A 114,302-nucleotide genomic window follows, 5' to 3' on the forward strand; every position below is an offset into this window, starting at 1 on the left:
TGGACTTCTCCCGCCCCGGAAAACCGACAGATAACCCGTTTATTGAATCGTTTAACGGAAGCCTGCGGGATGAATGCCTGAATATTCACTGGTTCCTGTCGCTGGAAGATGCGCAGGATAAACTCGAGAAGTGGCGCAGAGAATATAATCATGAGAGGACACATTCATCATTAAATGACATGACTCCGGCTGAATTTATCCGGAGCCTGCAAAAAGACGAAGAGCTCTGATTTAGCACTCCATTGATTTTGGGCCAGGGTCATGAAAATAAAAAATAACTTTCACGTATGGAACTGATGGGGGGATTCAACTGAATCAGAAATTAAAAATCATAATTTATAGGTGGCTGGTTTTTTATATTCCTGCATCATATCTCTGATACAGGAACAGTCACAGTGAATGGCTATAAATTATTAGTAAACAGAATGTCTATCTCTCACCTGCATGGCGGTACTTATGAATAGGCTCACCTGTTTGGGCGTGCACAGCTAGAACAGGATAGACAAAGGGGCCGTGGCTGCTGGCGTCAGTAGCTTGTGCATATTCATCATCTGTTTTAGGTAGATTGTTTTCAGGGCATAAATAAAAAATCATTGGTGCACGAATGCTGAATTCAGATGGTTCAAGTATGTAGTCCCGCTTAATTACCTCTTGTTGCGCTTTGTTTAGTGTTGGATTGGCTATAAAACGCACGGGGATTACGACCTCCCATGCGGTATCTTTGCGCGGAGGGGGGGCTGCAGGAATAATCAGTTCCGGCGAGTCCAGAAATCGCGCCAAAACAAAGTCCTTAAACGCCGAACTACCCCAGTCATAGGCTCGCACATGCTGGCGCCCGTTAACGGTGATAATTACCGTAGGGCTTAGTGTACGGGATATGCCTTCCGGGTTTTCCATTGACGCATAAGTCACTTTTACTTGCCCCTTCTGTTCGATTGCTGACAAAAAAATTGCCAGCGTGCGGCTATGCACTGCGCGATGGATGAGCGGGATTTCCTGCGCGTGGGCCGCTTGCGGCGGTTGAAATTCTACCGTCGCACGCCAGACCAGATCGTTGTCTCCCAGCAAAACAGGCGAAAACGTCGTACTGGGGAAATACCCTTTTCGGCCGGCCCCCTTCTCAATAGCATTGCCTGGAGCGACCTCCATATAGGTTCTTACATCAGTACGAGCTTGTTGCGCCGAGACGCCAAACTCTTCAGCAATCATGCGCGAAGTGACTTTTCGTTCCCACAGTAGCTGGCGCTCAATATAGCGCAAGCGCAACCATTGTGCGTGACTGAGGGGGGATTTGTGTTTATCAAGAAACATTGAGTAGTACATATCAGTTTTATTCTTATTTGCAGGTTAATCAATTGCGGTTTGATATACGGACTAAGTATAGAAGGCGAATGACATCAAAACAAATAACATTGTTATCAAATAAAATTAAGCAAAGTTTCTTTGCTTAATTGGGCGGGGAGTACTATAGTGACTTCCGTCTCAGAGGGAGAATGTTATGTCACTAGGGTTTTTGGAGCAGGCTCGTAATGAATCTATGGCACGCCGCGAGCTGACGATTCAATCTCACGCGTTGCTGGTAGTGCGGACGCTGGATTCAATATACAGCGCCCTACAGCGCAATCCGTTTGATGGCTTCGAGCTTGATGCACTGGCGGCAATTATGTATCTCTTTGACGCCATGCTTTATTATGCTGACCGCGAGCGCCAGCCAGGTATGACGCGTAAAGAAGCAGAGCTATGTCTGGTTGGGCACCTCAATGAAGCCTATCCGGGACAAGAAGCGTCCGACTACGCGCAAGTTGCCAGCAAGATTTTTGCGGCGATCAAAGACCCTTTCCGTCTCAGTTATTACGACTTCTCGCAACGAACGCATTCCGAAGAGCAGATAGTCCGTCTGGTACGCTATGACCAGCTATCCGGCTCAGATGATATTCTCTGGTCGCTGACTGATGAAGGAATGCTGTTCTATACCCTCCGTTTGGATGAAACGCCGATAGAACGCGCTGCGATTCTGGCTTGGCGCACGCTTAAAACCATCCGTCGCGGTGAGATTGACAAGGCAGTACACCAGATCCAATCAACGCAGCGGCAACTGGAGCAATATCTAATTGGGATGCGGATGAAAGTGCGTGCTGCCCAGTCTGGTGATTTGAGTGCATCTTATGCACACGATATCCGTCCCGTACTCAATGATTCCTTTGATAAAACCCGAGAGGTTTTGGAACATATCCAGAACTCAATGTCGGCCATTACCGAAATGCTGGTTGAAGGAAATTCGAAATTAAATCCCGACAAATTAAATAAGCTACGTAGGGCACAGGAGATTTTTGCTGAGGTCTGCGCTTTTACGCAGCGCTATCAAGACTGCTTACTTGATGTTAACAAAGATTTTGAGCGAGCTCGTCTGAAACTCATTATTCCCAGAGATAATACCCTTTTCCGGGAAACGCTTGAAAAAGGTGCACTCAAGCCCTTGCTGTCTCATTCCCCCGACACTGTCGAAAAGGAAATCGATGGTCTCACCGCACGCCTGTTGGCTCCCCGAAGACAGGATGATGATCGGCACATTCTGTTTGACCTTGAGGCGCTGCTGAACCTTTATCTCGATAGATTTGAACAGGCGCTTCCACATGAGATACAGGACCCCACCGATCAGCCTGTAGCTATTGAAACCAACCTGCGAGGTATCCCTGAGTCTGTCATTAAAAAATGCAGCGATTGGGTTAGTGACCGATTGAAGAATTGGGGGCATGTGAGCTTTAGAGATGTTTTTGACGCCTATGAGTGCGAAGAATTATCCGAACAAGAACAACAGGTTTGTTTACTTCATATTGGCAGCCTGGCAGCTAACAGCGATCCCGCAATAGAAGTGGAGATAGACGACGCTATCGAAACAACGCTCTGGCGGGCTAACAATATCAAACTGTTAACGGTTGCTCCCTTACACCCCTTTGAGGAGTAGTTATGTACGACAATGAGCATCAACAAGTTAAACGCTACGCCGAGATTGCCACGCAGGCAATTATGAATTCACTGGGATATAAAATGGGGGATGAGCTGATTCAACGTGCGATTGATCTGCAAGGTGATGCCCTGTTCGCAGAGATTATCCGTGGCGTCGCGACAGGTATGAAATTGCGGTATCTCGGGATTCATGAGACCTACGGGGTATTACTGGCTGCAGATGGCCGAGGTCCGTTTTCCCCATCTTTGGGTTGGCTGAACAAACGCTTGCTACCTGAAACAATGGCTGAGCAACAGGGTAAGGAACGGAAAGAACAGCGCCTGTTTGCAGGCTTAACTCTGATTGCGTTGCTGGCTGATTTGTTTCCAACTCCAGACACCGTTCGTGTCGAGTTCGGTCAGAGTAACGCCATTAATGCCGCCTCGGTGGTAGCCAGGCTCAATAATGTTGCCGACCAGGTGATTGCCCAGCGCAAGGCCGAGGGTGACGATACCGTAGATGGCCTACTTATGGCGGCCAGGTTTGTGCAGGAAGAACGTATTCCCCGTATTCACGACGAAAAGGTAGGGCGTGTCTCGAGTATTCGCTCGCAAACAGAAATGGCAACGCGCTGGATACAATTGCTGCAGGAGGAAGGCTTTCTGGCCGAAGACAGCAGTCTGTCGGGAGAGTCCGACTGGTATCCGACCCAAAAACTCAAACATTATCTGCGCCATACTGGCATCGAAGAGACGGTGCGTTTTGTCATGAGCATCAGTCCAGCCGTAGAAGAACGGTCGTCCGATTTAGCTGAAAGCGATCTTGCAGCATTAGCAGATACCCTGGAGTTTCCTTCGCTCAATGAACGTCCAGTTACAACTGGAACCACAGAAACGCAACGCTTGAAGGAGATTTAAGCATGTGGCTGATTAAACGGGTTTATATGGATGGCGCAGGCCATGAAGAAGCTTTCTACAAGGACCTCACACTGGACTATATTGGCCTGTCTCAAGCGGTCGGTAGCCCTGTTGTTGAAGGCCTGCGCTCGCCCGTCAGGAATGTGAAGGTGGTGACCAGTACTTATCAGCAGCTTGTAAATGGGGGCGGTAAGTCAACCTACATCGCGCTGCTGTTATCGATTTTTGAGCCGTCCGTTAGTGACTTCACCCAATATCTGGCAAATCATCGCCAGAGTGAATACCACTACCGCAATTACTTCTATAAAGAACTCTCTGTTGTTTTGGTTGAGATGGTCAATGAATCAGGACAAACGTTATTACTGGGACATGCTCATCAGCGTAATGGAGATGATGTTGACCGCACACTGTTTATTTGTGATGCGCCCGACTCCCTGATGGGCGCGCCGTTTGATGAAGTCCCTTCTTATTCCCGTGCGGAACGGAATTCTGAGCTACGCCCCTATGCCAATAGCCTGCGCAGTTTTGATAGCTGGCTTAATCTCAAGGCAGGTAGTGAAGGCGGCATGCATTGGCGTAAAACCACCAGACAGAACGAGTGGCGCGCATTTTTACTGGAACAACAAATTAACGTTGATCTTATCAAAACAATGGTGACCTTCAACTCCGAAGAAGGTGGCCTGACCCGTTTTATCGAATACAAAACTGAACATGATTTCCTTGGCGCGTTCTTCGCCTGCACCATGTCTAAAGATGCGGCTGAGCGGCTGCGGGAACTGGTAGCGCATGAAGTTGAACGTCAGGGAGAGTTAGAGGGGATCCGTCGTAACGAGTCCTTCCTGAAGGATGTGCTGGCTAACTGGCTGGCGTTTCTTGATCCGGCTAAACAGCTGGAAAGCATCCAGGCGCAGCAGCAACTGCTGGATGATGGCTTCCGGGAAGCAATGCGCGATCTCGCAGCCTTTGTCGGGGATGCTCAGGTTGAACAGACGCAGCTTGAAGATAACATGGATAGTTTGCAAACGCATATTGGCCAGGCGATGTCTCTGCGTGAGCAGTTAGGTAAGCGCAGAGCACTGCTTGAATATGATCTCGTGCAGCATCAGTTCGACAAACAAAAAGTGATAGTCGATGCGCTTCAAGACGAAGCCGATACCAATCAGCGCCAGATTGAGATTACTCACGCTGCTATAGACTACAAAGCCTACGCTAAGGCCCTGAATGAGTACCGCCAGGCAGATGAAGATCTTAAGGTATTCCAAAGTGAAACAGAAAGGCCGCTACAGGTGATTTTCGAGCGTACTGCTAGCGAGGCCTTGGGTACATTAGAGTGGGCAATCGACAGACATCGCCAGCAGGAGGTTACGCTTGAGGAAGAATTAGGGCAGATTGATAGGGAAAGTAATACCCTTAAACAATCATACGACGAACTACAAAAGATGCAGGGTGGCCTGGAGGCGGATCGTGAGAGATATAAAAGAGACAAACAGCAGGGCGAATCGCAACGGAATCAATTATGTGAAGCTGGGTTGATCCAGAAGGATGAAACACCAGTAGCAGCCCAATACCGACTGGAATTAACCTTACGCGATGCAAAGCAGAGTGAAGAACTGGTTAATACAATTCTTCATCAGAAAGAGCAGGCGCTGGAAGCACAGCTGAATGTTGTGCGGGAGGCATCAATTGAGAAAAGTGAGGCCCAGCAAAAACTCATTCTGGCTGAACAAAAACACCAGTCAGCTGTGGATAGTGCTTTAGTTTTAGCAAAAACCTATCAAAAACTGCCAACGTCAATGCAACATGATCTGGATATTGAAGACACGAGTTGGCACAGCGAGCTGTGTGGATTGCAGCTCGACAAGGTATTGAATGCGAACTCTCAAACGCTGAATGGAATGAAAGAGCGTTTACTGCAAGCCCGGCACGAACTGGACGAGTTAAGGATGACGGGACATGAACTGGTCGCTAAGCAGGTCAATGAGGCACTTGAAGCGTTTTATACGGCGGGCATTGCTCGGGATAAGCTCTGGACATTTCCACACTATTTGGCCTCTGTTTACAACGATGATGCACAAAAGATTGCAGCGGTGATCGATCAAAACCCTGGTCGCTACCTGAGCTTGGTCGCACTCGACAATGTAACGTTTGAACAGGTCTGTAAAATTAGTGAGATCCTACCCTGGAAGAAGGCACCTATTGCGATTTACCTGCTGGATGAAGCACAAGATCTCCGCCGAGAAACGTCTGAATTAGTACAAGTCGTCCTCTCAAACCCCGATAAGCACGGATATAGCCAGGCCGCTTACGAAGCCCGGCTGCAAGACCTGGAGAATATCGTAGCGTCGCAGGAAGTCAGTGTGAAGGCTGCGAAGAGCGCCCTTAATGTACTGGAATCTTTCAGGAATGACTGGCGTCTGCATTACGAACAGTATGGTAAGCATTGGGCGGGACTGCTTGACCAACGGGAGCTGGCTCTCTTAATACTGGAAAATGCTGATGCAGCACTTAAGCAAGCTGAGCATGATGAGCAAACACTGCGTGACGAGAAGAGAAATGTCCAGGTGCGGTTAAACAACGCCCGACAGCAGAAAATTCAGGCAGAAAAAACACATGATAAACTGAGTCTTTTTGTAGAAACAGAATGGGCGAAGCGTGAAACGGCGATAATGAAACTGGAGCAGTTAGCTGCACAGATTCAGCGAAACAAGGGCACTCTTTGCACCCAGAAAGAGAGACTGGAACGACTGAGCGAGATCGAGAAGAACAAGCTCTCCGAGAAAACCCTTTTAAATATCCAGATGGGCAACTGGAGTAATCTGTGTAACGAGCCGTTCTATTCAGAGATTACGGCGACTGACGGTATGGCAGGACGAAGCCCCGAAGATGCCCATGAGATGGCAGCTCAGGCGCACAAAAAATTGCTCGAAGCAGCCAACGGTGATCAAGTGACCGCTCTCAAGCAACAACTGAAAAATGCTGAACAGGCACAACGTTACGCCTCTGAGCGTTTGACCGCTCAACCCACCTACAATACATATCCGGACGAGGTAAAAGCGGCGGCTATCAATGAGCTAACGGTAATTAATAATCGCATCGTACGCCTCAACGAACAGCAGAAGCAATTCACGCAAAATCTAATTAATTCTCAGGTAACTCTGCAAAATTTTTCCCAAAGCTGTGAGGAGGCTAGTAAAGCAATTGACGAGGATTTTGTTTGGGAAGAGAAGCCCATTGAGATAGAGACAATCCAAACGTCTCTGGCCGAAATCGTCAACAGCCTCCATGAAATTGAATACCAGCTAAAACTTCACCAGGAGCAAAAGAAGCTGCAATTGCAAAAGATTGAAAATGTGAAAGAACGGTTACAGAACGCCAAAACAGCTCAAGCGATGATCCAGCCCATTACGCCGAGCCCTGCCGCGGGTCTACCTGGTAGGATCCTGAGCATCACAGAATATGCTGACGATCTGGCTACACAATGCCAAATGTATGCCGGTCTAAATGAAACGCTAAAACAGCAAAATATACGCGTCTCTACGGTTTGGGGATACTTCCGCAAACGGATCGAAGAAGAGTTGGTCAAGGATCCAGACGCCCGAGCCAGTCAGGAATACTTACGGCAGTTGGACTCAATCGCAACTTATCATGAAGTGCTGGGCGATTTGGACAGGGTCGGTACAGGGATCACGCAGGTATTCGAAGCTGTGCAGGATAGCCTGGAACAATTCCAGCGTTCGATTGATCTGACTGTCACCCATCTGACTGCTCATCTGGAAGGGGCGATTAAACTTCTCAAGCGCGCGATGTCGGTCAAAATTCCTGAGGATTGCCCCGTACTGCCTGGTCGGCCTATTATCAAAATGACCGATAGGCTGAATGATGTTGCCGCTGATCTCAGGGGTTTTGCCAGCAGCCGCTTGCAGCAGTGGATAGCCAAGGGACAGATACCTAGAGCGCCCAATCGGGACGCCTTGACGGCTGATTTGGTTCAGTCGGTATTTGGCGAAGGGGAGCTGGAGGTGCGTTTGCTGAAGACGAATGCCAGCCGTCCACAATGGACTCCTGTCACCCGACTTGAAGGTTCGGGTGGACAGCGCCTTACATCTGCCTTTTTACTGTTTGTGACGGTTGGTAAAGTACGGGAGTACGATACGGGTATTTCAAGTGCAGGATTCTTGTTAGCCGATAACCCGCTGGGTAAATCGAATGCCGATGATCTGATGCGCATTCAAACCCAAATGGCCAAAGCCTATAAAATCCAGCTCATCTACCTGACTGGTATTTCGGATGAAAACGCCCAATCAATGTTTGATAACCATCTCTTCCTGAATAAAGTTCAAAAACTGAGGCGGCGCGATTTGGTAACCGTTGATAAAGAGCGCCATGCCCTGTGGGCGGCTTCTCTGGCTGCTAAGCCACAGTTCGATCCCGTCATTTAAGGTTGATATGAGATGAGTAGCGTAATGATCTGGCTATCCCGATTGGAGTCGACAGCCAATAAACATCGTCTTGCCGCTGGTAAGGCTGTCCGTACAGTGAAAGCTAATGCGGTGCTGGATGAGGTATTACGCGCACACAACCAAGAGGCCTTGAGCCAGGAGGTGCCTGATTTGCTGAGTCAGGCTATTACGGAACTGCTTGAGAGGGACTGGCGGGCTCAGCCTAAGCACAAAGCGAGTTGGCAGCGCTACTGGCGGGGTATGAGCCTGCCAAGTACTTTTGTTTACGAGGGTGCCATCGTTCCTACGGAGACAACATCAGAAATAGCCTGGCATCCTTGGTTGGCCCGACGTATTACAGGACAACTGACCCAGCCAATTAAGGCACGCTTACAACAGCTGAATACGTATCTTTTTCGCCAAACCGAGGGCGACAAGTCACTATTCCCGGGCTTGCTTGGGCATCGTGAGCGGTCTCTCCTTATATTTGGTGACGAAAAAGCTCTGGACTCCTTGCCACCTGATGGCTGGAAGCATGTCGCTCTGACTTTGGCTGATATGGGCGCGTTTCGACGTGCACCACCTTTACCGTATGAGTCATCATGTTGCCATGATCTTCCGGCTATCATTGTTGAAAACTCCGATGTGTATTATCGACTATGCCAACTTAATCGAGTTCAGACTCGTTGGTCACTGGTCATTTATGGCGCAGGTAACAAAGTGTCCGGCCAGGCGGAGTGCGTGTCACAACTCCTTGAGGTCGAACAGGTAAAACAGTTACTTTATTTTGGCGATCTGGATGTTGCGGGCTTAAAAATCGCCCATCAGTTGCAGTGTAAGCTGCTTAGTGATTACGGTATCAACTTACATTTGGATGAATGGCTTTATAATGAACTGATCTTAAATGGTCTAATGACGCCAGAAGGGAACGCCAACAACGAACGGTTTGATTTTGAATTGCAGTGTAGGTGGATGCCACAGTTTGTTTTACAAGAAATGAAGACTCTTCTGGCGATCCATCAGCGTCTACCTCAAGAAGGTGTGGCTTCTTTAGGTTTAGTCATATAGTTCGAATCCCAATGTGTTTTTTAGGGGATAGCCTACTTATAATACAGGTGGGCACTCCTATCGGAGAGTAACCTTTACTGCTGATTTATTATTCATCGTGACCGATGATATATATTTGCTAATCATATTGGCTCCATTTATTGAGAATAAAGATCCAACTTTGTGATCTTCCACGCAGTATTCAATTTCATGTCCCATTTTGGGGGCAAATTCCCAAAATAAAATCTCACAATCTATTAATTTTCAATAAATTAAGAGAGAAGGCGAGTCCGGCCTTCGTTAAAAACAGGCGTAAACCTAAAACCGTGCATGCCTTATTCATTAAAATGTGAAATCAACGGCAGTCACAAGAGACCATGTTTCTGGCTTTTGTTTATAAAGCCTCAGTTCGGGGACATTCTACTCACCTTCTACTGCGTCAACCTATCTCCACACCACTTCTGGGCACCTCGGTATTAAGTTAGATATAGCCGGGGGTGACTTTAATATCCTTGTGCTTCAGCATGACGTATAAATTTTGCTCCGGTTTCCTCATTAGTCCGGTTAATACTGTGTGGCAGTGTGAGGAAAAACGACAGTGATAATCGTTGCTCAGCTTAGCAAAGAAGCCGCTTGGCGTAGTGTCCACTTGTTGATGCTGTTGATATTAAATTTCGCTCGCCGGAAGCGCTACCTCGTTTTCGCGCTTCATACAGTAACTTTTCCTTACTGGGCTGTCGTCGGGAGGAGATAGACAAGACAGACTCATCGTGAATTTTACTGCCCTCGGCCTGAATAAATAGGGTGTTATGCAACAGTCGGATGGCGGTGTAGTAGACCCCTGAACCTTTCGCATCTGCCTTTTCGCCTGGTCAGGTTCAGGGGGATCGTTTATGACTACTCGTAACTTGAGATTTACTGCATCATTACTTCGCGAACGAACTCTTTCCTGAGCTGTGTACTATAGGTTTTGCCGTAAAACTGCACCGATGCCTCCGGGCGTTTCGCGTCCGGGCTGACCTGTTTGTTCATCGGCGCGGAGCCGAAGGCTTTGCTGAGCGCTTTCTGCGTTTCAGGTAGGATCAGCCAGTTAAGAAACAGCCGTGATGCCGCCGGGTGCGGGCTGTTGGCGGCAATTGCTGCGATGTTACCGCCACCGGGCATACCGAACTCCGGCACGTAAAATTTCAGCCGTGAGGTGATGGCCCCGGTATTTTGCAGCCCGGCCAGATGGTCTTCCCAGGCGGGCGTCAGCATCAGTTCGCCGTCGTTCAGGCGCGTCAGGCTATCAGCGCCGGATGCGGTACGGGTGATTTTGTCGCTGTTGGCGGCGAACCACTGCCAGCCTTTCTGCCAGTTTTTTACCACCGCTGGGTCAACGCTCTCAGCTTCGCTGTTAAAATTCCCGCCCTGAGTCGTAACGACGCGCTGGATAAACGCTTCCCCCGCGCCGCCGTTGTTCGGGTCGTTATAGCCGAACTTTTTCGGGTTGGCGTCGATAAAGCTCTGTAATTGCTCCAGCGTTTGCGGCAGCGCCCGGTCGCCCATCTGCTGAGGGTCGTAAGCGAACCCGGTTTGGTTGCCCCAGAACGCTACGGCATAACCACGGGTATCAACGTTCTGAATCTGGTGAATGGCATCGCCATAGCCGGGCAGGTCGTCAACCTTTGCCAGTGCTTTCGCCCCCGTCGTTACCGGCAGTTGTGCCACGGACAGGGCAATAACGTCTATTTTGCCCTTTGCTTTGCCCGCTTCCGCCAGCAGCTTGTTCATATTGCCGTCGATACTGCCTTCCGGGATGCGCACCTTAACGCCGTACTGCTGCTCAAAGTCCTTCACAAAGCTGCGCCACTGCGGCTGAAGGTACCAGACGTTAAAGGTCACGCTGCCCTCTTTTTTTGCCTGGGCAACCAGCTCGGCGTTATCCGCAGCCTGTGCCAGCGAGCTGCACAGCAACCCTCCAGCCAACATTATTAGTGCTTTTTTCATTATATTTCTCCTGTAAAAGGTCAGGCTTTCCCTGTGGATTGCGACAGATAGTTCCCCTTCAGCAGCTTCTCGATGATGACCATCAGGATGACGTTGGGGATCACCAGAATCATCGACACCACCGCTGCATCCGGGCGGACGAAGGAGTAGCCGAGGAAAGAGTAAAGAATGGTCGGGACGGTGATAAAATCCGGTGCGCCCAGCACGTATGAAATGCTGAACTCCTCCAGACTTCGCACCAGACAAAAAATGAGCGCCGCCAGGAAGCTTGGTTTCAGCAGCGGTAGATAGGCATTGCAGAAGGTGCCCCACGCGCCGGAGCCTAAGTCGCGGCTGGCATCGATCAGATCCTGCGGCACGGACTTAAACCCTGCCGACATAATGCGAATAGAGTAGGGCAGGGTCAGTACGGTATGGCCGATAACAATGCTGATAAAGGCGTTGTCGATATTGAGATTGATGAGCATGGCGCTGAAGAAAATACCGATCAACATTCCCGGCATCACCAGCGGGATCAGCGTCAGCATCTCCGCCACCGCCTTGCCGCGAAAGGTCATGCGCCCGAAGGCATACGCCGTGGGTAGCGACAGCAGCAGGCTGACTGCCGCCACCGCAGGCGCGATGGTGTAGCTGTTGAACAACGCCTCGGAAAGTGAGGTTTTTTCCCAAACCAGCAGCCAGCGGCTGAACGATAATACGGGCGGGAAAATATCCGGATAACTCCATGGGTGAGCCGGATCAACCAGCGACCAGAGGATCGCCATGCCAAACGGCATACCCAGCCAGAGCAGGTTGGCAACAACGAAGAAAATCAGCGAGATCGTCACCACCCGGCGACCGTTGGTAGTGTGGCTCATTTGACCTCTCCTTTACGGGTGGCGAACGGGGTGATCAATGTGGCAATCAGCAGGGTGCAGATGGCCGCTGTGATCATGATGATCACCGCAATAACCGCAGCGTTGTTCCATTCACCGTACTCCATGGCGGTGGCCTGCATCAGTCGCGCCAGCGAGTAAGTGTTGCGCGGCCCGGCCACCGAGAAGAAGGCGAAATCGCCCAGTGCGCCGATAAACACCAGAATCAGCGTTACCTGTACGGCGGGCAACGTCAGCGGCACCACCACGCCGGTAAAGCTGCGCCAGCGGTTGGCGCCGAGGTTACTGGCAGCGTCCAGCACGTCATTACGAATGGCGTTCACCGCGCCGCCGACCAGGATCAGGGCGAAGGGCAGGTTCTTCCAGATTTGCAGGGTAACCACGCCCCAGCCAAAATCGTCGTTCTGCATCCGCAGCGGCTCGCTGATAATGCCCAGCGCCAGCAGCAGTTCGTTGATGATGCCGTGGTAAGCGACGATATTGACGAACAGGAACGCCGCCACCAGGCCGGGGATAAACATCGGCGCACGCAGCACCGCGATAATGCCCTCTTTACCGGTCATCGGTTTACGCAGCCACAGCGCCAGCGGATACGCAAAAATCACCGAGCCGAACGCCCCCAGCAGCGACACTTTTACCGAGTAGAACAGGGCGCTTTGCAGCACCTCGTCGTGCAGCATGTTGCGCCAGTACTCCAGCGAGAAATGGCTGTCGCCTTCGAGGTTGAACCAGCCCAGGCTCTGGACGATCACCACATAAAAAGTCGATCCCATCAGCAGCAGGATCGTGCCCAGCCCGCTGAGCATCAGCAGCCAGGCGACCGCATCGTTGCGCCAGTTTTTCATGATGCCGGCTCCAGAAAATGGATGGCGTTTTCCGCCAGACGGAAGCAGGCGCGCTCTCCCGGTGCGACCGGCGGCTTCTTGATCAGTTGCAGGCGTACCGACAGCCCGGCGTCGTTATGGCCCCAGGCCTCGGTGAGGTTGCCCATAAAGGCCATTTTGTCGAGCGTCAGAGAGAAGTGGTTGTTACCTGCCTGAGGCTGGCTGACATACTGCGCATCTTCTGGTCTCCAGCAGATGTAGCAGTGCTCCGCACGCGGCGGCTGTGCGGAATGCACATAAAACTCGCCGAGAGCACAGCGTACCCGGTAATAGCCCGGCTGCTCTGCGGGCGTGACCTGCGCGGTGTCGATATTGGCCGCGCCGATAAAGTCCGCCACAAAGCGGTTGGCCGGGCGGTAGTAGATCTCCTCCGGCTTGCCGATCTGCTCGACGTTGCCAGCGTTCAGCACCACGATTTTGTCTGACATTGCCAGCGCTTCCGCCTGGTCGTGGGTGACATAGATTGATGTGAGTTGATACTGCCGTTGCAGCTCTTTGATTTCAAAGCGCACGCTTTCACGCAGCTTGGCGTCAAGGTTGGAGAGCGGTTCGTCAAACAGGATCACATCCGGGCGGGTGATCATCGCCCTGGCCAGCGCCACGCGCTGCTGCTGGCCGCCAGAAAGCTGGGCGGGCATTTTCAGCCGCTGGCTCTCCAGCCCCACCTGCTTCAGCGCCTCTGCCAGTCGGGCCTGCTGTTCGCCGATGGCGACCTTTTTCTGCTTCAGGCCAAAGCAGATGTTGTGCGCCACGTTGAGGTGCGGGAACAGCGCGTAGGACTGGAAGCACATGGCGGTATTGCGTTTCTCCGGCGGCAGCGCGTTGACCGGTTTATCGCCAATCAGAATGCGTCCGCTGTCCGGCTGGTGAAAGCCGCCGATCATTTTCAGTAGGGTGGTTTTACCGCAGCCGCTCGGCCCGAGCAGGGTCACGAACTCCCCCTCTTCTGCGCTGAACGAAATTTCTCTGGCGGCGTAAAAATCACCAAACATTTTGGTCACCTGCTCCAGAACCAGTTTTGACATAAGCCCGTTTTCCGTCGGATGAAAGATGTGAATTAAATTTACACACTAAACATTAAAATTGTGTGACGGCGATCGTCAAAGTTAAAATATGATCAAATAAAATAAAAAAATACATTAAAAACAATAAATTAATTCAGTGTGTATAAAATTATCTTTCGCATTTAAATTTAAGTAGTAAAGTTAATGGCCATCTTACATTCGAGAGGAAAAGAAAATGGCGTTTAACTTTCACCGGGCGGCAGAGGGGATTGTGCTGGCCAACAGCCACCGGGGCTATTCCAGTTGTGCGCCGGAAAACACCGTTCCGGCCTTTGAAGCCGCCCGCCAGGCGGGAACCCACTGTATCGAAATCGATATCCACCTGACGGCGGACAACCAGTTGGTCGTCACACACGATCACCGTATCGACCGGGTGTCCACCGGGCATGGATTCGTTGAGCAGATGACGTACCCGCAACTGCTGGCGTGCGACTTTGGCATGAAATACCATCCGTCGTTTGCCGGAACGCAAATTCCCTTGCTGGCGGATGTGCTGCGCTGGGCGGTGGAAAACGGCATGGGGCTGATTGTTGAAGTCAAACAGCGCAATCGTCATGATACGTTTGTGGCTGAGCTGGTGCGGCTTCTGCGTGAGTTGCCGGAGGCTATTGAACATATCCAGTTGCTGGGCTTCAACCATGTGCTGATCAACCGGGTAAAGGCGCAAATTCCACAACTGGCGTTACAGGTGGTGACGCTTGAGCGGTACAATAACCAGCTTGCGGCGGTGCAGCAGTCAAATGCCGGGTGCGTCTGCTTTGAGTTCGAGTTTGCCCATATCGACGACCTGCGGGCCTATAAAAACGCCGGGCTCGGCGTGCGGATGTATCTGCACGAAATGAAAAACGGCATGACGCCGCTGGAGCAGTACGATTATAAATTCGGCTGTGACAGCCGTCCGGTGATTATCGGCTGGATGCAGGCGGGACTGATTGATATGCTCAGTCACGATAATATTCCGTACCTGCAGGGGCTGATTGAAGAAGCAGGCCTGCGCTGGTACTAGAAAAATAAGGACAGCATGAACGACCACTCTGAACGCCTTGAACTACGCGGTTCGCAGCGCCTGCTGCTGGAACTGATCCGCCGCCATGCGCCAGTAACGCGGGCCGAACTGGCGCGACTGTCGGGGCTGACGGCGGGGGCTATCACCCAGCAGTGCCGGGAACTGATGTTCTCCGGCCTGGTGGTGGAAGGGGAGCGCAATACCGGGCAGCGCGGCCAGCCGTCGCTGCCGCTGCGTCTTAACCCCGGCGGCGGTTGCGCCATCGGGTTGTCGTTCAGTCCTGGCTTTATCGATATGACGGTGGTCGATCTCAGCGGTCGCCAGCTTTTGTCGCTTTCTGAAGCACACCAGGAAAATCAGCCACTGGAGGCCACTCTCGCGCAGATCAAAAACCTGGTGGAGCAGACGCTGAAAAAACGCCAGCTACAGCATGCGCGGATTCTGGGTATTGGCTACGCGGTGCCGGGCTTTCTCAAAGCAGACGGGCGCAAGCGCCACAGCGTGCCGTGGCTGGAAAGCTGGCGCGAGGTGGATTTGCAGCAGGCGTTTGCCGACAACCTGCCGTGGCCGACGTGGGTGGAAAACAACGCCAATGCGTCGGCGGTAGGCGAGTTGTACAGCGGCGAATGGAATGCGTACAGCGATCTGACTTTTATCGATCTCGGTTATGGTATCGGCGCGGGGATTATCTCCGGGCATAAAATGCTGCGCGGCGGGTTCTGCAATGCCGGTGAAGTCGGGATGGCGTTTCCGTCCGGTTCGCCGCGCCCGTCGTATAAGGATCTGGTAGCCACGCTGGAGCGTGGCGGATTTAGTGAAAATCAGCTACCGGAGCTGATTGCCGGGCAGCATCCGCTGCTGGAAAGCTGGTTTGAATGCTGTTGTGGCCAGGTGGAGCAGACGGTGTTCGGCTGCCTGCAGTGGGTGGATCCGCAAATCATCGTGCTGGGCGGCGCAATGCCGAAACCGATTATCAGCCGTCTGGTGCAGGAACTGAACCAGCGACTGGAAACCCGGCTCAACCCAAATCGCCCGAAAGTGAGGCTTGCCGCGTCTTCGATGGGGGCGCAGAGCGCGTCACGCGGCGCGGCGATGATCCCGCTGTATCAGGTGATTAATGAGGGTTGAGTTACAATTGAAAAAAAAGGCCTGCATGCAGGCCAAAGAGGATCCAAAGAAAAGCAGTGGCTATTCTGGTAATCACCACATAGGAGAAATCTATTCCGCGTAGCTCTGCGAAATCATCGCCGTCTTATCGAGACGGCTGTTAATCTGCGCGGCAAACTCATCTATCGGGCATAACCAGCCGTCCGGGCTGTTTTTGCAGTTCAGATTCAGCTTTTGTTGCAGCGGTGGATTTTTGTCGCTTAATGGCTCCAGACGACGCATTTGATCTAACGTTTGCGTCATAAAGCTGACGCCGACATAGACTTTATGAGTCTTTGTGTCCCGATAACGTTCAAACAGCAGCGTGCTGCCTGGCGGGGTATCATCTTTTGGATAACCTTGCAGGTTCCAGGAGACATTAAGCAGAGGTTGCAGATAGCCAAGGTTAGTATCATGGGCGACGTACATAACCATCCTGGCGTCTGGTGCAGAATCGCGGATTTGCGGGCTGGCATCGGGATCTTTATATCCGGAGCCTTTTTCCAGCGCGTACAATATCTGGCTCATCAATTGTGAGCCACCCCGGGCGGTGATATAAGGGTTGTGTTCAATCAGATCAAACTTGATTTCTTTTAGCTGCATCAGTGGAGCAATATCGGCTGCGCGATTTACATGTCCAAAAGCGACATCTTTAATCGGCATACCTTCTGCATATTGCAGGCGAAAGGTTTCACCAAGTTCATTTCCCTTTGCGATTGGCCCTTTCAGGGAAATATTGATATTTTGCTTGTCGGCTGTGACCTCCCATTTGTGATTAATGAAAGTACATTCCGTTAGCTGGCATGTCGGATCGACGACTTTTTGCATCGCCATGATCTGTGAGGCGTATCGTTGGCGGGCAGTATCGAAGTCACCGCCCAGTGACGTCATAACGCTTTGCGTGGCTTTCTCCACATTCAGGGGCGCCATTCCACTGACAATGGCTTCAAACAGGGTATCTTCGGTTTTCTTTTCTGGTGAGTGCACTGTAATGGCACACCCCGGAAATAAGGTGTCCGCCAGCGCTCTTGCCGTCATTCTGGTTCGCTGAAATGCACTGGAGCGGATAAAAATATTTTTTGCATCAGGGCAGGTCTTTTTATCAATAAAATTTTGGCTAACTAACTGGCGGTGAAGATAATCGCCCATCAGGGTGACTGCCGCATAGCCGTGCGGTGTTAGCTCGCCATCTTTTGCATTAAATAGCGGAATAGGTGTCGGCGAGTTTTGCTGTACGCTGGCAGTATTACTTTGTGAGCGAACACCGTGACGCGTCATGGTTACAACTTTATCCAGCACCAGATTATGGCTGGCGGCAATTACTGTTACCGGCACGCCAGTCGAGCAGGCGAAGCAAAGGCCGGACATTATAAGTGTTAATTTTTTCATAATTGTCTCTGTTATGTGGCAATGATCAGAAGTAATAACGAATCCCTAAAGCAGACTTGTCATCCGATTTTTTATCGGACTCATAATCTGAACGGTTATTCTGACTGCTATATTCCAGCCAGACGATAAAGGATTTATTGAATTTGTAATCCGTACCTAATACCGTACGTGTTTCCTGATAATTGTCTGCTGCAGCATCGCCATCTCTGATGGCCCAGGTGGCATAAACGGACTGTTTATCATTAAACGTCCATTTTGTTCCCACACCAAAGAGTTTGGCGTGAGTGGTGTCGCCATAAGGCGTATAGCCTTTAGTATCTCCGAAGTTCCCATCCTCGATAGTTTCACCGCCATAATCAACGGCAAATGATAACCCCCACATCGGAATATCATATTTGGCACTTACGCCCCAGATACTTTCTTTTGCTGGTGTTATGTCGTTATACCCGGAGCTAGTGTTAGAATTGGTAGAACCATTTGCTTTTTGTTGCGCATAGCCCGCTCTCAGGTGAAGATTAAAGGTAGTATCATAATAGACAGCAGTAGACCAGGCGTAGTTAATATCATTGATATTAGTATCATCCTGCAGCGTATATGATGCGCCGAAACGGAAACCATCATATTTATCGCTCATGTATTTAAGCGTATTGGATATTCTCTTGATGTAGTTGTTGTCTCCGCCAGTGACGCGTTTGGTTTTTTTGCCCCCGTAATAGAGTGCGCCATTATTGCCAAATTCGTAGGTGTAGTCTGACTGATGTACTGATTCAAAAGGAACAGTGACACGGCCAAAGTCAAATTCGCCAATACCTTTGTAGTGGATGCCGCCATAAGCCTGACGGTTCGTAAAGTTAAAGTCGTCTTTTTTCTCTGTAGCCTGGGTGTCGTTTCCCCATTCGTAGTAGACCAGCGCTTTGAGTTTTTCGTCTATTTGCCTTTCGAAACGAAAACCAATACGTGAAGATTCATCTTCCAGCTTGTATTTATTGGTACCGTCTGTACGCGCCCTGGCACTGCTACCATCCATCATTAGTCGCAGTGAACCTTTGATCTCGACTTTATTGTCATCTTTGTCATAAATCACAGTGGCGCTGGCGCACCCGGCATAAAATAACGATGACAGGATAACCGGAGTAATAATTTTTTTCATTTTACTGTCCCATAGTGTTATTAATTAGTAAATCCTGGATATTCTTGCTGATAAATACGTAAAACATCCCGATAGGTGGATTTGTAATCACCGCTACCCAGTTTGGGGGCTTTCTTTGCATCTTCTTCGGTTTTGTATTTAGTATCTTTCCAGGCTACTGAGTTAATCGTGACTTTCCATGGAACATAAAGTTGCGTCGCATTCTGCATAAGTGCGGTGCCGCGACGAATATGACCTGCACGGGTAACAATCGTGGCCTCACGAATATTAAAGCTGCGCATAATCATGGCGACGTAGTTAGCATTCTGTACGGTGTCATAAGAAAGAACTTCGGGAATAATCCGCGATTTATCAATACCGTGAGAGGTAAAAAAATCATACATGACTTCCGCCTCGACGCGATTATTGCGCGGAACGCCGCCGGTAACGATAATTTTCGAGGTGGGGTAAGCATTGGCGACGGCAAGTGCTTTATCCATGATGCCTACAAGAGGCTCCTGAGGATTACCATTTTTATCAAGCTGGAAACCGAGAACCACGATGGCGTGATAACGTCCGGGGTTTTTCACCGCTGGGATATCAAAGTTAATCAGCGACTCGTCTTGCAGTAGCTTATCCGCTGAATTGAGTATGGATGTATATTTCTGGGTTTTATCTGGGTAGCGTTTCTTTAATTGCTGATAAAGTTCCGGCGCGGCATGGTTATGTTCATCTGCCGTTTTAGCCGCTGCACGGATCAGTGACCACGCGGTAAAGCCGGACTGGAAATCGCCAAATTTGGTGAAGTTGGCTTTGTACTGTTCGATTCCCTGAGGAGCATGACCATTTCTGACCAACGATGCGGCATAAGAATTGGCAATGTCGGCGTTATCCGGTGATACCTGGTAAGCAGCAGCAAAGCCCTCTTCGATAGGGCCGTTGGCGTTTACGCCATAGACGGTATTACCCCAATAAAAAATATGATGGCTGACGGCATAATCCGTGAAGCAATCGGCTTTTTGTGCTGATGAAGAATATTGCTGGCAATCGGATAACGGGAAATCTTTATCCTCGTAGTTGGCATGGGCAGCCTGCGCGGATTGCTGAAAACCGAGCAAAAGGACAGGCAGCAGAAAAAAGAGTTTTTTTCTGTTCATAACAAAACCTTTATCATTATTAAGTATGGGAAGACGCAATTTCCCGCCGGTACAGAGAAGCAGGCTTATAAATACGCGCAGGAAGGATAGGAAGAAGGCGTGATGAATAAAATCCATTTCCCAGTATCTCCGCTTGATTAATAAGCTGGTTAACTCGTGGGATACCTTATTAAGATAAGCAAGGTTTTACATTACGAAATTGTTTTCTCACTCTGAATAATTAATGAGTATGACGCCCGGCACGGGCTTCACTGTTAAGGGTCAGGTGGCATCTTCCAGCCGGAAGTGAATCAGCAGTTTCCGCGCTTCGTTAACGGTGACTTTGCAGCCAAAGCGGACATATTCCACCGCATCGCTTGCCCCGCATAACGCCGCAAGGTCACAGCATAAAAAAGGCTCGCCGCGTTTGGGGGTCACGGTGCAGACACGGTTAATGTAGCCCAGGCCGCTGGTGTACAGGTTAAAGTAGGTTTTCTCGTTTATAGGATCCTCCCGCGCCATCTTTTTTTACAACCTGTAGGCTGTTTTTAGTCTATAACAACATATAGGCTGTATTTTGCATTTACAGCTTATAAGGTGTATTGTCAAAAAACAGCCTATAGTCTGTATCAGCTCCTTTAAAAATGGTAAATACCTTATGAATACTGTTTATCCGTTGAAAACTTTGAATCAGTTACGTCCATTGTTGGTTGGCTTTCGCAAAGCTAATGGACTGACTCAAAAAGAGGTTTCTGAAAGGTTGGGGGTTACACAGCAAACCTATGCTCGACTGGAAGCGAATCCGGGCAGCGCCAGTATTGAACGGCTGTTCAAGGTATTTACCGTGCTGGGCGTTGAAATGGTGCTCTCTTCCGGGCCAGCTTCAATAATCATAAAGCCGACAGAAGCGCCTGATAATCAGGTCAATTCACCTGCCAGACGAGAAAAATGGTGACGATATGTCTCGAACACAGCAGCGTTTAGCGATATGGATGAATGGAATCCGGGTGGGGTTCTGGGAGAAGGCCAGAGGCGAGGATTCATTGCAATACCTTCCAGAATGGATAGTTGATGAACAGGGAAGACCTTTATCGCTTTCTTTGCCTTTTACTCCTGGCAATCAGCTTTGGCGCGGGAATGTTGTTCGTGACTTTTTTGATAATTTATTGCCTGACAGCGAAGGTATACGCAGGCGTTTAGCCGTGCGTTACCAGGCTGAAAGCCTTGAACCTTTTGATCTCCTGGCTGAGTTGGGAAGAGATTGCGTTGGTGCAATACAATTATTGAATGTTGATGAAGAACCCACGGATTTATTTTCCGTAAATTATCGCCCACTTTCTGAATCTGATATCGCTACTACATTGCGAAATACTACAGCGGTATCGTTGCCTGGTCGGCAAGACGAAACTGACGATTTGCGATTATCAATTGCCGGTGCGCAGGAAAAAACGGCTTTATTGTGGCATGAAGAACAATGGTGTTTACCAGAAGGTAATACCCCGACGACGCATATCTTCAAGTTGCCGCTTGGGTTGGTTGGGAACATGCAAGCGGATATGCGTACATCGGTTGAAAATGAATGGCTATGTTCTTTGCTTCTTGAGCACTACGGCGTCCCTGTAGCAAAAACGCAGATTGCGCAGTTTGAAGATCAGAAGGCGTTAGTGGTTGAGCGTTTCGACAGAAGATGGTCAGGCGATCGGCAATGGATCATTCGCTTGCCGCAGGAGGATATGTGTCAGGCTTTAGGTGTTTCTCCGTTACGAAAATACCAGGCTGATAGTGGGCCGGGTATTTCCGATATTATGGAAATACTGAGTCATTCGGATCAGGCAGACCAGGACAAAGAACAGTTCTTCAGGGCGCAAATTATTTTCTGGTTGATGGCTGCCACTGACGGCCATGCTAAAAATTTCAGTATCGCTATTGAGCCACAAAGTCATTACCACCTTACTCCTCTTTATGATGTTTTATCGGCATGGCCGCTAATCGGTCACGGTAATGATCAGATTTCATGGCAGCGATGCAAACTGGCAATGGCCGTTCGCGGTAGCAGTAATTATTACCATCTTTATAGAGTTCAACGGCGGCATTGGATCCATCATGGTGAATTAACCGGATTGGGGAAACGACAGGTCGAATCCATGATGGATGATATTATCTCCAGCACACCTGAAGTCATTGAACGAGTATCTGCGTTGCTTCCTGAGTCATTTCCATCAGAGCTTGCTGAATGTATTTTTGATGGTATGCGGCAGCAGTGTGGGCGTTTGGCTGGAAGAGGGTAATTCCCGCCATCGACATGTTCTGGCTATATGTCGATAAAAATGGATCTTATAAACATATGAACTGGAGCTCAGAACCGCTTTACAACGCTTTGCCAATCCTGCCATTAGATCCGGAACAAAGGTGCTGATCTCCTATTAATCAGCGGTTGATTGATAGGCTTTAGTGTGATGCCAATGGCATCACTTTTCCCCAGACACTGCGCCCGGATCTCCGCAACCTTAGCGCCTGAATGTACGGTATCATGATATTCCCATCGGTTATTCAGCTCGTTTCCCACTGCCGGATCAGGTTCCAGACCACGGTCAGCGAGATAGAACGTTCCTGAGCCAGCAGCATCATGGCTTCCAGCGCCTGTATGGAGTCCAGGTTATCCACTTTGATCTCCTGCCAGCGGTTCCAGAGCATGTTTTCTTCCTCTTCGCCGGGAACCTGGTTGCGCCCCTGACGAACATGGATCCCCAGTAATCGACGGCGGGCGCTGATTTCAGCAGTCGAGATGCCGAAGTAGTGACTAATCAGGGCGATGGAGCCGCCCAGTTGCACCGCCTGGCCGACAATCTGCTGAAATTTTTGCTCCTGTCGTACCTGAACCAGCATTTTGCGCAGTACGTCATGGTTGATGGTGATTTTCAGAAACTGCGCTGAGGTCTTTCCCAGATGCATCAGTTCTTTAAAGGTCAGGGAGTTCAGTTCGTTCAGCTCTTCGCGGTCAAAGCCCAGCGCTTCGCAATAGCGCACGTTACCGTCTTTTAGTTCCTGTATCACCTGTGACAAAACGGCCTGGTTAATTGTCGGCATCATGGTGTGCCTCCTGCTGTAATTCTCTGATCCGGCGGACAATACGGATCAGCCGGAATGCTTTAATAAGAAACAGATCGCCGAAGAAGAAACCGCCCGCATCGCGTTGAATATACAGGGCGGGCGTCAGTGCGGCGGACAGATCTTCTGTCAGTGGGATATCAGTGAGTGCCGCCAGCAGCGCCCAGCAGGCGTGGGACTGTGGCCGGGAAAACATGGGGTGGTCAGGGTTGAACTCACTGAGTCGGTAGCCCACGCCGTCATCACTGTTATCCGCGATCACGCAATCTTCGATACCGCAGCACTCCGCCAGATCCCACGCCAGCCGATCGCTTACCGACTGTAACGTTTCGGTTGAGTCAAAGAGCGGTGAAATAGGCCAGATATCCGTAATGGGCTCATTGCCTTCGCGCGGTGGCGAGGAGTCCAGCAGCGACTCCGGCGGTGGAATAACCGTTCCACCGCGTACTTCGCCTTCATCCGGTTTACGTCTGCGCACAACAGGGCGCGGTTCTGGTTCATCGGGAGGGATATAAGGCGGCGGCTCCGGCGTGGGGCCGAGTACGGCCTGGCGCTTCTGCTCTGAAGGATCGACGTCCAGCAACAGCAGGTTATAATCAATATCCAGTGCCTGGCTCATCAGCCCCAGCAGTTCATCCTGTACTCGTTCAATGAAGAAGTCTTCAGGCTGATCGTTGAACGGCGACAGCGCGGAAGAAAAGAGACTCTCAAAAGAACCTGTATCCCCGGTGGCATGGCGTTGCCAGATTTGCAGCGCCGCAGCCCGCAGGGACAGCAGTTTTTCCACCTGTGGACGGCCCATCCCGGCGTACAGTACTTCAGGAATGCAGGGCAGCAGATACTCCAGCGCCTGCTCCATTCGGCTGATATGCGATTGGTGGATCGGGTAGCCATCGTTTCTCAGGTGCTCTGCCAGTTCCCGCTGCGATAGCTGGCACGCCTTCATCTGCTGGTACAGCTCTCGCGCTTTGTTGATTCCCAGTGCTCGCTCGATAAAGCTCAGTTTGCCGTGCAGATCGTTCTCCGCCAGATGGCCTATCAGACAGCGCAGTTCGCCCGGTGCGGGCTGCTCGGACGTTCCGCCCCACGGTTTGAACAGGCAATGGATACGCCAGAACCGCTCATCGTGCGTTTCGCGCCACAGTTCATTGAGGATCGACAGGCGCGTGTTGCCGCCGTTGGCGATGATGTACCACTCCTGATCGGGGCGGCGGGTGATCGGCGGCGGCGTGTCCAGCCCGCGACGGCGGATTGAGGCCTTGATATCGTCATAGCTGGGGTTACGTATCAGCCGGGGGTTGAGATCGTAAGGGCGAAGCTGTTCCAGCGTGACGATCATGGCGGTCTCCGTCAATGGATCGGTAAATTGCGCATCAGGCGATCGTTTTCGATCAAAATTGCCCTGTAGCAGGCGCGGCTGGAGTTCCGGCGACATCAGTTTATTGTTCATGACGCCGCTCCCTGATGCGACTGCGCAATAGCAAACAGCGTCTGCCCGGCGAAGGTCTGCAGCTCTGTCATATCGCTCAGTTCGTTGCCCGGCAACAGCGCGCTGACCGCTTTATCGCCACTCTGAATGTGCCTGGGGTTCGGCTGGTGAAAGCCGCCGATCATTTTCAGCAGGGTGGTGTTACCGTAGCCGCTCGGCCCGGGCAGGGTCACGCACTCTCCCTCTTTTGCACAGAACGAAATTTCCCTGGCGGCGTAGAATTTGCCGAACGTTTTGGTCACCTGTTCCAGAACCAGTTTTGACATAAGCCTGTTTTCCGTCTGATGAAAGATGATATTAAATTTACATACTAAACATTTAATTTATGTGATGCAGATCTTTTAAAGCTAAAAAATGATCTATTAAAAAAATTAAATACAAATAAAACAATCAGTTAGTTATCTTGGGTTTAATCATATTTAAATTTATATTGTAAATTTAATGCTCATCTTGCATTGGCGGAAAAGAAGATGGCGTACGATTTTGGCGTGAAATACCATCCGTCGTTCGCCGGAACGCCAGTTTCCTTGCTGGAGGATGTGCTGCGCTGGGCGGTGATTATCGGCTGGATGCAGGCGTGGCTGACGGCCGGGGCTATCACCCAGCAGTGCCGGGAACTGATGGCCTCCGGCCTGGTGGAGGATTGATGTACAATCTGCGCCCACATCACCCGCATCCCATCTCTTTCCCCAACCCCCCTTTTTGCCCTTTAACTCTCCGCGCGATCGCCTCTGACAGCGCGGGCCAAATCTTTAGCCTGGTTCTGCGTTCAATTTCCTGCACTGTCACCTGATAGGCGCAGAAACTCGCGTCTGCCGGTACGTCCTGCATCATCAAAAATGCGACATACTTTCCCTCCTGCGGGCTGGCGCCGATAAAAATTACCTTCCAGTAGCCATCCGGTATTGCAATATCCGCTCGTGCTGGCAGCGTCTCTCTTTGCTGTTCAAACAGCGGGCCGGTGACAGAGTGCACCGCTGCGACATCTGCGCGATTCGCCAGCGCACGCTCTTGATCTTCCAGCCGGGCCCACGGCCCGCGGTTGAGCGCCGTGCGTTGTGGGGTGATGTTGGAGAGATAGTTCAGCGTGGGCCAGTCTGTTGTGCCGCCCAGCGCAGCAAGTGGGGCGAGGTGTCCACGATCGACGGAAAGCCGCTTATTAGCCTCTTTGTAGTCGGCCGGGCTGAGTGTATCGCCAGCGGGAAGGCCGGGGTCTCGTTGCCAGTGGCGTGGGCGGTTGCTGGCCTGGCTGGCGGGGGTGACGGTGTAAGCTACCCAGTTGGCAAAGTGAGTGCGCGGGTTATTGTTGAGGGTATAACTCTCACGTACCAGCGTCTGTGCGCTACCGCCTGTCGGGCAGCCGAGGGCGCAATTCTCCTGCGGTGGTGCGCAGGCAAGCAGAAAGAAGCTCGCCTGTAATAAGGCCGCTTTCAGGTATCCATTCATGAGTATCCGGCTTTTCCATTCGGTCAAAACACCGGAGGGTAAGGAAGAGCCAAATGTGGATCAGAGCGGGGCGCCACGCAGTGATATTGAATGAGCTGGCATGAGTATTGATGAGGGGAAAATGATGGCGGATGATATCAGGCGGCTCATGTGTGATGTATGGCCGCCAATGAAGCACAAAAGTGAGTGGGTTATCTGCCGGGGCTTAAACTATTGATCTGAATATTCTTCTTATCCACAACAATCTCCCCGTGCTCTTTTAGCTCAGAAAGAGCGCGATTAAGACTTGATATAGAGACCCCCAGCAGCATTGCCATCTCTTTAAAGGTTACCGGTAGTGAAATATTGTCGGCTGGAAAACCATACCACTCATAGCGCTGGGCGATCAGTTTGAGGTATTCCCGCACTTTAGCCTGTGCATCCGGGCTGACTAATACCGCAATCATCTTCTGCTGTTCGGCTATTTCGAATGAGAGAATATCAGTGACGTAATTGATGAAGTTCTCTGTTATCTGGCTAAGGTCGTAAATCCGGCTGCGCTCAAGTAAGCAGAGTTGAATATCGGTCGCGGCGATAGCTTGATAGTGGTAGGTCTGGGTATGGAGATCTTCTGTGCCAATAACCTGGCCCGGTGTTTTGACATTAACGATATTACCATCGGGATCGTATATTTTTACCGTTCCTGTACGTAGTGCCATTAAATGCGTGATGGTATCTCCGGAATGGTAGAGATACTCGCCCTTTTTTAGCTCTTTTTTCCGCTGTAGGCTCTGGGTGAATAAAGTAATGCAATTATCAAAGAGATAGTCTTTACACATCCGTCCAAAACAACATTTTTCGCAAGTTACACACTGAGATGCATTGGCCATTTTTATAAGGTCCTTATGCCATTTTTTCTGTTCTTGATGCAGGTGATCCAATGAGAAATTGGACGATTGAGTATATCCCCAGAATGAGGTTGATTTGTCTTAAAAGTGCGGGAGATTTGTACATCCGATTTTTTCAGCGCCGTGGTGTAATTGTCCATCTTCAACTTTCTCTCTAAGAGAAGGATTGGTCAAATTAAATCCTCCTTATGTTGCATTTGTGTTTAAATATATTTACATGGGTGTTGTTGATATATCTCGCAATTAACCTTTCAATGCGTGTAAACATTCCATATGAACAGTTGATGCTCTAAAAAAGCGATTTTCGGCAATAGTCGTGAGTTCGAGTATTTGCGCTGTTTCTGGTGTTTTGTGCTTTATGATTAATTTATATAAGAATATAAAACTATAAATAGATAATTTTAAGGTTTGTTTGATTGGTGATTTATTTTAAATTCTTTTAATTTTTAAAAGGTTTTTTTTGTGTTCACATACTGCCTGTCCACTGCGAGGGATTCACTCATCACTCGCACATTGGAAAAACTGTAATTGCATCTGATAAGGCACGTGTTGGGATGTGTTGTATTAGGTGAATCTCAAACAAATGAAATGAATAGCGGGAATAAAAATGTTCAAGAAAAGTCTGGTGGCTGCCTCTCTTATGGTTTTGTCTGGTAGCGTATTCGCTGCAACTGATGAAGGCGTTGCGGGTGGTACTATTACTTTCAACGGTACCGTTACCGATACTACCTGTAACGTAACGACTAATAACGGTGCTGACTTCACTGTTAACCTGTCTCCTATTACTACCACTGATCTGGGTACTTCTGTCGGCGTTGTTGAAGCAGGCGCGAAAGAATTTACCATGGCAGTTTCTGGTTGTACTGGTTATTCCGCTGATACTGATGCGCTGAAAGTAAGCTTCACCAGCAGCAACGTATCTGATGACGAAAAATATCTGACTAACTATAGCGGTACTGCTGAAGGCGTGGGTATTGCGCTGACCAAAGAAGGAACCACCGCAGTTAATTTTAACGAAGCACTGGATACGGGTTTAACCGCTGCTGATGTATCTGGTAGCACCGGTACTTCCGATATTACTTATTTCGCTAACTATTATAACTACGGTGGCGCTGCGACCTCTACTGGTAGCGTCGTAACTGCAGCTACTTATACCTTCAGTTACGAGTAATAACATGCAATCGGGGCTATTGCAGCCCCGATTTTTTTTGCAAGAAAGGCATTATGAAAAAGTTAATATTTTTGCTCGTTACGATGGGTATTTCCTTCGCCGGCCAGGCCAGTGTGGTGATCAACGCGACACGCGTGATTTATCCGGCACAGTCGAAATATGTCAACGTACAGCTTGTGAACCGTAGTAAAACCACCCACCTGGTACAGTCGTGGATTGATACGGGGAACCCGGCTGCAGCGCCGGAAACGATCAAAACGCCGTTTAGCCTGACGCCTCCGGTTGTCAAAATGGCCGCGAATGATGGGCAGGCGTTAAAGCTTACGGTTATTAATGATTCTCTTATGCCAAAAGACAGAGAGAGCGTGTACTGGCTGAATGTGCTTGATGTTCCTCCGGTACCGGAAGGTGCTAAAGAGGGTGACAACTATCTGCAGGTCGCATTGCGTAGCCGGATCAAGTTGCTCTACCGTCCGGATGGCTTGTCTGAACCGGGTAACGATGTGTTGAAAAAAGTTAGCGTGAGCCAACAGTCAGGTGCTAGCTGTTTAAAAAATGATTCCCCTTACTACATCACTATCACTGAAGTGATTGGCTGGCACGGTGGCGATATCAAGAAAAAGACGACAGAAAAAAACTTATTAACAAATGCTGCATTTATCGCACCGTTTAGCTGTTTACAGGTTGCCGGCAATATTAAGCCTGCGGGAAATTATCGCGCGGCCTGGATTGATGATTACGGTTCGAAGCGTTATGCATTAATTAATTGAATCTTTTTACCAGATTTCCTGGGTCATAGAGCATGAAATATAAAAAGTTTTTCCATCGAGGATTATTAGTTAATTCTATTTGGGCTGCGCTGTATGTAGGCTGCTCTTTTGCTGAAGACTTCAATAATAGCTTATTGGTCGGAAATTCAGCAAATATGGACTGGAATAATAAAGCTATTGTTATGACCCCTGGGGAATATGATTTTGATGTTTATATTAATGATGACTGGAAAGGTAAGTATTCATTCATCGTCGAAAATGACAATGAAGGTACGCTGAAGATCAAAACCTCTGATGCCAGGTTGCTGGATATCCGCGAGCTGGAGCCGGTTTTTGACCGTGAGCAGGGGGAGTACATCAATGTTGATAAAATACTGCATGGCGGTTCACGTTCACTGAAACCGGGCGAGATGCGCGTCAATCTTGAAGTGCCTCAGGCATACGTGACGCGTACCGAGAGAAACTGGGTATCGCCGGAAAAATGGGATACCGGGATCAATGGCGCTTATACTAACTATAACCTGAGTTATTATAATTTCCGCGGTAAAACAGCGGGTTATACTGACTCGGATAACGTATATCTGTCTCTGAATAGCGGCCTGAACCTTCTGGGATGGCATCTTATCGACAACTCCAGCTATAGCCGTTCAAGCTCCGGAGAATCGGGAAAATGGCGCAATTCTACTCGCTATTTAGAGCGACCGTTTGCGGCGATAAATGCCATCGTGCGACTCGGCGACGCCTATACGTCATCGGAGTATTTTGACAGCATCCGTTTCCGTGGTCTGACGGTGAATAAAAGTCAGCAGATGTTGCCTGATAGTCAGCGCGTTTATATGCCTGTCGTGAGTGGTGTCGCCACTAGCGCCGCAGTCGTGCGCGTATTGCAGGACGGCAACGTTATTTATCAAATTACTGTGCCGCCGGGCCCCTTCGCTATTCGTGATTTAATGCCAACGGGCTCGCGAAATGAACTGCATGTTGAAGTGAAAAATAGCGGCGGCCAGGTTGAAACGTTTATCGTGCCGTTCTCATCTATGCCGGGAATGCTGCGTCCTGGCTCCAGTGACTATCGCTTTAATATGGGTGAAGTGAACATGCGCAATTCGAAGGATAATTCGAAATTTGTGCAATACAGCTATACCTATGGCGTGAATAACTACACCTCGCTTTTTGCCGGATTAACGCTGAATAATGACTATCGGTCGTGGTTGCTCGGTAGTACGGTCTCGTTGCCCTACGTAGGGTCATTCTCGGGATCGGTGGAGCAGGCGCGCTATCAACTCCCCGATGCGGATAAGCAAAGCGGGGAGAAATACTCCATCTCGTGGAGTAAGTATTTTGAGACAAAGACCAACGTTACGTTGGCCTCTTACTATTATCGCACCGAGGATTATGCATCCTTCAGCGATTACATTGCGACCAGGGAAAACCTGGAACAATATGGCTATCTCAGTACCACGCGTAACAGTAAGCAGGCTTTTAGCGCTTCGGTTTCACAGACTCTGCCACGTGATTTTGGCAAGTTAACGCTCACTGGCTACTGGCGTGACTACTGGAATAACCAGCGTAGCAACCGTCAGTACAATCTGACGTACAGCAACAACTATAAAGATGTGACCTACAGCCTGTCATTACGGCGTACAGAATATACTCAGAGCTATTACGATACCGATTACGACGGTGATCAAGTCAGCAATCTGAGAAAGAACAAAAGCGCGGATGAGAGTGTTTATTTCTCAGTGACCATCCCGATGAGTATTTTTGATACACATGCGAGCGTTTCATCGCGTACTACGATTGAGAAAGGAAAATATGCCTCTTCAGACGTCAGTCTGAGCGGTGAAATGAAAGACGTAAGTTATAGCATGGTGTTAACGAACGATAACGATGCGAAGTCACGGTCAGCAGATCTCTATGCATCCTGGGATAACAGCTACAGTAGTTTGAGCGCGGGTATGACTGAAGCGACGGATTATCGTCAGCTTAGCCTCGGGGCTAGCGGGAATATTCTGGTATGGCCATCAGGCGTACTGACGTCAGGTTCGACGGGGCGAAACTTCGTGATTATCGATGCGCCGGGGCTGAATAATGCAGTGGTCAACGGCAATACGGCGGTGAGAACAAACTCGAAAGGGCAGGCATTATCGACCAGCGCGGTTGCCTATCGTCAAAACCATTACCGTCTGGACCCGGATGGAACACAGGATAGCAGTGTTGATCTGTTAGGAAATATTGAATATATCGCCCCTTACGAGGGGAGTATTACGTATCTGAAGTATAAAACGGATACCCGTAAAACCTTCACGCTGAACATTATGCGCCCTGGAAATGACCCTCTGCCGTTCGGTGCCGCAGTTATGGATGAGCATGAGAATCCACTGGGATATGTCTCTCAGGGGAGCCAGGTTTATTTGAAAGCGGATACGTTACCTAAGGTGCTGAAAGTTAATATCAGCAGTAAAAAGCATAAACAGTACTGTGCTGTACAGGCACCGGCTGAGAATAGCTTAAATATTTGCCGGTAATCACCTACGGGTGGTGATCATACTCCAATGAGTAAAGTTAGCGGAATTATGTTACGTAGATATTATATTGATTCTGACAATGCTTTTCTGTCTTTGGCGATCCAGAGCATTTTTGATGAACTGGATCAACCTTTGATTACGGGCCAGGAAAGTGAAGAACGTATTTTAGTTCTCTCTGAGAAAAAACGCATACAGGATATCCTTGCAGGTAAAGAACGTCGTCTTGAGGAATATGATTTAATCATTTGCTCAGAGCCTTACTATTCACTGTGTCGGCAATATTTGGGTAAAGCTACCCGCAAAATTATTAGTATGGATAGAGGCGCTCAGGCGTTAAAACATGATATTCAGGCCTTCATTAATCATCGCGAAGAGAAACTGGAATTGAATGATGTTAGCCAGTTGATGGCTTTGACGCCGGATGAGCGTATTACTATTACAAATTATGTTTCGCAGTATGGCTATCGGAAAATTGCCTGCGACCATGCTAGCAATGTGAAAACTATTTCACGTTATAAGCGTGCAGCAATGTCGAAACTGGGCTACCGCAGCAATATGGAGCTCTGGCTGGCAATTAATTTTCTGTTCTATTTGGGTTATATTTCACTGTTTCACCCTGAAAGAAAGAGCAGAGGCCTCTCTTGCCCACAGCCTGCAATGCTGCAAGGTAATCTTTGTTGTTTTTAACTACAATGATGAATAGATATATTCAATGAAAATTTCTGTCCAGGATTGTTTAAATCTAATAAATGTTGTTATTGAACCGCTTTTTAGCGATCTGGCGTTGCATTTGCGGCAGAGCTCATTTATTGCATTCTATATTGCGCGTAACCTGCAACTTTCGGATAACCAGATCAAGAATGTTTTTATTTCGGCAAGTATGCACGACCTCGGTTTATTGTTGAAAAACACCCGCAGCGATCGTCTGGTTACTGCTGATATTCTAAACGGCCATTATGTTAATGGCCTGGAAGTACAGCATGAAATTATGATGTTAAATCGCATCAGTAATTCACTTTCTGTACCAGAAAATGACTGTACGCTAATAAATGATATTGTATATTTCTCAGATACTTTTGAGCTTTATTTAAAAAGCCAGGATAAAGATTACATCTCTTATCCTGAAATATTGGTTAATGATTTTTTCATACAGCATCCAGCATTTCGTCAGGAAATTGTAGAGGCGATGAAACGCCTTGCGCTGGATGATGTGTTCTGGCTGCGACTTGAATCAACGAATTTGCATAAGGTTTTGCAGCGCATCAGCCCATTGCGAGAATCTTATGTCACGCTGGACGATCTTAAAGATATCTGTTTGATATTGGCGCGTATTGTCGATATCCACAGCAGCTTTACGGTGACGCACAGTACCAGCGTCAGTCGGGTTGCCGCCAAAATTGCCAGTCTGATGTCCTGTTCGCCAGAGCAGCAGAAGAAAATTGGTATTGCAGGCTATTTACATGATATCGGCAAGGTGTATATCCCTTCAGAAGTTTTGAATAAAGAGGGGCAGTTGACGCGTAAAGAACGGGCGCTGATGAAAAAACACAGCTATAAGACGCTGGAAATGTTGAGCCATATTAAATCCTTACAGGAGATAATACCATGGGCAGCCAACCATCATGAAAGGCTGGACGGCAGTGGATACCCTTTCGGGCTTCGCGCTGAAGAACTGGATGAAACGTCCCGAATTATTGCCGTTGCGGATGTCTTCACCGCATTGACCGAAGATCGCCCCTACCGTAAGGGCATGGATTTGCCGCGAGCAATGGATATTCTTGAGACGGAAGCTGAACAAGGAAAATTAGACAAGTTGATTGTTAATGTGGTCAAGCGTAATATTAACATTATTTTTGATTGCGTAGGGCGGATCATTCCCGAATGATTTACTATGTTATCTATGACAATACTATTGATCTCTATGTGTAATCAAAAACTATGAAATACCGTATCGCTGAAAAAATCGTTTTTGACTCGGAATCTGACTGGATTGTATACAGAGACGGCGATAGCGTGCTGATGGAGAAAAAACTTACCAGGACGGCTGCACAAATCCTCTCTATTCTGTTAGCCAGTTATGGTGAGCTGGTGGAACGTGATTATCTGTTGAGTGAGGTTTGGGAGACCCGCGGCCATCATGGTTCTAACTCTTCGCTTAATCAGTACATCAGTATCTTAAGAAAAACGCTATATGAAATGGGAATACCCAAAGATTGCATCGTTTCTGAGCCTAAAAAAGGTTTTATCTTCTCCAGGGCCGTTATGGTCAGGGAAGTTCTGGCCCAGGAGCTATTACAGAATAGCGATGATACCTTAGAAGAGGCATTGCCCCCGGTTGTTATCCAACCCGATGCAGCTAAATCCCCATCACCAAATAATTTTCGTGCTGAGCATAATTTTGCGGTAAATATAGCGCTTTGGCTTTTAGTCGTTATCACGATGCTGGCTGTTTTCTTCGAAATAAATAGAACACGTAGCGAGACAGGTAATCTCCAGCCGGTGAAGTTGTTTAACCTGAAAAAATGTCATGTGTTTTCTGATACTGGGAAATATACTTCCTATCAACCCATAATGAAAGAAGTTATTTATTCTATTCATCCCGATATCGATAAGCAGTGCTCTTCTGAAAATATGATCCTCTTTATTCGGGTTCAGCCAAGTATTTACTTTGGTCATGCGGGGCGCGTTTTTCTGGCGCTTTGTGCAGGTAAATCAGATGGCGATGAATTGACGTACTGCGAGAATAATTATCGCTATAATTATTTGCACCATCAGGAGCAATGATCAACATGCGTTTGATATCGATAGTATTACTGGCAATCAACATTATTGTACTAACCGCCTTGTTTGTCGTGCGCTTACCTGGCCCCGAATATTTTAATGCTACCTGTCGGGCATACATGGATTATCGTGGTGTTACTGCGGGTGACGGATTTAACTTTAAAGGTGATATCTCCTTCTTTTTTAATGATAATAAAACAGGCAGGTATTACATCTCAGGTACTATGAGTGATGATATTGGTAACTATTCCATCTCTCGACTTATTAACTTCACCTATCAGCATAAAGGGAAAGAGGAATACTCTTTTACACCCGTTTCCGTTGAAAAATCAGTTCATGATGATGTTTCTGATAAAATTCATGACAAACTGAAAAGAATGCTGCCGTTAACGCAAAAAGTAACGGTGAATATGAGCGTGAGTGATAATTATATCCTTTTCAGTAATGCAGTAAGCCCGTTATTCATTTGTGTCAGTCTGTAGAATACGTAAACTTTCATACGCCGCGCTTCAACCTTATTCACTCTTCCCTTCCTGTTCACAGTTTGACGTAACATGGATGTGCTGTTCTAAGCGACAGTACTCTTCCGTGTCGCGTCTGCGATCTTATCTGACGAACATATTATAATGTTATTTTTATGTAATTCCGAATTAAAAGGATGTAGCCAATGGGCCATGCCAGGAATATAAAATTGTTCATATGAATACTTGTTAGAAAAAATTCTAAAAATGTCAAGTAATATATTGAATAAAAATTAATAATACATATGATGAACCCATGTAGCCGACAATCAGGGGACATCATAATGATTAATATCGTGCGCTTTTCCAGCTTTCTGTTTTTTTTCGGTGTGAGTGTTTTTGCATCGGCTCATACTATCCAGTTCTCAGGCCGTGTCGTTGATGGTGCAACCATTGCCAGAAATAACTGCCTGTCTCATGCTATTCAATACGATAAAGAGAGAACTTGTCGCAGTGAAACCGGAACGGTTGTTTTTACCACAATTAAACATGCCCTGGTAAAATATAAAGGGGAACTGACTAATGCCCGTATCGTTACGATTAACTATAAATAATAAAGAGACCTAATCATAACCAAACATTATTTGGGCAGTGGCAATAACATCACCAGCCGTTAATGCAGCGGCATTGTAAACCTTATAATAAGCATTCAGTGAAATGTAATTCACTTTTTCAATGTTATCACCCGCTTTTAGTTCGAGTAAGGTGGTTGCATTGGTAGCAGAAGAACCGGAACTTAGAACAATATCCTGCCCGGTCGATAAGCTTTTCAGCGAGATACCCACACCACCGGCGGTCGAATCATCGTTGATAATTACCGTACCTGAATCCGCGTCGTTCAGAATGTCGTGGCTGGAGAGCCAGGCATTAATATTGCGGGTCGATGTGGTGCCAGCCAGCGCATCGGAGCACTCAATAGGCAAGCGGAACGTTGTCCCCGTGTCTTCGCCGTTACGGGTGAGTCGATCCAGTGAGGCAGCGGGTAATTTAATTGTCATATCATGCGTCAGGTTGCAGGTCGTCTGGTTTGGCGCGAACTGCACACTGAGTTTTTCGTAGGCGATATAGCGGCTGGTAGACCAGCTTGCGGTATCGTTAATCATATAATCCCAGACATTTTCACCGTAGGTTGAGCACTTATTTCCCAGGATGTTGCAATTATAGGTATTGCTGCCATCGCCGTGGCCGCTCATCACTGCGGGAATAACCGACAGGACACCGCTGGTTGTACTTTTAGTCATGTTGCTCACGCCAGCCGGGGCGCTGGAGAGTAATTCGAACATGACAGTGTATTGTGTCTGATAGCTCGAAATCGAATGTTTACCGGCAATGCCGTTCACTTTCTCTTTAGTATCACCTGAAATCTGGGCAGTTGTTTTAATCCAGTATTCTTCCTGGCCATCGCTGGAGGAAAAATGCAGGTAGACCGGGTTGTTATTAAATCCGGTAAAATAGAATACGTTATCCAGACCAACACCATAGGTACATGACATTTTCCCCGACCAGCTCGTGCTGTAGGTTACTGAATAGGTAGAGGATTGGGCGAATACTTTCGATAAGTTTAACGATTTATCAGATTCTGCGACCCGGGTTTTGGAAAATAAACCGCTTGAAACATCACAGGTATTGCTCAGTAAGCCACGACTGCTTTTGTCGGCAGAGGCGTGTACCTTGCCACCAGAGATAATTGACGTAAAGAGAAATAGCGCCCACAAAACGCCTGTGTGATTGAGTTCCATAAAAAAGAATTTCCTGAAGAGTAGCTAAGATAAAATGATTAGCAATGTAACTAATTTAGTTATGTAACTTATGTTCTCATTTTTTAATTATTGCGCAAAGTATAAACACCGAATGTTAATTTACTTTCGGATTTTACCAGGCGTTGTTAGCTTTTATTTATCTTTGTGAAAAGGTTGGTGCTTTATCTCTGTCAGTGTCGCTCGAAATGGGCTTCTGGTTCGTTATTATATTCACTCCTCAGCGTCTTTTCGTACTGGCTACCCCATTCCACCGGGCGCTGGTCTCTATCCTTACCAAACAATACAGAAGCGTCAATGAACTTGAGAAAAAGGCGGTTATTATATCCAGGAATTTTGAATGGTTATTTTTTGCGTATCAGGAATGACTGATGAGAAAAGCACTGCCTAAAACTCTCCGGGTTCCGATGATGTTATCCCTCGCCGTGGGCACCCTTTTTATTCTGCTGCCTACCCGGCAAAGCGAATCGGCGTCCGAGTGCCGAAGTAGCCTTTCCCGCCAGGCGAAATATCTGGTGCAGGAGGATTACCTCAAGAGCCGCTTTCCCTACTGGCAGATCGAAAAGAAAATGCTGGGCACGCTGACGCCTGATTTAAGCTTTGGCAGAGTCACAATTGAGAACGAGGCTTATCATGTCCCGTTCACGGCGGTTGGCCCCGACGCCACGCTTACGCGAGTAGGCATTATCGACTGCCGCTTACAGGATATTGATTACGCCTTCGCTTCCTGATCCATCGCCCGATGTACCGCCTCGCCAAGCTTTTCCATCACCTGACGGTGCAATTCGTTGGTTGGCAGCGCGCAGTTAATGCGCAGGCAGTTGCGATATTTTCCCGATGCGGAGAACAGCGAGCCCGGCGCGACCTGAATTTTCAGGCGACAGAGTTGTTTGGCGACACAGACCATATCCACCACTTCCGGTAGCTCCACCCACAGCAAATACCCGCCGAGCGGGCGGGTGACACAGATGCCGCAGGGAAAATACTGACGCAGCCAGCAGGTGTAGGTCTCCATATTACTCTGGTAGATCTGCCGCATTCGCCTGATGTGGCGGTGGTAATGGCCTTCGCGAATGAATGCCGCCACGGCAAGCTGCGTCGCCGGCGGCGTGGTGCCGCTGGAGGCGTATTTCATGTGCATCACCCGGTCACGATAGCGGCCCGGCGCGATCCAGCCGACCCGCAGGCCTGGGGCGACGGTTTTGGTAAACGAACTGCACAGCAGCACGCGTCCATCAATATCAAACGAATGAATGGTGCGCGGTCGCGGATATTCAGCCGCCAGTTCGCCGTAAATATCATCTTCAAAAATTACAATATCGTGGCGTTGAGCCAGCGTCAGCACTGCGCGCTTTCGCGCTTCCGGCATGATAAACCCGAGCGGATTATTGCAGTTTGGCACCAGAATTATGCCCTTAATAGGCCACTGCTCCAGCGCCAGTTCCAGCGCTTCAATGCTGATGCCGCTCTCCGGGTCGGTGGGAATTTCAATGGCTCTAATGCCGAAGCCGCGCAGCAGTTGCATGGTGCCGTAAAACGAGGGCGATTCAACGGCGACGATATCGCCGGGTTTACACACGGCCAGCAGGGCAATTGAGAGCGCACTATGGCAACCGTTAGTGACCACCACATCGTCGGCGCTCACCGCCGAGCCGCCATCCAGCATCAGACGGGCGATCTGTTCGCGCAGCTCCCGCCGTCCGGCCAGTTCATCATAGCTCAGGATCTCCGTTGGATTATGCTGTATTACGCGGCTCATCTCGCGCCATAGCGGTTTCAGGCTGGGCTGGGTGACGTCCGGCGACCCGCCGCCGAAAAGGATAGTCTCTTTATCAAGGCGAGCGTCAAGCATCTCCAGCACCTGATCCCACTGGGTCACTTCCACCGGGCGCTGTACGGGGCGGCTCATTGCAGGCACAGGTGGCAGGGCTTTACGCGGTGCAACGAAATAGCCGGATCGCGGCTGAGGTGTGATGAGCTGGAGCGTTTCCAGCGTCTGATAAGCCTGCTGTACGGTGCTGATGCTCACGCCATGTTCCTGGCTTAAATTGCGTACCGAGGGGAGTTTCTCGCCTGCGCGATAAAGCCCTTGCTCAATACGTTGCGCCAGCAGATTGGCCAGATGTTGGTAGCGTGTCATGCTGTATTCCTCAGTGTCACCATACAGATATACAAACCAGTACAGATTACGATAAAAAACACCGTGCAGATGAAGTTTTAGACGATCTGTATGTTAAAGAAAAGTAATTTCTGAGTCTGTATTGTACCCGCCTGTTTTAGCGAAGATAAAGCCTCTGACAAGGTGTGGAGGTGTGATATGGGCTTTTATGAAAACCGTGCCAAAAGACCGTTTATTGGGTGGGTATTGCTGTATCGGGCGGTGCAACAATGGTACCTGCGCAAGCGCACGCAACGGATCCTCGACAAAATGAGCGACGAACAGTTGAAGGATATTGGTTTAACCAGGAATGATTATCGCTGATCTCCCGCGCACAACCCTCTCTCTTCCACAGGGAGAGGGAGTCGTACTTTTCACATTCAATGCTATTCACTCCATCGTTTCTTGATACTTACCATGGTAAGTATTATCTTCCTCAATGTAATCACTGAGGAGTTTGCCATGACTGAAGATGAATTGTTTTCCCGCAGGCCAATGGGGATGCGGATGGCAATGATTGTTCGCCAGTGGCGGTCTGTCATCGATCGGGCGATCACCGACACCGGATTGACGCAATCGAGCTGGACGGTGCTGATGCAGCTTCAGCAACTGGGCGATAATGTGTCGGTCAGCGAACTGGCGGAGGTGCAGGGCATCGAACTGCCGCCGCTGATGCGCACGCTGACCTTGCTGGAACAGCAGGGTTATCTGCACAGAACGGTGTCGCCTTACGACAAACGCATTCGTCTGCTGACGCTTACGCCGGAAGGCCAGGCGGTGCTGCAAAGACTGACGAAGGTTATCGAAGATTTCCAGACCCGCGTGTCAGAAAATATCCCGCCAGAACAGATCGCTCTGTTCAGCGAAACCCTGAATCACATTGCCTGCAATTTGCGGATGCTCCGCGAAGAAAATAATAAAACCGAATAACACCATGATGACGCCAGAACAAAAATTTGCCCGCTGGGTAAGGGTCAGTATTGCCTCTTTCCTGCTTATGTTTGTCTATTTTATTATCGCCGATATCTGGATCCCGCTGACGCCGGACTCCACGGTAATGCGTGTGGTGACGCCTGTATCATCACGCGTCTCCGGCTATGTCGCCCAGGTTTATGTGCATAACAATAGCCAGGTGAAGAAGGGCGATTTGCTTTATGAACTCGACCCGACACCGTTCGTCAATAAGGTGGAAGCCGCACAAATCGCGCTGGAACAGGCCAAGCTGAGCAATCAGCAACTGGATGCGCAGATTTCCGCTGCGCAGGCTAATCTGAAAACAGCGCAGCTTACTGCCCGTAACGATCGCGTGACCTATGACCGCTACCAGCGTTTAAGCACCATGCAGAACGTTTCGCAATCGGATCTCGACAAGGTACGAACCACCTGGCAGACCAGCGAACAGTCGGTGACTGCGCTAAATGCGTCTATCCATAACCTGCAAATTCAACGTGGCGAGCGTGATAACCACCGCAACGTCACCATCCAGAAATACCAGAATGCGCTGGAAGAGGCGCAACTTAACCTCGGCTGGACGAAAATTCGTGCTGAAGAGGACGGTACGGTCAGTAATCTGCAATTAAGCCCAGGTCTGTACGCCAGCGCCGGGACGGCGGTTATGGCTGTCGTAAACAAGAGTACGGATATCGTCGCTGATTTTCGCGAGAAAAGCCTGCGTCATACCCGAACCGGCACCGATGCCGCGGTGGTGTTTGATGCTCTGCCCGGGAAAGTGTTCAGGGCAAAAGTGACCAGCAGCGACGCCGGGATTTTAGCCGGGCAGGAAGCTGTAAACGGCCAGCTCTCCCAGCCCGATACCTCCACACGATGGGTACGTGATGCCCAGCGTATGCGTATCCATGTGGCGCTGGATGAACCGCTCGAACAGACGCTGCCGACTGGTGCGCGCGCCACCGTTCAGCTCTATAACAGCGATGGCGCGTTCGCCCGCTTCTTCTCTGGAGCGCAAATTCATCTTGTGAGCCTGTTGCACTATGTCTATTAAAACTCTGGCTCAGGTCTTCACGCCGCACGGCAACATCGTCTACACGGCGAACGATTTTCGCCAGACGCTGCGTACCGTATTCACGGGGATGACGGCGCTGAGTATCTCCACATTTTTCGACACCCAGTATGGGGTCTTTTATGTGGTATTCCCGATCCTGCTGGTGTCGCTGGTGCCGGTGTTTAATGGTCACATCGCCCGGCAATTTTTGCTCAGTGCGGTGCTGAACTGCATCGAAATGGTGATTATCGTCGGGTATTTGATCGAATGGCCGCTGATTATGACTATCGTCGTTTTCGGCATGTACGTGATGCGTTTTCGCTTTATGAGCAAAGGGCCGCTGTTCCTGTTCGGTTCGATGGGCGTGGTGTGCCAGAGTGTGATGCTCAACTTTATGAGTTATCCGACAACGAACTGGCATACGCTGCTGTTCTCCAATATGGAGGCCAGCGTGATGGCCGTTGCCTTAAGCGCGTTGTTCCACTATCTCATTCCCGATGTCGAACCCCGTAACCCGCCGCCGCTGATTGAAAAAGATGCCGCGCGAGTGCGCCATGAATCACTGCTTTCCGGCACCGTGGCAACCCTGTTATTTATCGTCTTTCAGGTCAGTGACCTGCAGGATTCGCTGTCGGCGTTGATGGCAGGGGTTTTAATTCTCTTCCCGATGCACTATCGCGGCTCGGTAGTCAGCTCTTTATGGCGTGTGGTGGGCGTGGTGCTGTCGTGCCTCTACATTCTGGTGGTGCAGTTGATTTTGTACGATCACAGCAGCCATATGATATTGATGATGCCCCTGATTGGCCTTGGTCTGGCATTCAGCGCGCGAATGCATGTGATGGAAAAAGTGGGGGCGGGCGTCGGTTTTGCCAGTATTACGACCATCGGTATTATGTTTGGTCAGAACCTTCAGCCGGATCAGGATCTGGTCTTCAGCGACATGTATCGTGTTACGTCTGTTACCGTTTCGTTACTTGGAACGCTGACAATGGTGTTTCTTGTACACCGAATTCTGAACTGCTTCCAGGCAACGCGTTTTATTGTGAAGTAGCGCACTTCGGGTGTCAGACGCTCCGTCGCGTTTGTGCTTAGAATATCTCCCCCCGTAATGGATGGAGAAGGTACGATGTGGCAAACGCGCGCGCTGGAACTCAATAATCAGGAGTTCTGGAACTGGGATAAAGCCTGTGAATTAGTGAAGTGGGCCATCAATCACGACTTCAACACGGTGATTGTCGGCCAGACCAATTTGTTCGACAAACTGGTCTCGCCAAAAGGTTTTACCCCGCATCAATATAACGATGGCCTCTCAAGCCATCAGCGCGCCCGCTGCGTCTACCTTAATCGCCTGGCCGGATACTGCCAGCAGCATGGTTTGAAGTTTTATCTGCAGGCGAAAGAGTTGAGCTTTCCTGTCGAGCTGCTGGCTGCCCATCCCGGGCTGCTGAGAAAAGAGGGCGGGGTGCATTTTGATGTTGAGTTCTGGTGTCGCTACCTGGCGGATAAAATCACCCTGCTGTGCCAGCGAATCCCCCTGATAAGCGGTCTGATGGTGGCGCTTTCCAATACGGACGGCCTGCTGCCCATCTCTCGCCCCAACTGGGAACTGACCGGTCAGGACGACCCCTCGCCCCATATCGACCCGCGTAGTTTATCCCTTTACAGCCAGTGCTTTAGCGCGATGGCGCGGGCGGTCATGCATGAGAATAAGCATCTGGTGCTGCGTGCCTTCCCGGCGGGCAACCACGATATCAGCAACGTTCTGGAGGCTATCAGCCACCTGCCGAAAGCGGTATCGGTCTCGATTAAGGTCACGCCTGAGCGATTCTGGCCAAACTTCCCCAACAACCCGGCGCTGCAATCGGTGCAGGATAGAGAAGTATGGGTCGAGTTCGACCTGGTGGGGGAAGAGGTGGGCTGGGGGATTTTTCCTTTTCCGCGTATCGACGAGTTGCAGGGCCGTCTGTTGTGGTGCCGGAGCAATCCGGCTATCCGTGGCGCGGTATGTAAGGCCAGTTGGGAGGGGGTCGACAATCACTGGATTATGGGCACGCTTAGCGAATGTAATTTAGTCGCCTGTAGCCAGTTGCTGGCACATCCTGAACGCGCCCATACCCGCGCCTCACTGATGATGCACTGGCTGGATGAGTGTTATGGCTGGTCTCCTGATGACGAAACCTTTGGCACCTTCCAGACACTGCTTGAGCAAGCCGGGCTGGTGCTGTATCGCGCAATTTACGTGCGCGATCACGTCTTTCACCGCCACAGTCAGGTGCCGGAAAGCTACGGCCAGGGCGTATGGAGCCTCTACGGCCAGCTCAACCGCAATCACTGGCTGCCGGGGTCGGAGCGGGATATCGCATTTTGTGCCGACGACATTGCTACGGCCGGGCGAAACCTGTCGCTCATCGCCAAAGAAAAAGATGAGGCCTGGCAGGATGCCCTGACCCTCCAGCGTGAAGCGCTGGCTTTTGCTGAGCGGGCCGCTTACCCCCACGCACTGGCTCAGCGCTGGCAGGAGGAGTGGCAGGGATTCACGCTTTACTGCCAGTTATTTATGCATGCACAGAAAGCCTTCTTCACCCTCCATTACGCCACCGTGGTAGAGAATAACTGGAGCATGCGGGAGATCTGCCAGGTCAATATTCAGGAGCTTTATCGCTGTGCGGCGGAAATGGACACCTTCTGCCAGATGCACCCGGAGGCCTCTCCTGGCATGCATGTCATATTTGACCCCTCGCGTGTACGTGCGCTGGCCGACAGTCTTCATCATCAACTCTCGCTGCTGAAAGCGTGATCTCAATCACGCCATGTAACGGCGGATCGTCAGAAAAATGCGATCCGCATCGTTTCCAGGCCTATCCGTGAACAGGGGAAAGTGACGGAGATCGCATCTCCTGCCTTACTCCCGGCGGGATTGTGAATCGCCAGGCAGATCCATCAAACCCCGACCCAGGCGACATAGCCCGAACCGCTGCGAATCCTGATGATACGGCGCTAACAAAAGCGTAATGGATGTGAGGAAATCAAATGAGGCTGTCAGCGGGTGACGCAGTAATGCGTTTTACAGTTTCAGCGCCGCACGATGAACGGTTTGCTGAGTTTTATACGGGTGAAGCCCTTGATGCATCAACAGAATATCTGTTTGCGGATGATGCGAGGCCGGAACAGACGTCATTCTGTCGACGTGTATTTTGCCATGATTTTTCCCGCCGCACGGTTTCGCCGGGTCGTGCATTACCCTCCAGCCAGACGGTGCAGGCAGATGAGAGCGGCATGGTGCATTTTTCCGTGTTTAAGCCTGTTGCCATCCACAGTCAGCGCTGGTTACGTGTCGACCTTCATGTGGCGCAATCCGGGGAATACCCTTTTCAACTTGCTACCTGCGGTGGGGTGCGTATCTGGATTGATGGCAAGGAGGCCGCCTGCTTCACTCCCTTTACCCGCAACACCCTGCAAATCTGCCAGGTTCGGCTACCGCTTCAGCAGGGCGAAAATTCACTTTTGATCCACCTGGAAGAGCTTTGCGAACGGCAAACGCAGTTTGTATTGCGCATGATCTACCAGGGACAGGCGCCGCTTGAAACCAGCCTGAACGCGCAAGATGAGGCGCTGCCGCCGTTTATGCAGCCCTGCGCAGAAGTGCGCGAAGATGAAGGCGACCTGTTGCTGAACCTGCTCAAACAGGGCCAGGGCGGTGAGCAGGCAGAGTCATTGCTGGTGCGCCTGCTGCAACGCGTCAGCGCGCGTGAGGAAGCGTCGAGCTATGCCCTGGTCTCGCTGCTGTGGGTCTGGCATGGCTATCGCGGGGAGATTTTCCCGCCGGCACTGTGGCGGCGGGTGCGTTCCGCTGTGCTGGGCTACCGCTACTGGTTTGATGAATTGGGTAACGATGTGATGTGGTTTGTCGGCGTAAATAACGCTTTAAGCTTCCATACCGCCCAGTATCTGGCCGGACAGATGTTTAGTGAGGAACGCTTTACCGCATCCGGCCGCCTGGGTCGTGAACAGCAGGAAATAGCTGCGCAGCGCCTGGCTTACTGGTCTGCTAACGTTTCGCTGCAGAAGGGGGCGGCTCCCGGCCTGCTCGCGCTCTCGCACCTGGCTGACGACGCAGGGTTACGCGCCCGCGCGCAGCGTCTACTGATAGCGCTAACCGCCAGCGACACGCCTTTTTCCATTTCTCACTCAGGAGCAGCTTAATGCGTCAGGACGAATTACATCAAACACTGGAGCAGGTGGTGAAAGGGTTCTGCCGCCTGAAAAACATCGGCGAAGTGAGCCGTGGCGAAGGTTTCGCGATTCACTTTGAAGAGTGGGAATGGGAAGTCGGAGTCGGTCTGTATGGTTTCTGGCAGTACGCGCTGTCGCAGAATGATGTCAGGTTACAGCAGTCGATCCTCGCCTGGTATGAGGGGCAACTGGCCAAAGGACTGCCCGCCGTGCAAATCAACACCACGGCCCCGATGATCGCGCTGTCGCTGGTGGCGGGGCACACGGAGCGAGCGGATCTGCTGAACGTGGTGAATAACTGGGCGGATTCACTTCTCCAAAATCTGCCGAAAACGGAAGAAGGCGGCTTTCAGCACGTCGTCAAAGAGCAGCCCAATACGGGACATCTCTGGGATGATACGCTGTTCATGACCTGTCTGTTCCTCGGCTCGGCAGGCGTCGTGCTTAAGCGCAGAGACCTGATTGACGAAGCCGCGTATCAGTTCCTGCTGCATACCCGCTACCTCAGTGAACCGGCCAGCGGCCTGTGGTATCACGGCTGGACATTTATCGACAAACACCACTTTTCAGGGGCGTTCTGGGCGCGCGGCAATGCGTGGATCACCGTCGCGATCCCGGAGTTTATCGACCTGCTGGGGGATAGCCTGGATGCCAGCGTGAAACGCTACCTCTCGCAGGTGCTCGCGCGACAGGTAAAGACCCTTTGCGACATGCAGGCTGAAAATGGGATGTGGCACACGCTGGTGGATGATCCGTTCTCCCCGCAAGAGTCATCTGCCACGGCGGGGATCGCCTACGGTATGCTGCGCGGGGTGCGAATGGGGATCCTCAAACCCGACATTGCAGGAGAGGCCTTACGCGCCTGGGAAGCGCTGCGCGAAAGGATCGACGACCGTGGGATTGTGCTGGAAGCGTCGAAAGGCACTATGGTGGGCCCGGATCTTCAGTATTACTGTGATATTGCAATGGCGCCGGTGCCTTATGCACAGGCGCTGATGATGCTGCTGCTGATAGAACTTCAGCAGGGGAAGTGGCTGGAAAAATAGATCCAGGGGGGCCGGATAGCGGCGGCGAAGCGCTATCCGGCGTCTATATCAGCGTCGGGATCTGCGACAACAACCACAGCACCAGCCCAATCGTTCCGCCGACCAGCGTCCCGTTTATGCGGATAAACTGGAGATCCTTACCGATATTTAACTCAATCTGACGCGACATATCGCGTGCGTCCCAGCTTTTCACCGTGTCGCTGATATGGCGGGTGAGAAATGCGGAGAACTCAGGCGCTACGCGCATTGCCGCCTGCTCCAGATGATTATTAAGCGACTCCCGTAGCGCAGCATCGCTAATCAGCGTCTCGCCAAACCACAACCCGGCTTCGGCGATGCGGGTTTTGACCCGGGAATTGTCAGAAGTCATATCCTCTTTGATCCACTGGCGATAATCGGCCCAGATCTGCCCGAGGTAACGGTTAAACGCTTCATCGTTTTTCAGATAGCTTTTGATGTTTTCCGCTTTAGCTTCCATTTCTGATGAGGTTTTCAGGTTATCAATAAAGCGGAAGATCACGCGATCGAATGCCTGACGGATCTGATGGTGACGGTTCTCGGTAATATCGTCGAGCACCGAGTCCACCGCATCGGCAACCAGATCCGCCCCCTGATCGCCCAGCCACTCTGTCGGCAGCAGCCGCGCCTTGATCGGGTGCTCCTGCTCCATCCAGTGCACGATCATCTGCGCGATCACATCGCGTGTGCTCTCCTTGCGCAGCAGCGCAATCAACTGCGCCACCAGCGAATCGAGCAGCTTCTGGTGACGATTGTCTTTGGTCATGCTTTCGAGGATCACCGCGCTGGTCTGGGTGAGATCGACTTTATCGATCGCCTTATGAACCGCGCGTTTCAGCAACCCCTGTACCCTGGAGTCGTCGGTCAGTTCGATAAAACCGCTCATCACCTTCACCAGATTCTGCCCAACGCGCGCAGCGTTCTCCGGCTGGCTGAACCAGTTACCGATCAACAGCGCCGGTTCATGGCGACGTATCAGCGCCACCAGCGATGGCGTATCGAGAAATTTCTCCTGCACGAACTGGCCGAGATTATCGCCAATGCGATCCTTATTGCGCGGAATAATGGCGGTGTGCCGGGCGATAAACGGCAGCGGCACGCGACGAAACAGCGCCACCACCGCGAACCAGTCTGCCAGCGCACCGACCATTGCCGCCTCGGAGATAGCCTTCAGCGCACTGACCCACGGCGACGGCGGCAGCATCAGCGTGGTTACGAAAACCGCTGCGGCAATCAGCAGTAATGAGAGCGCCAGCAGCTTGGCGCGTTTGAGCGAGGTTTGTTTTTCCATAGGGATAAGGATATAACCTGGCGGCGAGAACGTCATGTTAGCGATTGAAGTTGCTTGTTAATTTGCGTAGGGCATTCCGGGAAAATGTCGCATTTGCAGCGGATGAGATACACTAGCGACAGTCAGTTGAAAACGTTGTTTAATTATATTTTTCAGTACGGCGGAGCTTCTCGCGCCAGCGCATTTATTCGCGAAATGGCACAACGCTCGCCGAAGCATAAGGAGGCGCTGATGACACTTGCTGAGAAGTTGCATGAAGAGGGAAGAATTGAAGGCTTGCAGAAAGGTTTACAGAAAGGTTTACAGAAAGGCCTGAAACAGGGTCTGGAAGAAGGCCGCCGTACTGAAGCCTTGAGAATAGCCTCCTCCATGCTGGATAACGGCATTGAGAGGGAAACCGTGTTGAAAATCACCGGCTTGTCCGCACAGGATTTACCGATCCTCGCACATTAATGCTGTCTTATGCCGGATGCGTACTCTTCGCGTTCGGCATCGCTCCCTTTTCTGAAAAGCATCCCCCGCCGCGTCAGAACACTCCGTTTCTCCTCCATAAGCCAGATATCTCAACTACGCTTAATACTTTGCATGACATTTTCGACTGCTTTCATCACTAAACCAGGAGCGAGATATGGCCTATCAGACAGTAAATCCTGCGAACAACCAACTGATCAAAGAGTACACACCACACAGCGACAAGGATATTGAGGCCGCGCTGCAAAAGGCCGATGCGCTATATCACTCTGAGTGGGCGAAAGGCGACATCAGCCAGCGTTTGCCTGTTTTGCATAAGCTGGCCGATCTTATCGACAGCCGCGTTGACGAACTGGCCAAAATTGCCAGCCAGGAGATGGGCAAGCTTATCGAACAGAGCCGTGGCGAGGTAAAACTGTGCGCGCAAATTGCCCGCTACTATGCGGAGAACGCAGAGCAGTTTCTTGCCCCGGTACCCTATAAAACCTCGTTTGGCGACGCGTGGGTGGAACATCACCCGATTGGCGTGATCATGGCGGTGGAGCCGTGGAACTTCCCGTACTACCAGTTGATGCGCGTACTGGCCCCGAACCTGGCGGCCGGGAACCCGGTACTGGCTAAACATGCGAGCATTGTGCCGCATTGTGCTGAAACTTTTGCCCATCTGGTGCGCGAAGCGGGGGCGCCGGACGGTGCATGGACTAACCTGTTTATTTCCTCGGATCAGGTGGCGAATATTATCGCCGACCCGCGTGTACAAGGTGCCGCGCTGACCGGTTCCGAAAAAGCGGGCAGCGTGGTCGCCGCGCAGGCCGCGAAGCATGTCAAAAAATCGACCCTTGAACTGGGGGGCAATGATGTGTTCGTGGTGCTGGATGACGCCGACCTCAACGAAGCGGTGAAAACTGGCGTACAGGCGCGGCTGAACAACGCCGGGCAGGTCTGTACCGCCGCCAAACGCTTTATCCTACATGAGAAAATTGCCGATCAATTCCTCAGCCAGTTCACTGACGCATTCAGCAAGGTGAAAGTCGGCGACCAGATGGATGCCTCCACGCAACTCGGCCCGTTGTCATCAAAAGACGCACTGGAGACCTTGACCAAACAGGTTGATAACGCGCTGAAAAACGGCGCGACGCTACACTTTGGCGGCAAACCGCTGGAGAGTAAAGGCAACTTCTTCGAACCGACGATTCTGACCAACATCACCCGCGACAACCCGGCGTACTTCGAAGAGTTCTTTGGCCCGGTGGCACAGATTTATGTGGTGAAGGATGACGACGCGGCGGTGAAACTCGCCAACGACTCCCACTACGGCCTGGGCGGTGCGGTGTTCAGTCAGGATATTGAACGCGCCAAACGGATGGCTTCGCGAATTGAAACCGGGATGGTCTATATCAACTGGTTGACCGACACCGCCGCTGAACTGCCGTTCGGCGGGGTGAAGCGCTCCGGGTTCGGGCGCGAGCTGTCGGATCTGGGGATTAAGGAGTTTGTGAACCAGAAGCTGGTGGTGGTGAAGAAATAGGTTGTTGAGGTGCGCAGTGCCGGATGGCGCTGCGCGCTTTTCCGGCCTACAACCCCTTACTTCCTCAACCCCTTAAACGCCGCCCTTATCTCCTCTTCCGGCAACTGTATCCCAATAAACACCAGTTGGCTGCGCGGCGTTTCCTCGCCCCACGGCCTGTCCCAGTCGGCGCTGTACAGCCGCTGTACGCCCTGGAACAGCAGGCGATTCGGTTCGCCGTCAATCCACAGCATCCCTTTGTAGCGCAGCAGTTTATCGGCGAACTCCAGCAGCAGATTTTCCATCACGCGGGAGACTTCGCTGATATCCACCGGGTAATCCAGTTCCACCACAATCGACGACACATCATTCTGCTTGTCCGCCATAAAGTGAAAACGTGGTTTGCCCGCCAGCACGTTCTCTTCCAGCATAAAACCGCTGGTATTGAACAACTGCGCCAGGTCGATATCGCCGTGCACCACGGTGTAAATTGGCGCTCGGGCGTTAATGCGCGCCAGACGTTCGCGCAGTTTTTCCGTGTCGCCAGCCACATCCGTTTTGGTCAGCAGGATGCGGTCGGCGTAGCCCACCTGCGACTGAGCGATGGTGAACTGGTTCATTTGATCGTTGGCGTGAACGGCGTCGACCAGCGCAATCACGCCGTCCAGCAGATAGCGTTCGCACAGGACGTCATGAGAGAAAAAGGTCTGAATAATCGGGCCGGGGTCGGCCATGCCGGTGCACTCAATCACCAGACGGTCGAACTCAATCTCACCGCGATCGCGGCTGTCGAGCAGGTCGAGCAGGGCGTCTTCCAGTTCGTTAGCGCGGGAGCAGCAGATACAGCCGTTGGTGAGGGTTTTAATCTGGGTGGCGCGGTCGCCAATAAGCTGGGTATCAACAGAAACTTCGCCGAACTCGTTTTCGATAACGGCGATTTTAAAACCGTGCTGTTCGTTGAGGATATGACGCAGCAGGGTGGTTTTGCCTGCGCCAAGAAAACCGGTAAGTAGGGTAACTGCAATCGGGGTCATGTTCTCTCCTTCTAACAGCAGCGCATGCCGCCTTTTCCGTCTCCGCCGTAGCGCGCCTGTTGCCGCTCGCGGAAGAACTCTTCGTAGGTCATGTACGGCTTGTCCGGATGCGTGGCTTTCATGTGCTCAACGTAGTTGTCGTAGTCCGGGATGCCAATCAGCATCTTCGCCGCCTGACCGAGGTATTTTTTCGCCTGACCTAAGTTACCAAACATTGTGCCATCCAGATATGAATAAAGCCCGGCGAGTCATCTCTGACGGGCCGGGGAGTGCGTTTTCCCTCACCCCGGCCCTCTCCCAAAGGGAGAGGGAGGGTTTGGTTATTTAGTGGTGTGAAGAGGTCTTCACGCCGCCTTCCGGCACAGGAACGTAAGGCGTTTCTTTGTCGGAGCGTTGGTCGTTATTGCGCACCTGCATCCAGGTTTTGAAGCCATAGAAGATGATGCTGTACACCACCACCAGGAACAGAATACTCAGGCCTGCGTTGGTGTAGTTGTTGATAACGATGTGGTTCATGTTGGCGATTTGCTGCGCCGTCAGTTCACCACCTTCCGCAATTTTGGCTTTGTACTGGCTCGCCATGTAGAAGAAGCCTTCCATCTGCGGGTTGGTGCTGAACAGTTTCAGACCCAGCGCCCAGGTGGTGCAGACCAGCAGCCAGAATGCCGGGATGATAGTAACCCAGACATATTTGCTGCGTTTCATCTTCACGAGGATCACGGTGCCGAGAACCAGCGCAACGGCCGCCAGCATCTGGTTAGAGATACCGAACAGCGGCCACAGGCTCTTCACGCCGCCCAGCGGGTCGACCACGCCCTGATACAGCAGGTAGCCCCACAGGCCGACGCAACCTGCGGTCGCCACAACGCCTGCCACCAGAGAATCGGTTTTCTTCAGGAATGGAATGAAGTTGCCCAGCAAGTCCTGCAACATGAAGCGTCCTGCACGGGTACCGGCGTCCAGCGCGGTGAGGATGAACAGCGCTTCAAACAGAATACCGAAGTGGTACCAGAAGCCCATGTCCGCCCACGGCAGCACTTTGTGGAACACGTGTGCAATACCAACCGCCAGAGTTGGCGCGCCACCGGCACGGTTCAGAACAGACGGTTCACCGATGTCTTTCGCGGTTTGCAGGATCTCTTCCGGTGAAATCACGAAGCCCCAGGAACTGACCGTTGCCGCCGCATGAATCGTCACTTCTTTAAGCTGTGCGGCAATCATGGCCGCGTTTTCACCGCCCATTTCGTGCAGGTTCGGCATGGTGATGCCAAGGCCCGCAGGCGGGGTGTTCATCGCAAAGTAGAGGCCCGGTTCGATGATAGACGCCGCAACCAGCGCCATAATCGCCACGAAGGACTCCATCAGCATTGCGCCATAACCGATGAAACGCGCGTCGGTTTCACAGGCCAGCAGCTTCGGCGTGGTGCCGGAGGAAATCAGCGCATGGAAGCCAGACACCGCGCCACAGGCGATGGTGATAAACAGGAACGGGAACAGTGCGCCTTTCCACAGCGGGCCAGTACCGTCGATGTACTGGGTGACGGCTGGCATTTTCAGATCCGGGTTGAGGATCACGATGCCGATCGCCAGGCCAACGATAACGCCGATTTTCAGGAAGGTGGCGAGGTAGTCGCGCGGTGCCAGAATCAGCCAAACCGGCAGCAGGGCGGAGATAAAGGCATAACCGATCAGCGTGAAGGTGATGGTGGTGTCTTTAAAGGTCAGCGCCGGGCCCCAGTACGGATCGTGGGCGATGACGCCGCCGAACCAGATGGAGGCCACCAGCAGCACGATACCGATAACGGAGACTTCACCGACGCGGCCTGGGCGAATAAAGCGCATGTAGATACCCATAAACAGCGCAATCGGCACGGTCGAGCAGACGGTGAACACACCCCACGGGCTTTCCGCCAGGGCTTTCACCACGATCAGCGCCAGCACCGCCAGGATGATGATCATAATCAGGAAGCAGCCGAACAGGGCGATAGAGCCCGGCACGCGGCCCATCTCTTCTTTGACCATCTCGCCCAGCGAAGAACCGTTGCGGCGCGTGGAGATAAACAGCACCATAAAGTCCTGCACCGCCCCGGCAAGCACCACGCCCGCCAGCAGCCACAGGGTACCTGGCAGGTAACCCATCTGGGCGGCCAGCACCGGCCCAACCAGCGGGCCTGCGCCTGCGATAGCCGCGAAGTGGTGGCCGAACAACACGTAGCGGTTGGTCGGCACGTAGTTCAGGCCATCGTTGTTAATGACCGCCGGCGTCGCACGCGTCGGGTCGAGTTTCATCACCTTCTGGGCGATGTAGAGGCTGTAGTAGCGATAGGCCACCAGATAAACAGAAACGGCAGCGACAACGATCCACAGGGCGCTAACGTGTTCTCCCCGACGTAATGCCACAACTGACAGGCAAAACGCGCCGATGATTCCAAGAATCACCCAGGGTATGTGCTTGAATAACTTTTTGGTATCCATAGTAAAACCTGGTTTTTTAAGATTAATAATCAGCCGAAGCTGTGTGGGTTTTGAGTTAAGTGAGTGAGATGATTTGACTGCTATGTTGAGGGCTATCTTGCCAGAGATTCACGCGCGTAAAGTTGGGTAAAGCAGTGAGTGGTTGTATGGGGAGTTAAGCGGTTGTGTGGGTCGATGAGCGGTTGAGTAAGAAGTGAGCGGGTGGGGAATATGTGATTGAGATCACGGAGTATATTTACACCGACACCCTCACCCCGCCCTCTCCCTGAGGGAGAGGGAGAAAACCCGCGCAGAATTTAAATCTGTGTGCGGTCGGTTCCCTCTCCCTCAGGGAGAGGGGTAGGGTGAGGGTGTCGGTTTTACACCGCCGCCTCCATCTCCATCATCACCGGATGGAAACGGCGCTTAAAGTAAATCAGCCCATGCCCCTCATCGCTGAGGATAATGTTCTTAATCTCCACCAGATACACCAGATGCGTACCGATAGTCTGCACCTGGCTAATCTCGCCCTCCAGGCTTGCCAGCGCGCCTTTCAGCACCGGCTGCGCCAGCGGGCCTTTTTGCCAGCAGGAGAGGCTAAAGCGCTCCTCCATCGCCATGCCGGTCATGCCAGCGAAGTGGCGCGCCATCAGCTCCTGCTCGTGGTTAAGCACGTTAACGCACAGTCTGCCATTGCCCTGGAATACCGGGTTCATGGCGCTGTTGGCGTTGATACACACCATCACTGACGGTGGAGTATCCGTCACCGAGCACACCGCCGTGGCGGTAATGCCGCAGCGGCCCGCTTCTCCTTCCGTCGTGACGATATTGACCGCCGCCGACAGGCTGGACATGGCATCACGAAAACGCAGGCGTTGTTCATCTAATTGCATCTTAACCTCCCGCTGCGTTATTTCAGCAGCTTATCCAGCATGTTGATATCAGCGTTGTTGTGCAGGTGCGGCACCGTCCAGCCGTTCTGGTCGTACTCGGACAGGCAGCGGTCAACCATCGCCATCATTTTGTCCATGTTGCCGGAGGTCTGCGCCTGACGCAGGCACTGCAGGCGGATCTCGTCCTGGCTGCCGGAGTAGTTGATCTCGTACAGTTCGTGACGCCCGCCAAATTCGCTGCCGATAGCGTCCCACATCAGTTTGAGGATCTTGATACGCTGGACGTGATCCATACCGTTCGATCCGCGCACGTACTTCGCCAGATACTGGTCGATCTGCGGGTTATTCAGATCGCGCGCGCTCGACGGCAGGTAGATCAGCCCGCTGGTGACGTTACGCTCAATAATGTTTTTGATCTTCGCGTAGGCCATCGGCGCCAGTACGCGGTAAGTTTGCAGCGCGGCGTGATCCGGCAGATACGCGCCGTTCACCCACGGCGTGGCTTCGGAGCACATGGAATCACTCAGTGCCCAGAAGGTGTTGCGCCAGGCCACCACTTCGCCGAGATCTGCCTGCACGCCGCGGAACTCCAGGGTGCCGGTGCATTCGAGGGATTTTTTCAGCAGCGCAGTGATGAAATCGAGTTTCACCGCCAGGCGCACGCAAGCCTGTAACGGATACATGCGGGCGAAGCCGCCTTCCATCGTCCAGCGACGGCAGCGATCAAAATCGCGGTAGATCAGTACGTTTTCCCATGGGATCAGCACGTTATCCATCACCAGGATCGCATCGTTCTCATCGAAGCGGCTGGAGAGCGGATAGTCATACGGCGAACCGGTGGCACCTGCGACCATTTCATAGGATGCGCGGGAGATCAGCTTCACGCCGTCGGCGTCCATTGGCGCAACGAACATCAGCGCGAAGTCCGGGTTTTCACCCATCACCTGCGCGGAGCCGAAGCCGATCATGTTGTAGTGGGTCAGCGCCGAGTTAGTGGCGACGACTTTCGCACCGCTGACCACGATCCCGGCATCGGTCTCTTTTTCCAGCTTGATGTAAACGTCTTTCACTTGATCGGTCGGTAAATGACGATCGATCGGCGGGTTAACGATAGCGTGGTTGAAGTACAGGCCGGTTTCCTGAATACGGGTGTACCAGTTGCGGGCGTTCTGCTCGAACTGGCCGTAGAAGCCGGGGTTCGCGCCCAGCGCGCAGCCGAACGCGGCTTTGTAATCCGGTGTGCGGCCCATCCAGCCGTAGCTCAGGCGCGACCACTCAGCGATGGCGTCGCGCTGCTGGCGCAGGTCTTCCGGGCTTTTCGCCACGCGGAAGAATTTGTGGGTGTATCCGCCGCTGCCGGTGTCGGTGTTCCAGCACAGGGAGTCCTGCATCTCTGGTTTGTGCAGCGCGTCGTACAGTTGCGCGACGGACGCCGCCGCGTTACGAAACGCCGGGTGGGTGGTGACATCTTTCACGCGCTCGCCGTAGATGTATATTTCACGGCCATCCTGCAAACTCTTCAGGTACTCTTCACCGGTGAACGGACGCTGGGTACTGGCGCGGAAATCTTCTGGTTTCATAGGGGCCTCTTCAGTATTCATCGGAATGTAATGTTAAATTTGTGTTTTGTTTTTGTTGTTTAATTGAAGCGGTTAGACCGATATTCGTGAAGAGACTTTTGGGTCAATGGCGGGTACTTTTCGGGGAGGGATGGGTTTTGTGATCGGTGTCGTTTTTACCCCTCACCCCGCCCTCTCCCCATAGGGGAGAGGGAGAAAATTTATGAAGGGCACAGCCAATCCCCTCTCCCCTATGGGGAGAGGGTTAGGGTGAGGGGGAAAACACTCACGACACCGGTACTTTTCTTGCCCGGTAAACGCTTGGAGAGCCCCCCACCAACCGGTTGAAAAAGCGGGCAAAATAGGCCGGGTCTTTAAACCCCAGTTGCCAGGCGATGTTGTTTACCGGGCTGTCGGAAAACAGCAACAGCCGCCTGGCTTCACGCAGTTGCCTGTCGAAAATCAATCGTTTCGGCGGGCGGTTGGCGAAGCGGCGGCAGATGTCGGTGAGGCGCGATTCGGTGATATGTAATTCTCGGGCGTAATCGGGCACCGTCCAGTGCTGGTGGAAGTGGCTGTCGATCATCAGGGTAAAGCGCTGGAACAGCTTTAACTCACCGCGCATACCGTTGGTGGCATGGTCGTCGAGGCGGGCATTGCGCAGCAGCAGAGTAAACACCGCCTGCGCCAGCAGCGTTAGCGTGTGTTCACGGCCCGGCAGTTGCGCGACGGATTCCCTTTCGATCAGCCGCCAGTAATGTTCCAGCGCCGCCAGTTCGTCCGGTTTATCGGCCAGCGACAGGCAGATCCCCGGCAGGCCGAAGGTTTCCCGCGTGCCGGGGTAGAGCACCTCCAGCAGCGGCCAGATCAAATCCTCATGCACCGTCAGCACATGCCCGTCGGCGTCCGATTCGGTGATAAAGGCATGCGGCACCGACGGCGGCGTCAGCACAAACAGAGGCGCTTCCACCGAATAGCGATGATCGTCAAGCTGGAGCTCAATCTGCCCGGTGAGCAGAAAGTGCATCTGAAAATAGCGTTCGTGGCGATGGGCCTGCATATCGCGGCCAAAAAAGGCCGCCATCCGCGCAAAGGATTGATAATGCACATCATCCGTACCGAGGCTCTCGTCGTACTCGGTGCTGATATCGATGTTGTAAATCGGGTTCTCACACATGTGCGCTCCTTACGGCGTGGCGCGTGGGCGTGAGGATTTCATCGGGATCGCCCAGATAATCACCGATCCGATCACCAGCAGCGTCGCCACAAACCACAACCCGCTGTTAAAGCTGCCGGTCAGATCCTTCAGCCAGCCGATCATAAACGGACTCAGCGCCGAACCAATATTTCCCGTCGCGTTGATCACCGCGATGCCCACCGCGCGTGCGCGCAGGCTGATCGACTGATCCGGGGTCGTCCAGAAAATGGCCATCGCGCTGAACGATCCGGTGGAGGCCATCACGATCCCCAAAAGCTGGATCAAGTTATGATCGGTCGCGGAAGCCAGTAACCAGCCCGCAGCGGCAAACAGGAACGGCAGGGCGGTGTGGTGTTTGCGCTCCTGATGTTTGTCTGAATGGCGACTCCAGTAAATCATGCCAAGAATGGTACAAATTTGCGGTACCGCCGCCAGCAGGCCGATGGTGATGTTGCTGCTGCCCTGGTTAAAGCTTTGCAGGATCTGCGGCGTCCAGATGCTGATGGCGCTCAAGGTGTTGGTCAGGCAGAAGTAGGCCAGCGTGTACATCAGCACGATGGGGGTGAAGATCTCACGCCACAGGCTGCGCTGCTGCATGGCGTGGTGGCTGGCTGCGCCTTCCGGCTGCACCAGCGTCAGATGGTCGTTGTCCATCATCTCCTGGAGATGTTTTTTGTCGTCGTCAGTCAGCCATTTGGCCTGTTTGGGGGAGTCATCAAGATAAAACCACACCATGATGCCCAGCAGCAGCGACGGGAAACCTTCCAGCAGGAACAGCCACTGCCAGCCTTTTAGCGCCATCACGCCGTCCAGCGCAAGAATATAGCCCGAGACAATCGAACCGAGGGCGGTGGTTACGGGCATCGCCACCATAAACAGCGCATTAGCGCGGGCGCGGAAGTAGGCCGGGAACCAGAAGGTTAAATAGAGCAGAATACCGGGCAGGAAACCGGCTTCGGTGATGCCGACCAGAATACGCAGCACATAGAGGCTGGTGGGGCCGGTGGCGAACATGGTGGCGGTAGAGGCTATCCCCCACAGCACCATGATGGTGGCGATCCAGCGGCGTGCGCCGACAATGCTCAGCATAATGTTGCTGGGGATGCCGAAAATGACATAAGCGGCGTAGAACAGCGTGGTGGCAAGGCCGAACATGGTGGCGCTCAGGCCGAGATCGCGCCCCATCGTCAGCCCGGCGAAGCCGATGTTGATACGGTCGAGGAAGGAGAAGATAAACAGCACAAACAGAAAGACGATCAGGCGGCGGAAGAGTTTGTTGATCACCGCCTGTTGGCCTGCGGTCAGCGATTTGTACGCATTTGCCGGGTCGACGCGTTCCGGCAGTGCAGATGATGTGTCGCTCATGGCTATTCCTCTGATGGGATTTTTGTAGGGTACGGCATGAGAAGAAAGGCCAGGCGCTAATACACGCCCGGTTCGCCTGAGGCTGTGCTGGCCCCAAACCGTGCCGCCAGCGCTTCCGCTGCGCGGGCGAGCAGGGTGGTATCGACGCCGACGGCGACAAACAGCGCGCCCAGTTCCAGATAGCGTTTCGCTAACGGCTCACTGGCAATCAAAATTCCCGGCGCTTTCCCGGCTTCGCGGATCTGCACGATCGCCTGTTCAATCGCTGCCTGCACCTCCGGGTGCTGCGGGTTGCCTGCATAGCCCATATCGGCGCTGAGATCCGCCGGGCCGATAAACACGCCGTCCACGCCTTCGACGTCGAGGATCTGCGGCAGGTTTTTCAGCGCCTCACGGGTTTCTATCTGCACCAGCACGCACATTTCATCATTGGCTTTTTGCAGATAATCCGGGATGCGATTCCAGCGCGAAGCCCGCGCCAGCGCGCTGCCGACGCCGCGGATCCCCGCAGGCGGGTAACGCGTGGCGCGTACCGCCTCGCGTGCTTCGTCAGCGTTCTGTACCATCGGCACCAGCAGGGTTTGCGCGCCAACGTCCAGCAGTTGCTTGATTTGCACCGCATCATTCCACGACGGGCGCACCACCGGCTGGCTGGGGTAGGGCGCAATCGCCTGAAGCTGGGTCAGTACCGTTTGCACATTGTTCGGCGCATGCTCGCCGTCGATCAGCAGCCAGTCGAATCCGGCTCCGGCCAGGAGTTCTGCGCTGTAGCTGCTGCACAGCCCCAGCCATAAACCGATTTGCGGGCGGCCCGCTTTTAGCGCCGCTTTAAAGGTGTTTTCCATGGTGCTCTCCTTAAACAAAGCGGCAGCTAATCGAACCCATGTTGCCGTAATCAACATGGAAGGTGTCGCCCTTGCGCGCCGGAACCGGGCGGGTAAAGGAGCCACCGAGAATGATCTGCCCGGCCTCCAGTTGCACGTCATAGGGCGCGAGTTTGTTCGCCAGCCAGGCCACGCCGTTGGCCGGGTGATTGAGCACGCCCGCCGCGACGCCGGTCTCTTCGATTACCCCGTTGCGGTAGAGCAGGGCGGAGATCCAGCGCAGATCCAGCTCATCGGGCCTGATCGGGCGGCCGCCGAGGATCACCCCGGCGTTGGCGGCGTTATCGGAGATGGTGTCGAACACTTTGCGCGGGCGTTGGGTTTCCGGGTCGATGTTGTGGCAGCGGGCGTCGATCAACTCCAGTGCCGGGATCACATAGTCCGTCGCGTTATAGACATCGAACAGCGTGCAGTTCGGCCCGCGCAGCGGTTTCGCCAGCACAAACGCCAGCTCCACTTCGATGCGCGGCACGATAAAGCGGTCGGTCGGGATATCGCTGCCATCGTGGAAGAACATGTCATCCAGCAGCGCGCCGTAGTCCGGTTCGCTGATTTGCGAGCTGGCCTGCATCGCTTTTGAGGTGAGGCCGATCTTGTGGCCTTTCAGCGTGCGGCCTTCGGCAATTTTCAGCCGTACCCATTCACGCTGCACGGCATAGGCGTCCTCAAGGGTGATCTCCGGGTAGTCCAGCGAGACGGCGCGGATCTGTTCGCGCTGTTTTTCGGCCTGATCCAGCCGTTGGGCGATCAGGGTGTGGGTCTGTTTATCAAACATGGCTGGCCTCAGCGAAATAACGCGTGGACGTTGTTTTGTTTAAAATTGAGCGTCGGGTGCAGCTCTTCAATTTCAAAGGAGAGCGCCAGCAGGCGGCTTTCCATCAGGGCGGCGAAATGGGTTTTGATCAGATCAAACAGCATTTCACCCACCGCCTGACGGCTCTCCAGGCTGCGCCCAGCGCCGATTTTTAGCGTCATATGCACAAACGCGTAGTCGTGCTGCCCGTCGGCCATCTGCCAGGTATCGACCCAGTGCGCGCGGCTGCGAATACCCGCCAGCGGGAAAATCCCCGTCCCGGCCAGCGCCGGATTCACTTTGGCGAACAGCCCCGGCAGATCGGCTTGTTCGCGAATATTTTCACTGCATTCAACGATAAAGTGCGGCATAACAATTCCTTACGCGGGCAGCGGGAAAACGGAATTGACCTGACCGGTGCCGGAGCTTGGGAACAGCTCGGTGATAAACTCCACCTTGCCGTCGTATTTATCCCAGCCAAGCATCCCCAGCAGCATTACCGTGTCGTGCATGTTGCCTTCGCCGTAGCAGTAGTCGGCGTACTCCGGCAGCATGTTGCAAAACTCTTTGAACTGGCCTTCGCGCCACAGCTTCACCACGCGTTCGTCCATCTGGCGGTCGAACTCGCGGGTGTAGCTGTTCATCCCCTCTTCGGCGCGCTGGTCGTCAATAAAGCGGTGCGACAACGAACCGCTGGCGAGCACCGCCACGGTGCCGTCGTACTGTTCGATGGCTTTCAGAATTGCTTCGCCCAGCTTGCGGCTGTCGGCAAAATCATGAACCGTGCAGAAAGCCGAAATGGAGACCACTTTGAAGTGCTTGTCTTCGTTCATGTAGCGCATCGGCACCAGGGTGCCGTACTCCAGTTTCAGGCTGGGGATGTTGTGCGCTTTGGCGCGCACGCCGAGTTTTATCGCTTCATCGGCAATAAGCTGACCCAGCGCCGGGTTGCCCTCGTAGCTGTAGGTCATGTCGCGGATAAAGTGCGGCAACTCGTTGCTGGTGTAGATGCCCTCGAAATGATCCGCGCAGTTGATGTGGTAGGCGCTGTTCACCAGCCAGTGGGTGTCGAAAACGATAATGGTATCGACGCCCATTTCCCGGCAGCGCTTGCTGATCTCTTTATGGCCGTCGATCGCCCCCTGACGGCAGCCGTGGTTTTTCCCCGGCAGTTCAGAGAGATACATCGACGGTACGTGCGTGATTTTTGCTGCTAACGCTAACTTACCCATATCAGACTCCCCATTTCGGAATGGGATGGTCGCCCATCGAGATGCAGACGTTTTTCATTTCCGCGAACACTTCAAAGCTATACTCACCGCCTTCGCGCCCGGTGCCGGAAGCTTTCACGCCGCCGAACGGCTGGCGCAGGTCGCGCACGTTCTGGGTGTTGACAAACACCATCCCCGCTTCGATGCCACGCGCCAGGCGCAGCACTTTGCTGACATCCTGCGTCCAGATGTAGGACGCGAGGCCGTACTCCACGTCGTTTGCCAGGCGCAAACCTTCGGCTTCGTCTTTGAACGGCAGCAGGCAGGCGACCGGCCCGAAAATTTCTTCCTGAGCGACGCGCATACGGTTATCAACGTCTGCCAGTACGGTCGGGCGCAGGAAGTTGCCGTTCTTCAGGTGCGCAGGCAGGTCGGCGGGTTTATCCGCGCCGCCCGCCAGCAGGGTCGCGCCCTCTTCAATACCGAGGCGGATATAGCCGGAGACTTTCTCCCAGTGCTGCTGGCTGATAAGCGCCCCAACCTGGGTGTTCGGATCGGTCGGGTCGCCCACGCGCAGGCGGTTGGCGCGTTCAGCAAAGCGCTTAATAAATTCCGGGTAGATGCTCTGCTGAATAAAGATGCGCGAACCGGCGGTGCAGCGTTCGCCGTTGATCGAGAAGATGGTGAACAGGGCGGCGTCCAGGGCGCGCTCGATATCGGCATCTTCAAAAATCAGCACCGGCGATTTACCGCCCAGCTCCATTGAGTATTTCTTCAGCCCGGCGTTTTTCATGATGTTGCGCCCGGTGGCGGTGCCGCCGGTAAACGACACGGCGCGCACGTCATGATGACGCACCAGCGCATCGCCCGCCGTTGCGCCGTAGCCCTGCACCACGTTCAACACGCCGGCCGGAATACCCGCTTCCAGCGCCAGTTCACCGAGGCGGTCAGCGGTCAGCGGCGAGAGTTCCGACATCTTCAGCACCGCGGTGTTGCCCAGCGCCAGACACGGCGCGACCTTCCAGGTGGCGGTCATAAACGGCACGTTCCACGGCGACACCAGCGCGCAGACGCCTACCGGCTGCACCAGCGTGTAGTTGAGCATCTTGTCGTCGACCGGATAGGTCTTGCCGTTCATCTGCTGGCACACTTCGGCGAAAAACTCGAAGTTGTGCGAAGCGCGGGGGATCAGCACGTTTTTGGTCTGATGGATCGGCAAGCCGGTGTCGGCGGTTTCCATCGCGGCGATCTCCGGCACATTCTGGTCGATCAGGTCGCCCAGACGGCGCATCAGGCGCGCGCGCTCTTTCATTGGCAGGTTGGCCCATTTCGGGAACGCCTCTTTCGCGGCGGCTACCGCCTGGTTCACTTCCGCTTCACCGCCGGAGGCCACCTCCGCCAGCACCTCGCCCGTGGCGGGATTAGTGGTCTGGAAGTAGTCGTTGCCTGCCACGTTTTTGCCGTTGATCCAATGGTTTATCTTTTTCATTTTGCAGTCTCCTCACTGACAATTCGGTTCACCAGGCGGCCCACGCCTTCTACTTCCACCACCACTTCATCACCGGGTACCACGTCAGATAACCCTTTCGGTGTGCCGGTGGCGATCATGTCGCCCGGATTGAGCGTCATAAATTCGCTCAGGTAAGCGATCAGGACGGGCACACTGAAGATCAGATCGGCGGTCGTGCCCTGCTGGCGCAGCTCACCGTTAACGAAAGTGCGCAGGGTCAGGTTCTGTGGATCGGGAATGGCGTCTTTCGGCACGATGGTCGAAAGCATTGGCGTCAGGCCGTCGCGGCTTTTTACCCGCAGGTTGGGGCGGTAGTAGTTTTCCAGATAGTCGCGGATGGCGTAGTCATTACACACGGTGTAGCCCGCCACATAATCCATGGCATCGGCTTCGCTGACGTTGCGCGCCTGCTTGCCGATCACCACCACCAGTTCCGCTTCGTAGTGCATGTACTCGATGTTGTTCGGGCGCACGGAGGTCTGGTTATCGCCGGTGAGCGTATTCGGTGCTTTCAGGAACACCAGCGGCTCTTCCGGCGGCTTAAATTCCAGTTCGCTGGCGTGATCGGCGTAGTTCAGGCCAAGGGCAAGCAGCGTGCCGTGCGGGTGCGGCTGCGGTGGGAAGGTTTTGCGCGTGGTGATATCGCGCTCGTCCACCACCGGGTTTTCCAGCGCCGGGAAGCCTTTTGCCAGAATGCGCACCTGGTCGCCTGGCTGGATTTCCGTGCGCGACTGCGGTGTGCCGATCAGAATGGCATCGCCGGGGTTAAGGGTCGCAAATTCACTCAGCGCGCTCAGTAGCTGCGCGGCGCTGCGTTGCAGGTCTGAAGTGTTCCAGCTATCGGCTTCACGGCCGTTGATTTCGGTAATGATTGTCAGGTTATCAACGTCTTTCAGCGCCACCGTTTCACCCAGCGGGCAGAAACCGTCGCGGCATTTGGCTTTGATTGCCGGGCGGTAGAAGCTCTCTTCCGGCAGGCTAACCTCGTTGGCCAGCGCATAGCCCGCGATGTACTGCGCGGCGTCTTCTTCGCGCACTTTGCTTGCCGTTTTGCCGACAATCAGCGCCACGGTAGCGCCGCTTTGTACCGTTTCGCCCTGCGGGTAGGGAATGGCCTCGCCGTTACCGATGATCGTATTACGCGGTTTGATAAACCAGACGGCGGTTTTGGGTGCTGTTTTATAGGGCGCTTGCTGGAACGCGTGGTGCCAGGCGTCAATCTGGCTGCGATGGTTCAGGGCGACGGCGAAGACGGTGCCTTTCATTGACCTCTCCTCAGGGCTGATTCAGGTGAGTTTGGTTTTCATTAATATATTAATGATCTCTTTTATTCCTGATCGGGTCGCCTGGCAAGAATAAGTGAAATATTTGTGATGCAATTAACAATATATTTACACTTAATTTTATTTAATCTATTAAAATCAATTAATTAAAGTTTTTGTGAATTTTTGATAGACTGAAAAACACCGAAACCGGTTGCCGGGCAAAGTGAGATTTGCTAATTGTTTCGTTATTAATGATTTTTTCAGATTCAGGGGAGAGACGATGCACGACTCTTTGACTATTGCACTGTTGCAGGCGCGCGAAGCGGCGATGAGCTACTTTCGCCCCATCATAAAACAGCATAATTTGACCGAGCAGCAGTGGCGCATCGTGCGTATTCTGGCGGAGAACCCGTCGATGGATTTTCACGATCTGGCGTTTCGCGCCTGTATTCTGCGCCCCAGTCTGACCGGGATTTTGACCCGTATGGAGCGCGACGGCCTGGTGCTGCGCTTAAAGCCGGTTAACGATCAGCGCAAACTGTTCGTATCGCTCACCAAAGAGGGGCAGGCGCTGTATCTGCGCGCTCAGGCGCAGGTGGAAGAGGCATATCGCCTGATTGAGAGTGAATTTACGCCGGAAAAAATGCAGCAGCTTACCGCGCTGTTAGGGGAGTTTATTGCGCTGGGAAGTTTGCGCCAGCACGAGAGCGCTGGCGACAAAGATTAGCTCGCGCACAGGAGCAGCGGCGAGTAGAAATTACCAATAATGATGGCATGTTCTGGTGTGCGCTGGATGCTCAATAAACGCTTTTGTCCAAGTAAAATGCCAGCCGTATAGGCTTCGAACAGTTTATCGGGTACACGATCGTGGCTGAAGCGTTCGACGCTTTTTATGCTAATTTCATACAGACTATCGTGCAGATTACGCCAGTTGAAGTTCTCCTGTCGGGAAACAGGATGTACCATTTGCCCCTCGGTCAGCTTGCCGTTCATGGTGAAATAGCCGCTACCATCAGGATTGAAGTGCATCACGACTGCCCCGTCAAAATCGAACGGGTTATTATCGCGACTTTCGTTAAAATTGAGCTGCCCCTGGCAGTGAAACGCTAACGGCTCAGGTTTGTTAAGCCACCAGATTGTCGCGGCAATCAACGCAGTGTTGACGATAACAAAGAAAATTATCATAAGGGTACGGGACTTCATCTGTCACCACTCATAAAAGTAATTGGTGCTACAGGTACTGGTTTTTTGGCTTGAGCGCGAGCATTGGGAAAGCACCAGTCGGCCTTTATCTCCATAAAACAGCGTGTTCTGAATATGAACGTAAAATACAGAGTTCTCCAGGCAGGATAACTTGCTGCTTTCTTTGATTTGACGGGTGAAGGCAATCGCCTGCTTTTGAAAAACATCAGCGATCGGTGTGAAGGTATAAACCGGGCAACCGTCAATCTGGGTCAGTAGATAGCGCCCCGTTACCAGCGGCGATTGTTTTTGCGAGATATAACTACCGCAAATAGCGGCGACGATCAGGGTGGCAATCCATAACCAGACAGCTAAGGTTGGACGAGCACGTGGCTTCGACACCGGCGCGGAGGGCGCGGGCGAGCTTTCAGATGTTAGCGGTTGTACACTTATTTCTGCATTCAACATAAAGCCAGTTTTCGGTACGGTGATAATAAACGTGGTCTCCGGCACCATACTGTCCAGCAGTTTGCGCAGAATACTAATGTACTGATTCAGTGAATTATTTGAACCATTGAGCCCGCGTTCATCCCATACTTCCTGCAAAAATTTCTCTCGATCCACCACCATGCCGTGATGGACAATTAAAAGGCTGAAGATTTGGTTAGCAGTACTGGTCAGTATCTGGCTCTCTTCACTTTCCTCATCCTTCAGGGAAAGCGATCCATCTTCGTTATCATAGACAAGCGTGTCTGCGAGCAGATATTTCATGGGCGGTAAAAGCGTCCGGAATCAATGGTGCCAAAGGCGAATTTTTATATTAGCTGAAATTATAGGATATTACGTTACCTATAACATTGATCCCGGTAATGCTCATCACGCGCTCAACTATAGAGGGCTTGTCTTTCCATCAAATTCATTTTGCGGTTGAACTCGACCAGCGTATCGCAGTGGAATTTATCCATCGCGTTGCGTTTATGGGTATAGATCGTTTTCGGTGATTTATTGAGAATTTGCGCGATACGCACCAGCGTGAAACCCTGGCGAATCAGCGAACAGACGCGCGCTTCAGAGCGGGTAAGTTGCTTATCGCGACGACGGCGACTGAAGGTCGGGTTTTGCAGTTGCTCCTGCAATTCGCCCAGTTTCTGACGGTCAGAGAGGATGTTTACCCGGTCATCCGGCAGCATGACGCTCAGGGTGTCCACCTGTTCACTTTCTGTAAATACCAGCCATTTTTGCGCAACCGGCGTGGCGTAAATCTCCTGACAGAGTAAAGATTGCTGGCTGTCGGCGTTCTCTTTGATCCACTGAACATCCACCATTGATTTTGCCTGCTGACGCACGAGATTTTTCACACCCAGCCAGAAGAAGTAATTGTTGCTCAGAACCCGAACCTGATAGCGGGGTTCTGCCAGAGTTAATGCGTTCATTGTCTTTTTCACACCAGTTCTGGCCCGCGAAAATATTTTCGCTGGCCCGGAGAAGAATGAGAAAAAGCCTACATGGAGAGTGCCAATTAAAGATATTTATAAATACATTTAGCATTTATATGGTGGTTTATTTTAATTTATAAGCCAGTTATATGTTTTTTATCTGTTGACTGATTGAGTTCGTTTTATTGTTGTTAATTGGATATTAATATACGGTTAACTCAACCCTACAGTCCCCGATCAACGCTATCGGAGATGAAAAACATAAAGGAACCTTTCATGGAAACAGTAAACCTCTCTCTGGCGGAGGCTTACGCGCTGGCGCACCACGTACTCAGCAGCAACGGCTTCAGTGAAGCGCATGCCGCGGCGATTGCGAAAAACGTCACCGCAGGGGAGCGCGATGGCTGCGCCTCACACGGGCTGTGGCGATTGCTGGGGATTGTCGAGACGCTGCGCAAGGGGAAGGTTGCCGCGGATGCGGTACCGACGGTGACTTCTCAGGCTCCGGCTATCGTCAAAGCCGACGCGAAGGGCGCGTATTCACTGCTGGCGTTTGAACAGGCGCTACCGCTGCTGATTGAGAAAACTCGCCAGTGCGGTATCGCGGCGCTGGCGATTAACCACTGCGTTCACTTTTCAGCATTATTTGCCGACGTTGAACCGCTTACCGATGCCGGGCTGGTCGCGCTGGCCACGACCCCAAGCCATGCCTGGGTTGCGCCCGCGGGCGGTACGCAGCCGCTTTTTGGCACCAATCCCATCGCATTTGGCTGGCCGCGGGGTGACAAACATCCCTTTATTTTCGATATGGCAACCAGCGCGGCGGCGCGCGGGGAGATTCAGCTTCATCATCGTGCCGGAAAAGCTATTCCTGAAGGCTGGGGTATCGACAGTGAGGGGAATGCGACAACAGATCCGCAGGCGGTGCTTGATGGCGCAATGCTGACCTTCGGCGGGCATAAAGGGTCGGCGCTGGCGGCAATGGTGGAACTGCTCGCCGGGCCGCTGATTGGGGATATGACCAGCAGGGAATCGCTGGCCTGGGATGACGGGGCCGGTGGGCTGCCGTATGGTGGAGAGCTGATTCTGGCGCTCGACCCGGCGCGTTTTTTAGGTGAGGACGCTGACGCGCATCTGGCACGGGCGGAAACCCTGTTCAGCGGCATGCAGTCGCAGGGGGCGCGATTGCCTGGCGAGCGTCGCTATTTGTCGCGGCTCGCGAGTCAAGAGCAGGGCGTGACGATAACACAATCGCTCTATGACGATATTCGTGCGTTAAGCGCCTGATGGCGCAGCGCTTATCAGGCCTGCAAATGGACATCGCACACCATCTGTAGGCCGGGCAACACCTTTTCTTAAAGTTTTCTCTTTTTTGGCCGAAAACCGTAATTCGCCAGGAGGAAGAGAAAGCATGTTAAATCGTATAAAAATCGTTACCAGCTTAGTGCTGGTATTGGTGTTATTTGGACTATTACAACTTACATCGGGCGGTCTGTTCTTTAACGCGCTCAAAAACGATAAGGAAAACTTCACCGTTCTGCAAACCGTTCGCCAGCAGCAGTCTGGACTCAACGGGAGCTGGGTTGCTCTGCTGCAAACCCGTAATACCCTGAACCGCGCCGGGATCCGCTACATGATGGATCAGAACAATATCGGCAGCGGCGCAACGGTTGCGGAGTTGATGCAGGTAGCGCAGAAATCACTGACTGATGCGGAAAAACGCTGGGCAGAGTACGAAGCGATGCCGCGCGACCCACGTCAAAGCGAGTCTGCTTCTCTTGAAATCAAACGTAATTACGCTATCTACCACGGTGCGCTGGCGGAGCTGATTCAGCTATTGGGCGCGGGGAAAATCAATGCCTTCTTCGACCAACCCACTCAGGGCTATCAGGATCGCTTTGAGCAGGCCTATGTGGATTATCTGCAACAGAACGATCGTTTATACGACCTGGCCGTGGCTGATAACAACCGCTCTTATGACCAGGCGATGTGGATCCTGGCGGGGGTGATGATTGCCGTGTTGCTGGCTATTGCGATTGTCTGGTTTGGCATTCGTAAGACGCTGATCCTGCCGTTGCAGAGCCTGATCGAGAGTATTCGCCATATTGCCGGGGGCGATCTTGTCCGCCGTATCGAAGTAGACGGGCGCAACGAGATGGGGCAACTGGCCAGCACGCTGCGTCATATGCAGGGGGAACTGGCGCGAACCGTGGGGGAAGTGCGTAACGGCGCGGATGCTATCTACAGCGGCGCGAGCGAGATTGCGATGGGCAATAACGACCTCTCTTCACGTACTGAGCAGCAGGCCGCTTCGCTGGAAGAGACAGCCGCCAGTATGGAAGAGCTGACTGCCACCGTGAAGCAGAACGCCGAGAACGCACGTCAGGCGAGCAACCTGGCGCTCAGCGCCTCGGAAACGGCGCAGAAGGGCGGAAAAGTGGTGGATAATGTGGTGCAAACGATGCGCGATATTACCGCCAGTTCGCAGAAAATTGCCGATATTATTAGCGTTATCGACGGTATTGCCTTCCAGACTAACATCCTGGCGCTGAACGCCGCGGTTGAAGCCGCACGTGCCGGTGAACAGGGGCGTGGTTTTGCGGTCGTGGCAGGCGAAGTGCGTAACCTGGCCCAGCGTAGTGCGCAGGCGGCGCGTGAGATTAAGAGCCTGATTGAAGACTCTGTGAGCCGGGTTGACCTGGGGTCGACGCTGGTCGAAAGCGCCGGGGAAACCATGGATGAGATCGTTAATGCGGTAACTCGCGTGACGGACATTATGGGGGAAATTGCCTCGGCGTCAGATGAGCAGAGCCGCGGTATCGATCAGGTGGGGCTGGCGGTTTCAGAAATGGATCGCGTCACGCAGCAGAATGCCTCGCTGGTGGAAGAGTCCGCAGCAGCGGCGGCGGCGCTGGAAGAGCAGGCCAGCCGCCTGACCCAGGCGGTTGCCGTGTTCCATATTCAGCAGGAAAAAGCGCTGAAAGAGAAAGCGGAAGAGCGCGTGGTGGCCACGGCGCCCGCGGCGCGCAAAGCTGTGGCAACGGATGCAGGGGATAACTGGGAGACGTTTTGAGGGCCCTCACCCTAACCCTCTCCCACGGGGGAGAGGGAACCGATGGTGCCAGTGGTGAGGGGCTCTTATCCCTGCGCCTCAACCACCTTAATCTCCACCATGCCAATCCCTAACTGACGCGGTGAGTGGCCGAGGATATTCCCTTCATTCGTAGACTCCGGCGCGGGCGGGACAATCACCAGCGTGCTGGCCTGCGTTGGGTTTTCGAAGTGCAGGGTGGTGGTGGTGACGTCGTGACCCAGCGTCAGCGTCTGTTCGCTGTTACCCACGCGGACAGGAATCGGTTTGTCTGCATTCTGGCCGAAAGCCTTCGCGGTGATCACCAGGTCGAATTTCTTCGGCAGCGGGTGTTGATACTCAATTTTTACTTCATTGCCCAACTGTGCGTTAGACCAGCGCCCCCAGGCTTCCGGACGTGAGATGCCGCTGAACTGCTTCACCTCTTCTGGCGCACCGGCGACGTTGAAGATAAAGCTGTCGGCTTTGTAGCGAATATCGTTGTCCACAACCTTCAGGGTGTCTACGTTGCCGTTGTAGCGTGTCATATCGATGACGGTATCTTTGAACGCCGTTTTCCCTTTCCACTGCGCTTTGTCGACGTGCTGCACTTTTTGCTCGCCGCCCAGTTGCCCCTGCGAGACGCACCAGTCGGTCGAGAGCGCAAACTCTGGCGCCCACAGTTGACCCATTTTGTAGCAGCGGTCGACCCAGACGAAATTATCGCGCGGGGCGAAGTCTGCCAGTTGGTAGCGCAGTGGCGCAGAGTATTCGCTTTCCGGCAGTGGCTCGACGCGTTTTTCAGACACCCGCAACAGCAGCGGGAGACGGAAGTGGCTGCCGGAGAAGGCGATCATATTTTTCTGCGAGTCGATGGTGAACTCTTTCATCTCTTTTGGGAAATTCCACAGACGGATGATGTCAGGTTTCCACGCCAGCACTTTCTCTTTCATGTTGAGGAAAATCGTCGACATCGACTCCCCGGAAAAGCTACTGCGCCCCAGTCCGATAAAGTTGTCTCCACCCAGGATATCAAGCACTGTCGCCCCGTTGTCCATGGTGTTGCGCTTTTGCGCCATCACTTCCTGCTGTGGCTTGTCGCCGCGCAGGATGAAGAACAGATTGTTGCGATCCTGCTTATTGAGATAATCCCAGGCGCTGTTTTTCATCGCCAGGTGATCGGACGAGACAACGATTACCGTATTTTTGAAGTACGGTGATGCTTTGATTTTATTAATAAACTCAGCAATATTCTGCTGGCTGCAGCTTACGGCGCTGAAGGACTGGTTGGCTTTGCCGTCTATTTCATAGCTTTTACGCGTACAACTGCGCGAGACGAAACCATCCGGGTGATGCGTGTCGACGGTCAGGGTGAACAGTGAGAAGCGTTTACCTTCTTTTGAGAGCGTTTCGAATTTTTTCCATGCTTCATCGAGCACGGTATCGTCGTAGAAACCCCAGTCGTTACGGTAGTCAGGGTCATCGACGGTAGCTTTCAGTTCTTCCAGACCGTAGAGATGCTCGAAACCGTGGGACTTCAGGAACACATCTTTCCCGGCAAAGCGCAGGTTTGCGCCCTGCATAAAGTAGTTTTCGTAGCCGGAGTTTTTCAGAATATCGCCGAGGCAGATATTTTGCGGGAAGAAGCTGGAGAGCGAGGCTGAGGCATTGCCTTCAAACGGCGCAAAGAGTGGAATACCGCACTGCGAGGCGACCATCCCGGCGATGGTGTAGTCGGTGCCCGGTAACTGCGCGGTATGGCTAAAATCGATGCTGTTGTTTTTCAGCTCGCCGAGTTCCGGCGTGAGATCCGGAAATGCCTGGTTATCAAAATAGGTGCGCTCAAGGCTTTCACCGTAGATGTAGACCAGGTTCAGCTTAGGCTGCGGAATGCTTTTGGCCGGCTCTTTATAGTAAATGGCAAAATCCGGATCGCCATCGCGCGACTGGGATTTTACCAGTTCGCTAATCTGACGAAACGCCGGGCTGGCATCGACAGATCCCACTGCCAGCACCAGCGCCAGCAAGCTGTAACCAAAATGATGCGGATGATGACGGCGGCGTAACAGCCAGCCCAGCGTGCCGAATATGGCAACCAGACCCAGCACCAGGCCGATCCCCGGCAGGATGTACTTACTGACGCCCGCACCGGTCAGGCTGTTGGTGAGCGTATAAAGTACGGCGTCGTTGATGCCATCACCGGTGAAATAATCGCTGGCGTAGAGCGTAATGTTGAGTACGACAAAAAATCCCAAAACAATCAGCGTAGCGGCGAACCACCACGTATTGCGTCCTGCCTTCAGGGAATAAATCGCCACAGAGGCAAGAAAAAGAGCAAGGGAGAGTAACTCTGACACTAAGGATCCTCAACAGCGCCAGTTTTCTGGCCACATAATTTCGCACAGCATAATGTAGTCATGCTGTCTTATCGCTGCAATTCTAGCGTCATGAAAGTGTGTTGTTGTTCAGAATTGGTTTATAAATAGCCGATTTTATCGTCTAAAAAGAGCGCGTTTATGAAGGGGGAAATAAAAATGGCGGAGTGTGCGGATAAGCGAATGGGCGCTTATCCGCGGTGATGATGGCATCAGGAGATGAAGTTTACACCCTGTTTCAGCACCAGATCGCAGGCTTTCGCCTTCACTTTTTTGCCCAGCTCGCTGTTGCCCAGGCTCTCAAGATTCAGTTGCTGACCATCTTTCGCATTCAGCAGGCCCGAGATACCGTCCATATAGCTGGTGTCTTTTTTCTGCTCAGTGGCGGTGTCGAGACCCAGTTTATCCAGTACCTGAGATTTGATGTTATCGACATTAGCAACGGAGGTGATTTTCTCTTTTGCACAGTAACCCATAATGCCCGCAGCGTTATTCATGGTGCTGGAGCTCAGGGACTGCGTGCCGCCATTTAACAGGCTGGTCAGCGAAGAGAGGGAAGTGCCGCTCTGCTGGCTGCTGCTCTGGCCACCTAACTGGCTGGCGGCGCTGCTCAGGGTGTCGGTCAGCGAACTGGCGCTGGCTGCTGTTGCGAAGAAAGCGCCAGCAAAGATAGCGCCGCAGAACAGGGATTTAGTCATTTTCATGGCGTGTACTCTTATTCATACTATAAATGTATAGGTCGTCAGTATACTCCCGGCGGCCACTAGGATTTATCTCAATACTCTTTCCCGGTCACGCGGCTGCGATAGCTGTCCCAGTTAAAAATCACCCACAGGCTATTACCGAGGCGCATACGATCCATCACCCGCTCGCCAAGCAGCTTATTCATCTCATCCATATTGCTGTTAGTGAGCATGCCGGTCGGCCGTTTGGAAGAGGAGCGACGGTCAACAATCTGGTTGATGATCACTTTCTCGTAACGCGACTCGGTCTGTACGCCTATTTCGTCAATAACCAGCAGGTCGACCTGGCTGAGATCGTTAAGCAGTTGCTCTTCGCTGGTTTCCCGGTTGCTGAACGTGTCTTTCATGGCGGACATAATGTCGGCCACGGTGATAATCAGCACCGATTTACCGCGTAGCAGCAATTCGTTACAGATAGCGGCCGCCAGATGGTTTTTCCCGGTGCCCGGTTTGCCGGAGAAGATAAAGCTGGCAATGTTGCCATCGAACTCCTCGACGTACTGGCGCGCTTTTGACAGCGCGTTCATCTGCCCTTCGTTTTCCACGCGGTAGTTGTCAAACGAGCAGTTCTGATGCAGCGGGCGGATACCGGAGCGGTTGAATGTACGCTGCATTTTCATCGCGCGGTTTTCTCGCTCAAGCGAAGCGGCGCGGATTTTTCCCTGCTCTTTTTGCCAGGCCAGCAGTTCTTCACCGGTCGTGAAAGCGGGCTTGACGTTCGCCGGCATCATCTTCTGCAGGCGTTGCATTAAATCGCCAACGTTTTTCATGCTTATCCTCTGAAACCAGGGGGAATATGACTATCGGGTTCGGATACCGTGTTGAGGTCGCGCTTCGGCTGGCCGTTATTGCCGGCGCGGCCCATTTGTACGCTGCGCGCCAGCTTCTGTTGCCACTGCACGTGGTGGAACACTTTCCCTTCCGCCTGCCAGTAGGCGACAAACGAGGCCAGCTCTTCCGGAGTGACCGGTTCGCTCAGCGCGATACCCCACAGCGCGGAGAGGCGTAAAAATTCGGCATCCGGCTGCCAGCCTGCATACATGGCAAATTTGCCCATCGGCACGGCAATCGGTGCGGGCGCCGGTTCGTCAAAAAACTGCACATCCAGCGCGACATCACTTCCCGGACGGGCGAGCTTTTCTTCCAGTGCTAACAGTTGTGCCAGCCGTTCCTGTGTGATGGCGTAAAACGCGGGCGCATTATTTGCAAACACCGCCAGTGCCCCGCCTTCCGTTTTAGCAAGAATAGCAGCAGGATCGGCGGTAAAAGCGTCAATACCAATCACGTTCGGCGTCAAAATACGAGAAGACATAACACTATCTCAATACAGAAAAACAGAGGAAGGCTGCGGTGTTCCCGCAGGTAATAGCCACATAATAGCACAGTGCGTAAGGCGGGCGGCAGGGGGATATCCGCAGCGCCCGACCGCTTTTAAACGCGCGGGCGTTTGCGATAGAGCCACAGGCCGGGAATAGACAGGCCAACGGAGAGCGCGCCCACGATTGACGAGGCTTTTAAGAAGTTGCTGAGCAGGGCGATCATCATCTCTTCGGTATAGCCCAGGTGGCTGATTTTCACTGCGGATATCATCGCCGTATAGGCTGAAATGCCGGGGAACATCGGGATGACCGCCGCCACGGTAAAGATTTTCGGGTGCGCAAGATACCAGCGCGACCAACGGATGCCGATACTGCCGACCAGAATAGCGGCAAGGAACGTGGCCCATTCGATGTTAAATCCGGCGCTCATCATGACAAAACGTGAGCTGTGGCCTATCGCGCCGAGCAGCGCGCACCAGGGCAGCGCACGATGCGGCACGTTAAATACCATTGCGAAGCCGATCGCCGGAATCGACGATAAAATAATGTCCTGTATCAGCGTAATAATAAAATCCATCACACCCATCCGCGTAGCCCCCATAGGGTCATGGCCGTTACCACCCCGACGCAGGTAGCCAGCGTCAGCAGACTGGCGATGGCCCAACGTGCCAGCCCGGTATTGATATGGCCTTTAAACATGTCGGCAACGGCGTTGATTAACGGAAAGCCCGGAACCAGCAGCAATACGCTGGCGGCCATCGCCACCGTAGAGGTCTGGCTAAATGCGGGTAAGCGCAGCAGCAGGCCAGATACGGTGGTGGCGGCGAAAGCGGTGATGCAGAAGTTGATTTGCGGGTGCATGGCGCGGTGGGTAAGCACCTGGCGAATGTACATGGCAATGGTGCTGGCGCACAGCGTGACAAAAGCACCGTCCCAGCCGCCGTTATTCAGTTTACAGAAACAGGCGCAGGAGAGGCCGACCATCATCACCACGAGCCAGCGTGGATAGCGTAAGGGTCTGATCTGGCTAAAGCGTTTCGCGACATCTTTGGCATCCAGCAGCTTATGCTCGGCCATGATGACAATATGCTGGATCTCCGTCACAACGTGCATGTTAATGCCGCGATCGGCATTTTTGCGCGTAGAGGTAATGCATTGCCCCTCTTTAATTGTCGATAAAACAATGGCATTGGGAGAAATGGCGATTTCGACGCTATCCATTCCCAGTGCACGGCCTAAGCGAGTGCTGAGTTCATCGACCAGTGCGCTTTCTGCCCCGTGCTGGAGCAGGTAAAGGCCGCACTGAATACAGAGCCGGGTAATGCCTCGTTGCGTGTAGTGATCGATTTCGACGGTCATCCTAATCCTCGGTACAACTGCCTGATGGCTTACTTTTACCTGATGCGCTGAAATCAGGAGTCCGTGTCGGATCAAATTATGTGCAAAAAGGCATCGCTGTTTTGCGATGGCGATAATTTGACGCTCCCCACATTTTCTGAAAATTGTCGAAAAGTGCAGCTTTTGAACTGGTTTTGCCCTTCTTTTCCCACGCTCCCTTATCAAAAATGCATCAATGAACTTTGTGTAAACATAAAACAAACAAATATTTAACGTGATGGAGGCAAGGCGACCCTATGAAGACACAGGTTGTGATTATCGGCGCGGGGCCTTCTGGCCTGCTATTGGGGCAATTACTGCACAACGCAGGTATTCAAACGCTGATACTGGAGCGACAGACGCCCGATTATGTGCTGGGGAGGATCCGGGCCGGTATTCTGGAAAGCGGCACCGTTGGGCTGTTGCGCGAGGCGGGCGTGGCGAAGCGGATGGAGGCCGAAGGGTTGGTGCATCATGGGGTCGAGTTTCTGTTTAACGGCAGGCGCATCCCGGTGCCGCTGAGCGAGCTGACCGGCGGCAAAAGCGTGATGGTGTATGGGCAAACTGAAGTGACACGTGACCTGATGGAGGCGCGTCAGGCCAGCGGTGCGAAGGCGGTCTACGGCGTCAGCGACGTGTGTATCGAAGATATTAAAAGTGACAATCCAACGGTCACTTTTACCAAAGGCGGCGAAATCTGCCGCGTCTCCTGTGATTTCGTTGCCGGGTGTGATGGTTTTCATGGCGTCTCGCGGCAAAGCATCCCGCGCGAAATCTTGCGTGAATATGAGAGCGTCTGGCCATTTGGTTGGCTGGGGATGCTGGCGGATACGCCGCCAGTAAATCCGGAGTTGATCTACGCGCACCATGAACGGGGCTTTGTTCTTTGTAGTCAGCGCTCACTAACTCGCAGCCGCTACTATTTACAGGTTCCGTTAACGGAAAAGGTGGAGCAGTGGTCGGATGAACGCTTCTGGCAGGAGTTGAAATGCCGCCTGCCTGAAGAGCTGAGCCAGAAGTTAGTGACTGGTCACTCACTTGAGAAGAGTATTGCGCCCCTGCGCAGTTACGTGGTGGAACCGATGCAATATGGGCGCTTATTTCTGGTGGGCGATGCCGCGCATATTGTGCCGCCCACCGGTGCGAAAGGGCTAAACCTTGCCGCGTCGGATGTGAACTATCTGTGGCGTATTCTGCGTCAGTATTATCAGCACGGACGAGTAGACCTGCTGGATCGCTATTCGCAACTGGCGCTAAACCGCGTCTGGAAAGGTGAACGCTTTAGTTGGTTTATGACCCATCTGTTGCATGATTTCCAGGATAAGAGCGCATTCGATAAAAAGATGCAGGAAGCCGATCGCCAGTACTATCTGGGTTCCCTCGCCGGGTTAACGACGATTGCGGAAAATTACGTCGGGCTGCCTTATGAGGCCGTGGAGTAACAGAACCGTTGCCCTCGCCCCGTGTTGATGGGGCGGCGGCAAAATATGGCGGACTAATAAATATAAAAAGAAAATAACATTCATGTGAAATATATAATTAATTGATGTTTAAATTTTACTTACGCATATATTAATTTTTTCTAATTGCATTTGGATTACCATTTTATAAACAATGTGACATATTATATTGGTTAACTTTTCGTCGTGGTGGTTTAATCCAAAGTATTGTTTTATTCGCCATAACAAAAGATGTCCTTTTCGGAAGCAAGGAAGAACCGATCCATTTTTAGCTGAGCACCGTTGCAGGTGAGAATAAAAAAGGATCTTCGATTGGATGCGGAGGATTTATGGTACAAGGATGCTGCAAATTCGGTGTGATAATCAGCAAAATACCGGTGATGCAATCTGGGTTGAGTGCGATTATGTCATCGCATTTTCCTGATTATGAGCTTAATGTTTGTCACTCTCTGGAAGAGCTTACGCTGCTTCAGCTTCGTCGCGCTGACCTGGTCCTTGTGGATCTCTCGGGCGATATTCACCAACCGCGTAGTGTTTGTGAGCAATTCTATTCATTGCTGACGCAATACCGCGATATCCACTGGGTTTTTCTTGTTAGCCGCCAGATGTACGCTCTCGCGGTCGAATTTCTGATGCGTCCGGAAAGTACGCTGCTTTCTGACTCTGAACCCGTTGACCGCGTAGTGGTGGCGATTCGTCAGGGAGGCGTATCTGCTGAGCGTATCAGCCAAACGCTGCTGGTACCCGACTACGACAATCTCGAGGCCGACGGTGAAAAAATAGTGATGCTGACGCTGTCAGAACGCAAGGTTCTGCGTCTGCTGGCGAAAGGCTGGGGAATTAATCAAATCGCGACATTGCTGAAAAAAAGCAACAAAACGATCAGCGCGCAAAAGAACAGCGCCATGCGTCGGTTGTCATTGCGAAGTAACGCTGAAATGTATGCGTGGATCAACAGCACCCAGGGAATGAAGGAACTCAATCTCTACTCAGCCTACGGAGAGCCCGTCGAATGGAAAAACATCCCGGAAAGCAGCATGTCGCTATAGTCGAACCCTGTGTGATGGCGGGAGTTGGTCTACGCCATTTGTTGTCGTCCTCTGCCAGAAGCACCTATGCTTTCCATTTTTTTCATTCGATTGATGAGTTACGGCAGTCAATGTCAGCGATTGAGTATTTTGCTGTCATCTGCTGCCTGTCAGATATTCGTGAGCTGCGGCTGGAAAGTTTGCTCTTTCAGGATGAGATTGCGAATAGTCGGCCTGTGACTCTCCGAATTATCCTCGGCGGTAATGCGAAAGAAGTTGAGCTTATTAAGCAGCTCTCGCCTACGCTGGTAAATGGTGTATTAAGCAAAACGGAATCTCTCCCTTGTCTCAAGAGTATGATCATGGATCTGCTGAAAAACGGGGGAGCGGGCCAACCGGTGCAGGAAGAGAATGTCATTACCGTACACCACCGCTATTTAAGCCCAACTGAGCGCGCCATATTACGCTATATGACTTGTGGTTATTCCTTAACGGATATCGCTACACGTCTGGAGCGAAATATAAAAACTATTCGGGCACATAAATTTAATGCAATGGCGAAGCTGGGTGTGAACTCGGATATCGGTTTACTGAGCGCGGCAGATTTATTGATGTCACTACCCGATCGTTACGGGCTGTCAAACGATACGCACTACGCGCAGTAATGTACAACCAGAGCAGTGAGCTGCTCTGGTTACTTTTTCACAAACACACATCAACCCAGGTTGCCCCTGTGAGTTGCACCATGCGGTCGGGCGATATTCGCACCGCGCTGTGAGTGGCACCTGCCGCGGGCAACACCTCCGTGTATCGCTGCAAAGAGACATCACAATAGACGGCAAGCGGGTTTTCCAGGCCGAACGGGCATACGCCGCCAACCGGATGCCCAGTCAGCGTAACCACTTCATCACTGCTCAGCATACGCGCCTTTGCGCCAAATGTGGCTTTCAGCTTTTTGTTATCGAGTCGGGCATCACCTTTAGCGACAATCAGGATGACCTCTTCTTTCACTTTCAGCGACAGCGTTTTTGCTATCTGCCCGGGTTCAACCTGGTGAGCGGCGGCGGCGAGGGCGACGGTTGCTGTGCTTTGTTCAAGTTCAATAATGTCGATATCGGGGGCGTGTTCGGCGAAAAATTGCCGCACAGATTGCAGGCTCATGGGTCTCTCCTGAAAAATTGTGGCGTTAAATCTGTCATAAGCGCTGAAGGGTGTAAATATTTCCGTTGTGGGATTCAGAAAAACCGCGATTTCTGGATCTCCTTCACATTCACTGCAACCGGTTACAGTAACCGGTTGCAGTTATGCGTTTGGCGGATTAATACTGTGCATGTCATTGACGCTGTACCCCATAATAAAAGCCCTGTACGACGTGTAGCGTAACGCGCGTTGGTATAGCGGAAAAATCGTTGTTGCTGTGCTTACGTCTCAAGCCTGTCAGGAGGGCTGCTATGTCTGCTGGTCACACTGCGTTTAATTTAATTTTCCGGTTCGTTGAAAACTACGTTAGTCCCGTTGCCGGGCGTATCTCTTCACAACGTCACGTAATGGCAATTCGTGACGGTTTTATCTCTGCAATGCCGTTTATGATAGTCGGCTCATTTCTACTGGTTTTTGCCTATCCACCGTTTTCGCCGGATACGACCTGGGGTTTTGCCCGGGCATGGCTGGATTTAGCCAAACAGTTCGAAGGCCGTATTCTTACGCCGTTCGACATGACGATGGGCATTATGTCTATCTACATTTGCGCGGCGATTTCTTATAACCTTGGCAAACATTACGAAAAATCCCACCAGCTTGATCCTTTTATGTGCGCCATGTTGTCTATTATGGCGTTCCTGCTGGTGGCGGCGCCGAAAACCAACGGTACATTGCCGGTTGATAGCCTGGGTGGGACGGGGATCTTCACCGCTATTCTGGTGGCGATTTACTGTGTCGAGCTGATGCGTTTTTTGAAAGCGCACAATATCGGTATTCGCCTGCCAGAGCAGGTGCCGCCGATGATCAAAAACTCGTTTGATCTGTTAATTCCGGTTCTGGTGGTGGTGCTAACACTCTATCCGTTGAGCCTGCTGATTCAGAGTCAATTCGATATGCTGATCCCGCAGGCGATTATGTCCCTCTTTAAACCTCTGGTATCGGCTGCGGATTCCTTACCGGCGATTCTGCTGGCGGTGCTGATTGGCCATCTGCTGTGGTTCGCGGGCATTCACGGCGCGGCAATCGTCTCCGGAATGCTGCAAATGTTCTGGTTGACGAACCTGGGTATGAACCAAACCGCGCTGGCGCAGGGCGCGCCATTGCCACATATCTTCATGGAGGCGTTCTGGACTTTCTTTATCGTGGTCGGCGGGTCAGGTGCGACTATGGGGCTGGTGTTCTGTTATCTGCGAAGCCGTTCGGCGCACCTGCGATCTATCGGGCGGTTGAGCGTGGTGCCGAGCCTGTTCAACATCAACGAACCGGTGATATTCGGTACCCCTATTGTGATGAACCCGGTGTTCTTTATTCCGTTCCTGTTAGCGCCAATGGTCAACGCCGTACTGGCATGGGCCGCGATGAAGCTGGATCTTATCGGCCGGGTGATTTCGGTGGTGCCGTGGACGGCCCCAGCACCCATTGGCGGCGCATGGGCATTAGGTTGGGATTTCCGTGCGGCGATTCTGGTCGTCCTGCTGGCTTGTGTCTCAGCCATTATCTATTACCCCTTCTTCAAGGTGTACGAGAAACAACTGTTGGCGCAGGAAGAAGAAGAGGCCCAGCGTGCGGCTGAAGAGAGCCAGCAGGTTGCGTAACGGTTAGATCGCCGGATAGCGCTGCGCTTGCCCGGCCTACAGATTAAACTCTCGTAGGCCGGGCAAGCGTAGCGCCGTCAGGCATATTGTTGAGAATGAATGTTCTGTTTATTTCAGCGTACAGTCGCCACACTGCTGAACATCCGGCAGGCGATAGCGTTGACAGCAGGTACGGCGAACCAGCAGGCCTTCTCGCGGCACGACGGTGCGCCACAGCGGGTTGTCCTGCCCACAGGAAAGCGTTTTTGCAAAGAAGAATTGTTGGCGCAGGCTGTTTACCTGCTCCTCGCCCAGCACGCTTTTCATCTCGCCGAGATACCAGTTAATCAGGTAGCCCGTATTGCTCCAGATAAGCTTACCGTTAATGTGCCCGGTGGCTTCCAGCGCGTCGACGACCGGCATCAGGGTCTGAGTTACCAGCTTCTCCATTCGCTGCGCCGCAGAAAGATGACGGCCCTGCACATCTTCCATGACATCGACCCAGAAGCAGGCCGCTCGACCTGTTTCATGAAATTCGACGTGAAAATGCCGGGGGGAGAGATCGAGAGCCGTGTCTTCCGTCAGCAGCGCCAGCATCAGCGGCGGCACCAATAAACCTATGTACCATTGCGCCCACAGGGAGATAAGCGGTTTATTTTCCCGTGGCAGGGTGGGTTGGTTACGGTAGATGTGATCGGAATAGAGCGCCAGAAGCGATGTCAGTTCGGCCGGCTGCATCCACTCCTCCAGGGTTTTTGCCTGGGGCGGATGGGGTTCATCCAGTTTGAAGCACTCCAGCATATGCGGGCGCTGTTCCGCAATTTTTTCACGCACAGAGAGCGCCAGCGTATGCTCCGGTGTCGGAAGCTGCGCTCGCCAGATGATATCTTCTGCAATCGGTACGGAACGGTACGCCATAGAATTAGCTGGATACAAATCTAAATGATAATGATTGCCAATCCTAGCTATAGATAAAACCGAGCGCAAGAAATATTCATTCCTTACGCTGTGATTGTGGCTTTAATCAAGGGGGAGAGTATCGCTGGTCAGGATGTTATTTCGACCCTGGCGTTTGGCTTCATAGAGGGCTTTATCTGCATTTTCCAGCGCTTTATCAATATCTTCGCCTTCCAGCGGGGCAATGCCGATGCTGATGGTTACATGCGTCGCAACGCTGGCATTCAGGATATGAGGAATTTTCAGATCGTAGACTTTTTGCCTGATACGTTCTGCGGCTTGCGCGGCGCTTTCCGCCGTACTGTTCGCCAGCAAAACCATAAATTCTTCGCCGCCAAAACGGGTAACGATATCGTGTGAGCGAACGGCATTGCGTACCGCGGTGGAGATCTGAATCAGCGCCTGATCGCCCATCATATGGCCGTAGTGATCGTTATAGGCCTTGAAGTGGTCGATATCCAGCAGCAGAACATGGTGATTTTCCGGTGCCAGCGCCATCAACGTGTCAAAGCGATGCTGGAAGCCACGACGGTTATACAGCCCGGTCAGTGGGTCAAGCATACTCAAATCATTTAACGTCTCCCGCTCCGCCAGCAGTTTGTGCATCAGGCTCTGCGCAAAGGCATCGTTACGCTTTTCAATGAGATGCTGAATGCTAATACCGACAATCGGTAGCGCAAGGCAGAAAGCCATTCTTAACCATTGGTCACTGCCGCCAAACAACAGGCAGATAATAAAGACCGGCAACGAGTGAAGCAGGAATGCGACAATATTGTTAGAGAACGCAATTGTGCCAATAAACAGGACATTAAGTAGCACAACCATCAGGAAATTAACTTCCATCGGATAGGTGGCTGGAATTTTTATCACAATATGCCAGGCCCACAGGCAACCAAAGATAATGGATATTGCCGGGAGATAAATTTTCCGCTTCGCATTCAGCCAGTGCCAGAATAGCAGAACGCCGCTGCCGCCGATAATCAGGGCCAAAGGAAGCGTGAATGCATGGACTTTATAGATTGGATTCAGTAAGGAAAATAGCGACGACACCAGGTTGAGAAACAAAAAGAGTCTCAGTGTAAGCTGGTATTTTTTGCTGTGCAGAGACCGCCAGGATTGTACTGTCATAAGAGATCGTTATTAATCTTCTGGTTAATGAGTATAGGTCGCCAGCCGGAAACGAGACAAAATAGTGTATGCGGGGGATACACGCAAACCCCAGGAATTAAGAGGGGGAAGTTTACGGTCGCACAATCTATCACCTTACCTAACCTATGTCATTAGCTCAGCGGTGAGGAATACCTCTCTCTTAGTTCTCAAATGATAAAAATTATCATATGATATTGGTTATCATTATCGATGTGAGAGATAAAACCATGTTGACGAGAACATTAGGTAGCGGCTGGGGCGTACTGATTTCCGGGGTGGCGATGGCTGCACTTGGTATGACCGGGCTATCAATGGACATCTGGCGAGGGATTATCATCACCGGCATGCTGATGACATGCATTATGATCTGGCACCGACAATGGCGTCACTATGTGCTGCTGCCGTCATGCATTGCACTGCTAAGCGGGTTGATGCTGATAGTGATGAATTTAAAAATGCTGGAGTAAGCAGGGGATAACATCAGAGGAAACGAGGACTGGTGCGAGGGGGGGGACTTGAACCCCCACGTCCGTAAGGACACTAACACCTGAAGCTAGCGCGTCTACCAATTCCGCCACCTTCGCACAGGTATCTCGTTGTTTATATCGCCCTCGTTGGTGCGAGGGGGGGGACTTGAACCCCCACGTCCGTAAGAACACTAACACCTGAAGCTAGCGCGTCTACCAATTCCGCCACCTTCGCACAGTGCGAGCGATATAACGTGGTTTTTTATGGTGCGAGGGGGGGGACTTGAACCCCCACGTCCGTAAGGACACTAACACCTGAAGCTAGCGCGTCTACCAATTCCGCCACCTTCGCATACCATCGATACTTCAAAAAGTATCTTTACCACGGAGGCGCATTCTAGTGGTTTTCAGCTTGACGTCAATAGTTAATTGTAGGGCACCGCGCGATTGCTGTAAAAAACGGCGATTATGACGCGCGGAATAGGCCTGATAAGCAAAGCGCTATCAGGCGTTGATCCGATTAAGCCTTTTTCGCCTGACGAGTCATGATTGCGCGATACACCTTAAAGCGGCCTGTCTGGGCGATAACTTCGTGGAAGCCGAAGGTTTCGTCGAGGATCGCCGGGTACGGCAGAAAGGCGTTCGCCACAATGCGTAACTCTCCGCCGCTATTCAGATGACGTACAGCGGTGCGGATCAACGTTTGTGCGGCGTCGAGGCTGGTTTGCAGGCCATCGTGGAATGGCGGGTTGGAGATAATCATATCGAAGCGGCCTTTCACTTCGGAGAATACGTTGCTGGCAATAACTTCGCCCTCAATACCGTTCGCCGCAAGCGTTGCGCGGCTGGCTTCAACCGCTGGCGCGCTGACGTCGCACAGGGTTAAACGCACTTTTGGCGAGTGGCTGGCAAGCATCGTCGCCAGCACGCCCGCACCGCAGCCGACGTCCAGCACTTTGCCTTTAGTGTGCGGCGTCAGGGTGGAGAGCAACAATTGGCTGCCGACGTCCAGCCCATCACGGCTAAATACGCCTGGCAGCGTCTTGATGGTCAGGCCATCGAGCTGATATTCGTCCCACTGTTTTTCAAGGTCAAACGTCGTCTGTTTTTCCAGACGACCGTGATACAGGCCACAGCGACGAGCGCTGTCAACTTTGTTCAATGGCGCGTAATCCGCCAGCATTTGCTCGGCGCTGCGCACGCCGCTGCGGTTTTCACCAACCACAAAAATATCGGTACCGATGGGCAGCAGCGAGAGAATATTCATTAACTGGAACTGCGCTTCCGGCTTGTTCTTTGGCCAGTAGTAAATAAATGTATCGCAATCGGCGACATCCGCCGCTTCGGCGACCAGGCTGTAGCGGACATTCTCACCCATTTGTTGGCTCAGCACCTGCCAGTGGTGGAACTGCTGGGTATGGGCGCGGCTAAATGCGGTATCGAGGCGGGCAGGCAGATCATCCTGCAAATCTCCGGCAAACAGAATACGGCTTTGTTCGAAATCATCACTGTGGCGCAGCAAGACTTCACTTGCCGGGGTAAAAGCAGACATGAAAAGCTCCTTCGTTAAACGTGGCGGCGATTATACACTGTTGTTTGCGCGCGAGCGCGTAATTGGCGCACTTTCGCTGAGTTTGCTATATTTGCGCCCTTGATAGACAGGAGCGTTTCACATGACATCCCGGCGAGACTGGCAATTACAACAGTTGGGCATCACCCAGTGGTCACTCCGGCGCCCGGCGGCGTTGCAGGGGGAGATTGCGATTTCGCTACCGGAGCACATCCAACTGGTGATGGTTGCCGATGATCTGCCGTTGCTGACGGAACCGCTGATGATGGATGTCCTGCGCGCGTTGCAGCTTACCCCGGATCGCGTCCTGCAACTCACGCCTGAAAAAGTGGCGATGCTGCCACAGGGGAAGCGCTGCAACTGCTGGCGTCTTGGTAACAATGAGCCCGTATCGCTGGAAGGCGCTCAGGTGACAACGCCCGCCTTTACTGAATTAAAAGCCAGCGCGCCAGCGCGCGCCGCACTCTGGCAACAAATTTGCGCACATGAACACGATTTCTACCCTCAGCACGACTGATCTTCCCGCCGCCTGGCAGATTGAAAAACGCGCCCACGCTTTTCCGTGGAGTGAAAAAACGTTTGCCAGCAACCAGGGCGAGCGCTACCTGAACGTGAAGCTGTCGGTCGGCGATGAACTTGCCGCTTTCGCCATCACCCAGGTGGTGCTGGATGAAGCGACGCTGTTCAATATTGCCGTCGACCCGGCCTATCAGCGTCGGGGGTTGGGGCGTGAACTGCTGGAACACGTGATCGACGAAGTTGAAAAACGCGGCGTCGCCACGCTATGGCTGGAAGTGCGCGCCTCGAACGCCGCGGCCATTGCGCTCTACGAGAGTTTAGGTTTTAACGAAGCGACGATCCGCCGCAATTACTACCCGACTGCCGATGGGCACGAGGATGCGATTGTGATGGCTCTGCCGCTGAGCATGTAAGTCATACAAGGTGATACGATGAAGTGGGACTGGATTTTCTTTGACGCCGACGAAACGTTGTTTACGTTTGATTCTTTCAGCGGCTTACAGCGGATGTTTCTCGACTATAGCGTGACCTTTACCGCCGAAGATTTTCAGGACTACCAGGCCGTGAATAAACCGTTATGGGTCGATTATCAGAACGGGGCGATTACTTCTCTCCAGCTTCAGCGCCAGCGTTTTGTCGGCTGGGGAGAGCAGCTTAGCGTACCGCCGGAAGAGCTGAATGATGCCTTTATGAATGCGATGGCTGAAATTTGCGCGCCGTTGCCGGGAGCGGCATCCCTGATTAACGCCCTGAAGGGAAAAGCGAAATTGGGGATCATCACCAACGGTTTCACCTCGCTGCAGCAGATTCGCCTTGAACGCACAGGTTTTCGCGATTACTTTGATTTACTGATAATTTCTGAAGAGGTCGGGGTGGCAAAACCCGATCGCCGCATTTTCGATCATGCGCTGGAACTGGCGGGCAATCCGGATCGTTCGCGGGTATTAATGGTCGGTGACACCGCAGAGTCAGATATTCTTGGCGGCATGAACGCAGGTTGGTCAACCTGCTGGTTGAACGCACATCAGCGCCCTTTACCGGACGGCATCAAACCCGACTGGACTGTTTCGTCATTAAGCGAACTGGAGTTACTCCTGTGTAAACAGTGATTGCCTCTCCCCCTTTGATGGGTAAAATAGCCGCAATTTTTCGTATTTAACGTGCGCAGCGCTTTGCTGCGCCTGGAAAGAAGATCCCATTATGACGTTGTCTCCTTATTTGCAAGAGGTGGCGAAGCGCCGCACTTTTGCCATTATTTCCCACCCGGATGCCGGTAAAACAACAATTACCGAAAAGGTTCTGCTGTTCGGACAGGCTATCCAGACTGCGGGTACGGTAAAAGGCCGTGGCTCCAGCCAGCATGCGAAATCTGACTGGATGGAGATGGAAAAGCAGCGTGGTATTTCTATTACCACCTCCGTGATGCAATTTCCGTATCATGACTGCCTCGTAAACCTGCTGGACACCCCAGGGCACGAAGACTTCTCGGAAGATACCTACCGTACTCTGACGGCGGTCGACTGCTGCCTGATGGTTATCGACGCCGCGAAAGGTGTAGAAGACCGTACCCGTAAGCTGATGGAAGTTACCCGTCTGCGCGATACGCCGATCCTCACCTTTATGAACAAGCTCGACCGCGACATCCGCGACCCGATGGAACTGCTGGATGAGGTGGAAAACGAGCTGAAAATCGGTTGTGCGCCGATCACCTGGCCGATTGGCTGCGGCAAACTGTTCAAAGGTGTTTACCATCTCTATAAAGATGAAACTTACCTTTATCAGACCGGTAAAGGCCATACCATTCAGGAAGTGCGCATCGTCAAAGGGCTGAATAACCCGGATCTGGATGCCGCCGTGGGGGAAGATCTGGCGCAGCAGTTGCGCGATGAGCTGGAGCTGGTGCAGGGCGCGTCGAACGAGTTTGACGAAGAGCTTTTCCTGGCCGGTGAAATCACGCCGGTCTTCTTCGGTACCGCACTGGGCAACTTTGGCGTTGATCATATGCTGGACGGCCTGATTGAGTGGGCGCCCGCACCGATGCCGCGTAAAACCGATACTCGCGAAGTTGTTGCGGCGGAAGAGAAGTTCTCCGGCTTCGTCTTTAAAATTCAGGCCAATATGGATCCGAAACACCGTGACCGCGTCGCTTTTATGCGCGTTGTTTCCGGAAAGTATGAGAAAGGCATGAAGCTGCGTCAGGTGCGTATTGGTAAAGACGTGGTTATTTCCGATGCGTTGACCTTTATGGCGGGCGACCGTGCTCACGTGGAAGAGGCATATCCGGGTGACATTATCGGCCTGCATAACCACGGCACGATTCAGATTGGCGACACCTTTACTCAGGGTGAAATGATGAAGTTCACGGGTATCCCGAACTTTGCGCCTGAACTGTTCCGCCGTATTCGTCTGCGCGATCCTCTTAAGCAGAAACAGTTGCTGAAGGGGTTGGTTCAGCTCTCAGAAGAGGGCGCGGTGCAGGTGTTCCGTCCAATTGCCAACAACGATCTCATCGTTGGCGCGGTTGGCGTACTGCAGTTTGATGTGGTCGTTGCGCGTCTTAAAAGCGAATACAATGTTGAAGCTATCTACGAATCGGTGAACGTCGCCACCGCCCGCTGGGTGGAAGGTAAAGACGTGAAGAAATTCGAAGAGTTCAAACGTAAAAATGAGATCCAACTGGCGCTGGATGGCGGTGATAACCTGACCTATATCGCCCCAACGATGGTGAATCTCAATTTGACGCGGGAACGTTATCCTGAAGTTGAATTCCGTAAAACTCGCGAGCACTAATCCCTCCGGAAGCACGGCCAGCGCCGTGCTTCCGCATTATTACCCCTTCCAAATCCCGCTGCGGAAAGTTCTTAATTGCACCCCATTCTCATCCACTTTGCTGGTTTTTTAGTCAATTTCGCCTGCACGCTGCCGAGAGTGTTCTATATTTAACAGAGTGATGAGCGAGTTGCTGGTTTAATGCACTTTGTTATCTATAAATCTTAGCGCATTAACCCATCAATCATACTCATTGCAATGCAAATCACCACAATCTGGTCGGGATACCTGACTTACCAGCAGGACGGGTGACGTCCTTAGTAACATAGTGTCGGGTGCTTAAATACCGGGCAATACAAGGAGATATGATGATGACTAAGATGAAAATGGGAAAAACGTTGCTGGCCGTCATTCTGGGCTCTGCGGTGATGACTGGCTCTGCGATGGCAGAGGGTAACACGGCCTCCGAAGCCGGGCAGAAAATCGATAATTCGATGAATAAGGTCGGTAATTTTATGGATGACAGCACGATCACTGCCAAAGTGAAAGCGGCGCTGGTCGACCATGACGCGATTAAGAGCACTGATATTTCAGTGAAAACCGACAACAAAGTGGTGACTCTGAGCGGCACCGTAGACAACCAGTCTCAGTCCGATCAGGCGACTTCACTGGCGAAAGGCGTTGAAGGCGTGAGTAGTGTTGATAACAAACTCACTATTCGTGAAGGCAAGGCCGACAGCATGAAGGGTTACGCCGGGGATGCCGCCACCACCAGTGAAGTGAAAGCTAAGCTGCTGGCCGATGACATTGTTCCGTCACGCAAAGTGAAAGTCGAGACCACCGATGGCGTCGTCACGCTGACCGGTACGGTCGAATCCAAAGCGCAGGTGGAACGCGCTGAAAGCATCGCTAAAGCCGTAGACGGCGTGAAAAGCGTAGAAAACGACCTGAAAACGCCGTAACGGCTGTTCAGGAAAATAAAACACTCTTTGTAAATTTGAAAATATCGCTGGCGTCGCCTGAGCGCGTTTTGAGCGGTGACATTAACTATGGTAAAGGAGAATCGTATGTTTCGTTGGGGCATTATCTTTCTGGTTATCGCGTTAATTGCCGCTGCACTGGGTTTTGGTGGGCTGGCGGGTACCGCAGCAGGTGCGGCGAAAATCGTGTTTATCGTCGGTATCATCCTGTTCCTGGTCAGCCTGTTTATGGGGCGAAAACGCCCATAGCCGCTGTTAAGCATAAGATAATTAAGCCAGCCTTCGGGCTGGCTTTTGTCTTTCTGGTGGTTACACTGAGCGTTGTACGCTGCCGGAGAATACCGCATGACTTTTCGTTTTATCGATACCCATTGCCACTTTGATTTCCCCCCGTTTACCGGTAATGAGGCTGAAAGCCTGGCACAGGCCGCACAAGCTGGGGTGGCGAAAATAATTGTACCGGCAACGCAAGCCTCACGTTTTGACGCCCTACTGGCGCTGGCTGCCCGACATACACCGCTTTACGCCGCATTAGGGTTGCATCCGATTGTGGTGGAGCAGCATGATGACGCAAGCCTGGAGGCGCTTGATGCCGCGCTGGCGGCAAAACCGGAAAAACTCATTGCGGTAGGGGAGATAGGCTTCGACCTTTATCGAGACGATCCACAATTTGAACGCCAGCAATATCTGCTGGATGCCCAGCTAAAACTGGCGAAACAGTATGATTTACCCGTGATCCTCCACTCGCGACGAACGCATGACAAGCTCGCCATGCACCTCAAGCGGCACGCCCTGCCGCGAACCGGCGTGGTGCACGGTTTTTCCGGCAGCCTGCAACAGGCTGAGCGATTCATTGAGTTGGGTTATAAGATTGGCGTTGGCGGTACGATCACTTATCCGCGAGCCAGCAAAACCCGCGCGGTGATGGCTCAGCTTCCCCTTAGCGCGCTGGTGCTGGAAACCGATGCGCCTGATATGCCGCTGAATGGTTTTCAGGGGCAGCCAAACCGGCCAGAACGCGTTGCGCAGGTTTTTGCTGAGCTTTGTGCGTTGCGCCCGGAACCCTCAGAGCAGATAGCAGGCGCGCTATGGGAGAATAGCTACCGGCTTTTTTTCCAGGATGTTAATAACATTGGTGTGATTTAAGTCTCATTACTAACTTTTGTTCTCTAAGTATTACGTAAAATATGTGATCTGATGCGGGAATGATAGTGACGGAACGTTATAATTCCCCCCGTCTTTTTGCTCTATTTTCCATTGCTTCAATACACAGGGACTCTGTATGCAAATCCTCATGGGACTTATCGGCATGGTGGTGCTGCTCGCCATCGCCTTACTTCTCTCGAATAATCGTAAAGCGATCAATCTCCGAACTGTGCTGGGTGCCTGGCTGATTCAGGTCGGAATTGGCGCATTGATCCTCTATGTTCCCGCCGGTCGTAAAGTACTGCTGGCGATGTCTGAAGGCGTGGCGAATGTCATCGCTTATGGTAATGAAGGGATCGGCTTCCTGTTTGGCGGGCTGGTCTCGGACAAAATGTTTGAAGTTTTCGGCGGGGGCGGATTTATTTTTGCACTGCGCGTCCTGCCGGTCATTGTCTTCTTCTCCTCGCTGATTGCCGTGCTCTACTACCTCGGCATTATGCAATTCGTGATCCGTATTCTGGGTGGCGCACTGCGTGCAGTACTAAAAACCTCGCGTACAGAATCGCTCTCTGCCACGGCAAATATCTTCGTCGGGCAAACGGAAGCGCCGCTGGTGGTGCGTCCGTATATTGCAACTATGACCCGTTCAGAACTGTTCGCCGTGATGTGTGGTGGCCTGGCCTCGGTTGCCGGTTCCGTACTGGCGGGGTATGCGCAGATGGGGGTGCCGCTGGAGTACCTGATTGCCGCTTCGTTTATGGCGGCCCCGGGCGGCCTGCTGTTTGCGAAGATAATCGTACCGGAAACGGAAAAACCGCATGATTCTCCGAGCCTGGAAGCAGAAACGAATAACCCGGATGCTCCGGCGAACGTGCTGGATGCCGCGGCTTCTGGTGCGGCATCGGGCATGCAACTGGCGCTGAACGTCGGTGCGATGCTGCTGGCATTCATCGCGCTTATCGCGCTGCTGAACGGTATGCTCTCCGGAATTGGCGGCTGGTTTAACCATCCTGAACTCTCACTGCAAATGATCCTCGGCTGGGTCTTCTCGCCGCTGGCGTGGGTCATCGGGGTACCGTGGAATGAAGCGACGGTGGCGGGATCGTTTATCGGTCAGAAGCTCATCATCAATGAGTTCGTGGCTTACATGAACTTTGGCGCGTACCTGAAGCCAGATGCGGAAGTCGCCGCTGCCGGGTTGCAGGTGATTTCCGCGCACTCGAAAGCGATCATCTCTTTTGCCCTGTGCGGCTTTGCTAACCTATCGTCGATCGCCATTCTGATTGGTGGATTGGGCGGGATGGCACCGAGCCGTCGCCAGGATATCGCTCAGCTTGGCTTGCGCGCCGTGGCCGCGGGGACGCTCTCAAACCTGATGAGCGCGACCATTGCCGGCGTGTTCCTTTCGCTATAAATAAAGCGCCGGGGGGATAATCTGCGTTATCCCTCTTGCCCGCAGCGCCTGTGCCAGCGTTTCAATGTCGTCTGGCCCGGCGCTGCGCCACGTTTTGGCCTCGCCATACACCCCGTGCGCGTGAAATGCATTTAGCCGCACCGACACATCTCCCAGCCCATGTATAAACGTGCAGAGCGCATCCGCTTCAGCCAGATAGTCGCTGTGTTCCGGAATAAGCAACAATCGCAATTCAGTCAGTAAACCTCGTGCGGCAAGCCACTGAATGCTCGCTTTGATGCGCTGATTGCCACGCCCGGTGAGAGCCTGGTGCGTTCTCTCATCCCAGGCTTTTAAATCCACCATCACGCCGTCGCACACGGGGCTGAGTTTCTCCCAGCCCGCGATGGAAAGCTCGCCATTACTGTCGACCAGGCAAGTGAGATGGCGCAGCGTGGGCGACTGGTGGATCTGTTCAAACAGCGCACAGACGAATGGCAGTTGCGTGGTTGCCTCGCCGCCGCTGACGGTGATGCCCTCAATAAATGGCGCGGCACGGGTAATGTGCTGGATGATGTGTTCGATGCTCCAGAGTTGTGCCATCGGCGTCGCTTGCTGCGGGCACATCTGCAGGCAGGTGTCGCACTGCTGGCAAATCTCCTCCTGCCAGTAAACACGCCCGCCCTGAATGGCGAGCGCATCATGCGGACAATGAAGCACGCACTCGCCGCAGTCATTACAGCGGCCCATCGTCCATGGGTTGTGGCAGTTTTTACAGCGCAGATTACACCCCTGTAGAAACAGAGCCAGGCGGCTGCCTGGCCCATCCACGCAGGAAAACGGGATGATTTTACTGACTAAAGCGCATCTGCTGTTCATGGCTGACCACTCGCGGTTGGCGTTCCAGAATGCGCGTATTGCGCGCGGCTTCTTCACCCAGCCAGGTGGTATTGGTGCGGGAACCGTCGGCGCGATATTTTTCCAGATCGGACAGCCGCACCATATAGCCCGTCACCCGCACCAGATCGTTGCCGCTGACGTTAGCGCTGAACTCGCGCATGCCTACTTTAAATGCGCCAAGGCAAAGTTGCATCACCGCCTGCGGGTTGCGTTTTACCGTTTCATCGAGCGTCAGAATATCGCTGATCCCCGCCGGGTAGTGAGCGTGATGCGGCGCGACCGCCAGCAGATGGCTGACCGGGTCGGGCTCATCGCCATAAGGAAGACGCGCACCCGGCGTGGTATCGATATCAGAACTGATACCTGACTGCGCATGCAGCATGGCGCGCTGTTGCCAGCCATATCGCACCGGCGTGTTTGTGACAAAATCAGCCAGTTGCGCGCTGATGCGGTAGCCCAGTTCGTTGGCCTGCGGATCTTTGCCATAGCGCGCGTTGAGCCCTTCACGTTCGCAAAGCGTATTAACCGCCTCCGCCAGTGAATAAATACCAAACATCGGCACAAAACGATCGGGGTCGATCAACGCTTCTGTCACCAGGAAGCTACTATCAAAGAAGTGTGATTGTTCATACAGGAAGGCGCAGCGGGCATCAATAATATCGATTTGCTGTTGGCAGTAGTGCGGTAACGTGCGGTTAAAGAAATCGTCAGCCGAGGTGCTGCGTTTAGCGACTTCCTGCAAATTGAGGCGCACCAGAGTACTGCCGCCGCCCGCCATCGGCAGGCTGTTGTAACAGCTTACGATGCCATAGTGACCTTTTGTGAAAATTTTATCATTTTCCGGGCCGTTGGCGATGTGCGGTTTACTGCACTCGCAGATATTTTTGCTCACTTCCAGCAGCAGATCGTCTGGGGTGATCTCCGGATCGTAGATAAAGGTGAGATTTGGTGCGACCTGCTTTAACTCGGCGTCTGCACGGAGAATGGCGCGCGTAATGGGCGTATCGGCTGGGCCAATATTCACATGCGTGAAGGCATCCGGCAGGGTGCGGTCGAGATAACGCCAGAAACGTTTTATTCGAATATCAATTTCGTTTTGTGTTAAAATTCTAACATACGGCATCAGCAGTTCATCGAGATGCCCGAGGAACACCGGCATGGCCGTAACGGATGGCACATGGTGGTACAGGATAGTGAGCAAAGAGAGCGCATCATCCAGATCCTGCGCGCCTTCCAGCTCCAGCCATTGTGAACCATTTGCCAGGAAGCGGGCGTAGTCCGGTAGCACGTAACGCGGCTTATAAGGCGCATGGCCTTCGAACATATCGCAGACAACACCGTCGGCCAGCGCGGCTTGCGCAGCAGGTGGCAGCGCCGGGTAAGGCAGCGCGTTTTCTGCTTCCAGCGCCAGAAAATGGCGTTTTTGCTCGGGGCTTAAAACGGGGCTCGTCACAATTTTCTGACACTGTTGCTGTAGAGGTGTTGAGGTCGATATTGGCATGGTGTGTTCCTCAGGCGAGAGATGGGCGAAGTGTAGGAAAAAGCGCGTAGCGATCTTTTGATCCCATACGGCGGTTAGCGCGTTTTCTTACGCTGAAAGAGTTAGAAATTTGATTTGTGTCTCATTATGGTTATGCAATCTTTTTTGTTTGTTTCATTAACTGTGATGGGTGTCGAAGTGTGAGTGCGGGTGAGTGTTACAATTGTCACATACCCGCAAGGTGAAATTTTAAAGTCGGAGAACAAAATGAGTGATTTAACGGCAAGCAGCCTGCGTGCATTAAAACTGATGGATCTGACCACCCTGAATGAAGACGACACGGATGCGAAAGTTATCGCCCTGTGCCATCAGGCGAAAACCCCGGTTGGTAACACCGCAGCGGTCTGCATCTACCCGCGTTTTATCCCTATCGCGCGTAAGACTCTGAATGAGCAGGGGACGCCGGATATTCACATCGCCACCGTCACCAACTTCCCGCACGGTAACGACGATATCGACATCGCGCTGGCGGAAACGCGCGCAGCGATCGCTTACGGCGCCGATGAAGTAGACGTGGTATTCCCGTACCGCGCGCTGATCGCCGGCAACGAGCAGGTTGGTTTTGACATGGTGAAAGCATGTAAAGACGCCTGTGCGGCGGCGAACGTGCTGCTGAAAGTGATTATCGAAACCGGTGAACTGAAAGAAGAAGCTTTGATTCGTAAAGCTTCTGAAATTTCTATTAAAGCAGGTGCGGATTTCATCAAAACCTCTACCGGTAAAGTGCCTGTAAACGCGACCCCGGAAAGCGCACGCATCATGATGGAAGTGATCCGCGATATGGGCGTGTCCAAAACCGTTGGTTTTAAACCTGCGGGCGGTGTGCGTACTGCGGAAGACGCGCAGCAGTTCCTGGCGATTGCCGACGAACTGTTTGGCGCTGACTGGGCAGACTCTCGCCACTACCGTTTCGGCGCATCCAGCCTGCTGGCGAGCCTGCTGAAAGCGCTCGGCCACGGCGACGGCAAAAGCGCAAGCAGCTACTAAGGTGCTGATTGCCTGATGGTGGCCACCGCCATCAGGCATATCGCCTTTAAACTCTTTTTCTCAGGGAGGTTACCTTGTTTCTCGCACAAGAAATCATTCGTAAAAAACGCGACGGTCACGCATTAAGCGACGAAGAAATTCGCTTCTTTATCAACGGCATTCGCGATAACACCATTTCAGAAGGGCAAATTGCCGCTCTGGCAATGACCATTTTCTTCCACGATATGGCGATTGAAGAGCGCGTCTCGCTGACCATGGCTATGCGTGATTCAGGAACCGTCCTTGACTGGAAAAGCCTTAACCTGAATGGCCCGATTGTGGACAAACACTCCACGGGCGGTGTGGGCGATGTAACGTCGCTGATGCTGGGGCCGATGGTTGCCGCATGCGGCGGCTATATCCCGATGATCTCCGGGCGCGGGCTGGGTCACACCGGCGGTACGCTCGATAAACTGGAAGCGATCCCCGGGTTTGATATTTTCCCGAGCGATGACCGTTTCCGCGAAATTATTAAAGACGTGGGTGTGGCGATTATTGGGCAGACCAACTCGCTCGCACCGGCGGATAAACGTTTTTATGCCACCCGCGACATTACCGCGACGGTGGACTCCATCCCGCTTATCACCGCTTCTATCCTTGCCAAGAAACTGGCCGAAGGCATCGATGCGCTGGTTATGGATGTGAAAGTGGGCAGCGGCGCATTTATGCCGACCTATGAACTGTCGCAGGCGCTGGCGGAAGCGATTGTCGGTGTCGCCAACGGCGCTGGCGTGCGTACCACCGCGCTGCTCACCGATATGAATCAGGTGCTGGCATCCAGTGCGGGCAACGCCGTTGAAGTACGCGAAGCGGTGCAATTCCTGACCGGCGAGTACCGCAACCCGCGTCTGTTCGATGTGACGATGGCGCTGTGCGTGGAAATGCTGATTTCCGGCAAACTGGCTAAAGACGACGCCGAGGCGCGGGCCAAATTGCAGGCGGTGCTGGATAACGGTAAAGCGGCGGAAGTCTTTGGTCGCATGGTCGCCGCGCAGAAAGGCCCGACCGACTTCGTGGAAAACTACGCCAAATATCTGCCAACCGCGATGCTCAGCAAAGCGGTCTATGCTGATGGCGAAGGTTTTGTCGGCGCGATGGATACCCGTGCGCTCGGCATGGCTGTCGTGGCGATGGGCGGAGGCCGCCGTCAGGCATCTGATACGCTGGATTACAGCGTTGGACTGACCGATATGGCGCGCCTGGGCGATAGTATTGATGGGCAGCGCCCGCTGGCAGTCATCCATGCGAAGGATGAAAATAGCTGGCAGGAAGCGGCGAAAGCGGTCAAAGCGTCCATTCGCCTTGACGATGTCGCACCAGAAATTACACCGACAGTCTATCGCCGTATCACCGAATAGCGATATACTGATCTGATCGCTTTTTTGCAGCGCAAGATGTATGGAGAACAAGATGAAACGTGCATTTATTATGGTGCTGGACTCCTTTGGTATCGGCGCAACTGAAGACGCCGATCGCTTTGGTGATGTCGGCGCAGATACGATGGGCCACATTGCAGAAGCCTGCGCCAAAGGCGAGGCGGACAATGGCCGTAAGGGCCCGCTGAATTTACCGAACCTGACCCGTCTGGGGCTGGTTAAAGCGCATGAAGGCTCTACCGGTAAAATTGCAGCCGGTATGGATGGCAATGCGGAAGTCGTGGGAGCCTATGCGTGGGCGCACGAACTCTCTTCCGGTAAAGATACGCCGTCTGGTCACTGGGAAATTGCAGGCGTACCGGTTCTGTTTGACTGGGGTTATTTCAGCGACCACGAAAATAGCTTCCCACAGGAACTGCTGGATAAACTGGTTAAACGTGCGAACCTGCCGGGTTATCTCGGTAACTGCCACTCTTCCGGCACCGTGATTTTGGATCAACTGGGTGAAGAGCACATGAAAACCGGCAAGCCGATTTTCTACACCTCTGCCGACTCCGTGTTCCAGATTGCCTGCCACGAAGAGACTTTTGGTCTGGATAAACTTTATGAACTGTGTGAAATTGCCCGTGAAGAACTGACCGAAGGCGGATACAACATTGGCCGCGTGATTGCGCGTCCGTTTATTGGCGACAAAGCGGGTAACTTCCAGCGTACAGGCAACCGTCACGACCTGGCTGTTGAACCGCCAGCGCCGACCGTGTTGCAGAAGCTGGTTGATGAGAAAGACGGGCACGTAGTTTCCGTCGGTAAAATCGCGGATATCTACGCCAACTGCGGCATCACCAAAAAAGTGAAAGCCACCGGGCTGGACGCGTTGTTTGACGCGACCATCAAAGAGATGAAAGAAGCGGGCGATAAGACCATTGTCTTCACCAACTTCGTTGATTTCGACTCATCCTGGGGGCACCGTCGCGATATCGCCGGCTATGCTGCGGGTCTGGAGCTGTTTGACCGCCGTTTGCCTGAGCTCATGGAACTGGTCGGTGAGGATGACATTCTGATCCTGACCGCTGACCACGGCTGTGACCCAAGCTGGACGGGCACCGACCATACTCGTGAACACATTCCGGTTCTGGTTTATGGCCCGAAAGTGAAACCAGGCTCGCTTGGCCACCGCGAAACGTTTGCGGATATCGGTCAGACGCTGGCGAAATACTTTGGTACTTCCGATATGGAATATGGCAAAGCCATGTTCTGATAAAGGTGCGGCCTGATGCCCTCACCCCAGCCCTCTCCCACAGGGAGAGGGTGAAAATAAATTGATAAGGATAAAACGATGGCTACCCCACACATTAACGCAGAAATGGGCGATTTCGCTGACGTAGTTTTGATGCCAGGCGACCCGCTGCGTGCGAAGCACATTGCTGAAACTTTCCTCGAAGATGTCCGTGAAGTAAACAACGTTCGCGGCATGCTGGGTTTCACCGGTACCTACAAGGGCCGTAAAATCTCTGTAATGGGTCACGGTATGGGTATCCCGTCCTGCTCCATCTACACCAAAGAGCTGATCACTGATTTCGGCGTGAAGAAAATCATTCGCGTGGGTTCCTGCGGCGCGGTGCGCCCGGATGTAAAACTGCGTGACGTGGTTATTGGTATGGGCGCATGCACCGACTCTAAAGTGAACCGTCTGCGCTTTAAAGATCATGACTTTGCGGCGATTGCTGATTTCGACATGGTACGTAATGCCGTGGACGCCGCGAAAGCGCTGGGCGTTGATGCGCGCGTCGGTAACATCTTCTCCGCAGACCTGTTCTATACGCCGGATCCGCAGATGTTCGACGTGATGGAAAAATACGGCATCCTGGGCATTGAGATGGAAGCGGCAGGTATCTACGGCGTAGCGGCAGAATTTGGCGCGAAAGCGCTGACCATCTGCACCGTGTCTGACCACATCCGTACCCACGAGCAAACCACGGCCGCTGAACGTCAGACCACGTTCAACGACATGATTAAGATTGCGCTGGAGTCTGTACTGCTGGGCGACAAGGAGTAAGTTGTCGCGCGTTCACGCTTGCTGAACTGCATGCCACCTGATGCGCCCTGGCGCATCAGGTGGCAAATGTTATCCGCCGAATTGATCCGGGTCAGGCCCTAAGCGTTTCCCCTGATCCAGTTTGGCAATTTCGCCCAGTTCGTCTTTATCGAGACGGAAATCCCAAACGTCAAAGTTAGCCGCAATACGCGCCGGCGTGACGGATTTCGGGATCACCACCAGGCCGTTGTCCAGGTGCCAGCGAATGACGATTTGCGCCGGGGTTTTGCCATATTTATCCGCCAGTGTGCGAATAATTTTCTGGTCGAAAACGCCTTCACCACCCTGCGCCAGCGGGCTCCAGGATTCAGTTTGAATTTTGTGCGTCGCGTTCCATGCATGTAGCTGACGCTGCTGCATTAATGGGTGCAGTTCAATCTGGTTGATGACCGGTGCGACGCCCGTTTCATCAATAATGCGTTGCAGATGGTTCACCTGGAAGTTGCAGACGCCGATGCTTTTTACCAGCCCCTGCTTTTGCAGCTCAATCATTCCCTTCCACGCATCGACGTAGTGGTCGATTGCCGGCACAGGCCAGTGCATCAGATAGAGATCGAGATAGTCCAGTTGCAGCTTTTCAAGGCTCTCCTGCAGGGCTTCGGCCGGGCGCTTTTGATCGTCGTTCCACAATTTGCTGGTGATAAACAGATCTTCGCGCGGTACGCCTGCGGTTTGCAGCGCCTTGCCCACGCCATCTTCGTTCTTATAGGCCGCAGCGGTATCAATTGAGCGATAGCCGACCTCCAGCGCTTTATGAATCGCGGTAACAACCTCCTCGTTGCTTGCTTTCCACACGCCGAGACCCAGTTGCGGCATTACGTTGCCGTCCTGGAGCTTGATTACGGTTGGATGTGTCATGCATTTCTCCTTTTCTCTCTATGGCTTATCGTCACGGAAGCCCGATAAGATTTGTAAGATCAATTCTGGTCGAAATATGCAAAAACGAAAGCCAGACGCTAAATACTTAGGTCTGGCTTTGGGGGGGATTAACGTGCCGCTTCGTAGATGCGACGGCTGACGTCGAGGGTGATGTCCTGGTTTTCGCCCAGAGCGGTCATACCGTGCTCTTCAAGTTTTTTCAGCAGCGCCGGGATGGAGCTTCCGTCCAGACCGTAGTCTGACAGGTGCGTCGGCACGCCCATTTGCTCGAAGAAATTGCGGGTAGCGGCAATGGCGGCGTCGATTCGCGCATCGTCAGAACCGTCGGTGATATTCCATACGCGTTCCGCATATTGCAGCAATTTAGCGCGTTTGGTATCGCGTTTTTCATTCCACAGGGCAGGCAGCACGATAGCCAGCGTCTGGGCGTGATCAAGGCCGTGCATCGCAGTCAGTTCATGGCCCAGCATATGGGTCGCCCAGTCCTGCGGTACGCCTGCGCCGATCAGGCCGTTCAGCGCCTGCGTGGCAGCCCACATGATATTGGCGCGAATATCGTAGTTTTCTGGTTCTTTCAGCGCTTTCGGGCCATCTTCCACCAGCGTCAGCAGAATACCTTCCGCGAAGCGATCCTGAATTTTGCCATCCACCGGATAGGTAACGTATTGTTCGACGGTATGCACAAAGGCATCCACCACGCCGTTGGCTACCTGACGCGGCGGCAGCGTGTAGGTGTAAACCGGATCCAGAATAGCGAACACCGGTTGTACATGCGGCGACATAAAGGCGCGTTTATCACCGGTGGTTTTACGGGAAACCACTGCACCTTTATTGGATTCAGAACCGGTAGCCGGAAGCGTCAGAACGGAACCCATCGGAATCGCGCTCTTCACGTTGTTACCGTAAGTTTCCAGAATTTCCCACGGATCGATAGAGGCATCGTAATGCGCCGCTGCCGCGATGAATTTGGTGCCATCCAGAACGGAACCGCCGCCAACGGCCAGCAGGAAGGTGATTTTCTCGTCGCGGGCAATTTTTACCGCGTTCATCAAGGTTTCGTAAGACGGGTTAGGTTCAATACCGCCAAACTCGCGAACGTCCAGACCTTCCAGCGCTGTCAGCACCTGGTCCAGCACGCCGGTTTTCTTCACGCTGCCGCCGCCGTAGGTCACCAGCACGCGGGCATCAGCAGGGATTTGTTCGCGCAGATCTTTAATCACGCCTTTACCGAACAGAATGCGGGTCGGGGTATGCAGATCAAAATTAAACATGGCTCGTTTCCTTCATCGGAGGATAGAAAAGAGGGTAGCGATAGATTGCTACCGGATGACGACTATTGTGGTCTTCAGAAGCCCTCCTCTCAATGCACATTTCTGTTAATGTCTTGCCCATTTCTCCATAGTGCTGGAGAAAAGCTGCAAACAGGTGAACAATGTAATCCTTAATTAATCTGGCTGGAGAGAGGGGAAATGAACCGGGACGAGATTTGCGCACTGCTGACGGATAAAATTAAATTATTGAAAAATAACGAACAAAATATTAGCGCATGGGTGCCGGACATTCAACTTATCTACGGTACGCAGCCTGCCGCCCGCACGCCGGTAATGTATCGCCCTGGGATTATATTTCTCTTTTCTGGCTATAAAATTGGCTATATCAATGAACGCACCTTCCGTTACGATGCCAATGAGTATTTGTTGCTGACGGTACCGTTGCCGTTTGAATGTGAGACCTTTGCCACTGAAGCCGCCCCGCTGGCTGGATTGCGTCTGGATGTTGATATTTTGCAGCTTCAGGAACTGCTTATGGATATCGGTGAGGATGAGCTTTTTCAGCCATCAATGGCGGCAAGCGGCATTAACTCCGCGACGCTCTCGGATGAAATTCTCTGTGCCGCGGAGCGCCTGCTGGATGTGATGGAGCGTCCGCTGGAAGCGCGCATTTTGGGCAAACAGATCATCCGTGAAATGCTCTTTTATGTCTTAACCGGGCCGCGCGGCGGAGCGTTGCTGGCGTTGGTTAGCCGCCAGACGCACTTCAGCCAGATAAGCCGCGTATTAAAACGTATTGAGAGTCAGTACACCGAAGCGCTTAGCGTTGACCAACTGGCCGCTGAGGCCAATATGAGTTTATCCGCCTTTCACCACAATTTTAAATCAGTGACCAGCACCTCGCCCCTGCAGTACCTGAAAACGTATCGTCTGCACAAGGCGCGAATGATGATGGTGCATGATGGACTGAAGGCCAGCGCCGCGGCGATGCAGGTGGGCTATGAAAGCGCATCGCAGTTTAGCCGGGAGTTTAAACGTTATTTCGGCATTACACCGGGAGAGGATGCGGCGCGATTACGCGCCATTCAAATCGTTTAGGCAAGAGCAGCGCCTTCAGGCGCTGCAATATTTCTTCTTAATCACTACCACCAGCGTACCGAGTAGCCCGGCCACCAGCAGGAAAATAGGCAGGATCATCAGGAAGGTCATCACCTGATCTTCGTGGCGTTTTACGAACGGGATCATGCTGATGGCGTAACCGAGGCTTGTCACCACACCTACCCACAGCAGCGCGCTCAGCCAGTTGAAGAACTGGAAGCGACGATTCGACAGCCCGGAAATACCGGCCATTGTTGGCAGCAGTGTGCGCACAAACGCCAGAAAACGCCCGGCAAGCAACGCCAGCAGACCATGGCGGTCAAACATGCAGGTGGCGCGCTGGTGATATTTTTCAGGCAGTTGCGCAAGCCAGCCTTTCACCGTGCGCGTGTTGCCCAGCCAACGCCCCTGAATGTAGCTCAGCCAGCAGCCGAGGCTCGCGGCCGTCGTTAGAATAATCACCGTCGGCACAAACCCCATCACCCCTTTGGCGATGAGTGCGCCCGCAAGCAACAACAGGCTATCGCCCGGCAGGAAGGAGGCCGGAAGCAGACCGTTTTCTAAAAACAGCGTGGCAAACATGACCAGATAAACCACCCCCACAACGTGAGGATTCGCCAGCGCGGCAAAGTCATGCTGCCAGAGCGCGGCGACAATATCTTGAATGACGACCATGGACTTTCCTGTGGAACAGCATTTTTGTGTATTGTACTCCCGAATTGCCTGAAACTCTTTGATCCCCCACGCAACAACGCATGGGTGGCTGTTCAGGAATAAGAACAACCTGGGCGGTATGGGTTTACGCCGGGATGTTCGGGCAATTCGGCAGGCAGACTGTTCTCAAAATCATGAAGCGCGGCGAGGCTTTGCGCGGGGCCCACTTCAGGAACATTGCTAACCAGACAGCCCGACGAGAAACGTCGCCGGGCCTGTGGTCATTTTACACAATACGCGCAAAACCTGCTGCTAAATCCTGAATAAGATCGTCAATGTTTTCTAAACCGACATGTAAGCGAATCAGTGTGCCGGTAAAGTCGACTTCGCCGCCGGGGCGGATCTCGGCTAACTGCTCGGGTTGGTTGGGCAATATCAACGACTCAAAGCCGCCCCACGAATAGGCCATGCTGAACAGGGAGAAGTTGTCGAGATATGCGGAAAGTTCAGCATCGGTAAGCCGTTTTTTCAGCACGAATGAGAAGAGGCCGCTGCTGCCTGTAAAATCTCGTTTCCAGTATTCGTGGCCTTTGCTGCCCGGCAGCGCAGGATGGTTGACGCGGGCAACCTGCGGATGCTGTGCCAGCCATTGAGCAATTTTTACGCTGCTTTCGTGGTGCTGGCGTAAGCGTACACCAAGCGTGCGCAGGCCGCGGCTGGTCATATATGCCGTGTCCGCATCCAGCATCTGGCCCATCAGATAGGCATTTTCGCGCAGTTGCGCCCAGCAGCGTTCATTAGAAACAGCGGTGCCGACCATCGCGTCAGAGTGGCCAATCAGATATTTAGTGCCTGCCTGAATTGAGATATCAATGCCGAAATCGAGCGCCCTGAACAGGACGCCAGCGGCCCAGGTGTTATCAATCATGATAATCGCATCCGGGGCGACGTTACGCACGGCGGCGACAATTGCCGGAACATCGTGCACTTCCATGGTGATCGAGCCGGGAGATTCCAGGAACACGACCCTGGTGTTGGGCTGAATAAGGCTTGCGATGTCGCGGCCGATCAGTGGATCAAACCAGGTGGTCGTCACGCCGAGTTTGCCGAGAATTTTCGTGCAAAAATCCTGGCTCGGCTCATAGGCGGTATTGGTCATCAACACATGGTCGCCCTGTTCGACAAATGCCAGAATCGTATTGGCGACGGCCGCCGCGCCGCAGGGAAAGAGGGCGCAACCCGCACCGCCTTCCAGTTCACACATGGCTTCCTGTAGCGAGAAGTGCGTCAGTGTGCCGCGACGCCCATAGAAAAGCTCGCCTTTTGCACGATTGCGGGTGGCATGTTTTTTCGCTTCAACGGTGTCGAAAACCAGCGAAGAGGCGCGCTGAATGACGCTGTTAACCGAACCCTGCGTGTACTTTTTACTCCGCCCGGCGTTGACCAGCGCGGTATCCAGGTGCTTATCTGCCATTTTTATCCTGCCTATTTTTATACGTCTGGACGTCTAAACTAGCACGATTGTTGAAAGATGTACCCGCTGCTCTGACATAAAGCAGAAAATTTTATCAAAAAGCGCGGAGGTGACTTTTTTACTGCGTAAGCGCAAGGAAAATAAGTATGATTTAAGCCAGTATGCAAATACTAATGAGAACTACTATCAATTCGACGTCGTTTTGATATTATTATGCTCAGATTTTGTGAAATATGTCCTGGAGATACAGAGTGGGTAATAATTTGATGCAGGCGGATCTCTCCGTTTGGGGCATGTATCATCATGCCGACATCGTTGTTAAAGTGGTTATGATTGGTCTGATTCTGGCATCCGTAGTCACCTGGGCTATCTTTTTCAGCAAGAGCGCAGAGTTGTTCTCCCGGAAGCGTCGCCTCAAACGCGAACAGGCGCTGTTAGCGGAAGCCCGCTCTATCGATCAGGCGCACGAAATCGCCGCTGCTTTCCATGATAAAAGTTTAAGCACCCAACTGATTCATGAAGCGCAGGATGAGCGCGAGCTCTCTGCGGGTTCCGAAGATAATGAAGGCATTAAAGAACGTACCGGTTTCCGTCTGGAACGTCGCGTGGCGTTCGTCAGCCGTAATCTGAGCCGTGGTACGGGCTACCTTGCGACCATCGGCGCGATTTCCCCGTTTGTCGGCCTGTTTGGTACCGTGTGGGGGATCATGAACAGCTTCATCGGTATCGCTCAGACGCAAACCACCAACCTGGCCGTTGTTGCGCCGGGTATCGCTGAAGCCCTGCTGGCGACTGCGATTGGCCTGTTCGCCGCGATTCCGGCGGTTGTTATCTATAACGTCTTCGCTCGCCTGATCGGCAGTTATAAAGCGAATCTCAGCGACGTTGCGGCGCAGGTTCTGCTGCTGCAAAGCCGTGACCTGGATCTTAATGCCAGCGGTGTGACCCTGCCGGTACGTACCGCACAGAAATTACGAGTAGGTTGATGCCCCATGGCAATGCGTCTTAATGAAAATCTGGACGATAACGGCGAAATGCATGAAATCAACGTGACGCCGTTTATCGACGTTATGTTGGTTCTGCTGATTATCTTCATGGTCGCAGCCCCTCTGGCGACGGTAGATGTGAAGGTTAATTTGCCAGCGTCTTCCAGCCAACCGCAGCCGCGCCCGGAAAAACCGGTCTACCTGTCGGTAAAAGCGGATAAGTCGATGTTTCTGGGTAATGATCCCATTACCGATGAGAACATGGTTAACGCGTTGAACACGCTGACGGAAGGGAAGAAAGACACGACTATCTTCTTCCGCGCCGATAAAACCGTCGACTATGAAACGATGATGAAGGTGATGGACACCCTGCATCAGGCCGGTTATCTGAAGATTGGCCTGGTAGGGGAAGAACACGCAGGGACGAAGTAAAACCCTCACCCCGGCCCTCTCCCTTAGGGAGAGGGTGAAAACCGCATTCACCTGAACCCTGGCACTGTCGGTTCCCTCTCCCTTGAGGGAGAGGGTTAGGGTGAGGGGGGGAAACACCGCACATCCCCCCTAACTCCTCTCCCCTAATAAATATTCCCCGCTACATAATTATTTTTCGCTGCTTTAAATTAAATTTGTTTCTTTTTTAATGAGTCATAAAACGACCGTAAAGAATATATTCTTTCCTTCCGCTGGTAATGATTAATAAACTCTCTACGCTTATCTATGGCGCTCAATAATATTAATAAGACAACCTGTACAGTGCGGGAAAATATGGATAAATCAGACGCTTCATCTTCCGGTGTATCGCCGCGTGAAACCATCACCGTCCTGGCTATTCGTCAACGGGCTGACGGCCAGATGCTGGCGCTGGTCTGGCTGCTTTGGGGGATCTCGCTGGTTCTGGGATGGGCGTCCGGCAATGCGTTACTGCCCCTCTTTTTTGCCACGCCATTAGCGATTCTGGCGACATTAATCACATTTTTTTTTCGTGGTAGATTAATTTCTCGCCTGACATTTGCGTTTATCCTGATGGCATTTTCTGCATTACTTATCCAGCTTGGCGAGGGCGAAACAGAATATCATTTCTCGGTATTTGTTCTGTTGTCGGCATTACTGGCCTGGCGCGACTGGCGTCCGCTGGTGATGGGCGCTGCGGTTATCGCTGTTCATCATTTGGTCTTTAATTATTTACAGGAAAATAACCTGTATCACATCGTTATTTTTACCCATACCGGTTTGCATATGGTGGTGATGCACGGCCTGTTTGTGGTCGCGCAGACGCTCTTCCTGGTGGTGCTGGCGGTGCGTATGGCGCAGGATGCGGTTTCCGCCAGCGAAGTGGCGAAACTGGCGGCGGTGATTAATCGTGAGCCGGGAAGCCTGACGCTGGCGCGGGAAACGAAGGTGAGTCATTCACCTTTTGCCCGCACCTTTAGCCGCACGCTCGGCGCGATGCGCGCTACCTTAGAGCAGGTGAGCTACAGTGTTGGCCAGTTGCTGGAGGCATCACAAGCCATATTGCAGCGAAATACCGCGCTGTCGGAACGTACCGACAGCCAGGCAAATTCACTGGCCGTCGCTGCCAGCGCAATGGAACAACTGGCAAGTGCTGCGGCTCTCACCAGCGAAAAAGCGAGTGAAGCGCGAGAGCGCGTATTGCAGGCTTGCGACGTCGCGCAACAGGGCGGGGACAGCATCCGTGCGGCAACCGCATCCATGATGCGTATCCGCGATGAGTCGCGGCAGATTGACTGTATCCTCGAGTTAATAGACAGCATCGCCTTCCAGACCAATATCCTGTCGTTGAATGCTTCCGTTGAAGCTGCGCGCGCGGGTGAACATGGCCGGGGATTTGCGGTTGTCGCCGCTGAAGTTCGCTCGCTGGCATTGCGCTGCGAAGAAGCGGCGAAAGATATACGGCAGTTAATCGCCGCATCGGTGAAAAGTACGCACCAGGGGGCAGAACAGGTCGAGCAGGCCGGAGATACCATGCAGGCGATCATTACGCATATCGACGGGCTACAGGATGTTCTCGAGCTCCTCTCTTCAATGAGCGAGCAACAACGCGCCAGCGTGATTCAAATGAAGGGCAGTATCGCCAGTATCGATGCCAGCGTGCAGGAGAACATTCAGCACGTAGCCCAAACTATTCAGGTGGCGCAGCAGCAGCAGCGTTATACCGGCGAGTTAAAAACGGCGATATCGGTGTTCAGGCTGGTGTAACGGGATTGCCCGGCAGGCGATAGCGCGCTACCGGGCTATTTTGTTATTTATCCGACGACGCCTGCCACAGGTTCAGTTGCCCGTCAGCGACGTGCTGGTCAATCTGCGCCAGCTCTTCCGGCGTAAACGACAGGTTATCCAGCGCCTTCACATTCTCCTCAATCTGTTCTGGTCGGCTTGCGCCAATCAGCACCGAGGTGACACGATTGTCTTTCAGCAGCCAGCTTAGCGCCATCTGCGCCATGCTCTGACCACGGCTCTGCGCCATCTCGTTGAGTAGACGCAGGCTGTTGAGATTGCTCTCACTCAGCATATTTTCCGTCAGGCCACGCGCCTTTTTCCCTTCAGTCTGCATGCGTGAACCGTCCGGAATACCGTTCAGGTATTTACCGGTGAGCAACCCCTGCGCCAGCGGGGTAAACGCAATACAGCCGACGCCGTTCTCTTCCAGCGTATTCAGCAGGCCGCTTTTGTCCACCCAACGGTTAAGCAGGTTGTAGGAGGGTTGGTGGATCAGCAGCGGAATTTTCCACTCGCGCAGCAGTTCGGCCATTTTCTGCGTGCGTTCCGGCGAGTAGGAGGAGATACCGACATAAAGCGCCTTCCCGCTTTGTACGGCCTGTGCCAGTGCGGACGCGGTTTCCTCCATTGGCGTATTTTCGTCAACGCGATGCGAATAGAAGATGTCGACGTAATCCAGCCCCATTCGTTTCAGGCTCTGATCGAGGCTGGCAAGCAGGTATTTGCGCGAGCCTCCCTTGCCGTAGGGCCCCGGCCACATGTCATAACCGGCTTTGGTTGAGATAATCAGTTCATCACGATAAGCGGCGAAATCTTCCCGCAGCAGGCGGCCAAAGTTCTCTTCCGCGCTTCCCGGAGGCGGCCCGTAGTTATTGGCGAGGTCGAGGTGAGTAATGCCGCAGTCGAATGCCTTACGCAGCAGCGCGCGCTGGCTATCGAGCGTCTGGATATGACCAAAACTGTGCCATAACCCGAGTGACAGCGCGGGCAGTTGCAGGCCGCTGTTGCCGCAATAGCGATATTGCATCTGCTCGTAACGGGCAGGATTGGCGGACCAGGTCATAATGTCTCCTTGCTTGTTTGATTTTTGAAACACTGTTTCTAGGTTAACGTTTTTGTCACATCCAGCCCGTTGGCGAGATCACAATGCTGATGATTTATGGGCAATAAATCTGTCTTGTGCTTTTCTTAGTTAATGCCTGTTAATGGAGATCCCTCGATGACCCGACTGACAGCCAAAGACTTTCCGCAAGCGTTGCTCGATTACTACGACTATTACGCGCACGGTAAAATTTCAAAACGCGAGTTTCTGCAACTGGCAGGGCGGTATGCCGTCGGCGGTATGACTGCGCTGGCGCTGTTTAATCTGCTCAAGCCCAACTACGCGCTGGCGGAACAGGTCGAGTTCACCGATCCGGATATCAAACCGGAATATATTCGCTACCCGTCGCCCAACGGCCACGGCGAGGTGCGTGGTTATCTGGTCACGCCGACGAAAGCTGCCGGAAAGGTGCCTGCGGTGGTGGTGGTGCATGAAAATCGCGGGCTTAACCCGTATATAGAGGATGTTGCCCGACGCGTCGCGAAAGCGGGCTATATCGCCCTTGCGCCGGATGGCCTCTCTTCCGTTGGCGGTTATCCCGGTAACGATGATGAAGGGCGCGAGTTACAGCAAAAAGTCGATCCGACCAAACTGATGAATGATTTCTTCGCCGCGATTGAGTTTATGCAGGCGCACCCGCAGGCGACGGGCAAAGTCGGGATCACCGGTTTTTGCTACGGCGGCGGCGTGTCGAATGCGGCTGCGGTCGCTTACCCTGAACTGGCTTGCGCGGTGCCATTCTATGGGCGTCAGGCCCCGGTCGCGGATGTGGAAAAAATCAATGCTCCTTTATTGCTGCATTACGCGGCGCTGGATACGCGTATTAACGAAGGCTGGCCGGCAATGGAAGAGGCCTTAAAGGCGCATAAAAAAGTGTACGAAGCCTATATTTATCCGGGCGTGAATCATGGTTTCCACAACGACTCCACTCCGCGCTACGACAAGGCCGCAGCAGAGCTAGCCTGGCAGCGAACGTTGGCGTGGTTTGAGAAATATTTGCACTGAAAGTAAAGGTCGCAAATAGCGCTGGATATCGCTCAAAAAGTCGCTATATAATTTTGTATATAACGATTGAGGGATGTGCGATGGATAACCATTTTGGTAAAGGCCTGATGGCTGGGCTGAAAGCCCCTTATGCCGACAGTGCACAGCAGGTATTGGATTTTTGTTCTGATTATAAGCGCGGCTTTGTATTGGGGTTTTCCCATCGCATGTTTGAGAAAACAGGCGATCGTCAGCTTAGCGCATGGGAAGCGGGCGTCCTGACGCGGCGCTACGGGCTGGATAAAGAGATGGTGATGGATTTCTTCAAAGAGCATGAATCGAGCACCACGGTGCGCTACTTTATGGCGGGTTATCGTCTTGAAGGCAGATAAACCGGGTGCAGGGCACCCGGCTGCAGGCGGTTAAGCCTGACGTTTATCTTCTGTGTTGGTATCGAAATCACTGGCGGCATGACGCTCATGCAACTGTTCATTCAATGGGCCATTGGTGCGGTTAACAATGCGTCCGCGCTGAACCGCCGGGCGATTAGCGATGTCTTTCGCCCAGCGCTGTACATTTTTGTAGCTCTTCGCATCCAGGAACTCATCCGCGCCATACACGGTGCCCAATACCACACAGCCAAACCACGGCCAAATGGCCATATCGGCGATGGTGTACTCTTCACCCGCCACATAGCGGCCTCGCGCCAGTTGTTTATCCAGCACATCCAGCAGGCGTTTGGCTTCCATGGTGAAACGGTCGATAGCGTACTCAATTTTCACCGGCGCATAGTTATAGAAGTGACCAAAGCCGCCGCCAAGGAACGGCGCAGCGCCCTGTAGCCAGAAAAGCCAGTTCAGGGTTTCTACGCGGCCTGCCGGATCTTTTGGCAGGAAATGACCAAATTTCTCAGCCAGATAGAGCAGAATATTACCGGACTCAAACACGCGGGTCGGCGGTGTGGTGGAGTGGTCACGCAGCGCCGGAATTTTTGAGTTTGGGTTTACTTCAACAAAGCCGCTGGAGAACTGATCGCCTTCGCCAATGCGAATCAGCCATGCGTCATACTCCGCGCCCGTCACGCCCAGAGCTAACAACTCTTCGAGCATAATGGTGACTTTCTGTCCGTTCGGTGTGCCCAGCGAATAGAGCTGAAGCGGGTGATGCCCAACCGGCAATTCCTTCTCATGCGTCGCGCCGGAAACCGGGCGGTTGATATTGGCGAATGCGCCGCCGTTATTCTGTTTCCACTCCCAGACTTTGGGAGGCTGATAGGTATTGTCTGACATGTTGGCCTGCCTTTTTGATGATGTGTTGAGGCAGTGTAGCAGTTGATGGGGGAAATGATCACCCTCACCCCTGCCCTCTCCCTGTGGGAGAGGGGGGGGTGAGGGTATCAGACCGCACTGTGTGACAGCGCGCACAACAGGTGTATGATTAACCGACACCTGTTGGATAAATAACAATGTGCAGGGACGACCACATACGCTATCGCTCGCCGCCTGCATGTCTGAGGAAGACACATGAGCTGTACGAGTCTTGACGCACCGTTTGGTACGTTGTTGGGGTATGCACCGGGTGGCGTCGCCATCTATTCTTCAAATTACAGTAGCCTGAAGCCGGAAGAGAAGGCGGATGATGTCTCGTTTCGAAGTTATATCGACAACGAATACATGGGCTACAAATGGCAGTGCGTCGAGTTCGCCCGCCGCTTTCTGTTTCTCACCTACGGTTTTGTTTTCACCGACGTCGGCATGGCCTATGAAATCTTCTCCCTGCGTTTTCTGCGCCAGGTAGTGAATGATGACATTCTGCCGTTGCAGGCCTTCGCCAACGGCTCTCGCCGTGCGCCGAAAGCCGGGTCATTACTCATCTGGCAGAAGGGCGGTGAATTTAACGAGACCGGGCATGTTGCGGTCGTCACTCAGCTTGTCGGCAATAAAGTCCGCATCGCGGAGCAGAACGTTGTCCACACCCCGCTGCCTGCGGGCCAGCAGTGGACGCGTGAACTGACGCTGGAAGTGAAAGACGGCTGCTATATCCTGCACGACACCTTTGATGACACCACGATCCTCGGCTGGATGATCCAGACCGCTGATACTGAATATAGCCTGCCGCAACCGATGATTGCCGGCAAAGCACTGAACCTGCAGGATGCGCGACTGGAAAATCGCGGCCAGTTCGAGGGCAAATGGCTCAACGAGCAGGATGCGTTGCAAAAAGCTTACGTCGCCGCCAATGGTCATGTGATCAACCAGGATCCCTATCACTACTTCACCATGACCGAAAGTGCGGAGCAGGAGCTGATCAAAGCCACCAATGAGATGCATCTGATGTATCTGCACGCCACCGATAAAGTGATGCGTGACGACAACCTGCTGGCGCTGTTCGATATACCAAAAATTCTCTGGCCGCGTCTGCGCCTCTCCTGGCAACGACGCCGCCATGACATGATCACCGGGCGCATGGATTTCTGTATGGATGAACGCGGCCTGAAGGTGTACGAATACAACGCCGACTCCGCTTCTTGCCACACGGAAGGCGGACTAATCCTCGAACAGTGGCTGAAAACCGGCTTTGATGGCAAAGGGCATAACCCTTCAGATGAACTGCTGAGTGAGCTGATCGGCGCGTGGAAACACAGCTCGGCGCGCCCGTTTGTGCACATCATGCAGGACAAAGATCTGGAAGAGGATTATCACGCGCAGTTTATGCAGCGTGCGATTACCCAGGCAGGGTTTGAATGTAAAATTCTCCATGGCCTTGATGAACTGCACTGGGATAGCGCCGGGCAGTTGATCGACGGTGACGGTCGGCTGGTTAACTGCGTGTGGAAAACCTGGGCATGGGAAACCGCCATTGAGCAGGTGCGTGAAGTCAGCGATGCGGAATATGCCGCCGTACCGATTCGCACCGGCAGCCCGGACGGTGAAGTACGCCTGATTGACGTATTGTTACGCCCGGAAGTCATGGTCTTTGAGCCTTTATGGACAGTGGTGCCAGGCAATAAAGCGATCCTGCCGGTATTGTGGTCGCTGTTCCCCAACCATCCCTATCTGCTTGATACGGATTTTGAAGTGACCGACGCGCTGGCGAAAACGGGCTATGCGGTGAAACCTATCTCCGGGCGCTGCGGCAGCAATATCGACCTGGTGAGTGGTCACGATCAGCTTCTCGACCAGACCAGCGGCAAGTTTGTCGACCGGAAAAATATCTACCAGCAACTGTGGTGTCTACCCAACGTGGCCGGTAAATATATTCAGGTGTGCACCTTTACCGTCGGCGGTAACTACGGCGGCACCTGCCTGCGTGGTGATACATCGCTGGTGATTAAGAAAGAGAGCGATATTGAACCGCTGGTGGTGATTGAGCGGTAAGAAAGAGAGCGAGCGGAGCCTGCAAGGGGCTCCGCTTTTTTATGCCTGCGACAATCGCGACACAATATTGAACCCTTCAGCCAATTCGGCGCATAAATTGATCCAGCACAGCTAAAACGTATGATGAATCTTTAAAATCATCATACCCACTGAGTCGTACTCCTTTTTACTGAAGGTCATCGTTTTGTCCATTCTTCGTCGCACGCTTATTGCGCTGCTGACCTGTGCCTCGTTTTTCGCACACGCCGCTGCGCCAGATGAAATCACCACCGCCTGGCCGGTTAACGTCGGGCCGTTAAACCCTCATCTTTACACGCCAAATCAGATGTTCGCCCAGAGTATGGTCTATGAACCGCTGGTGAAGTATCAGGCGGATGGCACGGTGAAGCCCTGGCTTGCGAAAAGCTGGGCGAGCTCGAAAGACGGGAAAACCTGGACTTTTACCCTGCGCGACGATGTGAAATTTTCCAATGGAGAAGCGTTTGATGCGCAGGCGGCAGCGGAAAACTTTCGTGCGGTGCTTGATAACCGTCAGCGTCACGCCTGGCTGGAGCTGGTCAATCAGATAGTCGATGTGAAAGCGCTGAATAAAACCGAGCTGCAAATCACCCTAAAAAGTGCCTATTACCCTTTCCTGCAAGAGCTGGCCCTACCGCGTCCGTTCCGCTTTATCGCGCCATCGCAATTTAAAGGTAACGAAACGATGCACGGTATTAAAGCGCCTGTCGGCACCGGGCCGTGGGTGCTGAAAGAATCGAAACTGAATCAATATGACGTGCTGGTGCGCAATGAAAATTACTGGGGTGAGAAACCGCAGGTGCGGCAGATTACCGTCAAAGTGATCCCCGATCCGACGACGCGGGCAGTGGCCTTCGAAACGGGCGATATCGACCTGCTGTATGGGAACGAAGGGCTGTTGCCACTCGATACTTTTGAGCGTTTCAGCCATAACCCGGCGTATCGCACTCAGCTTTCACAGCCAATTGAAACGGTGATGCTGGCTCTTAACTCCGCAAAAGCGCCCACCAACGAACTGGCCGTGCGTGAGGCGCTCAATCATGCGGTCAATAAAAAATCCCTCATCGACAACGTGCTGTACGGCACGCAGCAAGAGGCGGATACGCTATTTGCCCCCAGCGTACCTTACGCCAATATCCACCTGAAACCGCGCCAGTACGATCCGCAACAGGCGAAAAGTTTACTGGAGAACGCGGGCTGGATCTTGCCTGCCGGAAAAGATATCCGCGAGAAAAATGGCCAGCCGCTGCGTATTGAACTGTCGTTTATCGGCACCGATGCCCTGAGTAAATCAATGGCGGAAATTATTCAGGCGGATATGCGCCAGATTGGCGTTGATGTCGCATTAATTGGCGAAGAAGAGAGCAGCATCTACGCGCGTCAGCGCGATGGCCGCTTCGGCATGATCTTCAACCGCACCTGGGGCGCGCCTTACGATCCCCATGCGTTTCTAAGCTCGATGCGCGTACCGTCGCATGCTGATTTCCAGGCGCAGCAAGGTTTAGCCGACAAGCCACTGATTGATAAAGAGATTGGTGAGGTACTGGAAACCACGGATGAGACGAAGCGTCAGGCGCTTTACCGCGATATTCTGACGCGTTTACACAACGATGCGGTTTATCTGCCTATCAGTTACGTTTCGATGATGGTAGTGGCGAAGCCTGAACTGGGTGTCATCCCTTATGCGGCAGTTGCCAGCGATATTCCTTTTGAGCAGATTAAACCGGTGAAACCCTGATGCTGCGTTATGTACTCCGCCGCGTATTGTTGCTGATCCCGATGGTGTTCGCCGCATCGGTGATTATCTTCCTGATGCTGCGCCTCGGCACTGGCGACCCGGCGCTCGACTATCTGCGCCTCTCGAACCTGCCGCCGACGCCGGAAATGGTGGCTTCCACCCGCGTGATGCTGGGGCTCGACCAGCCGCTTTTTGTGCAGTATGGCACCTGGCTTTGGAAGGCGCTGCATCTTGATTTTGGCGTATCCTTCGCCACTCAGCGACCGGTGCTGGACGACATGCTCAACTTCCTGCCCGCGACGCTGGAACTGGCTGGCGCGGCGCTGGTGCTGATATTGCTGACATCCGTGCCGCTGGGTATCTGGGCGGCGCGGCACCGGGATCGTCTGCCGGATTTCGCCGTGCGTTTTATCGCTTTCCTCGGTGTGTCGATGCCGAACTTCTGGCTCGCATTTCTGCTGGTGATGTTCTTCTCTGTTTACCTGCGCTGGCTCCCTGCGATGGGCTACGGCGG

Annotated in this window: 106 protein-coding genes, 3 tRNA genes and 2 pseudogenes (1 of these 111 running past the window's edge); 57 read left to right on the forward strand and 54 right to left on the reverse strand. The window is 52.7% G+C overall.

From position 1 onward, the window contains the following. Positions 1-230, forward strand: a 230-nt coding sequence (locus VSR74_RS20505) for an integrase core domain-containing protein (protein ID WP_347796407.1), incomplete at its 5' end; no start/stop codon positions are given. A 199-nt stretch (positions 231-429) separates the two neighbouring features. Here VSR74_RS20505 and VSR74_RS20510 read toward each other — a convergent pair. After that, the gene (locus tag VSR74_RS20510) at positions 430-1,323 is read right to left on the reverse strand and encodes a WYL domain-containing protein (RefSeq protein WP_115601062.1); all 894 of its coding nucleotides are present in this window, start codon (positions 1,321-1,323) and stop codon (positions 430-432) included. A gap of 175 nt (positions 1,324-1,498) precedes the next feature. Here VSR74_RS20510 and VSR74_RS20515 point away from each other — a divergent pair, with 175 nt between their 5' ends. From VSR74_RS20515 to VSR74_RS20530, 4 genes are read left to right on the forward strand one after another with little or no spacing between them, the layout of a single operon-like run. Continuing rightward, complete coding sequence (locus VSR74_RS20515; RefSeq protein ID WP_347796408.1) at positions 1,499-2,965, forward strand: hypothetical protein; 1,467 nt, start codon at positions 1,499-1,501, stop codon at positions 2,963-2,965. A gap of 2 nt (positions 2,966-2,967) precedes the next feature. Then, entirely contained in the window at positions 2,968-3,864 is an 897-nt protein-coding gene (locus VSR74_RS20520) for a hypothetical protein (protein ID WP_347796409.1), read from the forward strand. Between the two features lie 2 nt (positions 3,865-3,866). After that, positions 3,867-8,303 (forward strand): coiled-coil domain-containing protein, encoded by a 4,437-nt coding sequence (locus tag VSR74_RS20525; protein ID WP_347796410.1) that lies wholly within the window; start codon positions 3,867-3,869, stop codon positions 8,301-8,303. A gap of 24 nt (positions 8,304-8,327) precedes the next feature. Beyond that, positions 8,328-9,371 carry a Wadjet anti-phage system protein JetD domain-containing protein gene (locus tag VSR74_RS20530; RefSeq protein ID WP_347796411.1) on the forward strand — a complete coding sequence of 348 codons (1,044 nt, stop codon included), beginning with the start codon at positions 8,328-8,330 and terminating at the stop codon, positions 9,369-9,371. A gap of 894 nt (positions 9,372-10,265) precedes the next feature. On the opposite strand, the gene VSR74_RS20535 is transcribed toward VSR74_RS20530, so the two are convergent. Genes VSR74_RS20535 through VSR74_RS20550 form a run of 4 tightly spaced genes read right to left on the reverse strand, consistent with a single transcriptional unit; the run spans position 10,266 to position 14,123 of the window. Continuing rightward, on the reverse strand, positions 10,266-11,339 hold the full coding sequence (locus VSR74_RS20535) for an extracellular solute-binding protein (protein WP_347796412.1): 1,074 nt from the start codon (positions 11,337-11,339) through the stop codon (positions 10,266-10,268). A 20-nt stretch (positions 11,340-11,359) separates the two neighbouring features. Beyond that, entirely contained in the window at positions 11,360-12,196 is an 837-nt protein-coding gene (locus VSR74_RS20540) for an ABC transporter permease (protein WP_347796413.1), read from the reverse strand. Further along, on the reverse strand, positions 12,193-13,059 hold the full coding sequence (locus VSR74_RS20545) for an ABC transporter permease (RefSeq protein ID WP_347796414.1): 867 nt from the start codon (positions 13,057-13,059) through the stop codon (positions 12,193-12,195). The genes VSR74_RS20540 and VSR74_RS20545 overlap by 4 nt, the downstream gene beginning before the upstream one ends. Further along, a complete protein-coding gene (locus VSR74_RS20550; protein WP_347796415.1) occupies positions 13,056-14,123 on the reverse strand; it encodes an ABC transporter ATP-binding protein in 1,068 nt (355 codons plus the stop codon). The genes VSR74_RS20545 and VSR74_RS20550 overlap by 4 nt, the downstream gene beginning before the upstream one ends. A gap of 214 nt (positions 14,124-14,337) precedes the next feature. On the opposite strand from VSR74_RS20550, the gene VSR74_RS20555 reads away from it, so the two are divergent. Both VSR74_RS20555 and VSR74_RS20560 read left to right on the forward strand, forming a co-directional pair. Beyond that, on the forward strand, positions 14,338-15,168 hold the full coding sequence (locus VSR74_RS20555) for a glycerophosphodiester phosphodiesterase (protein WP_347796416.1): 831 nt from the start codon (positions 14,338-14,340) through the stop codon (positions 15,166-15,168). Positions 15,169-15,183: 15 nt separating this feature from the next. Then, positions 15,184-16,296 (forward strand): ROK family transcriptional regulator, encoded by a 1,113-nt coding sequence (locus VSR74_RS20560; protein WP_347796417.1) that lies wholly within the window; start codon positions 15,184-15,186, stop codon positions 16,294-16,296. 90 nt (positions 16,297-16,386) lie between these two features. On the opposite strand, the gene VSR74_RS20565 is transcribed toward VSR74_RS20560, so the two are convergent. The 4 genes and pseudogenes from VSR74_RS20565 to VSR74_RS20580 form a co-directional block, all read right to left on the reverse strand. Then, entirely contained in the window at positions 16,387-17,703 is a 1,317-nt protein-coding gene (locus tag VSR74_RS20565) for a histidine-type phosphatase (protein ID WP_347796418.1), read from the reverse strand. A gap of 25 nt (positions 17,704-17,728) precedes the next feature. Further along, positions 17,729-18,853 (reverse strand): porin, encoded by a 1,125-nt coding sequence (locus tag VSR74_RS20570; RefSeq protein ID WP_347796419.1) that lies wholly within the window; start codon positions 18,851-18,853, stop codon positions 17,729-17,731. A gap of 20 nt (positions 18,854-18,873) precedes the next feature. Further along, entirely contained in the window at positions 18,874-20,106 is a 1,233-nt protein-coding gene (locus tag VSR74_RS20575; RefSeq protein WP_347796420.1) for a YdcF family protein, read from the reverse strand. Between the two features lie 153 nt (positions 20,107-20,259). Next, a pseudogene (locus tag VSR74_RS20580) lies at positions 20,260-20,472 on the reverse strand (DUF3577 domain-containing protein); the annotation flags it as partial. 154 nt (positions 20,473-20,626) lie between these two features. Between VSR74_RS20580 and VSR74_RS20585 the strand changes: the two are divergent. Together VSR74_RS20585 and VSR74_RS20590 are read left to right on the forward strand one after the other, a co-directional pair. After that, the gene (locus VSR74_RS20585; protein WP_347796421.1) at positions 20,627-20,923 is read left to right on the forward strand and encodes a helix-turn-helix domain-containing protein; all 297 of its coding nucleotides are present in this window, start codon (positions 20,627-20,629) and stop codon (positions 20,921-20,923) included. Between the two features lie 4 nt (positions 20,924-20,927). Continuing rightward, positions 20,928-22,256: a type II toxin-antitoxin system HipA family toxin gene (locus VSR74_RS20590; protein WP_347796422.1), complete on the forward strand. Its 1,329-nt coding sequence runs from the start codon at positions 20,928-20,930 to the stop codon at positions 22,254-22,256. A 262-nt stretch (positions 22,257-22,518) separates the two neighbouring features. Here the strand turns inward: VSR74_RS20590 and VSR74_RS20595 are convergent, their stop codons facing one another. From VSR74_RS20595 to VSR74_RS20605, 3 genes are read right to left on the reverse strand one after another with little or no spacing between them, the layout of a single operon-like run. Then, complete coding sequence (locus VSR74_RS20595) at positions 22,519-23,058, reverse strand: DUF2857 domain-containing protein (protein ID WP_347796423.1); 540 nt, start codon at positions 23,056-23,058, stop codon at positions 22,519-22,521. Further along, positions 23,042-24,526 carry a ParB family protein gene (locus tag VSR74_RS20600; protein WP_347796424.1) on the reverse strand — a complete coding sequence of 495 codons (1,485 nt, stop codon included), beginning with the start codon at positions 24,524-24,526 and terminating at the stop codon, positions 23,042-23,044. The genes VSR74_RS20595 and VSR74_RS20600 overlap by 17 nt, the downstream gene beginning before the upstream one ends. Further along, positions 24,523-24,831: an ATP-binding cassette domain-containing protein gene (locus tag VSR74_RS20605; protein WP_347796425.1), complete on the reverse strand. Its 309-nt coding sequence runs from the start codon at positions 24,829-24,831 to the stop codon at positions 24,523-24,525. Before VSR74_RS20605 ends, VSR74_RS20600 begins: the two co-directional genes overlap by 4 nt. 204 nt (positions 24,832-25,035) lie before the next feature. Here VSR74_RS20605 and VSR74_RS20610 point away from each other — a divergent pair. Continuing rightward, positions 25,036-25,122: pseudogene (locus tag VSR74_RS20610) on the forward strand (glycerophosphodiester phosphodiesterase); the annotation flags it as partial. Between the two features lie 109 nt (positions 25,123-25,231). Here VSR74_RS20610 and VSR74_RS20615 read toward each other — a convergent pair. After that, the gene (locus tag VSR74_RS20615; protein ID WP_347796426.1) at positions 25,232-26,011 is read right to left on the reverse strand and encodes a DNA/RNA non-specific endonuclease; all 780 of its coding nucleotides are present in this window, start codon (positions 26,009-26,011) and stop codon (positions 25,232-25,234) included. A gap of 191 nt (positions 26,012-26,202) precedes the next feature. Then, entirely contained in the window at positions 26,203-26,880 is a 678-nt protein-coding gene (locus VSR74_RS20620) for a Crp/Fnr family transcriptional regulator (protein WP_347796427.1), read from the reverse strand. A 625-nt stretch (positions 26,881-27,505) separates the two neighbouring features. Between VSR74_RS20620 and VSR74_RS20625 the strand changes: the two genes are divergently transcribed. The 8 genes from VSR74_RS20625 to VSR74_RS20660 all read left to right on the forward strand — a co-directional run bounded on the left by VSR74_RS20625 (position 27,506) and on the right by VSR74_RS20660 (position 35,223). Next, entirely contained in the window at positions 27,506-28,069 is a 564-nt protein-coding gene (locus VSR74_RS20625) for a fimbrial protein (protein ID WP_347796428.1), read from the forward strand. A gap of 53 nt (positions 28,070-28,122) precedes the next feature. After that, positions 28,123-28,839, forward strand: a complete 717-nt coding sequence (locus tag VSR74_RS20630) for a fimbrial biogenesis chaperone (RefSeq protein WP_347796429.1) — start codon at positions 28,123-28,125, stop codon at positions 28,837-28,839. 32 nt (positions 28,840-28,871) lie between these two features. Beyond that, on the forward strand, positions 28,872-31,367 hold the full coding sequence (locus VSR74_RS20635; RefSeq protein WP_347796430.1) for a fimbria/pilus outer membrane usher protein: 2,496 nt from the start codon (positions 28,872-28,874) through the stop codon (positions 31,365-31,367). A gap of 27 nt (positions 31,368-31,394) precedes the next feature. After that, positions 31,395-32,054, forward strand: coding sequence for a hypothetical protein (locus tag VSR74_RS20640; protein WP_347796431.1), 660 nt, complete (start codon positions 31,395-31,397; stop codon positions 32,052-32,054). Between the two features lie 25 nt (positions 32,055-32,079). After that, positions 32,080-33,252, forward strand: a complete 1,173-nt coding sequence (locus VSR74_RS20645) for an HD-GYP domain-containing protein (protein WP_347796432.1) — start codon at positions 32,080-32,082, stop codon at positions 33,250-33,252. Positions 33,253-33,305: 53 nt separating this feature from the next. Then, entirely contained in the window at positions 33,306-34,151 is an 846-nt protein-coding gene (locus tag VSR74_RS20650) for a winged helix-turn-helix domain-containing protein (RefSeq protein WP_347796433.1), read from the forward strand. After that, positions 34,148-34,630: a FidL-like protein gene (locus VSR74_RS20655; RefSeq protein ID WP_347796434.1), complete on the forward strand. Its 483-nt coding sequence runs from the start codon at positions 34,148-34,150 to the stop codon at positions 34,628-34,630. Before VSR74_RS20650 ends, VSR74_RS20655 begins: the two co-directional genes overlap by 4 nt. Positions 34,631-34,953: 323 nt before the next feature. Next, complete coding sequence (locus tag VSR74_RS20660) at positions 34,954-35,223, forward strand: hypothetical protein (protein WP_347796435.1); 270 nt, start codon at positions 34,954-34,956, stop codon at positions 35,221-35,223. A 9-nt stretch (positions 35,224-35,232) separates the two neighbouring features. Here the strand turns inward: VSR74_RS20660 and VSR74_RS20665 are convergent, their stop codons facing one another. Beyond that, positions 35,233-36,408, reverse strand: coding sequence for a fimbrial protein (locus VSR74_RS20665; RefSeq protein ID WP_347796436.1), 1,176 nt, complete (start codon positions 36,406-36,408; stop codon positions 35,233-35,235). A gap of 389 nt (positions 36,409-36,797) precedes the next feature. Here VSR74_RS20665 and VSR74_RS20670 point away from each other — a divergent pair, with 389 nt between their 5' ends. Beyond that, positions 36,798-37,157: a YebF family protein gene (locus VSR74_RS20670; RefSeq protein WP_347796437.1), complete on the forward strand. Its 360-nt coding sequence runs from the start codon at positions 36,798-36,800 to the stop codon at positions 37,155-37,157. On the opposite strand, the gene VSR74_RS20675 is transcribed toward VSR74_RS20670, so the two are convergent. Further along, entirely contained in the window at positions 37,139-38,566 is a 1,428-nt protein-coding gene (locus VSR74_RS20675; RefSeq protein WP_347796438.1) for an aminotransferase-like domain-containing protein, read from the reverse strand. The two genes, VSR74_RS20670 and VSR74_RS20675, sit on opposite strands and share 19 nt — an antisense overlap. 177 nt (positions 38,567-38,743) lie before the next feature. Here VSR74_RS20675 and VSR74_RS20680 point away from each other — a divergent pair, with 177 nt between their 5' ends. From VSR74_RS20680 to bglB, 7 genes are all read left to right on the forward strand, one after another. Next, positions 38,744-38,908 (forward strand): DUF1127 domain-containing protein, encoded by a 165-nt coding sequence (locus VSR74_RS20680; protein WP_347796439.1) that lies wholly within the window; start codon positions 38,744-38,746, stop codon positions 38,906-38,908. A 138-nt stretch (positions 38,909-39,046) separates the two neighbouring features. Then, positions 39,047-39,514 (forward strand): MarR family winged helix-turn-helix transcriptional regulator, encoded by a 468-nt coding sequence (locus VSR74_RS20685; RefSeq protein WP_347796440.1) that lies wholly within the window; start codon positions 39,047-39,049, stop codon positions 39,512-39,514. A 4-nt stretch (positions 39,515-39,518) separates the two neighbouring features. After that, on the forward strand, positions 39,519-40,586 hold the full coding sequence (locus VSR74_RS20690) for an HlyD family secretion protein (RefSeq protein WP_347796441.1): 1,068 nt from the start codon (positions 39,519-39,521) through the stop codon (positions 40,584-40,586). Further along, positions 40,576-41,637 carry a DUF2955 domain-containing protein gene (locus VSR74_RS20695; RefSeq protein ID WP_347796442.1) on the forward strand — a complete coding sequence of 354 codons (1,062 nt, stop codon included), beginning with the start codon at positions 40,576-40,578 and terminating at the stop codon, positions 41,635-41,637. Before VSR74_RS20690 ends, VSR74_RS20695 begins: the two co-directional genes overlap by 11 nt. Positions 41,638-41,712: 75 nt before the next feature. Continuing rightward, positions 41,713-43,383 carry a hypothetical protein gene (locus VSR74_RS20700; protein ID WP_347796443.1) on the forward strand — a complete coding sequence of 557 codons (1,671 nt, stop codon included), beginning with the start codon at positions 41,713-41,715 and terminating at the stop codon, positions 43,381-43,383. Positions 43,384-43,643: 260 nt separating this feature from the next. Further along, on the forward strand, positions 43,644-44,789 hold the full coding sequence (locus tag VSR74_RS20705) for a PA14 domain-containing protein (RefSeq protein ID WP_347796444.1): 1,146 nt from the start codon (positions 43,644-43,646) through the stop codon (positions 44,787-44,789). After that, on the forward strand, positions 44,789-45,865 hold the full coding sequence (bglB, locus tag VSR74_RS20710) for a beta-galactosidase BglB (RefSeq protein ID WP_347796445.1): 1,077 nt from the start codon (positions 44,789-44,791) through the stop codon (positions 45,863-45,865). The genes VSR74_RS20705 and bglB overlap by 1 nt, the downstream gene beginning before the upstream one ends. A 43-nt stretch (positions 45,866-45,908) precedes the next feature. Here the strand turns inward: bglB and VSR74_RS20715 are convergent, their stop codons facing one another. Next, on the reverse strand, positions 45,909-47,186 hold the full coding sequence (locus tag VSR74_RS20715) for a DUF445 domain-containing protein (RefSeq protein ID WP_347796533.1): 1,278 nt from the start codon (positions 47,184-47,186) through the stop codon (positions 45,909-45,911). Positions 47,187-47,258: 72 nt separating this feature from the next. Between VSR74_RS20715 and VSR74_RS20720 the strand changes: the two genes are divergently transcribed. Then, on the forward strand, positions 47,259-47,627 hold the full coding sequence (locus VSR74_RS20720) for a hypothetical protein (RefSeq protein WP_347796446.1): 369 nt from the start codon (positions 47,259-47,261) through the stop codon (positions 47,625-47,627). 175 nt (positions 47,628-47,802) lie between these two features. Next, positions 47,803-49,173: an NAD-dependent succinate-semialdehyde dehydrogenase gene (locus VSR74_RS20725; RefSeq protein WP_347796447.1), complete on the forward strand. Its 1,371-nt coding sequence runs from the start codon at positions 47,803-47,805 to the stop codon at positions 49,171-49,173. 56 nt (positions 49,174-49,229) lie between these two features. On the opposite strand, the gene yjiA is transcribed toward VSR74_RS20725, so the two are convergent. The 13 genes from yjiA to hpaG form a co-directional block, all read right to left on the reverse strand. Beyond that, positions 49,230-50,186: a GTPase gene (gene yjiA, locus VSR74_RS20730; protein WP_347796448.1), complete on the reverse strand. Its 957-nt coding sequence runs from the start codon at positions 50,184-50,186 to the stop codon at positions 49,230-49,232. 11 nt (positions 50,187-50,197) lie between these two features. Further along, positions 50,198-50,401, reverse strand: coding sequence for a YbdD/YjiX family protein (locus VSR74_RS20735; protein WP_015966066.1), 204 nt, complete (start codon positions 50,399-50,401; stop codon positions 50,198-50,200). 109 nt (positions 50,402-50,510) lie between these two features. Further along, positions 50,511-52,661 (reverse strand): carbon starvation CstA family protein, encoded by a 2,151-nt coding sequence (locus VSR74_RS20740; protein WP_347796449.1) that lies wholly within the window; start codon positions 52,659-52,661, stop codon positions 50,511-50,513. 359 nt (positions 52,662-53,020) lie between these two features. Continuing rightward, positions 53,021-53,533 (reverse strand): 4-hydroxyphenylacetate 3-monooxygenase reductase subunit, encoded by a 513-nt coding sequence (locus VSR74_RS20745; RefSeq protein WP_347796450.1) that lies wholly within the window; start codon positions 53,531-53,533, stop codon positions 53,021-53,023. 17 nt (positions 53,534-53,550) lie between these two features. Then, entirely contained in the window at positions 53,551-55,113 is a 1,563-nt protein-coding gene (hpaB, locus tag VSR74_RS20750) for a 4-hydroxyphenylacetate 3-monooxygenase, oxygenase component (protein ID WP_347796451.1), read from the reverse strand. Positions 55,114-55,378: 265 nt separating this feature from the next. Then, positions 55,379-56,269, reverse strand: a complete 891-nt coding sequence (gene hpaA, locus VSR74_RS20755; RefSeq protein ID WP_347796452.1) for a 4-hydroxyphenylacetate catabolism regulatory protein HpaA — start codon at positions 56,267-56,269, stop codon at positions 55,379-55,381. A gap of 9 nt (positions 56,270-56,278) precedes the next feature. Then, positions 56,279-57,655, reverse strand: a complete 1,377-nt coding sequence (gene hpaX, locus VSR74_RS20760) for a 4-hydroxyphenylacetate permease (protein WP_347796453.1) — start codon at positions 57,653-57,655, stop codon at positions 56,279-56,281. A 56-nt stretch (positions 57,656-57,711) separates the two neighbouring features. Beyond that, positions 57,712-58,500: a 4-hydroxy-2-oxoheptanedioate aldolase gene (gene hpaI, locus VSR74_RS20765; RefSeq protein WP_347796454.1), complete on the reverse strand. Its 789-nt coding sequence runs from the start codon at positions 58,498-58,500 to the stop codon at positions 57,712-57,714. Between the two features lie 10 nt (positions 58,501-58,510). Next, positions 58,511-59,314 (reverse strand): 2-oxo-hept-4-ene-1,7-dioate hydratase, encoded by an 804-nt coding sequence (gene hpaH / locus VSR74_RS20770; RefSeq protein WP_347796455.1) that lies wholly within the window; start codon positions 59,312-59,314, stop codon positions 58,511-58,513. An 8-nt stretch (positions 59,315-59,322) separates the two neighbouring features. Next, positions 59,323-59,703 (reverse strand): 5-carboxymethyl-2-hydroxymuconate Delta-isomerase, encoded by a 381-nt coding sequence (locus VSR74_RS20775; protein ID WP_347796456.1) that lies wholly within the window; start codon positions 59,701-59,703, stop codon positions 59,323-59,325. 9 nt (positions 59,704-59,712) lie between these two features. Beyond that, the gene (gene hpaD, locus VSR74_RS20780; RefSeq protein ID WP_347796457.1) at positions 59,713-60,564 is read right to left on the reverse strand and encodes a 3,4-dihydroxyphenylacetate 2,3-dioxygenase; all 852 of its coding nucleotides are present in this window, start codon (positions 60,562-60,564) and stop codon (positions 59,713-59,715) included. A gap of 1 nt (position 60,565) precedes the next feature. Further along, positions 60,566-62,032 carry a 5-carboxymethyl-2-hydroxymuconate semialdehyde dehydrogenase gene (gene hpaE, locus VSR74_RS20785; protein ID WP_347796458.1) on the reverse strand — a complete coding sequence of 489 codons (1,467 nt, stop codon included), beginning with the start codon at positions 62,030-62,032 and terminating at the stop codon, positions 60,566-60,568. Continuing rightward, positions 62,029-63,318 carry a 4-hydroxyphenylacetate degradation bifunctional isomerase/decarboxylase gene (gene hpaG / locus VSR74_RS20790; RefSeq protein ID WP_347796459.1) on the reverse strand — a complete coding sequence of 430 codons (1,290 nt, stop codon included), beginning with the start codon at positions 63,316-63,318 and terminating at the stop codon, positions 62,029-62,031. The genes hpaE and hpaG overlap by 4 nt, the downstream gene beginning before the upstream one ends. Before the next feature lie 280 nt (positions 63,319-63,598). On the opposite strand from hpaG, the gene hpaR reads away from it, so the two are divergent. Continuing rightward, positions 63,599-64,045: a homoprotocatechuate degradation operon regulator HpaR gene (hpaR, locus tag VSR74_RS20795; RefSeq protein ID WP_347796460.1), complete on the forward strand. Its 447-nt coding sequence runs from the start codon at positions 63,599-63,601 to the stop codon at positions 64,043-64,045. Here the strand turns inward: hpaR and VSR74_RS20800 are convergent. The 3 genes from VSR74_RS20800 to VSR74_RS20810 form a co-directional block, all read right to left on the reverse strand. Next, positions 64,042-64,521 (reverse strand): hypothetical protein, encoded by a 480-nt coding sequence (locus VSR74_RS20800; RefSeq protein WP_347796461.1) that lies wholly within the window; start codon positions 64,519-64,521, stop codon positions 64,042-64,044. The genes hpaR and VSR74_RS20800 overlap by 4 nt on opposite strands. Before the next feature lie 3 nt (positions 64,522-64,524). Then, positions 64,525-65,271, reverse strand: coding sequence for a winged helix-turn-helix domain-containing protein (locus VSR74_RS20805; RefSeq protein WP_347796462.1), 747 nt, complete (start codon positions 65,269-65,271; stop codon positions 64,525-64,527). Between the two features lie 113 nt (positions 65,272-65,384). Then, complete coding sequence (locus VSR74_RS20810) at positions 65,385-65,933, reverse strand: helix-turn-helix transcriptional regulator (protein ID WP_347796463.1); 549 nt, start codon at positions 65,931-65,933, stop codon at positions 65,385-65,387. A 279-nt stretch (positions 65,934-66,212) separates the two neighbouring features. Between VSR74_RS20810 and VSR74_RS20815 the strand changes: the two genes are divergently transcribed. Together VSR74_RS20815 and tsr are read left to right on the forward strand one after the other, a co-directional pair. Beyond that, positions 66,213-67,223, forward strand: a complete 1,011-nt coding sequence (locus VSR74_RS20815; RefSeq protein ID WP_347796464.1) for an Ldh family oxidoreductase — start codon at positions 66,213-66,215, stop codon at positions 67,221-67,223. A 124-nt stretch (positions 67,224-67,347) separates the two neighbouring features. Next, positions 67,348-69,009, forward strand: coding sequence for a methyl-accepting chemotaxis protein (gene tsr, locus VSR74_RS20820; RefSeq protein ID WP_347796465.1), 1,662 nt, complete (start codon positions 67,348-67,350; stop codon positions 69,007-69,009). Between the two features lie 65 nt (positions 69,010-69,074). Here the strand turns inward: tsr and opgB are convergent, their stop codons facing one another. The 6 genes from opgB to VSR74_RS20850 form a co-directional block, all read right to left on the reverse strand. After that, entirely contained in the window at positions 69,075-71,363 is a 2,289-nt protein-coding gene (gene opgB / locus VSR74_RS20825; RefSeq protein WP_347796466.1) for a phosphatidylglycerol--membrane-oligosaccharide glycerophosphotransferase, read from the reverse strand. A gap of 230 nt (positions 71,364-71,593) precedes the next feature. After that, complete coding sequence (locus VSR74_RS20830) at positions 71,594-72,085, reverse strand: YjjA family protein (protein WP_347796467.1); 492 nt, start codon at positions 72,083-72,085, stop codon at positions 71,594-71,596. A gap of 71 nt (positions 72,086-72,156) precedes the next feature. Further along, positions 72,157-72,894, reverse strand: coding sequence for a DNA replication protein DnaC (gene dnaC, locus VSR74_RS20835; protein WP_347796468.1), 738 nt, complete (start codon positions 72,892-72,894; stop codon positions 72,157-72,159). Between the two features lie 2 nt (positions 72,895-72,896). Then, positions 72,897-73,436, reverse strand: a complete 540-nt coding sequence (dnaT, locus tag VSR74_RS20840; RefSeq protein WP_347796469.1) for a primosomal protein DnaT — start codon at positions 73,434-73,436, stop codon at positions 72,897-72,899. A 119-nt stretch (positions 73,437-73,555) separates the two neighbouring features. Beyond that, the gene (locus tag VSR74_RS20845; protein ID WP_347796470.1) at positions 73,556-74,029 is read right to left on the reverse strand and encodes a threonine/serine exporter; all 474 of its coding nucleotides are present in this window, start codon (positions 74,027-74,029) and stop codon (positions 73,556-73,558) included. Continuing rightward, positions 74,020-74,802, reverse strand: a complete 783-nt coding sequence (locus VSR74_RS20850; protein ID WP_347796471.1) for a threonine/serine exporter family protein — start codon at positions 74,800-74,802, stop codon at positions 74,020-74,022. The genes VSR74_RS20845 and VSR74_RS20850 overlap by 10 nt, the downstream gene beginning before the upstream one ends. A 275-nt stretch (positions 74,803-75,077) precedes the next feature. Between VSR74_RS20850 and pobA the strand changes: the two genes are divergently transcribed. From pobA to bglJ, 3 genes are all read left to right on the forward strand, one after another. Beyond that, complete coding sequence (gene pobA, locus VSR74_RS20855) at positions 75,078-76,262, forward strand: 4-hydroxybenzoate 3-monooxygenase (RefSeq protein ID WP_347796472.1); 1,185 nt, start codon at positions 75,078-75,080, stop codon at positions 76,260-76,262. Positions 76,263-76,609: 347 nt separating this feature from the next. Beyond that, positions 76,610-77,329 carry a helix-turn-helix transcriptional regulator gene (locus VSR74_RS20860; RefSeq protein WP_347796473.1) on the forward strand — a complete coding sequence of 240 codons (720 nt, stop codon included), beginning with the start codon at positions 76,610-76,612 and terminating at the stop codon, positions 77,327-77,329. After that, complete coding sequence (gene bglJ, locus VSR74_RS20865; RefSeq protein ID WP_347796474.1) at positions 77,293-77,973, forward strand: DNA-binding transcriptional activator BglJ; 681 nt, start codon at positions 77,293-77,295, stop codon at positions 77,971-77,973. Before VSR74_RS20860 ends, bglJ begins: the two co-directional genes overlap by 37 nt. 37 nt (positions 77,974-78,010) lie before the next feature. On the opposite strand, the gene VSR74_RS20870 is transcribed toward bglJ, so the two are convergent. Beyond that, positions 78,011-78,469: a YbaK/EbsC family protein gene (locus VSR74_RS20870; protein WP_347796475.1), complete on the reverse strand. Its 459-nt coding sequence runs from the start codon at positions 78,467-78,469 to the stop codon at positions 78,011-78,013. 290 nt (positions 78,470-78,759) lie between these two features. Here VSR74_RS20870 and VSR74_RS20875 point away from each other — a divergent pair, with 290 nt between their 5' ends. Further along, positions 78,760-80,103 (forward strand): PTS sugar transporter subunit IIC, encoded by a 1,344-nt coding sequence (locus VSR74_RS20875; RefSeq protein WP_347796476.1) that lies wholly within the window; start codon positions 78,760-78,762, stop codon positions 80,101-80,103. Positions 80,104-80,211: 108 nt separating this feature from the next. Here the strand turns inward: VSR74_RS20875 and fhuF are convergent, their stop codons facing one another. Beyond that, entirely contained in the window at positions 80,212-81,000 is a 789-nt protein-coding gene (gene fhuF, locus VSR74_RS20880) for a siderophore-iron reductase FhuF (protein ID WP_347796477.1), read from the reverse strand. 102 nt (positions 81,001-81,102) lie between these two features. Beyond that, positions 81,103-82,167 carry a GGDEF domain-containing protein gene (locus VSR74_RS20885; RefSeq protein ID WP_347796478.1) on the reverse strand — a complete coding sequence of 355 codons (1,065 nt, stop codon included), beginning with the start codon at positions 82,165-82,167 and terminating at the stop codon, positions 81,103-81,105. Between the two features lie 209 nt (positions 82,168-82,376). Here VSR74_RS20885 and VSR74_RS20890 point away from each other — a divergent pair, with 209 nt between their 5' ends. Beyond that, positions 82,377-82,655, forward strand: coding sequence for a DUF1435 domain-containing protein (locus VSR74_RS20890; RefSeq protein ID WP_347796479.1), 279 nt, complete (start codon positions 82,377-82,379; stop codon positions 82,653-82,655). A gap of 30 nt (positions 82,656-82,685) precedes the next feature. On the opposite strand, the gene VSR74_RS20895 is transcribed toward VSR74_RS20890, so the two are convergent. The 4 genes from VSR74_RS20895 to rsmC form a co-directional block, all read right to left on the reverse strand. Then, positions 82,686-82,772 (reverse strand) — tRNA-Leu (locus VSR74_RS20895). Positions 82,773-82,803: 31 nt separating this feature from the next. After that, a tRNA-Leu gene (locus VSR74_RS20900) sits at positions 82,804-82,890 on the reverse strand. Positions 82,891-82,920: 30 nt separating this feature from the next. Continuing rightward, a tRNA-Leu gene (locus tag VSR74_RS20905) sits at positions 82,921-83,007 on the reverse strand. A 168-nt stretch (positions 83,008-83,175) separates the two neighbouring features. Then, the gene (gene rsmC / locus VSR74_RS20910) at positions 83,176-84,207 is read right to left on the reverse strand and encodes a 16S rRNA (guanine(1207)-N(2))-methyltransferase RsmC (protein WP_347796480.1); all 1,032 of its coding nucleotides are present in this window, start codon (positions 84,205-84,207) and stop codon (positions 83,176-83,178) included. A gap of 121 nt (positions 84,208-84,328) precedes the next feature. Here rsmC and VSR74_RS20915 point away from each other — a divergent pair, with 121 nt between their 5' ends. The 8 genes from VSR74_RS20915 to VSR74_RS20950 all read left to right on the forward strand — a co-directional run bounded on the left by VSR74_RS20915 (position 84,329) and on the right by VSR74_RS20950 (position 91,053). Then, positions 84,329-84,742 (forward strand): DNA polymerase III subunit psi, encoded by a 414-nt coding sequence (locus tag VSR74_RS20915; protein WP_347796481.1) that lies wholly within the window; start codon positions 84,329-84,331, stop codon positions 84,740-84,742. Next, positions 84,711-85,157, forward strand: a complete 447-nt coding sequence (rimI, locus tag VSR74_RS20920) for a ribosomal protein S18-alanine N-acetyltransferase (protein WP_347796482.1) — start codon at positions 84,711-84,713, stop codon at positions 85,155-85,157. The genes VSR74_RS20915 and rimI overlap by 32 nt, the downstream gene beginning before the upstream one ends. 18 nt (positions 85,158-85,175) lie before the next feature. Next, entirely contained in the window at positions 85,176-85,853 is a 678-nt protein-coding gene (yjjG, locus tag VSR74_RS20925; protein WP_347796483.1) for a pyrimidine 5'-nucleotidase, read from the forward strand. Between the two features lie 91 nt (positions 85,854-85,944). Then, positions 85,945-87,534 carry a peptide chain release factor 3 gene (gene prfC / locus VSR74_RS20930; protein WP_347796484.1) on the forward strand — a complete coding sequence of 530 codons (1,590 nt, stop codon included), beginning with the start codon at positions 85,945-85,947 and terminating at the stop codon, positions 87,532-87,534. 344 nt (positions 87,535-87,878) lie between these two features. Further along, the gene (gene osmY, locus VSR74_RS20935) at positions 87,879-88,475 is read left to right on the forward strand and encodes a molecular chaperone OsmY (RefSeq protein WP_347796485.1); all 597 of its coding nucleotides are present in this window, start codon (positions 87,879-87,881) and stop codon (positions 88,473-88,475) included. A gap of 105 nt (positions 88,476-88,580) precedes the next feature. Continuing rightward, positions 88,581-88,742, forward strand: coding sequence for a DUF1328 domain-containing protein (locus VSR74_RS20940; RefSeq protein WP_032299797.1), 162 nt, complete (start codon positions 88,581-88,583; stop codon positions 88,740-88,742). A 96-nt stretch (positions 88,743-88,838) separates the two neighbouring features. Next, the gene (locus tag VSR74_RS20945) at positions 88,839-89,639 is read left to right on the forward strand and encodes a TatD family hydrolase (protein WP_347796486.1); all 801 of its coding nucleotides are present in this window, start codon (positions 88,839-88,841) and stop codon (positions 89,637-89,639) included. Between the two features lie 136 nt (positions 89,640-89,775). Continuing rightward, positions 89,776-91,053, forward strand: coding sequence for a NupC/NupG family nucleoside CNT transporter (locus tag VSR74_RS20950; RefSeq protein WP_347796487.1), 1,278 nt, complete (start codon positions 89,776-89,778; stop codon positions 91,051-91,053). Here the strand turns inward: VSR74_RS20950 and VSR74_RS20955 are convergent. Continuing rightward, positions 91,048-91,911, reverse strand: a complete 864-nt coding sequence (locus VSR74_RS20955) for a YjjW family glycine radical enzyme activase (protein WP_347796488.1) — start codon at positions 91,909-91,911, stop codon at positions 91,048-91,050. The genes VSR74_RS20950 and VSR74_RS20955 overlap by 6 nt on opposite strands. Then, positions 91,883-93,433, reverse strand: a complete 1,551-nt coding sequence (locus tag VSR74_RS20960; RefSeq protein ID WP_347796489.1) for a YjjI family glycine radical enzyme — start codon at positions 93,431-93,433, stop codon at positions 91,883-91,885. Before VSR74_RS20960 ends, VSR74_RS20955 begins: the two co-directional genes overlap by 29 nt. Positions 93,434-93,679: 246 nt before the next feature. Between VSR74_RS20960 and deoC the strand changes: the two genes are divergently transcribed. The 4 genes from deoC to deoD all read left to right on the forward strand — a co-directional run bounded on the left by deoC (position 93,680) and on the right by deoD (position 97,930). After that, positions 93,680-94,459 (forward strand): deoxyribose-phosphate aldolase, encoded by a 780-nt coding sequence (gene deoC / locus VSR74_RS20965; protein ID WP_347796490.1) that lies wholly within the window; start codon positions 93,680-93,682, stop codon positions 94,457-94,459. Between the two features lie 74 nt (positions 94,460-94,533). Continuing rightward, positions 94,534-95,856 (forward strand): thymidine phosphorylase, encoded by a 1,323-nt coding sequence (gene deoA, locus VSR74_RS20970; RefSeq protein WP_347796491.1) that lies wholly within the window; start codon positions 94,534-94,536, stop codon positions 95,854-95,856. A 52-nt stretch (positions 95,857-95,908) separates the two neighbouring features. After that, positions 95,909-97,132, forward strand: coding sequence for a phosphopentomutase (gene deoB / locus VSR74_RS20975; protein ID WP_347796492.1), 1,224 nt, complete (start codon positions 95,909-95,911; stop codon positions 97,130-97,132). Positions 97,133-97,210: 78 nt separating this feature from the next. Then, the gene (gene deoD / locus VSR74_RS20980) at positions 97,211-97,930 is read left to right on the forward strand and encodes a purine-nucleoside phosphorylase (RefSeq protein ID WP_347796493.1); all 720 of its coding nucleotides are present in this window, start codon (positions 97,211-97,213) and stop codon (positions 97,928-97,930) included. A gap of 69 nt (positions 97,931-97,999) precedes the next feature. Here deoD and dkgA read toward each other — a convergent pair whose 3' ends face one another. Together dkgA and yqhD are read right to left on the reverse strand one after the other, a co-directional pair. Continuing rightward, on the reverse strand, positions 98,000-98,827 hold the full coding sequence (gene dkgA, locus VSR74_RS20985; protein WP_347796494.1) for a 2,5-didehydrogluconate reductase DkgA: 828 nt from the start codon (positions 98,825-98,827) through the stop codon (positions 98,000-98,002). Between the two features lie 128 nt (positions 98,828-98,955). Further along, the gene (yqhD, locus tag VSR74_RS20990; protein WP_347796495.1) at positions 98,956-100,119 is read right to left on the reverse strand and encodes an alcohol dehydrogenase; all 1,164 of its coding nucleotides are present in this window, start codon (positions 100,117-100,119) and stop codon (positions 98,956-98,958) included. A gap of 198 nt (positions 100,120-100,317) precedes the next feature. Here yqhD and VSR74_RS20995 point away from each other — a divergent pair, with 198 nt between their 5' ends. Further along, entirely contained in the window at positions 100,318-101,217 is a 900-nt protein-coding gene (locus VSR74_RS20995) for an AraC family transcriptional regulator (RefSeq protein WP_347796496.1), read from the forward strand. A gap of 15 nt (positions 101,218-101,232) precedes the next feature. Here the strand turns inward: VSR74_RS20995 and yghB are convergent, their stop codons facing one another. Further along, positions 101,233-101,892: a DedA family general envelope maintenance protein YghB gene (gene yghB / locus VSR74_RS21000; protein ID WP_108475120.1), complete on the reverse strand. Its 660-nt coding sequence runs from the start codon at positions 101,890-101,892 to the stop codon at positions 101,233-101,235. A gap of 265 nt (positions 101,893-102,157) precedes the next feature. After that, entirely contained in the window at positions 102,158-103,345 is a 1,188-nt protein-coding gene (gene metC, locus VSR74_RS21005; protein WP_347796497.1) for a cystathionine beta-lyase, read from the reverse strand. A gap of 251 nt (positions 103,346-103,596) precedes the next feature. Here metC and exbB point away from each other — a divergent pair, with 251 nt between their 5' ends. The 3 genes from exbB (at position 103,597) to VSR74_RS21020 (ending at position 106,548) form a co-directional block, all read left to right on the forward strand. Next, complete coding sequence (gene exbB, locus VSR74_RS21010; protein ID WP_347796498.1) at positions 103,597-104,331, forward strand: tol-pal system-associated acyl-CoA thioesterase; 735 nt, start codon at positions 103,597-103,599, stop codon at positions 104,329-104,331. A 6-nt stretch (positions 104,332-104,337) separates the two neighbouring features. Further along, on the forward strand, positions 104,338-104,763 hold the full coding sequence (gene exbD / locus VSR74_RS21015; protein ID WP_347796499.1) for a TonB system transport protein ExbD: 426 nt from the start codon (positions 104,338-104,340) through the stop codon (positions 104,761-104,763). A 333-nt stretch (positions 104,764-105,096) separates the two neighbouring features. Beyond that, entirely contained in the window at positions 105,097-106,548 is a 1,452-nt protein-coding gene (locus tag VSR74_RS21020) for a methyl-accepting chemotaxis protein (protein WP_347796500.1), read from the forward strand. A gap of 43 nt (positions 106,549-106,591) precedes the next feature. Here the strand turns inward: VSR74_RS21020 and VSR74_RS21025 are convergent, their stop codons facing one another. Continuing rightward, a complete protein-coding gene (locus VSR74_RS21025) occupies positions 106,592-107,632 on the reverse strand; it encodes an aldo/keto reductase (protein ID WP_347796501.1) in 1,041 nt (346 codons plus the stop codon). A 156-nt stretch (positions 107,633-107,788) separates the two neighbouring features. Between VSR74_RS21025 and yghX the strand changes: the two genes are divergently transcribed. Together yghX and VSR74_RS21035 are read left to right on the forward strand one after the other, a co-directional pair. Beyond that, positions 107,789-108,676 (forward strand): YghX family hydrolase, encoded by an 888-nt coding sequence (yghX, locus tag VSR74_RS21030; protein ID WP_347796502.1) that lies wholly within the window; start codon positions 107,789-107,791, stop codon positions 108,674-108,676. A gap of 80 nt (positions 108,677-108,756) precedes the next feature. After that, positions 108,757-109,047 carry a DUF2623 family protein gene (locus VSR74_RS21035; RefSeq protein WP_347796503.1) on the forward strand — a complete coding sequence of 97 codons (291 nt, stop codon included), beginning with the start codon at positions 108,757-108,759 and terminating at the stop codon, positions 109,045-109,047. A 30-nt stretch (positions 109,048-109,077) separates the two neighbouring features. Here the strand turns inward: VSR74_RS21035 and yghU are convergent, their stop codons facing one another. Continuing rightward, on the reverse strand, positions 109,078-109,944 hold the full coding sequence (yghU, locus tag VSR74_RS21040; protein WP_347796504.1) for a glutathione-dependent disulfide-bond oxidoreductase: 867 nt from the start codon (positions 109,942-109,944) through the stop codon (positions 109,078-109,080). Between the two features lie 234 nt (positions 109,945-110,178). Between yghU and gss the strand changes: the two genes are divergently transcribed. The 3 genes from gss to nikB all read left to right on the forward strand — a co-directional run. Then, entirely contained in the window at positions 110,179-112,032 is a 1,854-nt protein-coding gene (gss, locus tag VSR74_RS21045) for a bifunctional glutathionylspermidine amidase/synthase (protein WP_347796505.1), read from the forward strand. Positions 112,033-112,210: 178 nt separating this feature from the next. Then, the gene (gene nikA, locus VSR74_RS21050; RefSeq protein ID WP_347796534.1) at positions 112,211-113,788 is read left to right on the forward strand and encodes a nickel ABC transporter substrate-binding protein; all 1,578 of its coding nucleotides are present in this window, start codon (positions 112,211-112,213) and stop codon (positions 113,786-113,788) included. Continuing rightward, positions 113,788-114,302, forward strand: the 5' portion of a protein-coding gene (nikB, locus tag VSR74_RS21055) for a nickel ABC transporter permease subunit NikB (protein ID WP_347796506.1). The gene runs 430 nt beyond the window's last position; 515 of the gene's 945 nt are visible here — the first part of the coding sequence; the start codon lies at positions 113,788-113,790; its stop codon lies off the right edge, out of view. Before nikA ends, nikB begins: the two co-directional genes overlap by 1 nt.

Origin of the sequence: Pseudocitrobacter cyperus, assembly GCF_039889165.1 — a bacterium.
GTDB classification, from domain to species: domain Bacteria; phylum Pseudomonadota; class Gammaproteobacteria; order Enterobacterales; family Enterobacteriaceae; genus Pseudocitrobacter; species Pseudocitrobacter cyperus.

Excerpts from the sequence above, each read along its gene's own strand:
- VSR74_RS20540 (WP_347796413.1), bottom strand. The coding sequence starts at position 12,196 with ATGAGCCACACTACCAACGGTCGCCGGGTGGTGACGATCTCGCTGATT.
- VSR74_RS20745 (WP_347796450.1), bottom strand. The coding sequence starts at position 53,533 with ATGCAATTAGATGAACAACGCCTGCGTTTTCGTGATGCCATGTCCAGC.
- VSR74_RS20690 (WP_347796441.1), top strand. The coding sequence starts at position 39,519 with ATGATGACGCCAGAACAAAAATTTGCCCGCTGGGTAAGGGTCAGTATT.
- prfC (WP_347796484.1), top strand. The coding sequence starts at position 85,945 with ATGACGTTGTCTCCTTATTTGCAAGAGGTGGCGAAGCGCCGCACTTTT.
- yghU (WP_347796504.1), bottom strand. The coding sequence starts at position 109,944 with ATGTCAGACAATACCTATCAGCCTCCCAAAGTCTGGGAGTGGAAACAG.
- VSR74_RS20550 (WP_347796415.1), bottom strand. The coding sequence starts at position 14,123 with ATGTCAAAACTGGTTCTGGAGCAGGTGACCAAAATGTTTGGTGATTTT.
- hpaD (WP_347796457.1), bottom strand. The coding sequence starts at position 60,564 with ATGGGTAAGTTAGCGTTAGCAGCAAAAATCACGCACGTACCGTCGATG.
- VSR74_RS20720 (WP_347796446.1), top strand. The coding sequence starts at position 47,259 with ATGTCGCATTTGCAGCGGATGAGATACACTAGCGACAGTCAGTTGAAA.
- VSR74_RS21025 (WP_347796501.1), bottom strand. The coding sequence starts at position 107,632 with ATGACCTGGTCCGCCAATCCTGCCCGTTACGAGCAGATGCAATATCGC.
- VSR74_RS20960 (WP_347796489.1), bottom strand. The coding sequence starts at position 93,433 with ATGCCAATATCGACCTCAACACCTCTACAGCAACAGTGTCAGAAAATT.
- hpaE (WP_347796458.1), bottom strand. The coding sequence starts at position 62,032 with ATGAAAAAGATAAACCATTGGATCAACGGCAAAAACGTGGCAGGCAAC.
- VSR74_RS20620 (WP_347796427.1), bottom strand. The coding sequence starts at position 26,880 with ATGGCCAATGCATCTCAGTGTGTAACTTGCGAAAAATGTTGTTTTGGA.
- VSR74_RS20650 (WP_347796433.1), top strand. The coding sequence starts at position 33,306 with ATGAAATACCGTATCGCTGAAAAAATCGTTTTTGACTCGGAATCTGAC.
- deoC (WP_347796490.1), top strand. The coding sequence starts at position 93,680 with ATGAGTGATTTAACGGCAAGCAGCCTGCGTGCATTAAAACTGATGGAT.
- VSR74_RS20565 (WP_347796418.1), bottom strand. The coding sequence starts at position 17,703 with ATGAAAAAATTAACACTTATAATGTCCGGCCTTTGCTTCGCCTGCTCG.
- VSR74_RS20600 (WP_347796424.1), bottom strand. The coding sequence starts at position 24,526 with ATGAACAATAAACTGATGTCGCCGGAACTCCAGCCGCGCCTGCTACAG.
- VSR74_RS20955 (WP_347796488.1), bottom strand. The coding sequence starts at position 91,911 with ATGAACAGCAGATGCGCTTTAGTCAGTAAAATCATCCCGTTTTCCTGC.
- yghB (WP_108475120.1), bottom strand. The coding sequence starts at position 101,892 with ATGGTCGTCATTCAAGATATTGTCGCCGCGCTCTGGCAGCATGACTTT.
- osmY (WP_347796485.1), top strand. The coding sequence starts at position 87,879 with ATGATGATGACTAAGATGAAAATGGGAAAAACGTTGCTGGCCGTCATT.
- VSR74_RS21035 (WP_347796503.1), top strand. The coding sequence starts at position 108,757 with ATGGATAACCATTTTGGTAAAGGCCTGATGGCTGGGCTGAAAGCCCCT.
- yqhD (WP_347796495.1), bottom strand. The coding sequence starts at position 100,119 with ATGTTTAATTTTGATCTGCATACCCCGACCCGCATTCTGTTCGGTAAA.
- VSR74_RS20885 (WP_347796478.1), bottom strand. The coding sequence starts at position 82,167 with ATGACAGTACAATCCTGGCGGTCTCTGCACAGCAAAAAATACCAGCTT.
- VSR74_RS20570 (WP_347796419.1), bottom strand. The coding sequence starts at position 18,853 with ATGAAAAAAATTATTACTCCGGTTATCCTGTCATCGTTATTTTATGCC.
- dnaC (WP_347796468.1), bottom strand. The coding sequence starts at position 72,894 with ATGAAAAACGTTGGCGATTTAATGCAACGCCTGCAGAAGATGATGCCG.
- exbD (WP_347796499.1), top strand. The coding sequence starts at position 104,338 with ATGGCAATGCGTCTTAATGAAAATCTGGACGATAACGGCGAAATGCAT.
- hpaI (WP_347796454.1), bottom strand. The coding sequence starts at position 58,500 with ATGGAAAACACCTTTAAAGCGGCGCTAAAAGCGGGCCGCCCGCAAATC.
- VSR74_RS20805 (WP_347796462.1), bottom strand. The coding sequence starts at position 65,271 with ATGAAATATCTGCTCGCAGACACGCTTGTCTATGATAACGAAGATGGA.
- VSR74_RS20530 (WP_347796411.1), top strand. The coding sequence starts at position 8,328 with ATGATCTGGCTATCCCGATTGGAGTCGACAGCCAATAAACATCGTCTT.
- fhuF (WP_347796477.1), bottom strand. The coding sequence starts at position 81,000 with ATGGCGTACCGTTCCGTACCGATTGCAGAAGATATCATCTGGCGAGCG.
- pobA (WP_347796472.1), top strand. The coding sequence starts at position 75,078 with ATGAAGACACAGGTTGTGATTATCGGCGCGGGGCCTTCTGGCCTGCTA.
- VSR74_RS20590 (WP_347796422.1), top strand. The coding sequence starts at position 20,928 with ATGTCTCGAACACAGCAGCGTTTAGCGATATGGATGAATGGAATCCGG.
- VSR74_RS20685 (WP_347796440.1), top strand. The coding sequence starts at position 39,047 with ATGACTGAAGATGAATTGTTTTCCCGCAGGCCAATGGGGATGCGGATG.
- VSR74_RS20995 (WP_347796496.1), top strand. The coding sequence starts at position 100,318 with ATGAACCGGGACGAGATTTGCGCACTGCTGACGGATAAAATTAAATTA.
- VSR74_RS20625 (WP_347796428.1), top strand. The coding sequence starts at position 27,506 with ATGTTCAAGAAAAGTCTGGTGGCTGCCTCTCTTATGGTTTTGTCTGGT.
- VSR74_RS20810 (WP_347796463.1), bottom strand. The coding sequence starts at position 65,933 with ATGAACGCATTAACTCTGGCAGAACCCCGCTATCAGGTTCGGGTTCTG.
- VSR74_RS20595 (WP_347796423.1), bottom strand. The coding sequence starts at position 23,058 with ATGATGCCGACAATTAACCAGGCCGTTTTGTCACAGGTGATACAGGAA.
- metC (WP_347796497.1), bottom strand. The coding sequence starts at position 103,345 with ATGGCAGATAAGCACCTGGATACCGCGCTGGTCAACGCCGGGCGGAGT.
- VSR74_RS20525 (WP_347796410.1), top strand. The coding sequence starts at position 3,867 with ATGTGGCTGATTAAACGGGTTTATATGGATGGCGCAGGCCATGAAGAA.
- VSR74_RS20945 (WP_347796486.1), top strand. The coding sequence starts at position 88,839 with ATGACTTTTCGTTTTATCGATACCCATTGCCACTTTGATTTCCCCCCG.
- VSR74_RS20800 (WP_347796461.1), bottom strand. The coding sequence starts at position 64,521 with ATGAAGTCCCGTACCCTTATGATAATTTTCTTTGTTATCGTCAACACT.
- yjiA (WP_347796448.1), bottom strand. The coding sequence starts at position 50,186 with ATGACCCCGATTGCAGTTACCCTACTTACCGGTTTTCTTGGCGCAGGC.
- rimI (WP_347796482.1), top strand. The coding sequence starts at position 84,711 with ATGAACACGATTTCTACCCTCAGCACGACTGATCTTCCCGCCGCCTGG.
- VSR74_RS20520 (WP_347796409.1), top strand. The coding sequence starts at position 2,968 with ATGTACGACAATGAGCATCAACAAGTTAAACGCTACGCCGAGATTGCC.
- VSR74_RS20640 (WP_347796431.1), top strand. The coding sequence starts at position 31,395 with ATGAGTAAAGTTAGCGGAATTATGTTACGTAGATATTATATTGATTCT.
- VSR74_RS20940 (WP_032299797.1), top strand. The coding sequence starts at position 88,581 with ATGTTTCGTTGGGGCATTATCTTTCTGGTTATCGCGTTAATTGCCGCT.
- VSR74_RS20890 (WP_347796479.1), top strand. The coding sequence starts at position 82,377 with ATGATATTGGTTATCATTATCGATGTGAGAGATAAAACCATGTTGACG.
- VSR74_RS20950 (WP_347796487.1), top strand. The coding sequence starts at position 89,776 with ATGCAAATCCTCATGGGACTTATCGGCATGGTGGTGCTGCTCGCCATC.
- VSR74_RS20660 (WP_347796435.1), top strand. The coding sequence starts at position 34,954 with ATGATTAATATCGTGCGCTTTTCCAGCTTTCTGTTTTTTTTCGGTGTG.
- hpaA (WP_347796452.1), bottom strand. The coding sequence starts at position 56,269 with ATGTGTGAGAACCCGATTTACAACATCGATATCAGCACCGAGTACGAC.
- VSR74_RS20850 (WP_347796471.1), bottom strand. The coding sequence starts at position 74,802 with ATGACCGTCGAAATCGATCACTACACGCAACGAGGCATTACCCGGCTC.
- VSR74_RS20635 (WP_347796430.1), top strand. The coding sequence starts at position 28,872 with ATGAAATATAAAAAGTTTTTCCATCGAGGATTATTAGTTAATTCTATT.
- gss (WP_347796505.1), top strand. The coding sequence starts at position 110,179 with ATGAGCTGTACGAGTCTTGACGCACCGTTTGGTACGTTGTTGGGGTAT.
- rsmC (WP_347796480.1), bottom strand. The coding sequence starts at position 84,207 with ATGTCTGCTTTTACCCCGGCAAGTGAAGTCTTGCTGCGCCACAGTGAT.
- VSR74_RS20585 (WP_347796421.1), top strand. The coding sequence starts at position 20,627 with ATGAATACTGTTTATCCGTTGAAAACTTTGAATCAGTTACGTCCATTG.
- VSR74_RS20695 (WP_347796442.1), top strand. The coding sequence starts at position 40,576 with ATGTCTATTAAAACTCTGGCTCAGGTCTTCACGCCGCACGGCAACATC.
- VSR74_RS20605 (WP_347796425.1), bottom strand. The coding sequence starts at position 24,831 with ATGTCAAAACTGGTTCTGGAACAGGTGACCAAAACGTTCGGCAAATTC.
- VSR74_RS20560 (WP_347796417.1), top strand. The coding sequence starts at position 15,184 with ATGAACGACCACTCTGAACGCCTTGAACTACGCGGTTCGCAGCGCCTG.
- yjjG (WP_347796483.1), top strand. The coding sequence starts at position 85,176 with ATGAAGTGGGACTGGATTTTCTTTGACGCCGACGAAACGTTGTTTACG.
- hpaX (WP_347796453.1), bottom strand. The coding sequence starts at position 57,655 with ATGAGCGACACATCATCTGCACTGCCGGAACGCGTCGACCCGGCAAAT.
- dnaT (WP_347796469.1), bottom strand. The coding sequence starts at position 73,436 with ATGTCTTCTCGTATTTTGACGCCGAACGTGATTGGTATTGACGCTTTT.
- VSR74_RS20915 (WP_347796481.1), top strand. The coding sequence starts at position 84,329 with ATGACATCCCGGCGAGACTGGCAATTACAACAGTTGGGCATCACCCAG.
- VSR74_RS20675 (WP_347796438.1), bottom strand. The coding sequence starts at position 38,566 with ATGACACGCTACCAACATCTGGCCAATCTGCTGGCGCAACGTATTGAG.
- deoD (WP_347796493.1), top strand. The coding sequence starts at position 97,211 with ATGGCTACCCCACACATTAACGCAGAAATGGGCGATTTCGCTGACGTA.
- VSR74_RS20645 (WP_347796432.1), top strand. The coding sequence starts at position 32,080 with ATGAAAATTTCTGTCCAGGATTGTTTAAATCTAATAAATGTTGTTATT.
- VSR74_RS20510 (WP_115601062.1), bottom strand. The coding sequence starts at position 1,323 with ATGTACTACTCAATGTTTCTTGATAAACACAAATCCCCCCTCAGTCAC.
- VSR74_RS20555 (WP_347796416.1), top strand. The coding sequence starts at position 14,338 with ATGGCGTTTAACTTTCACCGGGCGGCAGAGGGGATTGTGCTGGCCAAC.
- hpaG (WP_347796459.1), bottom strand. The coding sequence starts at position 63,318 with ATGAAAGGCACCGTCTTCGCCGTCGCCCTGAACCATCGCAGCCAGATT.
- VSR74_RS20870 (WP_347796475.1), bottom strand. The coding sequence starts at position 78,469 with ATGAGCCTGCAATCTGTGCGGCAATTTTTCGCCGAACACGCCCCCGAT.
- hpaB (WP_347796451.1), bottom strand. The coding sequence starts at position 55,113 with ATGAAACCAGAAGATTTCCGCGCCAGTACCCAGCGTCCGTTCACCGGT.
- VSR74_RS20860 (WP_347796473.1), top strand. The coding sequence starts at position 76,610 with ATGGTACAAGGATGCTGCAAATTCGGTGTGATAATCAGCAAAATACCG.
- hpaH (WP_347796455.1), bottom strand. The coding sequence starts at position 59,314 with ATGTTTGATAAACAGACCCACACCCTGATCGCCCAACGGCTGGATCAG.
- VSR74_RS20815 (WP_347796464.1), top strand. The coding sequence starts at position 66,213 with ATGGAAACAGTAAACCTCTCTCTGGCGGAGGCTTACGCGCTGGCGCAC.
- VSR74_RS20740 (WP_347796449.1), bottom strand. The coding sequence starts at position 52,661 with ATGGATACCAAAAAGTTATTCAAGCACATACCCTGGGTGATTCTTGGA.
- VSR74_RS20830 (WP_347796467.1), bottom strand. The coding sequence starts at position 72,085 with ATGAAAATGACTAAATCCCTGTTCTGCGGCGCTATCTTTGCTGGCGCT.
- VSR74_RS20775 (WP_347796456.1), bottom strand. The coding sequence starts at position 59,703 with ATGCCGCACTTTATCGTTGAATGCAGTGAAAATATTCGCGAACAAGCC.
- VSR74_RS20665 (WP_347796436.1), bottom strand. The coding sequence starts at position 36,408 with ATGGAACTCAATCACACAGGCGTTTTGTGGGCGCTATTTCTCTTTACG.
- VSR74_RS21020 (WP_347796500.1), top strand. The coding sequence starts at position 105,097 with ATGGATAAATCAGACGCTTCATCTTCCGGTGTATCGCCGCGTGAAACC.
- hpaR (WP_347796460.1), top strand. The coding sequence starts at position 63,599 with ATGCACGACTCTTTGACTATTGCACTGTTGCAGGCGCGCGAAGCGGCG.
- VSR74_RS20545 (WP_347796414.1), bottom strand. The coding sequence starts at position 13,059 with ATGAAAAACTGGCGCAACGATGCGGTCGCCTGGCTGCTGATGCTCAGC.
- VSR74_RS20670 (WP_347796437.1), top strand. The coding sequence starts at position 36,798 with ATGAGAAAAGCACTGCCTAAAACTCTCCGGGTTCCGATGATGTTATCC.
- VSR74_RS20535 (WP_347796412.1), bottom strand. The coding sequence starts at position 11,339 with ATGAAAAAAGCACTAATAATGTTGGCTGGAGGGTTGCTGTGCAGCTCG.
- bglJ (WP_347796474.1), top strand. The coding sequence starts at position 77,293 with ATGGAAAAACATCCCGGAAAGCAGCATGTCGCTATAGTCGAACCCTGT.
- VSR74_RS20575 (WP_347796420.1), bottom strand. The coding sequence starts at position 20,106 with ATGGATTTTATTCATCACGCCTTCTTCCTATCCTTCCTGCGCGTATTT.
- dkgA (WP_347796494.1), bottom strand. The coding sequence starts at position 98,827 with ATGACACATCCAACCGTAATCAAGCTCCAGGACGGCAACGTAATGCCG.
- VSR74_RS20615 (WP_347796426.1), bottom strand. The coding sequence starts at position 26,011 with ATGAATGGATACCTGAAAGCGGCCTTATTACAGGCGAGCTTCTTTCTG.
- VSR74_RS20875 (WP_347796476.1), top strand. The coding sequence starts at position 78,760 with ATGTCTGCTGGTCACACTGCGTTTAATTTAATTTTCCGGTTCGTTGAA.
- VSR74_RS20705 (WP_347796444.1), top strand. The coding sequence starts at position 43,644 with ATGCGTTTTACAGTTTCAGCGCCGCACGATGAACGGTTTGCTGAGTTT.
- tsr (WP_347796465.1), top strand. The coding sequence starts at position 67,348 with ATGTTAAATCGTATAAAAATCGTTACCAGCTTAGTGCTGGTATTGGTG.
- VSR74_RS20700 (WP_347796443.1), top strand. The coding sequence starts at position 41,713 with ATGTGGCAAACGCGCGCGCTGGAACTCAATAATCAGGAGTTCTGGAAC.
- bglB (WP_347796445.1), top strand. The coding sequence starts at position 44,789 with ATGCGTCAGGACGAATTACATCAAACACTGGAGCAGGTGGTGAAAGGG.
- VSR74_RS20735 (WP_015966066.1), bottom strand. The coding sequence starts at position 50,401 with ATGTTTGGTAACTTAGGTCAGGCGAAAAAATACCTCGGTCAGGCGGCG.
- VSR74_RS20630 (WP_347796429.1), top strand. The coding sequence starts at position 28,123 with ATGAAAAAGTTAATATTTTTGCTCGTTACGATGGGTATTTCCTTCGCC.
- VSR74_RS20845 (WP_347796470.1), bottom strand. The coding sequence starts at position 74,029 with ATGGGTGTGATGGATTTTATTATTACGCTGATACAGGACATTATTTTA.
- VSR74_RS20725 (WP_347796447.1), top strand. The coding sequence starts at position 47,803 with ATGGCCTATCAGACAGTAAATCCTGCGAACAACCAACTGATCAAAGAG.
- VSR74_RS20655 (WP_347796434.1), top strand. The coding sequence starts at position 34,148 with ATGATCAACATGCGTTTGATATCGATAGTATTACTGGCAATCAACATT.
- deoB (WP_347796492.1), top strand. The coding sequence starts at position 95,909 with ATGAAACGTGCATTTATTATGGTGCTGGACTCCTTTGGTATCGGCGCA.
- yghX (WP_347796502.1), top strand. The coding sequence starts at position 107,789 with ATGACCCGACTGACAGCCAAAGACTTTCCGCAAGCGTTGCTCGATTAC.
- VSR74_RS20515 (WP_347796408.1), top strand. The coding sequence starts at position 1,499 with ATGTCACTAGGGTTTTTGGAGCAGGCTCGTAATGAATCTATGGCACGC.
- VSR74_RS20680 (WP_347796439.1), top strand. The coding sequence starts at position 38,744 with ATGGGCTTTTATGAAAACCGTGCCAAAAGACCGTTTATTGGGTGGGTA.